The organism is Sphingobacterium sp. JUb56, assembly GCF_014191365.1.
GTDB classification, from domain to species: Bacteria; Bacteroidota; Bacteroidia; order Sphingobacteriales; family Sphingobacteriaceae; genus Sphingobacterium; species Sphingobacterium anhuiense.
This window is the reverse complement of sequence record NZ_JACHWL010000001.1, coordinates 2825903-2941245: the sequence shown is the minus strand read 5'-3', so window position 1 is coordinate 2941245 and position 115343 is coordinate 2825903. Positions and strand designations below refer to the sequence as shown.

110 protein-coding genes (2 of these 110 running past the window's edge) are annotated in these 115343 nt (G+C 35.1%); 65 read left to right on the top strand and 45 right to left on the bottom strand.

The genetic code is table 11. The features are described 5' to 3' along the window. A protein-coding gene (ubiE, locus tag FHR29_RS12450) for a bifunctional demethylmenaquinone methyltransferase/2-methoxy-6-polyprenyl-1,4-benzoquinol methylase UbiE (RefSeq protein ID WP_132772838.1) crosses the window boundary here: on the bottom strand, window positions 1-672 show its 5' portion. 69 nt of this gene lie to the left of the window's left edge; 672 of the gene's 741 nt are visible here — the first part of the coding sequence; it begins with the start codon at window positions 670-672; its stop codon lies off the left edge, out of view. A 432-nt stretch (window positions 673-1104) separates the two neighbouring features. Here ubiE and dnaB point away from each other — a divergent pair, with 432 nt between their 5' ends. Beyond that, window positions 1105-2712, top strand: coding sequence for a replicative DNA helicase (gene dnaB, locus FHR29_RS12445; protein ID WP_132845370.1), 1608 nt, complete (start codon window positions 1105-1107; stop codon window positions 2710-2712). 58 nt (window positions 2713-2770) lie between these two features. On the opposite strand, the gene FHR29_RS12440 is transcribed toward dnaB, so the two are convergent. Next, window positions 2771-3175, bottom strand: coding sequence for a hypothetical protein (locus FHR29_RS12440; RefSeq protein ID WP_021192258.1), 405 nt, complete (start codon window positions 3173-3175; stop codon window positions 2771-2773). Between the two features lie 317 nt (window positions 3176-3492). Between FHR29_RS12440 and dinB the strand changes: the two genes are divergently transcribed. From dinB to FHR29_RS12410, 6 genes are all read left to right on the top strand, one after another. Further along, entirely contained in the window at window positions 3493-4590 is a 1098-nt protein-coding gene (gene dinB, locus FHR29_RS12435; RefSeq protein WP_132772834.1) for a DNA polymerase IV, read from the top strand. Between the two features lie 102 nt (window positions 4591-4692). After that, on the top strand, window positions 4693-6822 hold the full coding sequence (locus tag FHR29_RS12430) for a DPP IV N-terminal domain-containing protein (RefSeq protein ID WP_183915000.1): 2130 nt from the start codon (window positions 4693-4695) through the stop codon (window positions 6820-6822). 154 nt (window positions 6823-6976) lie between these two features. Further along, complete coding sequence (locus FHR29_RS12425; RefSeq protein ID WP_021192257.1) at window positions 6977-7765, top strand: hypothetical protein; 789 nt, start codon at window positions 6977-6979, stop codon at window positions 7763-7765. Between the two features lie 15 nt (window positions 7766-7780). After that, window positions 7781-8935, top strand: a complete 1155-nt coding sequence (locus FHR29_RS12420) for a 1-deoxy-D-xylulose-5-phosphate reductoisomerase (RefSeq protein WP_183914999.1) — start codon at window positions 7781-7783, stop codon at window positions 8933-8935. Between the two features lie 24 nt (window positions 8936-8959). Then, window positions 8960-10285, top strand: a complete 1326-nt coding sequence (gene rseP, locus FHR29_RS12415) for an RIP metalloprotease RseP (protein WP_132772828.1) — start codon at window positions 8960-8962, stop codon at window positions 10283-10285. Window positions 10286-10356: 71 nt separating this feature from the next. Next, a complete protein-coding gene (locus FHR29_RS12410; protein ID WP_021192254.1) occupies window positions 10357-10560 on the top strand; it encodes a YwbE family protein in 204 nt (67 codons plus the stop codon). Between the two features lie 116 nt (window positions 10561-10676). Here the strand turns inward: FHR29_RS12410 and FHR29_RS12405 are convergent, their stop codons facing one another. Next, window positions 10677-11285, bottom strand: coding sequence for a hypothetical protein (locus tag FHR29_RS12405; protein WP_132845379.1), 609 nt, complete (start codon window positions 11283-11285; stop codon window positions 10677-10679). Between the two features lie 13 nt (window positions 11286-11298). Then, window positions 11299-12114 (bottom strand): 3-methyl-2-oxobutanoate hydroxymethyltransferase, encoded by an 816-nt coding sequence (gene panB, locus FHR29_RS12400; RefSeq protein ID WP_021192252.1) that lies wholly within the window; start codon window positions 12112-12114, stop codon window positions 11299-11301. Window positions 12115-12240: 126 nt separating this feature from the next. Here panB and FHR29_RS12395 point away from each other — a divergent pair, with 126 nt between their 5' ends. The 7 genes from FHR29_RS12395 (at window position 12241) to FHR29_RS12365 (ending at window position 19930) form a co-directional block, all read left to right on the top strand. Continuing rightward, window positions 12241-12984 carry an RluA family pseudouridine synthase gene (locus FHR29_RS12395; RefSeq protein ID WP_183914998.1) on the top strand — a complete coding sequence of 248 codons (744 nt, stop codon included), beginning with the start codon at window positions 12241-12243 and terminating at the stop codon, window positions 12982-12984. 9 nt (window positions 12985-12993) lie between these two features. Continuing rightward, complete coding sequence (locus tag FHR29_RS12390; RefSeq protein WP_132772823.1) at window positions 12994-13572, top strand: TlpA disulfide reductase family protein; 579 nt, start codon at window positions 12994-12996, stop codon at window positions 13570-13572. Window positions 13573-13588: 16 nt separating this feature from the next. Beyond that, window positions 13589-14425, top strand: a complete 837-nt coding sequence (pyrF, locus tag FHR29_RS12385; protein WP_132772822.1) for an orotidine-5'-phosphate decarboxylase — start codon at window positions 13589-13591, stop codon at window positions 14423-14425. 145 nt (window positions 14426-14570) lie between these two features. Beyond that, window positions 14571-15824 carry a tetratricopeptide repeat protein gene (locus FHR29_RS12380; RefSeq protein ID WP_183914997.1) on the top strand — a complete coding sequence of 418 codons (1254 nt, stop codon included), beginning with the start codon at window positions 14571-14573 and terminating at the stop codon, window positions 15822-15824. Window positions 15825-15961: 137 nt separating this feature from the next. After that, complete coding sequence (guaA, locus tag FHR29_RS12375; RefSeq protein WP_132772818.1) at window positions 15962-17512, top strand: glutamine-hydrolyzing GMP synthase; 1551 nt, start codon at window positions 15962-15964, stop codon at window positions 17510-17512. Beyond that, window positions 17469-18758, top strand: a complete 1290-nt coding sequence (locus tag FHR29_RS12370; RefSeq protein WP_165902506.1) for an ABC transporter substrate-binding protein — start codon at window positions 17469-17471, stop codon at window positions 18756-18758. Before guaA ends, FHR29_RS12370 begins: the two co-directional genes overlap by 44 nt. 2 nt (window positions 18759-18760) lie before the next feature. Further along, the gene (locus FHR29_RS12365; protein WP_132772814.1) at window positions 18761-19930 is read left to right on the top strand and encodes an RsmB/NOP family class I SAM-dependent RNA methyltransferase; all 1170 of its coding nucleotides are present in this window, start codon (window positions 18761-18763) and stop codon (window positions 19928-19930) included. A gap of 85 nt (window positions 19931-20015) precedes the next feature. Here FHR29_RS12365 and FHR29_RS12360 read toward each other — a convergent pair whose 3' ends face one another. After that, complete coding sequence (locus FHR29_RS12360) at window positions 20016-20489, bottom strand: universal stress protein (RefSeq protein WP_132772813.1); 474 nt, start codon at window positions 20487-20489, stop codon at window positions 20016-20018. Window positions 20490-20558: 69 nt separating this feature from the next. Here FHR29_RS12360 and FHR29_RS12355 point away from each other — a divergent pair, with 69 nt between their 5' ends. Further along, entirely contained in the window at window positions 20559-21326 is a 768-nt protein-coding gene (locus tag FHR29_RS12355) for a C40 family peptidase (protein WP_183914996.1), read from the top strand. A gap of 57 nt (window positions 21327-21383) precedes the next feature. Here the strand turns inward: FHR29_RS12355 and FHR29_RS12350 are convergent, their stop codons facing one another. The 6 genes from FHR29_RS12350 to FHR29_RS12330 all read right to left on the bottom strand — a co-directional run bounded on the left by FHR29_RS12350 (window position 21384) and on the right by FHR29_RS12330 (window position 26146). Next, on the bottom strand, window positions 21384-22013 hold the full coding sequence (locus FHR29_RS12350) for an outer membrane beta-barrel protein (RefSeq protein ID WP_031289748.1): 630 nt from the start codon (window positions 22011-22013) through the stop codon (window positions 21384-21386). Between the two features lie 308 nt (window positions 22014-22321). After that, entirely contained in the window at window positions 22322-23479 is a 1158-nt protein-coding gene (gene dnaJ / locus FHR29_RS12345; protein ID WP_021192239.1) for a molecular chaperone DnaJ, read from the bottom strand. A gap of 10 nt (window positions 23480-23489) precedes the next feature. After that, window positions 23490-24026 carry a nucleotide exchange factor GrpE gene (locus FHR29_RS12340; protein WP_021192238.1) on the bottom strand — a complete coding sequence of 179 codons (537 nt, stop codon included), beginning with the start codon at window positions 24024-24026 and terminating at the stop codon, window positions 23490-23492. Between the two features lie 157 nt (window positions 24027-24183). After that, window positions 24184-24864: a cell division ATP-binding protein FtsE gene (locus FHR29_RS12335; RefSeq protein WP_021192237.1), complete on the bottom strand. Its 681-nt coding sequence runs from the start codon at window positions 24862-24864 to the stop codon at window positions 24184-24186. A 4-nt stretch (window positions 24865-24868) separates the two neighbouring features. Beyond that, window positions 24869-25072, bottom strand: coding sequence for a fructose-6-phosphate aldolase (locus FHR29_RS26655; RefSeq protein WP_132772807.1), 204 nt, complete (start codon window positions 25070-25072; stop codon window positions 24869-24871). A gap of 60 nt (window positions 25073-25132) precedes the next feature. Then, window positions 25133-26146, bottom strand: coding sequence for an acyl-CoA reductase (locus FHR29_RS12330; protein WP_183914995.1), 1014 nt, complete (start codon window positions 26144-26146; stop codon window positions 25133-25135). A 163-nt stretch (window positions 26147-26309) separates the two neighbouring features. On the opposite strand from FHR29_RS12330, the gene FHR29_RS12325 reads away from it, so the two are divergent. Both FHR29_RS12325 and FHR29_RS12320 read left to right on the top strand, forming a co-directional pair. Continuing rightward, window positions 26310-26660 (top strand): 4Fe-4S dicluster domain-containing protein, encoded by a 351-nt coding sequence (locus FHR29_RS12325; protein WP_021192235.1) that lies wholly within the window; start codon window positions 26310-26312, stop codon window positions 26658-26660. Between the two features lie 173 nt (window positions 26661-26833). After that, window positions 26834-28279 carry a dicarboxylate/amino acid:cation symporter gene (locus FHR29_RS12320; RefSeq protein ID WP_183914994.1) on the top strand — a complete coding sequence of 482 codons (1446 nt, stop codon included), beginning with the start codon at window positions 26834-26836 and terminating at the stop codon, window positions 28277-28279. A 57-nt stretch (window positions 28280-28336) separates the two neighbouring features. On the opposite strand, the gene FHR29_RS12315 is transcribed toward FHR29_RS12320, so the two are convergent. After that, entirely contained in the window at window positions 28337-28726 is a 390-nt protein-coding gene (locus FHR29_RS12315; protein WP_260292087.1) for a YchJ family protein, read from the bottom strand. A 246-nt stretch (window positions 28727-28972) separates the two neighbouring features. On the opposite strand from FHR29_RS12315, the gene FHR29_RS12310 reads away from it, so the two are divergent. After that, entirely contained in the window at window positions 28973-29515 is a 543-nt protein-coding gene (locus FHR29_RS12310; protein WP_183914993.1) for a hypothetical protein, read from the top strand. A gap of 75 nt (window positions 29516-29590) precedes the next feature. On the opposite strand, the gene FHR29_RS12305 is transcribed toward FHR29_RS12310, so the two are convergent. Next, the gene (locus tag FHR29_RS12305) at window positions 29591-30049 is read right to left on the bottom strand and encodes an Lrp/AsnC family transcriptional regulator (RefSeq protein WP_021190798.1); all 459 of its coding nucleotides are present in this window, start codon (window positions 30047-30049) and stop codon (window positions 29591-29593) included. Window positions 30050-30240: 191 nt separating this feature from the next. Between FHR29_RS12305 and FHR29_RS12300 the strand changes: the two genes are divergently transcribed. The 3 genes from FHR29_RS12300 (at window position 30241) to FHR29_RS12290 (ending at window position 34191) form a co-directional block, all read left to right on the top strand. Next, entirely contained in the window at window positions 30241-31317 is a 1077-nt protein-coding gene (locus tag FHR29_RS12300) for a PLP-dependent cysteine synthase family protein (RefSeq protein WP_183914992.1), read from the top strand. Window positions 31318-31451: 134 nt separating this feature from the next. After that, window positions 31452-33101, top strand: coding sequence for a protein-disulfide reductase DsbD (locus FHR29_RS12295; RefSeq protein ID WP_183914991.1), 1650 nt, complete (start codon window positions 31452-31454; stop codon window positions 33099-33101). 166 nt (window positions 33102-33267) lie between these two features. Beyond that, window positions 33268-34191 (top strand): polysaccharide deacetylase family protein, encoded by a 924-nt coding sequence (locus FHR29_RS12290; RefSeq protein ID WP_132772798.1) that lies wholly within the window; start codon window positions 33268-33270, stop codon window positions 34189-34191. A gap of 36 nt (window positions 34192-34227) precedes the next feature. Here FHR29_RS12290 and FHR29_RS12285 read toward each other — a convergent pair whose 3' ends face one another. Then, on the bottom strand, window positions 34228-34809 hold the full coding sequence (locus FHR29_RS12285) for an alkylphosphonate utilization protein (protein ID WP_132845397.1): 582 nt from the start codon (window positions 34807-34809) through the stop codon (window positions 34228-34230). A gap of 187 nt (window positions 34810-34996) precedes the next feature. Between FHR29_RS12285 and FHR29_RS12280 the strand changes: the two genes are divergently transcribed. Then, on the top strand, window positions 34997-35863 hold the full coding sequence (locus FHR29_RS12280) for a neutral zinc metallopeptidase (protein WP_183914990.1): 867 nt from the start codon (window positions 34997-34999) through the stop codon (window positions 35861-35863). 3 nt (window positions 35864-35866) lie between these two features. On the opposite strand, the gene FHR29_RS12275 is transcribed toward FHR29_RS12280, so the two are convergent. Both FHR29_RS12275 and fabG read right to left on the bottom strand, forming a co-directional pair. Next, a complete protein-coding gene (locus tag FHR29_RS12275; RefSeq protein ID WP_183914989.1) occupies window positions 35867-36844 on the bottom strand; it encodes an acyl transferase in 978 nt (325 codons plus the stop codon). A gap of 101 nt (window positions 36845-36945) precedes the next feature. Further along, window positions 36946-37689: a 3-oxoacyl-[acyl-carrier-protein] reductase gene (fabG, locus tag FHR29_RS12270; RefSeq protein ID WP_132772767.1), complete on the bottom strand. Its 744-nt coding sequence runs from the start codon at window positions 37687-37689 to the stop codon at window positions 36946-36948. Window positions 37690-37985: 296 nt separating this feature from the next. On the opposite strand from fabG, the gene FHR29_RS12265 reads away from it, so the two are divergent. From FHR29_RS12265 to FHR29_RS12255, 3 genes are all read left to right on the top strand, one after another. Next, window positions 37986-39494: a malate:quinone oxidoreductase gene (locus FHR29_RS12265; protein WP_132845402.1), complete on the top strand. Its 1509-nt coding sequence runs from the start codon at window positions 37986-37988 to the stop codon at window positions 39492-39494. A 211-nt stretch (window positions 39495-39705) separates the two neighbouring features. Further along, window positions 39706-40338 (top strand): nicotinamide riboside transporter PnuC, encoded by a 633-nt coding sequence (gene pnuC / locus FHR29_RS12260; protein ID WP_183914988.1) that lies wholly within the window; start codon window positions 39706-39708, stop codon window positions 40336-40338. Next, entirely contained in the window at window positions 40313-41386 is a 1074-nt protein-coding gene (locus FHR29_RS12255; protein ID WP_183914987.1) for an acyl-CoA dehydrogenase, read from the top strand. Before pnuC ends, FHR29_RS12255 begins: the two co-directional genes overlap by 26 nt. A 36-nt stretch (window positions 41387-41422) precedes the next feature. On the opposite strand, the gene FHR29_RS12250 is transcribed toward FHR29_RS12255, so the two are convergent. Next, a complete protein-coding gene (locus FHR29_RS12250) occupies window positions 41423-41626 on the bottom strand; it encodes a DUF6965 family protein (protein WP_021190787.1) in 204 nt (67 codons plus the stop codon). A 100-nt stretch (window positions 41627-41726) separates the two neighbouring features. Between FHR29_RS12250 and FHR29_RS12245 the strand changes: the two genes are divergently transcribed. Then, a complete protein-coding gene (locus tag FHR29_RS12245; protein WP_183914985.1) occupies window positions 41727-42233 on the top strand; it encodes an N-acetyltransferase in 507 nt (168 codons plus the stop codon). Between the two features lie 68 nt (window positions 42234-42301). On the opposite strand, the gene FHR29_RS12240 is transcribed toward FHR29_RS12245, so the two are convergent. Together FHR29_RS12240 and FHR29_RS12235 are read right to left on the bottom strand one after the other, a co-directional pair. Next, the gene (locus FHR29_RS12240; RefSeq protein WP_183914983.1) at window positions 42302-42733 is read right to left on the bottom strand and encodes a hypothetical protein; all 432 of its coding nucleotides are present in this window, start codon (window positions 42731-42733) and stop codon (window positions 42302-42304) included. Between the two features lie 169 nt (window positions 42734-42902). After that, on the bottom strand, window positions 42903-43736 hold the full coding sequence (locus tag FHR29_RS12235) for an alpha/beta hydrolase (protein ID WP_183914981.1): 834 nt from the start codon (window positions 43734-43736) through the stop codon (window positions 42903-42905). 231 nt (window positions 43737-43967) lie between these two features. Between FHR29_RS12235 and FHR29_RS12230 the strand changes: the two genes are divergently transcribed. Next, on the top strand, window positions 43968-44531 hold the full coding sequence (locus FHR29_RS12230; protein ID WP_183914979.1) for a hypothetical protein: 564 nt from the start codon (window positions 43968-43970) through the stop codon (window positions 44529-44531). Between the two features lie 135 nt (window positions 44532-44666). Continuing rightward, a complete protein-coding gene (locus FHR29_RS12225; protein ID WP_183914977.1) occupies window positions 44667-45164 on the top strand; it encodes a hypothetical protein in 498 nt (165 codons plus the stop codon). Window positions 45165-45250: 86 nt separating this feature from the next. Here FHR29_RS12225 and FHR29_RS12220 read toward each other — a convergent pair whose 3' ends face one another. Then, window positions 45251-46615 carry an NAD(P)-binding domain-containing protein gene (locus tag FHR29_RS12220; RefSeq protein ID WP_183914975.1) on the bottom strand — a complete coding sequence of 455 codons (1365 nt, stop codon included), beginning with the start codon at window positions 46613-46615 and terminating at the stop codon, window positions 45251-45253. 398 nt (window positions 46616-47013) lie between these two features. After that, window positions 47014-47559 (bottom strand): AAA family ATPase, encoded by a 546-nt coding sequence (locus FHR29_RS12215; protein ID WP_183914973.1) that lies wholly within the window; start codon window positions 47557-47559, stop codon window positions 47014-47016. A gap of 252 nt (window positions 47560-47811) precedes the next feature. On the opposite strand from FHR29_RS12215, the gene FHR29_RS12210 reads away from it, so the two are divergent. Further along, entirely contained in the window at window positions 47812-48132 is a 321-nt protein-coding gene (locus tag FHR29_RS12210) for a 3-methyl-2-oxobutanoate hydroxymethyltransferase (RefSeq protein WP_221197854.1), read from the top strand. A gap of 38 nt (window positions 48133-48170) precedes the next feature. After that, a complete protein-coding gene (locus FHR29_RS12205; RefSeq protein ID WP_183914969.1) occupies window positions 48171-49136 on the top strand; it encodes a bifunctional helix-turn-helix transcriptional regulator/GNAT family N-acetyltransferase in 966 nt (321 codons plus the stop codon). Between the two features lie 235 nt (window positions 49137-49371). On the opposite strand, the gene FHR29_RS12200 is transcribed toward FHR29_RS12205, so the two are convergent. From FHR29_RS12200 to FHR29_RS12185, 4 genes are all read right to left on the bottom strand, one after another. After that, window positions 49372-49932 (bottom strand): DUF4230 domain-containing protein, encoded by a 561-nt coding sequence (locus FHR29_RS12200; RefSeq protein WP_021190778.1) that lies wholly within the window; start codon window positions 49930-49932, stop codon window positions 49372-49374. A 326-nt stretch (window positions 49933-50258) separates the two neighbouring features. After that, window positions 50259-50639, bottom strand: a complete 381-nt coding sequence (locus FHR29_RS12195; protein ID WP_132845423.1) for a DUF1801 domain-containing protein — start codon at window positions 50637-50639, stop codon at window positions 50259-50261. A gap of 18 nt (window positions 50640-50657) precedes the next feature. Continuing rightward, window positions 50658-51104, bottom strand: a complete 447-nt coding sequence (locus FHR29_RS12190; protein ID WP_183914967.1) for an SRPBCC domain-containing protein — start codon at window positions 51102-51104, stop codon at window positions 50658-50660. Between the two features lie 3 nt (window positions 51105-51107). Then, window positions 51108-51791: a DinB family protein gene (locus FHR29_RS12185; RefSeq protein ID WP_183914957.1), complete on the bottom strand. Its 684-nt coding sequence runs from the start codon at window positions 51789-51791 to the stop codon at window positions 51108-51110. A gap of 663 nt (window positions 51792-52454) precedes the next feature. On the opposite strand from FHR29_RS12185, the gene FHR29_RS12180 reads away from it, so the two are divergent. From FHR29_RS12180 to FHR29_RS12170, 3 genes are all read left to right on the top strand, one after another. Continuing rightward, a complete protein-coding gene (locus FHR29_RS12180; RefSeq protein WP_183914955.1) occupies window positions 52455-54851 on the top strand; it encodes a GH92 family glycosyl hydrolase in 2397 nt (798 codons plus the stop codon). 327 nt (window positions 54852-55178) lie between these two features. After that, on the top strand, window positions 55179-56675 hold the full coding sequence (locus tag FHR29_RS12175; protein ID WP_183914953.1) for an arylsulfatase: 1497 nt from the start codon (window positions 55179-55181) through the stop codon (window positions 56673-56675). Between the two features lie 88 nt (window positions 56676-56763). Then, window positions 56764-57390: a bifunctional 2-polyprenyl-6-hydroxyphenol methylase/3-demethylubiquinol 3-O-methyltransferase UbiG gene (locus FHR29_RS12170; protein ID WP_183914951.1), complete on the top strand. Its 627-nt coding sequence runs from the start codon at window positions 56764-56766 to the stop codon at window positions 57388-57390. 59 nt (window positions 57391-57449) lie between these two features. Here the strand turns inward: FHR29_RS12170 and FHR29_RS12165 are convergent, their stop codons facing one another. Together FHR29_RS12165 and FHR29_RS12160 are read right to left on the bottom strand one after the other, a co-directional pair. Next, a complete protein-coding gene (locus FHR29_RS12165) occupies window positions 57450-58058 on the bottom strand; it encodes an FMN-binding negative transcriptional regulator (RefSeq protein ID WP_183914949.1) in 609 nt (202 codons plus the stop codon). Window positions 58059-58081: 23 nt separating this feature from the next. Next, window positions 58082-58972 carry a DMT family transporter gene (locus FHR29_RS12160; protein WP_183914947.1) on the bottom strand — a complete coding sequence of 297 codons (891 nt, stop codon included), beginning with the start codon at window positions 58970-58972 and terminating at the stop codon, window positions 58082-58084. A gap of 25 nt (window positions 58973-58997) precedes the next feature. Here FHR29_RS12160 and FHR29_RS12155 point away from each other — a divergent pair, with 25 nt between their 5' ends. The 5 genes from FHR29_RS12155 to FHR29_RS12135 all read left to right on the top strand — a co-directional run bounded on the left by FHR29_RS12155 (window position 58998) and on the right by FHR29_RS12135 (window position 64108). Then, entirely contained in the window at window positions 58998-60503 is a 1506-nt protein-coding gene (locus FHR29_RS12155) for a PLP-dependent aminotransferase family protein (protein WP_260292078.1), read from the top strand. A 433-nt stretch (window positions 60504-60936) separates the two neighbouring features. Then, window positions 60937-61596, top strand: a complete 660-nt coding sequence (locus FHR29_RS12150) for a DUF6266 family protein (RefSeq protein ID WP_183914945.1) — start codon at window positions 60937-60939, stop codon at window positions 61594-61596. Window positions 61597-62016: 420 nt separating this feature from the next. Then, window positions 62017-62427 carry an Rrf2 family transcriptional regulator gene (locus FHR29_RS12145; protein WP_021189475.1) on the top strand — a complete coding sequence of 137 codons (411 nt, stop codon included), beginning with the start codon at window positions 62017-62019 and terminating at the stop codon, window positions 62425-62427. Window positions 62428-62475: 48 nt separating this feature from the next. Then, window positions 62476-63324 (top strand): SDR family oxidoreductase, encoded by an 849-nt coding sequence (locus FHR29_RS12140; protein WP_183914943.1) that lies wholly within the window; start codon window positions 62476-62478, stop codon window positions 63322-63324. 130 nt (window positions 63325-63454) lie between these two features. Continuing rightward, window positions 63455-64108, top strand: coding sequence for a CatB-related O-acetyltransferase (locus FHR29_RS12135; protein WP_183914941.1), 654 nt, complete (start codon window positions 63455-63457; stop codon window positions 64106-64108). Window positions 64109-64134: 26 nt separating this feature from the next. On the opposite strand, the gene FHR29_RS12130 is transcribed toward FHR29_RS12135, so the two are convergent. Further along, entirely contained in the window at window positions 64135-66204 is a 2070-nt protein-coding gene (locus FHR29_RS12130) for a M48 family metalloprotease (protein WP_183914939.1), read from the bottom strand. 218 nt (window positions 66205-66422) lie between these two features. Here FHR29_RS12130 and FHR29_RS12125 point away from each other — a divergent pair, with 218 nt between their 5' ends. The 5 genes from FHR29_RS12125 (at window position 66423) to bla (ending at window position 68762) form a co-directional block, all read left to right on the top strand. Continuing rightward, the gene (locus FHR29_RS12125) at window positions 66423-66809 is read left to right on the top strand and encodes a VOC family protein (protein WP_183914937.1); all 387 of its coding nucleotides are present in this window, start codon (window positions 66423-66425) and stop codon (window positions 66807-66809) included. Between the two features lie 22 nt (window positions 66810-66831). Continuing rightward, the gene (locus FHR29_RS12120) at window positions 66832-66990 is read left to right on the top strand and encodes a DUF2200 family protein (RefSeq protein WP_221197853.1); all 159 of its coding nucleotides are present in this window, start codon (window positions 66832-66834) and stop codon (window positions 66988-66990) included. Window positions 66991-66998: 8 nt separating this feature from the next. After that, window positions 66999-67169, top strand: coding sequence for a VOC family protein (locus FHR29_RS12115; RefSeq protein ID WP_221197852.1), 171 nt, complete (start codon window positions 66999-67001; stop codon window positions 67167-67169). Window positions 67170-67191: 22 nt separating this feature from the next. Next, complete coding sequence (locus tag FHR29_RS12110) at window positions 67192-67551, top strand: DUF2200 domain-containing protein (RefSeq protein WP_183914935.1); 360 nt, start codon at window positions 67192-67194, stop codon at window positions 67549-67551. 302 nt (window positions 67552-67853) lie between these two features. After that, entirely contained in the window at window positions 67854-68762 is a 909-nt protein-coding gene (gene bla, locus FHR29_RS12105) for a class A beta-lactamase, subclass A2 (protein ID WP_021189480.1), read from the top strand. On the opposite strand, the gene FHR29_RS12100 is transcribed toward bla, so the two are convergent. Beyond that, window positions 68757-69749, bottom strand: a complete 993-nt coding sequence (locus FHR29_RS12100; protein ID WP_183914933.1) for a 2-hydroxyacid dehydrogenase — start codon at window positions 69747-69749, stop codon at window positions 68757-68759. The genes bla and FHR29_RS12100 overlap by 6 nt on opposite strands. A gap of 400 nt (window positions 69750-70149) precedes the next feature. On the opposite strand from FHR29_RS12100, the gene FHR29_RS12095 reads away from it, so the two are divergent. From FHR29_RS12095 to FHR29_RS12075, 5 genes are all read left to right on the top strand, one after another. After that, complete coding sequence (locus FHR29_RS12095; RefSeq protein WP_153195087.1) at window positions 70150-70674, top strand: sigma-70 family RNA polymerase sigma factor; 525 nt, start codon at window positions 70150-70152, stop codon at window positions 70672-70674. Between the two features lie 45 nt (window positions 70675-70719). Continuing rightward, a complete protein-coding gene (locus FHR29_RS12090; protein ID WP_183914931.1) occupies window positions 70720-71754 on the top strand; it encodes a FecR family protein in 1035 nt (344 codons plus the stop codon). A gap of 23 nt (window positions 71755-71777) precedes the next feature. Next, on the top strand, window positions 71778-75101 hold the full coding sequence (locus FHR29_RS12085) for a SusC/RagA family TonB-linked outer membrane protein (protein WP_183914929.1): 3324 nt from the start codon (window positions 71778-71780) through the stop codon (window positions 75099-75101). Between the two features lie 11 nt (window positions 75102-75112). Beyond that, on the top strand, window positions 75113-76882 hold the full coding sequence (locus tag FHR29_RS12080; protein WP_183914923.1) for a RagB/SusD family nutrient uptake outer membrane protein: 1770 nt from the start codon (window positions 75113-75115) through the stop codon (window positions 76880-76882). Between the two features lie 349 nt (window positions 76883-77231). Further along, complete coding sequence (locus FHR29_RS12075; RefSeq protein WP_183914920.1) at window positions 77232-78182, top strand: HAMP domain-containing sensor histidine kinase; 951 nt, start codon at window positions 77232-77234, stop codon at window positions 78180-78182. A 27-nt stretch (window positions 78183-78209) separates the two neighbouring features. Here FHR29_RS12075 and FHR29_RS12070 read toward each other — a convergent pair whose 3' ends face one another. After that, complete coding sequence (locus FHR29_RS12070) at window positions 78210-78779, bottom strand: hypothetical protein (protein ID WP_132771089.1); 570 nt, start codon at window positions 78777-78779, stop codon at window positions 78210-78212. A gap of 276 nt (window positions 78780-79055) precedes the next feature. Here FHR29_RS12070 and FHR29_RS12065 point away from each other — a divergent pair. Further along, window positions 79056-80218 (top strand): IS3 family transposase gene (locus FHR29_RS12065; protein ID WP_260291990.1). Its coding sequence is split into 2 segments (ribosomal slippage): window positions 79056-79308 and window positions 79308-80218, totalling 1164 coding nucleotides; the frame shifts between segments, so codons are not numbered across the junction. A gap of 95 nt (window positions 80219-80313) precedes the next feature. Then, the gene (locus FHR29_RS12060) at window positions 80314-80481 is read left to right on the top strand and encodes a hypothetical protein (RefSeq protein WP_156169556.1); all 168 of its coding nucleotides are present in this window, start codon (window positions 80314-80316) and stop codon (window positions 80479-80481) included. 123 nt (window positions 80482-80604) lie between these two features. On the opposite strand, the gene FHR29_RS12055 is transcribed toward FHR29_RS12060, so the two are convergent. Then, the gene (locus FHR29_RS12055) at window positions 80605-81465 is read right to left on the bottom strand and encodes an RNA polymerase sigma factor RpoD/SigA (protein ID WP_021189489.1); all 861 of its coding nucleotides are present in this window, start codon (window positions 81463-81465) and stop codon (window positions 80605-80607) included. A 374-nt stretch (window positions 81466-81839) separates the two neighbouring features. Between FHR29_RS12055 and FHR29_RS12050 the strand changes: the two genes are divergently transcribed. Next, the gene (locus tag FHR29_RS12050) at window positions 81840-82082 is read left to right on the top strand and encodes a helix-turn-helix transcriptional regulator (protein ID WP_021189490.1); all 243 of its coding nucleotides are present in this window, start codon (window positions 81840-81842) and stop codon (window positions 82080-82082) included. Here the strand turns inward: FHR29_RS12050 and fmt are convergent. Next, entirely contained in the window at window positions 82079-82996 is a 918-nt protein-coding gene (gene fmt, locus FHR29_RS12045) for a methionyl-tRNA formyltransferase (protein ID WP_183914918.1), read from the bottom strand. The genes FHR29_RS12050 and fmt overlap by 4 nt on opposite strands. Before the next feature lie 113 nt (window positions 82997-83109). Here fmt and FHR29_RS12040 point away from each other — a divergent pair, with 113 nt between their 5' ends. The 9 genes from FHR29_RS12040 (at window position 83110) to FHR29_RS12000 (ending at window position 94381) form a co-directional block, all read left to right on the top strand. Beyond that, entirely contained in the window at window positions 83110-84330 is a 1221-nt protein-coding gene (locus FHR29_RS12040; RefSeq protein ID WP_132845460.1) for an ABC transporter permease, read from the top strand. 112 nt (window positions 84331-84442) lie between these two features. Further along, window positions 84443-86572, top strand: coding sequence for a cation:proton antiporter (locus tag FHR29_RS12035; RefSeq protein ID WP_132845462.1), 2130 nt, complete (start codon window positions 84443-84445; stop codon window positions 86570-86572). An 8-nt stretch (window positions 86573-86580) separates the two neighbouring features. After that, on the top strand, window positions 86581-87843 hold the full coding sequence (gene icd, locus FHR29_RS12030) for an NADP-dependent isocitrate dehydrogenase (RefSeq protein WP_021189493.1): 1263 nt from the start codon (window positions 86581-86583) through the stop codon (window positions 87841-87843). A gap of 66 nt (window positions 87844-87909) precedes the next feature. Continuing rightward, on the top strand, window positions 87910-88167 hold the full coding sequence (locus tag FHR29_RS12025) for a hypothetical protein (protein ID WP_183914916.1): 258 nt from the start codon (window positions 87910-87912) through the stop codon (window positions 88165-88167). A gap of 203 nt (window positions 88168-88370) precedes the next feature. Beyond that, on the top strand, window positions 88371-89438 hold the full coding sequence (gene serC / locus FHR29_RS12020) for a 3-phosphoserine/phosphohydroxythreonine transaminase (RefSeq protein ID WP_132771094.1): 1068 nt from the start codon (window positions 88371-88373) through the stop codon (window positions 89436-89438). 15 nt (window positions 89439-89453) lie between these two features. Next, window positions 89454-90401 carry a D-2-hydroxyacid dehydrogenase gene (locus FHR29_RS12015; RefSeq protein WP_021189495.1) on the top strand — a complete coding sequence of 316 codons (948 nt, stop codon included), beginning with the start codon at window positions 89454-89456 and terminating at the stop codon, window positions 90399-90401. 120 nt (window positions 90402-90521) lie between these two features. Continuing rightward, on the top strand, window positions 90522-91835 hold the full coding sequence (locus FHR29_RS12010; protein ID WP_132845463.1) for an aspartate kinase: 1314 nt from the start codon (window positions 90522-90524) through the stop codon (window positions 91833-91835). 14 nt (window positions 91836-91849) lie between these two features. Then, window positions 91850-93013 (top strand): diaminopimelate decarboxylase, encoded by a 1164-nt coding sequence (gene lysA, locus FHR29_RS12005; RefSeq protein ID WP_021189496.1) that lies wholly within the window; start codon window positions 91850-91852, stop codon window positions 93011-93013. A 144-nt stretch (window positions 93014-93157) separates the two neighbouring features. Further along, on the top strand, window positions 93158-94381 hold the full coding sequence (locus tag FHR29_RS12000; RefSeq protein WP_183914914.1) for a tetratricopeptide repeat protein: 1224 nt from the start codon (window positions 93158-93160) through the stop codon (window positions 94379-94381). Between the two features lie 48 nt (window positions 94382-94429). On the opposite strand, the gene FHR29_RS11995 is transcribed toward FHR29_RS12000, so the two are convergent. Together FHR29_RS11995 and rpoN are read right to left on the bottom strand one after the other, a co-directional pair. Continuing rightward, the gene (locus FHR29_RS11995) at window positions 94430-95623 is read right to left on the bottom strand and encodes a porin (protein WP_021189498.1); all 1194 of its coding nucleotides are present in this window, start codon (window positions 95621-95623) and stop codon (window positions 94430-94432) included. A 357-nt stretch (window positions 95624-95980) separates the two neighbouring features. Next, window positions 95981-97447 (bottom strand): RNA polymerase factor sigma-54, encoded by a 1467-nt coding sequence (gene rpoN / locus FHR29_RS11990; RefSeq protein WP_021189499.1) that lies wholly within the window; start codon window positions 97445-97447, stop codon window positions 95981-95983. 230 nt (window positions 97448-97677) lie between these two features. On the opposite strand from rpoN, the gene FHR29_RS11985 reads away from it, so the two are divergent. Next, on the top strand, window positions 97678-100095 hold the full coding sequence (locus FHR29_RS11985; RefSeq protein WP_132845559.1) for a penicillin-binding protein 1A: 2418 nt from the start codon (window positions 97678-97680) through the stop codon (window positions 100093-100095). Between the two features lie 31 nt (window positions 100096-100126). Here the strand turns inward: FHR29_RS11985 and FHR29_RS11980 are convergent, their stop codons facing one another. Then, entirely contained in the window at window positions 100127-100450 is a 324-nt protein-coding gene (locus FHR29_RS11980) for a GIY-YIG nuclease family protein (protein ID WP_183914912.1), read from the bottom strand. Window positions 100451-100551: 101 nt separating this feature from the next. Here FHR29_RS11980 and FHR29_RS11975 point away from each other — a divergent pair, with 101 nt between their 5' ends. The 4 genes from FHR29_RS11975 to infB all read left to right on the top strand — a co-directional run bounded on the left by FHR29_RS11975 (window position 100552) and on the right by infB (window position 106458). Next, on the top strand, window positions 100552-101325 hold the full coding sequence (locus tag FHR29_RS11975; RefSeq protein WP_132771100.1) for a LexA family transcriptional regulator: 774 nt from the start codon (window positions 100552-100554) through the stop codon (window positions 101323-101325). A 147-nt stretch (window positions 101326-101472) separates the two neighbouring features. After that, on the top strand, window positions 101473-101940 hold the full coding sequence (gene rimP / locus FHR29_RS11970; protein WP_021189503.1) for a ribosome assembly cofactor RimP: 468 nt from the start codon (window positions 101473-101475) through the stop codon (window positions 101938-101940). A gap of 2 nt (window positions 101941-101942) precedes the next feature. Further along, window positions 101943-103181 (top strand): transcription termination factor NusA, encoded by a 1239-nt coding sequence (gene nusA, locus FHR29_RS11965; RefSeq protein WP_021189504.1) that lies wholly within the window; start codon window positions 101943-101945, stop codon window positions 103179-103181. A gap of 106 nt (window positions 103182-103287) precedes the next feature. Further along, a complete protein-coding gene (gene infB, locus FHR29_RS11960) occupies window positions 103288-106458 on the top strand; it encodes a translation initiation factor IF-2 (RefSeq protein ID WP_183914909.1) in 3171 nt (1056 codons plus the stop codon). Between the two features lie 239 nt (window positions 106459-106697). Here the strand turns inward: infB and FHR29_RS26875 are convergent, their stop codons facing one another. The 10 genes from FHR29_RS26875 to FHR29_RS11910 form a co-directional block, all read right to left on the bottom strand. Beyond that, a complete protein-coding gene (locus tag FHR29_RS26875) occupies window positions 106698-107078 on the bottom strand; it encodes a DUF2752 domain-containing protein (protein WP_132771102.1) in 381 nt (126 codons plus the stop codon). Then, a complete protein-coding gene (locus tag FHR29_RS11950) occupies window positions 107068-107601 on the bottom strand; it encodes a CD225/dispanin family protein (protein WP_183914907.1) in 534 nt (177 codons plus the stop codon). Before FHR29_RS11950 ends, FHR29_RS26875 begins: the two co-directional genes overlap by 11 nt. A 93-nt stretch (window positions 107602-107694) precedes the next feature. Next, window positions 107695-108126: a DUF1579 family protein gene (locus FHR29_RS11945; protein WP_183914905.1), complete on the bottom strand. Its 432-nt coding sequence runs from the start codon at window positions 108124-108126 to the stop codon at window positions 107695-107697. A 68-nt stretch (window positions 108127-108194) separates the two neighbouring features. Then, the gene (locus FHR29_RS11940; protein WP_183914903.1) at window positions 108195-108941 is read right to left on the bottom strand and encodes a succinate dehydrogenase/fumarate reductase iron-sulfur subunit; all 747 of its coding nucleotides are present in this window, start codon (window positions 108939-108941) and stop codon (window positions 108195-108197) included. A gap of 14 nt (window positions 108942-108955) precedes the next feature. After that, complete coding sequence (locus FHR29_RS11935; protein ID WP_183914901.1) at window positions 108956-110869, bottom strand: fumarate reductase/succinate dehydrogenase flavoprotein subunit; 1914 nt, start codon at window positions 110867-110869, stop codon at window positions 108956-108958. 23 nt (window positions 110870-110892) lie between these two features. Continuing rightward, the gene (locus FHR29_RS11930; protein ID WP_132845567.1) at window positions 110893-111546 is read right to left on the bottom strand and encodes a succinate dehydrogenase cytochrome b subunit; all 654 of its coding nucleotides are present in this window, start codon (window positions 111544-111546) and stop codon (window positions 110893-110895) included. Between the two features lie 10 nt (window positions 111547-111556). After that, window positions 111557-112987 carry an anion permease gene (locus tag FHR29_RS11925; RefSeq protein WP_132771106.1) on the bottom strand — a complete coding sequence of 477 codons (1431 nt, stop codon included), beginning with the start codon at window positions 112985-112987 and terminating at the stop codon, window positions 111557-111559. A 15-nt stretch (window positions 112988-113002) separates the two neighbouring features. Further along, a complete protein-coding gene (locus FHR29_RS11920; RefSeq protein ID WP_132845568.1) occupies window positions 113003-114154 on the bottom strand; it encodes a porin in 1152 nt (383 codons plus the stop codon). Window positions 114155-114557: 403 nt separating this feature from the next. Further along, window positions 114558-115124, bottom strand: a complete 567-nt coding sequence (locus FHR29_RS11915; protein WP_132845569.1) for a TlpA disulfide reductase family protein — start codon at window positions 115122-115124, stop codon at window positions 114558-114560. Window positions 115125-115132: 8 nt separating this feature from the next. Next, window positions 115133-115343, bottom strand: partial view of an efflux RND transporter periplasmic adaptor subunit gene (locus FHR29_RS11910; protein ID WP_183914899.1) — the final stretch only. Its footprint extends 893 nt past the window's final position; 211 of the gene's 1104 nt are visible here — the last part of the coding sequence; its start codon lies beyond the right edge, outside the window — the gene reads right to left on this strand; its stop codon occupies window positions 115133-115135.

Below are 115343 nucleotides of genomic sequence, written 5' to 3'. Positions count from 1 at the left end.
AACGGCTTTTGTAATTTCCGCAAATTTTTCACCATCAGGAAATCGAGCTACAGATTCAGGTAGATACGAGTATGCACTCGAATCTTTTGAGAAGAGTTTTCCTATTGTTGGGGTTATTCTTTTAAAATAAAAATTATACAATTGTTTAATTGGAAATTTTTTAGGATTAGAAAATTCCAATATTATTGCTTTTCCGCCAGGCTTCAATACACGACAGATATCTGCTAAGCCCTGATTTAGATTTTCAAAATTACGGACGCCAAATGCAACCGTTACAGCATCGAAGGTATTGTCGTCAAATTGCAACTGTTCTGAATCACCAAGTTGTACTTCAAATTGCTCAGATAAACCTTTTTGTTTAATCTTTTGCTGTGCAACATCAAGCATACCTTGCGAAATGTCTACGCCGATTATTTTTTTTGGATTCAATATTTTAATTGATTCCAGCGCGAAATCACCAGTTCCTGTTGCTACATCTAACATATATTGCGGAGCGATGGATTTTAAAGCATTAATTGCTTTTTTACGCCAGATGATATCAATGCCTAAGGATAGAAAATGATTTAAAAAGTCATAAGTTTTGGATATGTTGTTAAACATATCTGCAACTTGCTCTTTTTTACCGTCTTTTGCGTCCTTGTATGGTTTTAATGATGATGCTTCATTTGTCATAGTAGCAAAGATACAATATTCTGATTGAGCTTTAATATGATCGAAAAGGAAAAATCAAAATAGCAAAATTTTCTTGCAAATACTTTATTCAGCGTGACGATTTGAATACATTTTTAATTATTTATTATTTTTTTGATTGCGCTATTGTTGCGATAAATAGCGTAACTTTATTAACATTGGTGGAAGTTGTTAACAGTTGCTTAATGTCTTGTTAATTAGATGCTGTTTTTTATTATCAACATTTTTTTCAACATCAAATGTGGAAAACTTGAGTTGTAAATCAATGTTTATCAAAAGCTTTTGGGGTGATTGTTTTCACAACTAATTTGACTGTGTACAACTCTTGAAAAATGTCTACCTTATTTTTTTTACATTTGCTATCCGCTATCAGTTTTTTAGCGTACATGCACAAGTTTTTGGATATCATATAAGATGAGTAACGATAATAATTTTGAAGATAGTAATACTGGAACTGGTAAGAAGACCAATTTCGGAGAGCGTAGAACCAAACTCAATAATTTAGTCAGTGGATTAGGTAAACTTCCTCCACAGGCTTTAGATTTGGAAGAGGCGGTTTTAGGAGCTCTGATGTTGGAGAAAAATGCCTTAAGTGAAGTTATTGATATTCTTAAGCCAGAATCTTTTTACAAAGACGCTCATCAGAAAATTTTCGAATCTATTTTTAGCTTATTTCAGAAATCATCTCCTATTGACTTATTAACTGTTACTGCTGAGCTTCGAAAAATGGGAGCTCTGGAAATGGTTGGTGGAGCATATTATATAACACAATTAACTGATCGTGTTGTTTCTGCAGCTAATATTGAATTTCATGCGCGTATTATTTCGCAAAAATATATTCAACGTGAATTAATCAAAGTTTCAACAGAGATTATTAATAGTGCCTATGATGAAACTTCGGATATATTTGATCTTTTGGATCATGCAGAGAAGAGTTTATTTGATATTGCCCAGAATAATTTAAGAAGAGACTCCAGGAAAATGGATGATATCATGCGTGAAGCAATATCAAATTTGGAATTGTTGCGTGATCGTACAGATGGATTAACAGGTGTTCCTTCTGGTTTAACAGCATTAGATCGTATGACTTCCGGATGGCAACCTTCAGATTTAGTAATTATTGCGGCTCGTCCTGCGATGGGAAAAACGGCCTTTGTTTTATCTGTAGCACGTAATGCTGCTGTAGATCATAATAAACCTGTAGCCGTTTTCTCTCTTGAGATGTCTTCAGTGCAATTGGTTAATCGTTTGATAGCTGGAGAAACAGAAATCGAACAGGAGAAGTTGAAGAAAGGTAATCTGGCTGATCATGAATGGCAGCAACTGCATTCTAGAATTGGAAGGTTGACTGAAGCACCTTTAATTATTGACGATACACCAGCATTAAACGTATTTGAATTTAGAGCCAAGTGCCGACGTTTAAAAGCGCAGCATGATATCCAGATGGTCATTGTCGATTATTTGCAACTTATGCATGGAAAGGCCGAAGGAAAAGGTGGTGGTAATCGTGAGCAGGAAATCGGTAGTATCTCAAGGGCATTGAAATCTGTTGCAAAAGAGTTAAATGTTCCGGTATTGGCCCTTTCACAATTAAGCCGTGCGGTAGAGTCTCGTCCAGGGAATTCAAAACGTCCTATGCTTTCGGATTTACGTGAATCCGGATCTATTGAGCAAGATGCAGATATGGTATTATTTTTATACCGTCCGGAGTATTATGGTATGACTGAAGATGAAGAAGGTCGATCAACTGCTGGTGTAGGAGAGGTTATTATTGCTAAGCACCGTAATGGTGAAACTGGAATTGTACCACTTCGTTTTGTCGGTAAATATGTGAAGTTTGTTGATTTGGAAGATGAATTTACAGGTGTTGGTGCGGCGGATGGTTTTAATAATCCAACATCATTCAGTTCTCCAGCAATGAATCCTTCGGCTATGTTTAGTGGTAGTGATATGGGAGGGATGACTGGTGGTATTACGATGCCTTCACGTATGAATGACATGCCGGACGATGCGCCTTTTTAATAACTTTTGAATATACGGTTATAATAAAAGAAGCACTGTTTTGTAAACAGTGCTTCTTTTATTTCATACTGATTACTTTATCTACGATATAGACCGTATTTCCTCGCCAAGGTAGTGCTCCATGATATTCCTTATAATGCAGATCAAAGTACTTTCCACTATTTGATTCGAGTTGTTTAAAAACAGTATCGTCTTCAATTGAAAATTCAAATTGATTGCTTGCTACACCACCAGCTTTCATCTGTCCAAAACCCTCCTGAATAAGCTTTCCTTCATACGTTTTGAAAACATTTCCTTTTTTGACAGCATAATTTAAATATCCTGATTTAACACCTTCTCCGAAAACGAAGTAATATTTATAATATGTTATGCTAGCTCCAATTGCTAAAATAACTAAGATGGTGATAAATAAAAATTTTTTAAAACCTCCTTTTTTTTGTTGCGTATCTGTAGAATTAGTCATATCTGAGTTTAATTTTATAATAAACTTAAGTAAAATTGTTTAGATGAACAATAAAGTTTCGTTTATACTTAAATCAATTTTTAGGCCATCTTTTTTTATATCGGTATTTATAATTCCTTAATTAATACTGGTTTTGGTTGTCTAAAAATGTAATTATGTAGTAATGCATTTATTTGCTGGAAGGAGTCGGTTATTCTGAATATAGTCAATCCTTTATCTGCGTATTTATTTTTTTGCATTAGGTAATGATGAATTCAAAATAGTAAATGTTGAGACTTCTCTGTATAATATTATCTAAATTTGTTTTTTGAAAAACGATGGATGATACAATATTAAATAAGAAGAGGAAAATAATTCATTTAGATATGGATGCATTTTTTGCTTCTGTTGATCAACGCGATTTTGAAGAATTACGGGGTAAGCCTATCGCCGTTGGTGGATCTCCTGATGGACGTGGTGTTGTAGCCACTGCTAGTTATGAGGCGAGAAAATATGGTGTTAAGTCGGCTATGTCATCTATACAGGCTATAAAATTATGTCCCCACTTAATTTTTACTCGTCCTAGATTTGATGTTTACAAACAGGTGTCCGATCATATTCGTTCCATTTTTTATCGTTATACTGATTTGGTTGAACCGCTATCTTTGGATGAGGCGTTTTTAGATGTATCGGATGATAAACAACATATTGGGTCGGCTCTAGAGATTGCTAAGAGAATTAAACGTGAAATAAAAGACGAACTTAATTTGACCGTATCTGCTGGGGTGTCGGTTAATAAATTTGTGGCAAAGATAGCTTCTGATATGAATAAACCTGATGGTTTAACTTTTATAGGCCCTTCAAAGATTGTAACTTTTATGGAGGAGCTACCTGTTGAAAAATTTTTTGGAGTTGGAAAAGTAACGGCAAATAAAATGCGCTCTTTGGGTATTTTTAAAGGTCTTGATCTAAAAAAGCAATCACATGTAGATTTGATGCGATGGTTTGGTAAATCGGGAGATTTTTTTTATCAAATTGTGAGAGGTATTGACAATCGAGCAGTTGTACCAAATCGTATTCGTAAATCTATTGGTATTGAAGATACTTTTCCTAGTGATATTGGACAGTTAGAAGAATTAAAATCAATTTTGGAAGACTTAAATTCACGACTTTATACACGACTCGAAAAAGGTGGTAAATGGGGGAGAACTTTGACTTTAAAAGTAAAATTTGCAGATTTTACGGTGTTGACAAGAAGTATCTCTATCTTGGAGATTTTTAAACATCAAGAAGATATGTATCAAATTGCACTTTCATTACTTTTAAAACTGGAGTTTGATAAAAAAGTCCGGTTAATGGGGATTTCGATTTCAAATTTTAGAGATGAAAGTAATGACCGTTTCGAGGGTTATCAATTGTCTCTGTTTGATGATTAATTAAATTCGAGTTGTCTAATCACCTTGTTACAACTTAAATTTCTTGTAAATAGGGGCAATTTCCTATATTAGTGCTCAAACTTAGATAATCTTCATATTTAAATGAGTAAATTAATTACCGCGCTGAGTCTTACGGCTTTTATTCTGGTATCAGAATCTACAGTTCAGGCGCAACAAAAACGATTGGATTTTGATCAATCTTGGGGAAATCGAAATTCATTAACACAAAATGTCAACTTCTACCCTGGTTGGGCAAACAGTGTCGCTTATCTAGAACGTGATGCGAAAGATGGTAAAACGTATCAAATTGATTTGAAAAGTGGGAAACGTGAATTATATGTCGTTCCTGCCAAATCATCTGTCAAAGTATACGTTTCAAAAAATGATATTTTTATTCAGGACGGTAGTCAAGCAGCTAAGCAACTGACAAGTTCTCCTGATGTTGCAGAGCAAAATCCAACACTTTCACCAGATGGTAAACTTGTTGCTTTTACACGTAAAAGTGATTTGTATGCGATTGATTTAACGACAGGCAAGGAAATTCGTTATACTACCGATGGTACAGATGTTATCTACAATGGTTGGTCATCGTGGGTGTATTATGAGGAGATCTTAGGTAGATCAACTAATTATAAAGCTTTTTGGTGGTCGCCAGATAGTAAGAAGTTAGCTTTTATGCGCTTTGATGATACAAAGGTGCCTATGTTTCCAATTTATGTGTCGAAAGGTCAACACGGTTATCTAGAAGAAACCCGTTATCCTAAAGCTGGAGATCCAAATCCAGAAGTTAAGGTCGGTTTTGTAAATGCTACTGGTGGAGAAGTGACCTGGTCTGATTTTAACGAAAAGGATGATCAATATTTTGGCCAACCTTATTGGAGTTTTGATAGTAAAAACATCATGGTTCAATGGATGAATCGTGATCAGAATAATTTGAAATTTTATCAAGTTGATCCTAACTCTGGAGCTAAGAAAGAAATTTATGATGAAAAACAATCTTCATGGATTAATTTAGATCATGAAGAGCGTATCACCTATCTGGCCGATAACAAACACTATATATTAAAATCAGATAAGACAGGCTGGGCTCACTATTATCTTTATACTTTAGATGGTAAGTTATTAAATCCAATTACATCGGGTAATTGGCAGGTGACTTCATTAGAGTATATCGATGAGAAGGCAAAAGTAGTTTACTTCATGGCGCGTAAAGAGAATTCGGCACGTTATGATCTATATCGTGTTGACTTTTCAGGTAAGAATATGAAAAGACTGACATTTGGTGATTATTCGCATGATGTAAAAGTATCTCCTGACGGACATTATTTCATAACTAATTATTCTAACGTCAGTACACCTAATAAGGTTGCACTAGTTGACAATAAGGGTAAAATTGTGAAAGAACTGGCTGATAGTAGAGCATCGGATTTTAATACCTATAAATTTGGTGAGACAAAATACTTTACTATAAAGTCTGATGATGGACAGTATGATTTACCTGTTGTCGTGACTTATCCGACGGATTTTGATGAATCGAAAGAATACCCTGTTATTTTCAGTATATATGGTGGTCCTGACGCAGGTACTGTGAAAGATACATGGAAAGGTACAAGAAGTCAATATTGGGCTAATGAGGGCGTTATTCAAGTGTCGGCTGATCATCGTGCATCTGGACAATTTGGAAAACAGGGCGTAGCACTTATGCATCGTAATCTGGGACACTGGGAAATTATAGATTATTCTACTGTTGCGAAATGGTTTAAAGCAAAACCTTGGGTAGCTAAAAATAAATTTTTGATTACTGGCCATAGTTATGGCGGTTATATGACATGTTTAGCAATGACTAAAGCCGCAGATGTTTTTGACTTTGGGATAGCTGGTGCTCCTGTGACATCATGGGAGTTGTATGATACCCATTACACAGAGCGTTGGATGGATACGCCACAAGATAATGCAGAGGGATATAAAAATGGTTCTGTCTTAACTTATACGGATAATTACAAAGGTGTTTTGAGAATTATGCATGGCGATATGGACGATAATGTTCATTTGCAAAATACCATGCAATTGGTTGATGCTTTGACCGATCGTTCTGTACCTTTCGAGTTGATGATTTATCCGGGTAGTCGTCACGGATTTGAAAGATCTAAAAATGCATATGATTTTAAAGAACGTGTACGTTTTTACTATCAGTATTTATTAGAAAAACCGGTTCCAAAGGACTTTAAATAGAGGTGTACCTATAACTAAAGCCTTCTCAGAATATTATTTGAGAAGGCTTTTTTGTTTTGCTATCTTTTGTGTGTAAAAAAAGATGAAATATTGAGTTGTTAAATTGTTGATAACCAAAAATTATTTCATCTTTGTGTAATTTATTTTTATTTCGATGATTCAGTTTCTCAAGGAGAGCACTTTTGCTGTTAATGAAGTTTTAAGCAGATCAATTCATATACTAAAGGGACATTATTTCTCAATAGGGGGATTGTTATTGTCTATTTTTTTATTGTTTGTTGTTGCTCATGAATTAACTTTTTATTTGGAGACTTCAAGTATACTTCTCAAAATTCCTTTGATGCTGTTATTTGCTGTAACTTTATTAGGCTTACAATTGTTTCTGTTTAAATTTATTTTGAATTTATTGGATCATAAAGAGCATGTGGGGGTTGTTAAAACATGGCCTTCCTGGGCAGAATTAATTAATTTTTTAGGTGGAATTGTCGTTTTTACATTAGCTTCTATACTGATTCTTTTTTTTGCTATGATTGTTTGTTTCCCGCTTATCTATATGGGTATAGATACGGAGGTTGTATCATTTGAGATCGTACCAAATGTAGGAGCAATCTTATCCTTCTTTATATTGCTTCGTATCTCATTCTTTCCTTTTTTTATTATTGATAAAGGAATTAGTGTTATGAAGTCTTTGCGTTGGAGTCTGGCGATTACGAAAGGAAATATAATTCGTTTATTTTTAATTTTATTGAGTTTAGCTTTTGTTAGCGTATTAAATATTTATTGTGTTTATATGGAGTATTCCATTATGGCAATTATATTTAGTTTAATAAATTCATTTTTAATTATCCCGTTAACTTCTGTTGTCTATACAGTTGCTTACCGAGATATGGTTCAAGAATATAAGGGTAGTGAAGATCCGAGTATTTTAAGTAATATATTTTAATAAATAATTTTGATTTTGAATAAAAAAGGAATTGCGGTTTTAGGTTCAACGGGTAGTATAGGTACACAAACCTTAGATGTGGTACGCGCCTTTCCTGATCTTTTTCATGTTGTAGTATTGACCTGCGGTTCAAATACTACTTTGTTAGTAGCGCAGGCATTAGAATTTTTGCCCGACGCTGTTGTTATTATCAATGAAGAACAAGTTGATTTTGTTAAATCAAAATTAGGACATACTCAAATTGCGGTTTACTCAGGTATGCAGGCTTTAGAAGAAGTGGTACAGTTTGAGTCGGTTGATGTTGTTTTGAATGCCATTGTAGGTGCTGCTGGACTCAGACCTACTGTTAAGGCTATTTCCTGCGGTAAGGATATCGCACTAGCTAACAAAGAAACACTGGTTGTTGCGGGTGAATTGGTGATGAGCTTAGCTTCTCAATATCAAGTTAAGATGTTGCCAGTCGACTCGGAACATTCAGCGATTTTCCAATGTTTGGTTGGTGAAGAAGCTAATCCGATTGAAAAAATATATATCACTGCCTCTGGAGGGCCTTTTCGTGGGAAGGACCGTTCGATATTGACTTCCGTAACAAAGGAACATGCTTTGAAACATCCGAATTGGGTAATGGGTGCTAAGATTACGATTGACTCGGCTTCATTAATGAATAAAGGACTTGAAGTAATCGAAGCAAAATGGCTTTTTGATCTGAAAGTAGACCAAGTTGATGTAATTGTACATCCTCAGTCCATTGTACATTCGCTTGTACAGTTTCAAGATGGATCTTTAAAAGCACAACTCGGATTGCCAGATATGAAGTTACCGATACAGTATGCCCTGTCTTATCCAAATCGTTTAAAGAATACTTTTGAACGGTTTAATTTTATGGATTATCCAGAATTAACTTTCGAAAAGCCAGATTTGGAAACTTTTAAAAATTTGGCATTAGCTTATGATTCTTTACGAAAGGGAGGGAATAGTGCCTGTGTACTCAACGCAGCAAATGAAGTCGTTGTGGATGCATTTTTGAAGGATAAGATTAGTTTTTTAGGAATGAGTGATGTGATCGAGACTGTATTGGAAAAAGTAAATTATCTTGCGAGACCAAGTCTAGATGACTATATTGAGTCCGATTATGCTGCAAGGAGAGTTGCGCAAGAAATAATCAATTAAGTAAATAATTATAGAAGAAGATACATGGGTGTTTTAATTATGGTGGCACAAGTCATATTGGGCTTGTCAATTTTGATCGTATTGCATGAGTTGGGCCATTTTTTAGCGGCACGCGCTTTTGGAATTAAAGTAGAAAAATTTTATTTATTTTTTGATGCATGGGGTGTCAAATTATTTAAATTCAAATATAAAGACTGTGAATATGGAATTGGCTGGTTGCCTTTAGGTGGCTATGTTAAAATTGCTGGTATGATTGACGAATCCATGGATACTGAGCAATTGAGTGGAGAGCCTCAAGAATGGGAGTTTCGTTCAAAACCAGCTTGGCAACGTTTGATCGTGATGCTAGGTGGTATTATTGTTAATGTCATTGTTGGTGTTGTTGTATTTTGGATGTTAACATTTAAAATGGGCACTACGGACATCAAGAATGATCAATTGGTGAATGGTATTGTACCCGGAGAAATTGGGAAGTCAATCGGCTTGCAGGCGGGAGACCGTATTTTGGCTATTGATGGCACTAAGATTGAAAACTATTCAGATTTAATTAGCTCTAAACTATTAATGGGAGGAGTAGATCTGACTGTAAATCGTGCTGGTGCTGATACAAAAATTCATGTTCCAGCGGATATTTTAAATACAATTGCGGATAAAAAAGATGAGAAATTTATAGAACCACGGATGAAAATGACCTCTGTTGCAGCTATTCAACCGGGTTCAGAAGCAGTTAAAATGGGTTTTCTTAAAGGCGATAGTATTGTTGCAGTTGACAATACGCCAATTCAGTTTTTTGATCAGTTTAAGGACCAATTGAAAGCAAAAGTCGGAAAACCAGTTGAATTGAAAATTGTACGCGATGGTCAAGAACAATCTTTAAAAGGTGTTGTGCCTTCTGATGCGATTTTGGGTTTTAATGTTAATCCGGATCAAACCATTAAAACATTTACGATTCATTATAGTTTAATGGAGTCTTTGCCAATGGGGGCAAAGAAAGCATTCACGGTTATTACTGATAATGCAAAAGGATTTGGTAAGATATTTAAGGGAGAGATTCGTGCCGATAAAGCTTTATCAGGTCCTGTAGGTATTGCCCAGTTGTTCGGTACTGAAGTGGACTGGGTACGCTTCTGGTCATTAGTAGGTATGTTGTCTATGGCTCTGGCATTCATGAATTTATTACCGATACCGGCATTAGATGGTGGACACGTGGTATTCTTGTTGATCGAAATGATCCAAGGAAAACCATTAAGTGAAAAATTCTTAGAGAAGGCACAGATGGTAGGTTTCTTTATTTTACTTGCTCTAATGGTCTTTATTTTTGGAAATGACATTTTTAAATTATTCAAGTAAGGGATATTAAGTTTATACAAGGGGGTCTTACTTAATTTGTAAGACCCTTTTTATTTTTAGATATTTGTATTATGGATGGAAAAACAAGAGCAACGATTAAACCTGGTATGTTGGTTAACATTATCTTGAAAAAAGATCAGCGATCAGGAGAACTTACTGAAGGTATTGTTAAGGATCTTCTGACATCTGCACCATTTCACCATAGAGGAATCAAGGTTCGGTTGATGGATGGTCAGATCGGTCGAGTTGCAGAGATAATTGAGGATGACTTTTAACCTATTTTAGTTTTATAAAAAAAGCTTCTGACCTAATAGGATAGAAGCTTTTTTTATAAAACATTTTAAGAAATTGCTCTTTCGATCTTCATTATAGACCAGATTTATAACTGGTCTTAGATGATCGGAAATATCTTTTTCTGAATATCTATTTTAAAATTCTTTTGTAGGGAATCAAAAAATAAATGATTGCTTGGATTATTTTGAAAGACTAAATACGGAATCTCTATAATCTCTTTTTGTGTTTTTATTCTAAAGTACCCAAATAATAATCCTTTTGTATTTTGGATTGATTCAATTTGTTGCACTGCCTTAACATCTCGTAACAAATTAAAGTGATAAGGGTCTTTTGTCATAGATTCAATGATTACATCTTCAGTTTGCTTATTATACCAAATTACTTGACTGCTCGTTTTCTTTAAATGATTCTTAAAAAGAAAAAGGTAACCAATCATGTATATTGATATTGGAAATAGGAATAGTAAAATCTTTATCTTGATTATCAGCGCAAGCATAATAATCAATAAAATTGCTCCTATGCCTACATTTTTCATTACCTTTTGAGATGTATCTGCTATGATAACTTTGGATGTATCTATTTTTTGATAACCATTTTTTACAATAATAGCTGGACTATTGGTTGCGGTAAATGACGCGGACAGCTTTTTACTGATGTAGTACAATAAAAATAAAATAAGTCCAACTATTAATATAACTTTGGTCATGACAGTTTATATGTTAATACTGTTCATTATCATTTGGATAATTAACTGATTTTACATCAGCTACATATTGTCCTACAGCTCCTGTTATTTCTTGATATAATTGTGCATATTGTCTTAAAAACTTAGGTTTAAAGCCTTTAGTCATACCTAGCATATCATTGACAACTAGAACTTGTCCGTCACATTGGTTACCAGCGCCTATACCAATAGTCGGTATCGCTAAACTTGCACTTACTTCGGCAGCAAGTGCTGCTGGTATTTTTTCCAACACGATGGCAAAACAACCTGCTTCTTGCAGTGCTAGCGCATCGGCCTTTAATTTTTCTGCTTCATTATCATCTTTAGCACGAACACCAAAATTTCCAAATTTATTAATTGCTTGTGGTGTTAATCCCAGATGTCCACAAACTGGTATTCCCGCATTTATAATTTTCTTAATGTTGTCAATGATTTCTAGACCACCTTCCAATTTAAGGGCGTGTGCTCCCGACTCTTTCATGACACGTACTGCAGATAAATAGGCTTGATCGATGCTTCCCTGATATTCGCCGAAAGGAAGATCCACTACAACCATTGCTCTAGTTGTACCTCTCACAACAGATGCCGCGTGGTAGATCATCTGGTCTAAGGTGATGGGCAGTGTTGTTTCATAGCCTGCAAATACGTTCGCAGCGGAGTCGCCTACTAAAATGATATCGATGCCACCTTCGTCAAGCGCTTTTGCCATGGTGAAATCATAACCTGTTAACATCGCGATTTTTTCATGACGATGTTTCATTTCCTGTACCTGTACTGTAGTGATACGTTTTATTTCTTTATTTACAGACATTACTGATTTGTTTAAATTAACCAAAATTAGAGAAATTCGTTGAATTAAGGTCATTAATTATTGATTTTAAAATGATAGTTTGGTAATTAGCAGATTAAATTGCTTTGATTTTACTATTTTTGCAGGATGAGAGAAAACGAAACTCGCTTATTTAAATTTCCAAAATTTTCCGATCTAATTGTTTTTGAAGATGATAATTTGATTGTTATCAATAAACCCCCTTTCATTGCTTCGTTAGATGAGCGTGAAGGAGGAGAGATCAATATTTTACGATTAGCAAAAAAATATTACGCAGATGCGCAGATTTGTCACCGGTTAGATAAGGAAACTTCTGGATTATTACTGATTGCTAAAAATCCTGAGACCTACCGTTCTGTTTCTATTGAATTTGAAAGACGTCGTGTCAATAAGGTATATCATGCTATCATTGCAGGCACACATACATTTACGGATTTAAAAGTTGAGTTACCCATTTTAAATCAAGGAAGCAAAAATGTGTCAATAGATCGCGCCAAAGGTAAGGCGGCTACTACAATTTTTAATTCAATACGTTATTTTAACCACTATACTTTAGTCGAATGTAAGCCTATTACAGGACGTATGCATCAAATTCGTATTCACTTAGCCACACAGAAAGCTGCAATTGTGGGGGATGATATGTATTATGGAAAACCGGTATACTTGTCACAGATTAAAAAACGTGGGTTTTCTTTGGCTAAAAATGAAGAGGAACTACCAATTATGAAGCGCTTTGCTTTGCACTCCCGGTATGTTGACTTTACAATTGATGGAAAGAAGTTTGAGTTTGAAGCCCCATATCCAAAGGATTTTGCGACTTTGCTTAAACAGTTAGAAAAGTTTGATTCTTAAATGCCGATCATGAATCCGAAAACAAAAAAAATAATTGGCAATTCAGTATTTGTCGTTATCATTCTTTTGCTTTTGTGGCCAACAAGTAGAGCTTATTTTCAACAAGGCTTAATGAAAATTGGTTTATTTAAACCAACATTGGAAGAACCTGAAAAAATAGATTCGCAGATTTCTGTTCAGAATAACATTTCTTTTAAAAATGATAAAGGAGAGATCGTGAATATGAACGATCTAAAGGGTAAAGTTGTATTCATTAATTTTTGGGCCACATGGTGTCCTCCTTGCATTGCAGAAATGCCTTCCATTGCTACGTTATATGAACGATTGAAAGGTAATAGTGAAGTTGTTTTTCTGATTGTAGAAATTGAAGGAGAATCTGAGAAGGCAAATAAATTTATGGCGGGTAAACAATTAAATCTACCCGTTTATTATCCAAATTCACAAATTCCTAAAGAATGGTTAGGTGGTTCTATACCAACGACATTGATTATCAATAAACATGGTGAGATTGCTACTAAACATGAAGGTTTAGCAGATTATTCTCGCCAGGAAGTTTCAGATTTTATAATTGAATTAACAAAAAAATAAGTACAGAATAACCGGTATGACTAGAGCAGAACTTATTCAACAGATTAAGATAAAAAAATCATTTCTTTGTGTTGGTTTAGATACAGATATTACAAAAATACCAGAGCATCTACTGGCAGAGGAGGATCCAATTTATACCTTTAATAAGGCCATTATTGATGCTACATCAGATTTGTGTGTCGCATACAAACCGAATATCGCATTTTATGAGAGTTACGGTATTAAAGGATGGCAGTCTTTGCAAAAAACTTGGGAGGCTTTACCTAAAGATTGTTTGAGTATTGCTGATGCTAAACGTGGTGATATCGGAAATACATCAAAAATGTATGCACAGGCATTTTTTGATGAAAAGCAATCTGGATTAGGTTTTGATTCCATTACGATAGCACCATATATGGGAAATGATTCTGTTACTCCCTTTTTAGATTTTGATGGAAAATGGGCAATTGTACTGGCATTGACATCAAATGCAGGAAGCCTGGATTTTCAAAATTTTAAGAATGAATCAGGTTTGCAGTTATTTGAGCAAGTCATTGATAAAGTAAATACATGGGGAACAATTGAAAACCTGATGTATGTAGTAGGTGCGACCCGTGGTGAAGGTTTTATTAAGATTCGTGAGCATGCTCCTGATCATTTCCTTTTAGTTCCGGGTGTTGGAGCGCAGGGAGGTTCTCTTCAAGATGTTTGTCAATATGGAATGAATAAGGATTGTGGCCTTTTAGTAAATAGCACAAGAGGTATTATCTACGCTTCAAAAGGACATGATTTTGCGGAGAAAGCAAGAGAAGAGGCTTTGAAATTACAACAAGAGATGGAAGCCGAATTAATTAAGGCTGGAATTATTAGTTAATTCTTACATATCGGCATATTGAAAAGCTTCAGATCGAAAGGTCTGAAGCTTTTTTTGTTGGAGATTTTATTTTATGTATTTAGATGATTGATCGTGATTATTCATAAAGAAGAAATTGTAAATTTAAAATATAAAATAGATAACAATGAATGTAGTGAGTACTCTACTATTAGCATGTATGCTAGGAACTAGCTGTGTGGTTGATGCACAAGAGATCGAAAATATTGTAGAGGGTGAAGTTTTTACTTCAACGAAGTCTAGTGAAGATATGTATCAGTTAGTCTGGAAACTTTACAAATCTAACAAGCACGAAGAAGCTTTAAAACTTATCGATAAGCTTATCGCTCAAGATAAAACAATAAGTGCTTATTACGAATTGAAATGCTACATCTTAATTGCACTGAAAAGAAACGCAACTATTATTGAAACTGCCACGAAGGGTATCGCATTAGATCCTGATAATCATTCGTTTTACGATATAAGAGGTAATACTTATTATTTTGATTTAAAACCCGAATTGGCAAGATCTGATTATCAAAAGGTACTCCAATTGGAAAAAAATAATGCTCGTTATTATAATAATTATTTGAAGTTACTTAATGAAATGCGCAAGGATGATGAATTGATAAATGTATTTAAGCTTTTCGAGAATAGCATGGTAAGTGGAGAAGATATCAAGGAACCTCGATTTATAGCTGATGTTTACTTTTATGGAGCCTTGGCCTATCAACGTCAAAAAGATAATTTAAGAGCTGTTGATCTTCTTGGGAACGCAATTAAAAAATCTCCAGAAGCAGCGATGTATTACAATAATAGAGGTTTGATATTTCAAGATCTAAATAAACTGGAAGCTGCAAAGAAGGATTTGGATAAAGCTATTGAATTGGATAATGATAATCCTGTTTATTATGAAAATAGATATGCTATCTTTTTTGATTTAAAGAAATATCAAGAGGCGCAAAATGACCTATTAAAAGTAATTAGTCTGGGAAATTCTGATCTAGATATCTATGCTGCATTGGCACTGACCTATGATGTTCTTAATAATTATCCAAAAGCTGCTGAATATTATGATTTGGTTTTACGTAAAAATCCAAATCAAACAATGATTTTAAGTAACTATGCTTATGCTTTATTTGAATTGAATCAAATATCTAAAGCTATTGAAATGTTTGAACGGGCGCTTGTTACTGATTCTGCAGAGGTTGATATTTTGGTAGGTCTAGCAGTCTTATATCATGTTGATGGGAAAGAAAATAAGTCTATAGATTTATTTCAGGACATTAAAATCAAGACAAAATATGAGGCAAAAAAACAGCTACTCGAAACTTTGGAAAAGGAAGATTATAGATTTTCTTCAAAATTTAAAGCAGCATGGGAAAACTGTTTTAGTGATTAATGTTATTTAAGCCTGATCAAAAGCTGTTATTTTTTTGCAATAAAAATAGGGTGTGTTTTATACAGAATGAGTATTTTGAGAAGATTTAAGTCAAATTTCCTTTCTATAAATTCATATCAAATGCGTAACTTTGCGCCATGCCAGAAAAAATTATAATTCTTGACTTTGGTTCGCAATACACGCAATTAATCGCGCGTCGTGTAAGAGAACTTAATGTGTATTGTGAAATTCACCCATTTAACAAATTACCTGAATTTGACGAGACTGTAAAGGGAGTAATCCTTTCGGGAAGTCCATATTCAGTAAGACAAGAGGAAGCTCCTCAAATTGATTTTAAATCAATTCAAGAGCGTTTTCCTTTATTAGGTGTTTGTTATGGTGCACAATATATCGCTCAAAAATCAGGAGGTGAAGTATTACCTTCGGAAATCCGTGAATATGGACGTGCTAATTTGCAATTTGTGAATGCTGAGAATGAATTATTAGCGGGTGTACCGGTTCAGTCTCAAGTATGGATGTCTCATGGTGATACTATTAAAGAAGTTCCTTCAAACTTTGAAATTATCGCAAGTACAGATAAAGTACGTGTAGCAGCTTATCACATTATCGGTACAAGAACTTTTGGTATTCAATTTCATCCAGAGGTGACCCACAGTACAGATGGTGTAGTTTTATTGAAAAACTTTGTTGTGGAGATCTGTGGATGTGCTCAAGAGTGGACTCCAGATGCTTTTGCTGAAACAAGTGTTGCTTCTCTGAAAGCGGAATTAGGTGACGATCACGTAATTTTGGCATTATCAGGAGGAGTTGATTCTACTGTTGCAGCTGTTTTATTACATCAAGCCATTGGCAAAAATTTGCATTGTATTTTTGTTGATCATGGTTTGTTACGTAAAGGTGAATTTGAACAGGTTTTGGATTCATATAAAAACATGGGACTTAACATTAAAGGTATAAACGCAAAAGAATTATTTTTTGGTCGTTTAGCTGGTGTTTCTGATCCTGAACAAAAACGTAAAATTATCGGTAATTCTTTTATCGATGTATTCGATGAGGCAGCAAAAGAAATTCAAAAGGAATTGCCTGAAGGTATTGAGGCAAAATGGTTAGGTCAAGGTACTATTTATCCAGATATCATTGAATCGGTATCGGTTAAGGGGCCTTCTGCGACTATTAAATCGCATCATAATGTTGGCGGTTTACCTGACTACATGAAGCTGAAAGTAGTAGAGCCTCTGAAGACTTTATTTAAAGACGAAGTAAGACGTGTTGGTAAAACATTGGGTGTTGATCCAGCTATTTTAGGCAGACATCCTTTTCCTGGTCCAGGGTTAGCTATTCGTATCTTAGGAGATATCACTGAAGATCGTGTACGTATTGTACAAGAAGCTGATGATATTTACATCCGTAATTTGAAAGAAGCAGGATGGTATGATAAGGTTTGGCAAGCTGGCACGATTTTTCTTCCTGTTCGTTCTGTAGGAGTGATGGGCGATGAGCGTACATATGAGCATGTTGTTAGTTTACGTGCTGTAGGTTCATTGGACGGCATGACTGCAGATTGGATTCACTTACCTTATGATTTGTTGGCAAAGATTTCAAATGAAATTATCAACCACGTCAAAGGCATTAATAGAGTTGTATATGATATCAGTTCAAAACCACCAGCGACGATTGAGTGGGAATAAAATTGCTCTTGCAGTAGCATTGGCTTTAAGTCTTGCAAGCTGTACGACAAAAAAAACAGGCGTACTTCGCTCACCTTCTAGTAAAGGTGAGCAGGGTACTGTTTCTAATAATAGCGGTAAAACTGCTGCTGAACAGGCTGAAGAAGCCAGAAAACTCGAAGCTGCTAAAGCGAGTGAAAGCCTTAAAAATCAAAAATCAATTGCTCTTCTCTTACCTTTTCAATTAAACCGTATCGCAGGTATGCGTCCCACGGCTGAAGACGTTAAAAGATCGGCTTTAGCGTTGGATTTTTATCAAGGGTTTCAACTTGGCTTGGAAGAATTGGGTGAAAAAGGAAGTAAATTTAGTTTAAAGGTTATAGATTCTGAAGATGATAATTTTAGAAACACATCTTTAGCTGCTTCAGCGTCTATAAAAAATGCCAATTTAATTGTAGGACCTGTTTATCCAAAAGAGATTAGAGCATTTTCACAAGCCTTTAAAGAAAAAAATATTTTACAAATTTCACCTTTAGCTGCAACTTTGGCTTCCGAGTTTGCGATTCCCAATTTAGTGTCTTTAACACCTTCTATTCGTGCTCACTCTGAAATTATGGCGAAGCATGTAGCAAAGCAATATGCTTATGGCGACGTTGTTTTGGTTTACAATATACAAGATGGCGATAGTAAACAGTTTTTGGATAACTTTGCATCAGAGGCATTGGGTTATAATAAAAGTCTGCAAATAAAAGTTGTGACTTCTATAGCTGAATTAAACGAAAACTTAGTTGTTGCTGGGACTAATCATATTGTCTGTGGTACTACAAATAGAAATCAGATTAGAGCATTATTAGCAAATATGGACGTGCAAAGCAGTGAGTCGGGCTATGCTTTTAAGTTGTATGGTCACCCAAATTGGGCAAAATTATCTTTTGAAGATTACACGAATATTGATCGTTATGAGTTGACCGTGACGACATCAACATTAGTGGATGAAAATGCTGAGCGAACAAGACGATTTAATCAAAAGTATAAGAATAAGTTTCAGGTAATTCCGTCAGATTTTTCTTATAAAGGTTACGATGCCGCTATTTATTTTGGGGGCTTAATTGCTAAGTATGGCGATGACTACGCGCAACATCTGGTTAAGGAAACCTATTCTGGAATAAATAGTGATTTTAGTTTTGATTACTTTCCTGAATGGGGATATGTAAATAGAGGGGTTCGATTTATGGTGTATCGTAATAATAGTTTTGATAGGAAGTAAAGATGAGTGATTTTAGTGAAAAAAGAGTACAGCAGCAAATTCGTAATTTTGAAAGAGCAATGGATGGTTATGAAGGGAATGAGCCGTTTGCTCGTTATCTAACTTCATTTTTTAAAATTAATAAGCAAATGGGATCAAAGGACAGAAAATGGACTTCCCGGTTGTGTTATAATTATTTTCGATTGGGTAAGGGGGCAACGCAGCTTTCTCAACAAAAAAGATTAATCATTGCGGAGTACTTATGTGAAACAGAAAGTCCATTTGTCGCTTTATTTGAACCTGATTGGAATTTAAGCCTATCATTGGAAGAAAAAATAGCTTTTTTAAAAAAACTAGAATTATTGGAGCTAGATACCATTTTTCCTTTTAAAAATTACCTTTCATCTGCGATAGATCAGGTTGATTTTATACAAAATCAATTCTTGCAACCTGACTTATTTATTCGGATTAGAAAAGGTAAGGAAAAGTTTGTGAAAGCTATTTTTGAAGCGGAACAGATCGGCTATAAATTTATAACGGAACAAACTGTTGCTTTAGCAAATGGAACTTCACTACAGCGGTTTAAGGATCTCGATGGTGTAATCGAAGTGCAAGATCTTTCTTCTCAGCGGACCCTTGAATTTATGGATGCTTTGCCGAAAGAAAATTGGTGGGATGCCTGTGCCGCTTCTGGTGGTAAGGCTTTATTGTTCCTAGATAAGCATCCGACTACTAATTTATTGGTTTCAGATGTTCGTATGAGCATTCTGCGTAATTTAGATGAACGTTTTGAAAGGGCTGGTATAAAAGCTTATCGAAAAAAAATAGTTGATTTAACGAAAGATACTACGCCTATTTTGGGAGTTGAGCTTTTTGATGGAGTTATTTTAGATGCTCCATGCACCGGCTCTGGAACTTGGGGTCGAAGCCCTGAAAATATTAGTTATTTTAATGCAAAGAAGATCGATGAGTTTGCCACATTGCAAAAAGAAATTGCTAAAAATGTTTCATTGCATTTGAAAGTGGGTAAACCGTTGGTATACATCACTTGTTCTGTTTTTGAGAAAGAAAATGAGGAGGTGATTGCTTATATTCAAAAAGAACTGGGGTATAGTCTCCATTCTTATAAAGTATTAAAAGGATATTATGAAAAGGCGGATAGTATGTTTGTTGCCCGTTTAATCAAACTTTAATAAAATAAGAAATTTATAATTATAAAAGCCATTTGCATATCGCAAATGGCTTTTATAATTATAGAACTATTAGATTTGAATTAGTTTATTCACATTTACCCGGTACAACGAGCACAGGACATGTTGCTTTTCTAATTACAGCTTCAGAAACGGAGCCCGAGATAAAATGATCAAACCCTGTTCTACCATTTGATCCCATTACGATGAGATCAGCTGACCACTCATGAGAAGTGGCTAGTATTTCTTCTTTTACCGAGCCTATTCTATTGAATAAGAAAACTTCATTAGCGCCTTCGAACTCTTGTCCTAGTTCTTCTAAGTATTTTTGAGCATTCTGCTGCTCTATTTCCGATACTTCGGGTATGATGATTGGTTGTTGACCTAACAGCGGATCTGCACCATAGCTGGCAGGAGAAGTGGGAGAGGTAACCGTCACTAAAGCTACTGAAGCTTCAAATTTTTTAACCATTTCTTTAGCATAGGAAATCGCTTTATGTGAACATGGTTCATCGTCCACAGCAACTAATATTCTCGTTATTTTTACAACATTGGTATCCATGGTTCTGATATTAAAGTTTATATTCGTACATATTAATAACTTGAATATACGGTTTTTTGTTTTAGAAATATGGAATTTGGAATATGTAATTTAACAATTGTACCATTGCGGGCGGAGGAATCACATCGGAGTGAAATGGTTTCTCAATTGCTGTTTGGAGAAGCTTTCGAAATACTGACGAAATCAAAGGACTGGACAAAAGTTCGTACTGAAATGGACTCTTATGTTGGTTGGATACAGAATGGGCAATTTTTAGCAATAACAGATGATCAGTATGAGGAGTACCAGTCGTTAAGTAAGGTAAAGATCGGTTTTGATGGGGGGCATCTTATCAATAATGATCTTTGTATCCAGCTTTTACATGGAACGATTGTACGAAAGGATTTTCCTTATATTGGAGCAGATGATTTAGTAGAGCTTAATGCAATTGAACTGCATTTTGAGCAAGAAGACTTCATCGAGCAGGTTGCAATACTCGCAAAGCAATACTGGGAGGTACCCTATCTTTGGGGAGGGCGATCTAAATTTGGAATTGATTGCTCCGGTTTCTCACAATTGATTTATCAATCCTTTGGTATTTCCTTACCAAGGGATGCTTATCAACAGGTTGAATTAGGGCAGACAGTTGACTTTTTGTCAGAGATTCAAGTAGGTGATCTTGCTTTTTTTGATAATGAAGAAGGTAGGATAAATCATGTTGGTATTATGCTGGACTCTGAAACCATTATTCACGCTTCTTCCCGTGTTCGAATAGATAGGATGGATCAAGAGGGAATATTTAATAAGGATTGGAATAAATACACACATAAGCTACGTATCATCAAGCGCTATGTTTAAAAAAGAAAGGTCCGTCTATATTGAGACGGACCTTTCTTTCTTTATTTTCAAATATGATTAGAATTTGAAAGTTAAACCAAATTTAGCTGTATCAAAAAAGTTGTTAAAACTGTTGATGTTAGCATTGAATTCGTTTGAAGATTTACCGCCATCTTCTTTAGCTGTACCAAAAGATAATAAGTCTGTTAAACCAAAGTTGATCGCGATGTTTTCAGTAACGAAGTAATTCATCCCTAAACCAGCGCCAGCACCAAATCCTTTAACTTTAGGAATGTCTGTAGTTGTTGTACCGTTGTTAACTTCTCCAGTTCTTTGTTGATAACCAGCTGCCAATTGCGCATAAGTTTTAAAACGTGATCCTAAATCTAAAAAGTAGTAACGACCATAAGCACCAACTCCAAAGTTGCTTGATTTATTGTAAGTATCGTTAGTACCAGAATAGTCTGTTGCTTTTAAATTTCCAAAGTTGAAATCTAAACCAACTGCAACTTTATCAGATACGAAATAACCTACAGAAGGATTGAAGTTGAATGAGTTTTCTTTCTTTTCAGCTGTTTTATTATTTTTTGTATTTGCTGAGAAATTACCTTCTACAATAAAGTCAGTTTTTTTGAAACCAAATTCTTGTGCTTGAGATGCAAAAGTTAGACCAGCTACTGCTGTTAGAGTAAGTAATAATTTTTTCATTTTTTTTAAAGTTTGTTTTTACAATATCCATAGCCAAACCTTTTGACTATTTGATTGATATTATCAATATAGATACCAAATTGATTTTTCAATGTCATAGAAATGTATTGATAAATTGTGTTAATCGTAATTTAAACGTTTTCAGAGGTTTAAAAATTGACATTATGAAAAAATAATTTATCATATATTTTGATATTTATATTGATTTAACTTTTTGTGATAAAATGTCAGTTTTTATTATGACACAAAAAAAGACCATATGTCAGTGCTGACATATGGTCTTATAATTATTTTATTATTTAATATTTCTAGTCGAAATATTCTTTGATCCGTTCAAAAAATGATTTTTCAGATTTACCAGGTTGTGGCTTGAAATTCGGTGATTCTTTCAATTTCTGTAAAATCTCTTTTTCGTCAGATGAGACCGCTTTAGGCGTCCAGATATTCACATAAATTAATTGATCACCTTTGTGGTAAGAATTGACTTCAGGAATACCTTTTCCTTTTAGTCTTAATATCTTGCCGGCCTGGGTTCCTGGTTCAATTTTAATTTTTGCTTTACCATCAATCGTTGGAACTTCAACGCTTGTTCCTAATGTAGCATCTACAAAATTAATATATAGGTCATAAATAATATTTAGACCATCTCTTTTTAATGCTTCATGAGGAATTTCTTCAATGAGGATAATAAGATCACCGGCAACACCTCCGCGAGGAGCTGCGTTCCCTTTTCCACTCATTGAAAGTTGCATACCTTCACTTACACCAGCCGGAATGTTGATCGCAATTGTTTCTTCACCTCTTTCTAATCCTTCACCTCTACATGTAGTACACTTTGCGGTAATTTCTACCCCTTCACCATTACAAGTAGGACAAGTGCTTGTCGTTTGCATCTGGCCTAAGATTGTATTGGTTACGCGGCGAACAGATCCTGAGCCGCCACAAGTATTACAAGTGTGGAAAGATGATTTATCTTTTGCACCACTACCATCGCAGGTATGACAGTTTACTTGTTTATTTACTTTTACTTTTTTCTCAACACCTTTAGCAATTTCTTCGAGTGTTAATTTTACTTTAATGCGAAGATTTGTTCCTTTAGCAACACGACGGCCTCCTCTTGAGCCTCCGCCACCGCCACCGAAGAAACTTTCGAAAGGATGACCACCTCCACCAAATATATCTCCAAATTGGCTAAATATGTCATCCATATTCATGCCACCACCATAACCGCCTCCGGAAGCAGAGCTACCCGCATGACCAAATTGATCATAGCGTTGTTTTTTCTGAGGATTGCTTAATACATCATATGCTTCAGCAGCCTCTTTAAATTTTTCTTCAGCTTCATGATCACCAGGGTTTTTATCCGGGTGATACTTTACGGCAAGTTTACGGTAGGCAGATTTAATTTCTTTTTCATCTGCACCACGAGCTACACCTAATATATCGTAATAATCTCTTTTTGACATCTTTTTTATCTTATTGACCTATAATTACCTTAGCATGACGGATTACTTTATCATTTAAATAGTAACCTTTTTCAATAACATCAATAACTTTATTTTTCAAATCTGGAGTAGGAGCTGGAATAGCCGTTATTGCTTCTTGTAAATCAGCATCAAACTCTTTACCTACTACATCCATTTCTTTTAAACCTTGGTGTTCTAAAGTTTGTCTGAATTTATTATTGACGATCTCAATACCAGTTTTTATTGATTCAACATCTGTTGCTGTTTCCATTGCTTTTAAAGCTCTGTCAAAATCATCCACTGTTGATAATAGTTTTGTGATCACATCTTTTCCAGCAGATTGAATTAATTCAACACGTTCTTTACTTGTACGTTTTCTATAATTATCAAATTCTGCTGATAAACGTACATATTTATCTTTTGCCTCTGCTACTTCAGCACTTAATTTCTCTTCAACAGAAAGTTCAATCGTCTCTTCTTGATTTTCCGTTGTATTATCCTCAATAGGATCTTGAATCGTCTCGTTATTATTCTCTTGTTCGCTCATTTCTTCTAAATTCTATGTGGGAAACTAATGTTCTTTCTCTAAAATCTAATTACAGTCAAAGTTGTTGCCAAAATGAAAAAATCCGACAGCTTGTCAGTAACCGGGAGAATGGACTAACAAAATGTCGGATGATCAGGATTTCTGTCAGTATTGACAGTTATATTTCTACTTGATCTAGCAATACCCCATCAGCGGTTTTGATGATGCGTGCAGGCATATTACGGATAATTTGGTAATCATGAGTTGCCATTAAAACTGCTGTTCCAGAAGAAGCGATATCCCGTAAAAGCAATACAATTTCTTCAGAAGTAGCAGGGTCAAGGTTTCCTGTTGGCTCATCGGCCAAAATAATTTCCGGATTATTAAGGAGTGCTCGTGCAATAACAATACGTTGCTGTTCTCCTCCTGAAAGTTCATGAGGCATTTTTTTTAATTTCGAGCGAAGTCCTACTTTTTCAAGCACATCGAGCATTCTATGTTCAATTTGCGTTTTATCTTTCCAGCCGGTGGCTCTAAGTGCAAATTCTAAATTTTTCTCTACAGAGCGATCTGATAATAAATGAAAATCTTGGAAAACGATTCCTAACTTACGTCTCAGGTAGGGGACATCATTTTCATGCAGTTTTTTTAAATCAAAACCTGCAATTAGTCCTTCTCCATTACCAATATATAAATCGCCATAGATTATTTTTAGCAAACTACTTTTTCCACTTCCTGATTGACCAATGAGGTAAAGAAATTCGCCTTTATTGATATTCAAATTCACATTCGATAAGACCAAATGTTTTTGTTGGTAGATATCGACGCTTTTTAATGTGATTACTGTATTTCCAGACATTGAACTATAATTCTAATTTTTTTATTTGTCCAAATGGCAATTCCTTTACCATTTGCATAATGTACGCTGACTTGTCTCCGAGACCAATTTTGTCCAAAGATTTGTCGGGGCGATCAACCCTAAAATATGCTAAAAGAGTGAATGAATCATCTCTTAATTGAACATAGTCAGGGATTTTGGCAACTCCTTTTACTTTGATTATATACATCTATTTACAAAGTTAGTACTTTTTATTTCAAAAAATCCTTCCACGAATATAAGGCTATGCTTACTGGTTTGCAAATAAAAATTCTAGTGTATTGACCCCATCAGCATAATCATCTAAAGCAGGATTTTGTCCGGCACCGAATTTAAAAGCTGGTGTTTTGATCGTTAAAGGTGCTTCTGATGTAACGCATTGTAAGCGGTCTGATAATGTATTTAAGTGCTGGGAAAGATTGTCTAAGTTATCATACTCTTCAAAATAAACAACAGCTAAGGGTGATGCTATTTTGTCATCTTGTTTTAATAATAAAAACCCATTATCATAATGCTTGTCACCATTTATTAAATAAATGGATTTGTTATAATCGTAATTATTATTGTATTTATAATGTGTGTTCACATCTTTAAAAGATTCAATTCCTTCATAGAAATGACTTATATCATAATTTTTTGGGATAAATATTTTAGATACAGAACGACATCCCAGACCGTAATAATCAAAGATATCATGGCCTAAAGCTTTTAGTTGCTCGTGCGATTCTTCACCTGTAATGATGGCAATGCTGTTTCTGTTTTTTCTAATAATATTTGGTTTTTTTCCAAAGTAATGTTCAAAGTACCGCGAAGAATTGTCGGAACCTGTTGCAATCACTAGATCAAAATCAGTTAATCTATCTACTAGTTGCACGCGATCTTTAAATCTTGGTTCAACTTCTATCAATTTTTGAATCACGTAAGTTGTTAGAAGAGCATCGTCTGAAGAAACCTTAATCTGTGCTTTAAAACCAGCGACCAATACGCATAATATATCATGAAGACCTACAAGAGGTATATTGCCCGCTAAGACTAAACCTACAATTTTGTCACTTTCAATATCAGGATATGGCGATAACCAATTTTCTAATATCTCTAGGTTTAAATTTGCTTTCCAAGAAGTAAAGGCTTTATTAACGTGTTCTGCGGTATACCATGCATTTTTATGATGAGCAGTTGCAACTAAATGTTGTAGCTCTGCATGATCATTAATGAATAAGTTCGCAAGTTTTGCAAAACCTTCTAATCGTTGTTTCTTTGTCAAAATGTAAAAATTAATAAACGTGTATACACAAATTTGTATTATATTTGTGTTATTAATACAATCAGCGAAACCAAGTTACTCTTAGTATTTAAACGTGTAAAATGATTTGATTGTATAAATGATAGTACAAAAATAGTTTTTTATCATAATTTTGAGGTTATAAATGGCGATTAAAATTACAGACGAGTGTATTAACTGTGGTGCTTGTGAACCGGAGTGCCCAAATAATGCAATATATGACGCTGGAGTGAGTTGGAAATTCTCAGATGGGACGGCATTAGATGGAGTTATTGATTTTGGAGATGGAGTAACGTTAGATGCTGACGATTCTCAAGCTGCTGTATCAGATGAAGTATATTACATTGTTTCGGACAAGTGTACAGAGTGTGTTGGTTTTCATGATGAACCACAATGTGCAGCTGTTTGTCCAGTAGACTGCTGTGTAGATGACGAAGAGGTTCGTGAATCTGAAGAGGAGCTATTAGCAAAGAAAGCCTGGTTACACGCTGAATAAAAGCATCGCTTTTAAAATAAAATTTTAAAAAAGGTAGAATATGTACATATTCTACCTTTTTTTATGTCTTCAAGTATCCAATAAATTTGCTGTTATTATAATCTGCCATATTAATATTTGTGAAAGCCTAGTATTTTTTTATTTTTGTACTTTACCTTATAAAAAGTTTGCCGATGTATAAATCAAAAATGGGGCTAATTACCCTTGTTTCGGTGACAATTGCTGCACTTATTGCGATATGTTACGAATTTAGTTGGGTCAATTTTTCTCCATCATTTTTAATGGCAGTAAGATGGATTGTTGCTACTGTGTTGATTGTTAATGCTCTTGTTCGGAAGAATCTAACAACTTGGATTTTGACCTGTATGATCTTGGGTATTTTTGTAGGTTTAGATTTTCCAAATATTGCCATATCATTGCAACCGCTAAGTAAAGGTTTCATTAAGTTGGTGAAGACGATCGTAGGACCGATCTTGTTTGCAACGTTAGTTTATGGTATTGCTGGTCATTCTGATTTGAAACAGGTTGGTCGTATGGCCTGGAAGTCTATGCTGTATTTCTTTTGTGCTACGACTTGCGCTATTTTTATTGGCCTTGGTGCTATAAATCTGACTAAAGCTGGGGTTGGTGTTGATGTTGCACATATGCCTCATGAAGAACTGCCAAAAACGCAAATAAGTAATGACGCACAGATTTTAGAAACTTTACCAGATCATGTTCACCCTGTCTATAAGTTTACGGCATTTTTTAGAGATCTTTTTCCTGAAAATATTGTAAAAGCAGTGTATGACAATCAAGTTTTACAGATCGTGGTGTTTTCAGTTCTTTTTGGTATTGGATTAGCAATGGTTGATGAAAAGAAAAGAAAACCATTGGTTGATTTTACGGAAAGCCTTTCAGAAACAATGTTTAAGTTTACAAACTTAATCATGTATTTTGCTCCAATCGGAGTTGGTGCCGCAATGGCTTTTACAGTTGGTCATTTGGGAGTAGATATTCTGAAAAATCTATTCATGTTGTTAGCAACTTTGTATTTAGCATTAATAGGTTTCCTAACTTTTGTATTGTTGCCTGTTGCACTTTATCTGAAAATCCCTGTATTAAAGTTTATTAATGCGATTAAAGAACCTGTTTCTATTGCATTTGCGACGACAAGTTCTGATGCAGCTTTGCCCAAGGCTATGTCTGCTATGGAAAAATTTGGAGTACCTCGTAAGATTGTGTCTTTTGTTATTCCTACAGGATATAGTTTCAATTTGGACGGAACGTCATTGTATCTATCTTTGGCAGCGATATTTGTTGCTCAAGCGGCTGGAATACATTTGACTTTTGGAGAGCAGTTAATGATCGCATTTACATTAATGATTACTTCTAAAGGGGTTGCCGCAGTTCCCAGAGCATCATTAATTATATTAATTGCTACTGCAGATCAATTTGGTTTACCAACATTTGTGATTGCGGCTATATTAGGAATTGACGAGTTGATGGATATGGCCAGGACTTCGGTCAATGTGATCGGTAATTGTTTAGCTACAGTTGTTGTTGCTAAATGGGAGGGTGAGTTTGACGAAGAGGCCCCATATAGAGATGATCACGGCCAACCGGAATTAGAGGGGTAGTATTATATCTTTTAAAAGCCAGAAAAGGGATCTTATAACAAATATAAGATCCCTTTTTTATGAAATAAACTTACCATCGACATAATACCAGATTCCATCCACTTGTTTGAAAGTGGATCTTTCATGATGAATCTGTAAATTCAGCTCGGAATCCAAGTAATGTGCCTCAAATTCGACCGTATTGGAATTACTAAATAAAATGCGGAGCTGCATCCATTTTGATTCCTTTGCCCATCTTGCAATTTCTATTTTGTTTTGCAACTTACGAGTTTCAGAATGAAAGCTTGTATATAAAAAATCAATATGTTGAACAACAAATGCGCTATATCTTGCACGCATTAATTGTTCTGCAGTTTTAGCTTCTTTTTGGTCTAAATGAATTTTTTTGCAACAATTTTCGTAAGGAAGTGAATTGCCACAATGGCATATTGTATTTTGTTTTGTCAACGTATTAAGATTTAAATATAGGACAAAAGTAAATAATGATTTTTTCTTTTTAAATGAATCGTGTTTATATAAATATTTAGGAATTTCTTAGCTGGATTATAATTGTTAAATTGATATTTTAACACGTTGATATTGAGTTTATTTTAACGTTTTAACAAATATTAACAACCTTTCATTAATCTTATTAAAAAATATAGAGTCCTACCTATAAATAATTGAAAAACATAAATAAAGGGAGGAGCAGGTATGAAAAAATTAGTTTACTTGACGGTTTTAGTTGGCGGTTTGTTTTTTGTTAAACCTGCTGCTGCACAAGTTAATGTGAGTATTAACATTGGTAATCAACCTTCTTGGGGCCCAGTGGGGTATGATTACGTAAGGTATTATTATATTCCAGAAATTAATGTATATTATGATGTAATCAATCGCCGTTATACGCATTATCATGGTAGAAGATGGGTAACCAGTAGAAGCTTGCCTAGTCGATACCGTAACTTTAATTTTTATAATACCTATAAAGTAGTTGTCAATGATAGAGATCCCTGGAGACATCACGATCGGTACAGAAGAGATTATGGTCATTATGCTCATCGCAGAAATCAGGTAAGTATAAGAGACCATAGAAGTAATTATGATCGTCCACGTCACAATGACCGTTATGATCATCATCGTGTCGAGCGACATGAAAATCATAGAGATCGATCGGAGCATCGAAAATCGGACAAGAGAAATGATAAAAGAGGCCACGATCGTCACTCAGAAAGAGGTGAGGGACATGGAAGAAGATAGTGAATAGTTTTTTATATGTTAATTGAAAGGGAGGAAGCTGTAGTTTTCTCCCTTTTTTTAATTAAAACTATTTTTTTAAATCGGATAAGCTGTTTCACTTTTAGTTTCCGATAGAACAAAATAGGTTTGTACGGTGTTCACATGTGGGAGTACGGCTAAGCGGTACCTTAAAAATTCGTGATAGGCCTGCATATCTTTAGTTGCTATTCGAAGCATAAAATCATAGGATCCAGCCATCTGATAACATTCCATAACTTCAGGAAATTTAGCAACTTCTTTTTCAAATTCATTTAAAACCTCGGCTGTATGTGCTTTTAAGAATACCTGTGAAAAAGATATCAGACCCATGTTTATTTTTTGCCGGTCAAGAATAGCAACAGTTTTTTTAATATAGCCTTGTTGTTTCAGTTTTTTTACACGCTCATGTATAGCGGCGATAGATTTATGCAATCTAAATGCTAGTTCCTTATTGCTAAGTGTAGCGTCATGCTGTAAAATTCTTAATAGTTTGGTGTCGGTTTCATCAAGCATCATTTTGTATTTTTTATTGATATGAATGTAATGAATTGGTTGATTCTGTAATATTTCTTAAATATATCATTATTTAGATAAAATTTACTGATTTAATCATTATGTAGTGAATATTATTTTGTTTTATGTCAATTTTGCTGATAATGTTAGGTCTTCGAATGATTGTCGACTGATATTGTTTAAAATAATAAATCATGAATAACGAATTGATGTTTAGTAAATGTTTGTCACCCGAGCTTGATAGTAGATTTAAACATTTATGGTGTTTAGTAGGAAATACGCCTATGCTGGAGCTACAATACTCATATAAAGGGAAAGCTGGGAGGATTTATGTGAAATGCGAAAATTATAATCTTACAGGGAGTATCAAAGACCGTATGGCGCTATATATTATGTATAAAGCTTACATGAATTGTCAAATTCAGCCTGACGATGTTATTATAGAAGCTACTAGCGGTAATACTGGTATTTCTTTTTCTGCTATTGGTAAAGCTTTAGGACATCAAGTGAAAATTATTATGCCCAATTGGTTGAGTAAAGAACGCATCGATATTATAAAAAGTATGGGTGCAGATATTCAGTTGGTTAGTAAAGAAGACGGTGGTTTTTTGGGGAGTATTGAATTAAGTAAGAAACTAGCGCAGCAAGGAGGGGTGTTTTTGCCCAGACAGTTTGAAAATCAATTCAATGCCGAAGCTCATGAATTAACGACTGGTCGTGAAATTGGTTTACAGTTAGCCTCACAAGGTTTAGTTGCAGATGCTTTTGTTGCTGGTGTAGGCACAGGAGGAACGGTTATGGGAGTAGGCCGTCATCTTCGTAGCTTAAATCCTCATGTAAAGATTCATCCTTTGGAACCCGCTGAAAGTCCTACGATGTCAACCGGATATAAGGTTGGCTCGCATCGTATTCAAGGTATATCAGATGAATTTATTCCGGCTATTGTGAAAATGGACGAGTTGGATGAAATCGTTTCTGCTTCAGATGGTGATTCTATTATAATGGCCCAAAAATTAGCAAAAGAATTGGGCTTGGCCGTAGGGATTTCTTCAGGAGCGAATGTGATTGGAGCAATTAAATTAAAAGAGCAATTAGGGAAAGAAGCTGTTGTTGTCACCTTATTGTGCGACGATAATAAGAAATATTTGAGTACAGATCTAGTAAGAGAACAACCTGTAGCAGCTGGATATATTTCAACAGATCTCTCTTTCACTGGATTTAAACCTATCAGTAGGTTAGCAAAATCTCTTTTTAATACTGAATCGATATAAAGTTTGTTTCAGCCTAATCGCATATTAGGCACTATGTTTATTTTAAATAGAATCTATTACAATGGGATTTCTCCCATTGTAATTAGGTTTAACCAATTTGTAACCTGTCACTCGGCATAATAATTTAATTATTTATGAAAAGTTTTATCATAAAATTATTACTTTTAATAGTTCTTCTTCCAGCTTTTGCGCACGCTCAGGAGGCAGATACTTTACTTAAGATGGACGAACTGGAGTTCGTTGATGGTGGTATTTCTGAAGTTTCGACTGATTCTGTGGTTGTTGATACTGGACAGAATCATAAGAAAACTACGGCTGTAATTACAACAGAAGAGCATGCAAGTAGTGAATCTCTACTTGGAATATTTTTAGCAGGATTATTAGGTGGTTTTACTGCCCTATTAATGCCTTGTATTTTCCCCATGTTACCGCTCACAGTCAGTTTCTTCACAAAGGGAAATCAAAATAAATCGCAATCTTTTATTCGTGCTTTGTTTTATGGTATTTCAATCATAGTTATTTATGTTGTGCTTGGTTTAGCGGTAACGATGATTTTTGGTTCGGATGCCCTTAATGCATTATCAACGAACGGTGTCTTTAATTTTTTCTTTTTCTTGATGCTGGTTGCTTTTGGAGCTTCTTTTTTGGGGGCATTTGAAATTAATTTACCAAGTTCATGGGTAAATAAGATGGATGCAAAATCTGATAAAGGCGGATGGGCTGGTATATTCTTTATGGCAGCAACTTTAGCTTTAGTATCTTTTTCTTGTACTGGACCTATTATCGGAACTTTATTGGTACAGGCAGCTACAAGTGGAGCTTTGTTAGGTCCGGCTGTAGGTATGTTTGGATTTTCTTTTGCATTAGCTATACCTTTTGCTCTTTTTGCATTATTTCCTAGTGCTATGAAAGCCATGCCTAAATCAGGTGGTTGGCTTAACAGTGTTAAAGTTGTTTTAGGATTTTTAGAATTGGCATTTGCATTGAAATTTCTTTCTAATGTTGATTTAGCTTATCACTGGAACTGGTTCGACCGTGAAGTCTTTTTGTCTTTATGGATTGTTATATTTGGTTTAATGGGACTGTATTTACTTGGAAAAATCAAATTTTCTCATGACAGTAATCTGCCACATTTGTCAGTAATCCGTACTTTCATAGCTATTATTGTACTATCATTTACGGTATACATGATTCCTGGATTATGGGGTGCTCCTTTAAAATCAATATCTGCTTTTTTACCACCACAAAGCACGCAGGACTTTGATTTAAATCAAGGCTCATTGATTAGTGGATCGCATGTAACAGACGTTTCTAAACGCAAATATTCAGATTTATTTCATGCACCGCTTGGCTTAAATGTGTTTTTTGATTACGAGGAGGGTTTACAATATGCCAAAACCCATCATAAAATGGTTATGCTTGATTTTACAGGCCATGCTTGTGTAAATTGTAGGAAAATGGAAGCTACTGTTTGGACAGATCCTCAAGTCCGCTCTTTTTTAACAGATCATGTCGTTATCATCCAACTGTATGTTGATGACCGCACTGAGCTTGCTGTTGAAGATCAACACAAAACGAGTTCGGGAAAATTGTTGAAGACAATTGGAAGTAAGTGGAGTTATTTACAATCGAGTCAGTTTGAATCCAATTCACAACCTTTTTATGTGCTTATGAATCCTGCAAACCGTCAGGTTTTGGTTAAACCAAAAGGTGCTGATTATGATGCTACTACTTATCTGGCCTATTTAAATGAAGGTTTGAAAGCATTTTCTTTGATCAAATAGTATAATATAACTCATTTGATGAAAAAATGTTTTTATTCCAAAAGAAAAAAGGTTTCATAAAATTGGATTTCTGTTAAATTTAATCTTACTTTTACATCGTTTAAATCATTAGCTATCAAATAGCAGCTTTAGTGGTTTATGTGTAGGGTTAATAGTGAATTATAACATGAAGAAAGCATTCAATCTGGGGTTGTTCCTTGGATTATTATCGGTAACATCTCTTGCATTACAATCGTGCAATGAAGGTGGGAGTAAAAAGACAGATTCGGTTACTATTGGAACTGTTGATAGTATAGATGATATCGATGATTTAAATAAAGATACTGTCGAGAAAGAGATTAAAAAGGATACAATTGCTGTAAAGGGTAAAAAGAGTATTCTTCATCATGAAGTTGATACGGCGAAATTATTAACCGACTCTGTGTCTCCTCGTTATATTTATTTGACTTTTGATGATGGACCTTTAAATGGCAGTCAATTTATTGATTCAATAGCTACAGCTAAGAATATAAAGATTAATGCTTTTTTAATTGGAAAGCATGACCGAATGAGTAAGGGTTTGCATAAATATTATGAACGTTATATGAACAATCCGCTGGTGGATTGTTATAATCACAGTTACAATCATGCAAATAATAAGTTTACTTATTTTTATAGCAACGCAGAATCAGCGTATGAGGACTTTGATAAAAATGAAAAAGAACTGAATCTTAAACATAAGATTGTCCGTCTACCAGGACGTAATATTTGGTACTTTGCAGATCGTAAACGTATTGATATGCAAAGTGGTTCAAGTACTGCCGATCTATTATATCAAAATGGTTACCGCTCTATGGGATGGGACTGTGAATGGAAAAAGGGTAAACCTTCTGGTATGCCAGTCGAATCGGTGAGTTTTATATATCGTCAGATAAATAATAGATTACGTAACGGCACCTCATTTTCGAAGAATAACGTTGTTCTGTTGATGCATGATGATATGTTTCAGACAAGAAAAGCACAGAAAATGTTAAGTGATTTAATCGATAGTCTGAAGTTACATCCAAATTACGAATTTGCGCATATGCGTGATTATCCGAAACAGAAATAAAAAATAAGGCTACAATCAAATTGTAGCCTTATTTTTTTAGTTTTGCTTTCTTAAATATTTTGTTAAAATCACAATCGTCTGACCATCGATTTTTCCTTCAATTTGTTCTGTATTATCGAACACAAGTCTAATATTCTTCACGACTGTACCTAAAGTCGCCCGGATAGATGATCCTTTTACATCCAATGTTTTCGTAAGGACTACAGAATCCCCTTCAAATAATTGTTGACCGATACTATCTAAATGAAACTCGACATATCCATCATTTTCATGATCTCCTGTTTGTTTTGCCCATTCTAATGTTTCTTCATCCAGATACAAAATATCTAACGCATCAGAAGCCCAACCCTCGTTTTTTAAACGATTTAACATGCGCCACGCAGCTACCTGTACTGCTGGTACTTCAGACCACATGGTATCGGGCAGGAATTTCCAATATTCAGCTTCTAATTGTGTTGTTTTATTTAACTGATCGGCACATTTCTGACAAACAACAATCGTGTTTTCAGCTGTAGCTTGTAAGTCAGGGGGCAATGTATATAATGTTAAATTATCAGTTGCTTGACTCAATTCACATTTATTTCCCGCTCTCTCGAATAGTTGATTTTCTAGTTTCATTTAAATTTTGGATAAGTTGCAAATGATTTAGGTGCAAACATAATGAATATTTATAATTCTAAATTATAAAAGGTTAACATAACAAATCAAAAAATGCTTAATAATTGGAATATAATTTGCGATGCTGTACACGATAAAATGCGTATCTTATTTAATATTAATTGAAACTAACTTAAATGATATCAATATGAAATGGCAAGGAGGTAGAAAAAGTGACAACTTCGAAGATAGGAGAGGAATGTCAGGTGGTCAAAAATTAACTTTGGGCGGTGTAGGTGGGATTATTGTTTTAATAATTGGTTTTTTAATGGGAGGAGATCCATCTCAATTATTACAGCAGGCTCAAAATATGACGGGGACGGAGCAGACTGGACAGCCACGGGAAATTAGTGCAGAGGAGGCTAAATTAACAGACTTTTCGCGTATCGTTTTATCAAGTACTGAGGATGTGTGGACAAATCTTTTTAAGACTCAGCTTGGTAAAAATTATGAACCTACAAATTTAGTTGTTTATGATGGAGGTACCGAAACCAATGGTTGCGGAATAGGAAAAGCATCTTACGGACCTTTTTACTGTCCTGGAGATCATAAAATCTATTTAGATTTAACTTTTAATCAAGAGTTGACGACCAAATTTGGTGCTAAAGGTGAGTTTGCTCTGGCTTATGTAATAGCACATGAAGTAGGACATCATATACAACAATTAGTGGGACTTTTACCTCAGACAAACAGCATGAGGGGAAAATTAAGTGAAGTTGAAAATAATAAAATTTCTGTCATGACCGAGTTGCAAGCTGATTTTTATGCAGGAGTTTGGGCACATCATGTTAATAAATTATCTGATATCGAGATTGACTATAATGATATTTTAGATGGTATGGCGGCAGCTGAAGCAGTTGGAGATGATAAATTACAAACACAAGCTCAAGGCTATGCGGTACCCGATTCTTTTACACATGGTACCTCAGCTCAAAGACGAGCTTGGTTTAAGAAAGGTTATGATTCTGGTGATATGCAAGCTGGAAATACCTTTCAAGATCCCAGCTTAAAATAAAACTTATTGGACGAGAAGATTACAACCACGTATATCACTTTGATCAAAGCGACCTAAGACTTCAAAAGATCCATCATCGTAAATTTTTCCGAGGTCTTGGGTTGCAATAAAAGAACACGAATATCGATTTGCTAAGTCAATAACATTGATAGCGCCTGTTTTTTTATTTTCAGCAAGAGTTAGCGGATCATTTGTTTCCCGAATTAAGATCTTCATCCAGTTGGGGTGTCTGAATATCCCGTTACCATATGAATAGCCCTGTGATAGCAATTCTGTCATTCCATATTCCGAATGTATTCCTGGAACTTGAAAGCTTTTACATAATAAATCATGAATTTCCTCACGGACCATTTCTTTACGTTTTCCTTTCATTCCCCCAGTTTCCATAATGATTAACTCCGGAAATGTCAATTCATATTTTTCAATAAAATCAAGAAGTGCAAATGTCACACCGAATAGCAAGGTTTTTGTGCCTCTTGCTTTTAATTTTATAAGGGTTTGATAAAGTTCTTCATGATTGTATAAAAAATAGTCACTTTCGGGTTGTTGACTATGTTGCATTAAATCATTGATCATGTAGATCAATGAAGAGCCTGTTCGTTCTAAATAGGATGGAAGTAGCGCCAAAATGGCAATGTTGTCTATTTTTCCATAAAATTGTTCAAAAGCAGTGCGAAAGCTTTCTTCATATACTTCTTTTTTAGCCACCAGATGCTTACTTGTGGTGATTCCTGTTGTACCTGAGCTTGTGAATACAATTTCAGGACTGAAATTGTCAGCTATAATTTCTTGAGATTTGAATAGTTCGATTGGGAGAAACGGAATTTTCGTGTAATGATCTATTGTATGAATTTTCTTATTTAGATATTGCACATACTGTCTGTAAATGCTTGTGTTTTCCATTTGAAAATGAAAAGTTTCCAAGCAAATTTCATTAAATTCTGTTTCATTTTGAATAGCAAATACCCGATTCCAGTTCATAAGATTAAAATTTCAGTGCAAATATAGACATATAAAAACTTCTATAATAAAAAAGGTTCTTGATCAGCTCAAGAACCTTTTTTATATGTATTATATATATATTATACCATACCACCATCTACAGGCAATACTTGTCCTGTGACATATGTTGAAAGGTCCGATGCAAGAAATAGACATGCATTTGCAACATCTTCTGCTTGACCTGCGCGTTTCATAGGAATACCAGCTTCCCATCCAGCAACAATTTTAGGATCTAAAATATCGGTCATTTCTGTGCGTATAAAACCTGGAGCAACTACGTTTGATCTAATATTTCTTGAGCCTAATTCTTTTGCCACTGATTTAGAGAAACCAATAATACCAGCTTTAGAAGCTGCATAATTAGCTTGACCAGCATTTCCTTGTATACCTACTACTGAACTCATATTGATGAAAGATCCTTTACGGTTTTTCATCATGATTTTAGAAGCTGCTTTAGTGACATTGAATACTGATTTTAAATTTACATTGATCACATCATCCCAGTTTTCCTCAGTCATGCGCATTAACAAACCATCTTTTGTTATTCCAGCATTATTAACAACCACATCAATAGTTCCAAAATCTGAAACAATATCATTGATGAGTTTTTCAGCCTCATCAAATTTTGATGCATCTGAACGATAGCCTTTTACAGTAGTTCCAAAAGCCTGAAGTTCTTGCTCTAAAGCTTGGCCTTTTTCCACAGATGATAAATATGTGAATGCTACATTTGCACCGTTTTGGGCAAATACTTCAGCAATTTTTCTTCCTATTCCTTTTGATGCTCCAGTAATTAGAGCTGTTTTTCCTTCAAGTAGTTTCATTCTTATGTATTATATGTAATAAGGGTGCTTGCAAAAATGTTAAAAGTATACTACAATCGCAACACTCGGATCAATTTAATTCGTTAATTCTAAATAATAATTTGAATTAACATTCCTCAGGATCTTATAATACTACTATGGTAATGTGGGCAGCTATACATAAAAATGGCTGTGTTAGGGAATTCTTAATAATAGTATGGTATTTTTGAATAAGTGATTTTAAAAAGTACAGTTTTTTGACAAAAGGATTGCGTTAATATAAAAATCTATATTAAATTTGCATCAATCACGAAGACATGAGTAAAAAAACAAAAAATACCAAAGAGGTAGACGTCGTTTTAATTGGCGCAGGTATCATGAGCGCAACTTTGGGCACACTTATCAATGAGTTAAGCCCAGATATTAAAATAGAGATTTTAGAGCGCTTGGATGTTGTTGCAGCAGAGAGTTCGGATGCATGGAATAATGCTGGAACTGGTCACTCTGCATTATGTGAGTTGAATTATACCCCACAACAAGCGGATGGTTCTGTAAAAATTGATAAAGCAATCAGCATTGCAGAACAATTTGAGGTTTCCAAACAATTTTGGACCTATTTAGTTGATAAAGGGGTCATAACAAAACCTGAAGATTTTATTCGCTCAGTACCTCATATGAGTGCTGTTTTTGGCGAAAAAGATATTGATTTTCTTCGTAAAAGATATGATGCACTATCCAAGAATAACTTGTTTAAAGGCATGGAATATACCGAAGATAAAGCTGTTTTGAATGAGTGGATTCCACTTATGATGAAAGGTCGTCCTGCTGATGATAAAATTGCGGCCACGAAAATGATCTTAGGAACTGATGTGAACTTTGGCGCTCTAACGCGTGATTTGGTACAACATCTAGATGCAAAAGATAATATTACATTACATCTTACACAAGAAGTCCGCGACATTGAACGCAATGACAATGGCACTTGGGAGTTGGAAGTTAAGGATTTGAAAACTGGAGAGAAAAGAACAATTAATGCTAAATTTGTATTCATTGGTGCTGGTGGACATTCTTTATTGCTGTTAGAGAAATCTGGAATTCCCGAATCAAAAGGATATGGTGGTTTTCCAGTTGGTGGACAGTGGTTACGTTGTGTGAATGAGGATGTTATTAGAGATCATAACGCTAAAGTATATGGTAAAGCATCTATCGGTGCTCCTCCGATGTCTGTTCCACATCTTGATACACGCTATATTGATGGTAAGCAGGCCTTATTATTTGGTCCATATGCTGGTTTTTCTACTAAATTCTTAAAACAAGGTTCTTACTTTGATTTACCTGCATCGATTAAGTTGTCGAATATTAAACCGATGTTATCCGTAGGTCGGGATAATATGGATTTGACTAAATATTTGATTTCTGAGGTGATGAAGAGTCCAAAAGATAAATTGGATGCTTTGAAGCAGTTTATGCCTACGGCAAAATTAGAAGACTGGAAAATTGAGGTTGCTGGTCAACGTGTTCAAGTAATCAAAAAAGATGCTAAACATGGCGGTGTTCTTGAATTTGGAACAGAAGTTGTATCCGCAGCAGATGGTTCTATTGCAGCCTTACTAGGAGCTTCACCAGGAGCATCGACTTCTGTCGCTATCATGATTAAATTACTGAAAAGATGTTTTCCTGAACGTGCAAAAGCAGACGAATATCGAAAGAAATTGCGTGAAATGATTCCTTCACATGGGCAATCATTAAATGATAATGTTGAACTGTGTGAAGCCACTAGAAAGCGTACGCATACAGCATTAAAATTAGAGAATTTTAAAGATTAATTTCTTTTCACCATACTTATGGGGTGCTTGAAGTATTATTTACTGTTACAGGCTGAGATTATACCCAATAACAACAATTGCTCATCACAGTGAGCAATTGTTGTTATATACCTGATCCGGATAATGCTGGCGTAGGGATTTTAATTTCACAAATCGTGCATTTATAGCGACTCCCTAAGTGTGTATTGTTTTTATTTTACACACATATTAAATGCAGTTAAATCAAATTTTAAACGATTTTTTTCAGCAGGTTAAAGCTACATCCCTCGCAGAATGGCTAGCAGTAGGCTTTGGTATATTGCAGGTTTGGTTTGCAAAGTCTAATAAACCTATTAATTACCTTTTTGGTATTTCTGGTATTGTGATATCCATTTACGTTTTATATTTCGCAAAACTATACGGTGAAATTGCCTTGAACATGTATTACTTATTAATGAGTATTTATGGTTGGATTTACTGGCAACAAAATAGTAATCATCAACATATCATATCGACTGCATCACGTAAGGACTGGATTATTGTCTTATTGATATGTATTATAGGATTTACCGTATTCTATTTCGGATTGTTACATGCTACAGATTCAGATGTTCCGCTATGGGATGCCTTGGTATCTTGTACTGCATGGGCAGGCATGTGGTTGCTGGCAAAGCGGAAAATAGAAAATTGGATATTATTAAATATTAGTAATCTCATGGCGATCCCTTTGCTTTATCATAAAGATTTACTACTATTCGCAGCATTGACTGTATTTTTATTTGTGATGGCTTTCTTTGGTTATTTTAACTGGAAGAGAATTCTTAAACGTGAACTAACATATGATACTTACTCAAGATCAAATTAATCTGATAAAAGACCAACAGCACGAGGCAATTGCTTTAAAAAAGATGACTGCAAAGCAGTTAGATTTGGCAATTAGTGAAAAATGGTTTAAAATTTGGGTTCCGAAATCTCTTGGTGGATTGGGATTAACTCTTTTAGATGGAGTGAAATTTTTAGAAGAATTGGCCTATCATGATGGTGGTTTGGCATGGACAATAACTTTATGTTCGGGAGCTAATTTATTTGTCGGTTTTATTGATCCGAAAATAGGAACAGAAATTTTTCAAAATCCGGCAGTTTGTTTAGGAGGAAGTGGACGTGCATCTGGATATGCAGAAAGAGCGGATGGGGGATATCGTATTCATGGCCATTGGAAATATGCTACTGGAGCTCCGCATTTAAGTCATTTTACCGCAAATTGTATCATTACGGAAGATGGTAAACCTGTGCTCGATAAAAACGGTCAGCAAGTGATCCATTCGTTCTTTTTTGACCGGGATGATGTATTGATTCATTATGATTGGGATACTTTTGGATTAGAATGCACGGCTAGCCATAGTTTTTCTGTTGAAAATCATTTTGTGGGAAACTCTCGTAGTTTTTTGATTAATGAATCTGAAAGTACCTGGCCTGATTTTCTTTATCAATATCCGTTCATTCCTTTTGCGGAATTAACCTTGCTGAGCAATTTTATTGGGATGTATAACCGATTTATAGATCTTGTTGAAAAGTATTATATTGTAAAATCTCAAGATTCAGATTGGTTAAAAGACAAAGGTAAAAATCTGTTTAAACGTTTGGACGAGATGCAATCCGATTTTAATGAACGTAAGAATCAGATTTATTGTTTGACAGAACAATCTTGGGATAATATATTGCAGGGTTTTGAAAACCGGGATGTTTATGAGAAGATCGCAGTTGCAAGCCGGAGTTTTGTGTTTGTAATTAAAAATAATACTGTGGAATTATTTCCTGGTTGCGGGATAGTCGCGGCGCAACGCGAACAGGAAATGAACATTGTCTTCAGAAATATTTTTACCGCAACTCAACATAGCTTGTTGCAACAATAACACGATTTTTAATTTTAAAAATGATACAGTTCTTATTTATTGATTTTCAATAGCTTTCTTTAAGTTTATTAAACGCACATAGGAAGGACATTTTTCTAACTCTCTGTTCCAGCGATCAAGTGCCGCTAAGTTTGCCTGCAGAAATTTAGGTAAATCAAAGATATGCATATCCACGGTAATTTGTATTTCATTTGGTAATGAAACCGTATTAAAATATTCTTTTAGTTCTTCAATAGTCATGCATCAAAGATAAAACTATAATGTGACAGAAAAAACTTATGAATGGACAATATTGTAGTTTAATCTTCTATATTTATAAGGAAAACTATATTTTAACTGCATGATTATAGAAAAAAGTACTCCTCACGACTTGTCTGTACATATGGAATTGTATGAGCAGGCAATTGCCTATCAACATGCTTTAGGAAAAGTGAATTGGAAAGGATTTGAAGCTCGAGCTGTACTTGAAGAGATAAAAAATGGACAACATTATAAGATTGTTCTGGATAATCAAATCGCTTGTGTCTTTTTATTGACAACTTCAGATCCTATTATATGGCAAGAGAAAGACAAAGATCCGGCAATTTATATTCACCGTATCGCTACAAACCCACTTTTTAGAGGTCAGAATTTTGTTATTAAGATTATAGCGTTTGTTAAGGATCTGGCCAGAGAGCAGCGTAAATTCTTTATTAGAATGGATACTACGGCTGGAAATGAGCGCTTGAATCAATATTATGAGAAATGTGGTTTTACAATTGTTGATGTAGTTCGTATTAAAGAAGCTATTGATATGCCTGCTCATTATCAAAATAATTCTTTCACATTATTCGAAATGCTGTTATAGCGTATTTTGATAAGCTGTTTATGAAGTAAGGCTCACTTCTTTCTGTTAAAAAAACTATAATAAAAGTTTCAGGAGTGGTTTCTTTGTAATTTTAGTTTTAATCCCAATTTTCCCCCCAAGTATGCCATTGGGATATAAGCTATGGTCAAATCTAGTACTGTGTACCATATTGGAGAGGGCAGCATAAAGACACTTGCTACACCACCTGCTAAGAAAAAGACAGCTATTATAAACGCAAAGCTAAGTTTTTTCCCTTTGACTAACCAAGTTGTTATACATGCTCCGACTAAAGTTCCGATGGCATGTGCTAAAAAAGGAAAGACAAAATGTTTTGGTTCAAACATATGCATTGATGCTTTTAGTCCTTCTGTCGTGGTTACATCTGCACCATCTGGTGGAGGTATGATAGAACTACTGATTGTAATAAATATCATATTAACTATACTGCCAATGACCACGCCCGCCACTATCGCCAATAAATTTCTCAAAATAGTATTCATAAACCGATTTTTTAGGAGATGAAATTTATAATTGACGCTTTCTCAATTATCGTATTGATGTTGAAAGTCTAGTAAATTTAACATATTTTCAGGATATTACTTGCTATAAAAAATTGAAAGTTAACCGAACTAGCACTGTCTAAAAATCACAAATTGATTTTAATATTATTTAGTTTTTAGGGTATAATTTTTTGAAAGCATTATATACTGCCTGGTGTACAATCGTTGCATGTAATTCGGTTGGTAAGTAATCAAATGATAAATTGATATTATTATTTTGCTTTAATGATTGTGAAAACTTTATTGATTCATTATACATTTTTATATCTTCATCTTTATTTGGAACTCCTAAATATACGCTAAGTGATTTTTTGATGTTAGTATTTAATAAATTTGCCGTTTCAAATAAGAGCTTTTGCTCTCCCCACCATAAACTAGGCGCAATAATAATATATTTAGTAAATAAATCAGGTTGTTTTAAGAGTATTTCAGACGCTAATAGACCAGCTAATGATTCTCCAATAACAGTACGGTCTTTATTAGCGTTATATTTATTTTCCATGTAGGGCTGTAGTTCCTTTTGAAGAAATGAAATGTAAGCTCCAGATTTTCCGTATTGTGGAAAATTCTCTTTTTTAAAACCTTCTTTTTCCAGGAAGTCCAAGTTGGACACTGCAAATGTGAAATCTCTCTTTCTATTCGTATTTTCGATACCGACAACAATTGATTTTGGAAACTGCGCAATCCAGGGTTGTGTATAATAGCGAACGATTCCAACTATATGAATAAAATCTTCTTCTATGCCACCATCTAATATGTAAATTATTGGATATTTAATCGTATCAGCAACATGATATCCTTCTGGTAGATATATGTTTATTGTCCTATTTTCTTTGAGAATTGTAGAGTATATCTGATCAGTTTGCCCGATCGTAATGTTTTTTTGAGCAGATAGGTTATTTGCTGCAAACATAAACGCAATGAATAGTTGAATGTATTTCATCAATAGCTGTATTGTGTTAAAGACACTTATTTTGGTTTTTGCAAAGACAGAATAAGAGTACAAAAAGATTGTTAAAATTACGAGATTATAAAATAGCTTTTAAGTGATAATCGTGTTTTTTTATTTTAATCTAAGTAATAACGTAAAATTAGCTTAAAACAGGGATTTTAGTCTTTTATGATTTACTTTACTTTGTGTTATTAATTTAAAATTTTATTATACACTTTTTATATGAATAGATTGATTATGACTTTGGGCTTATTATTTACTTCTATAATGGGTTTTTCTCAACAACTGGAAGTTAGTATCATCCAAGGTGGGGAAATAATCTCCAGCACTTTTGATCAGTATAAACTTGCTAAATCTCCATTCACTTTTCAACTAAACTCAGAAGGGATGGAAGGCTTTTTAATAGGGGCAACATTGGATAAGGACGTTTATCTCGCAGCATTGGGAATTATCGATCATGAAGTTTCATGGTTTGAAAATACTGGAATGGCAGATGAGCAATTTAATCCAAATCAAACTTTAACGTTGAGTAACGATGTACCAAGTTACTGGTATTTTACATCAGCTCAAGATCATCGGTTTGATCCGAATGCGAAAGGTACTGCTAAAAGCTGGACAGGGAATCGTACTATTGACAAAATCGATATTTTGGAAGCAGATAAATTGATATCAGTTACAAATTTAACACAACCAATTTACGTCATTTTTTATCAAGCTGAATATGATGAAAATTATAGTTTAGTAGATAAAGAAATAGTTTTTAAAGGTGAATTTACTTTTTTGTAAAAGATGTCATTTTCCTTACTTATGAGCCTTGTAAGTAGTATTGACAATCGTTTTTAAATTATATTATTTATTCGTTGATTTCTTTGCTTTGAATTCCTATATACAATAATTAAACACTATAAGCATTTGATTGTTATGTATATAAGTAATGAAGAGATTTTTATGGAGAATGATAAAAAAAGTTTGAATGCGCGTGTTGTTCGATACAATAAGCATTACGGATTTTTAGAAAATCCTCAAAAATTTAGCATAGAGAGTGATCCACATCGATTGGTAATAAGAAATTATGCTTTACGTAATAATAGACGTGAACTATATGAAGAATACATTCGAAATCAATATCCAGAAAAAGTAGTAAAAGAATTAGGAGAGTTTGATTCTTGTTTAATGTATTTAAAATTTTTAAATAAGGAAGAAGCTAAAAATTGGTTTCTCTCGAATGATACAAAAGTAGTGGAGTCTGATATAGAAGCATTGGAAAATGATGCTATTTTGCGAATGCTTTTTGTTGAAGATGAACAGGATCAAAAAGACCTTTTAAACGCACAACAATCCTATATTTTAAATCGGGTCACTCCAGAATCAATTTTGAAAATGCGTGATAATTTTTGGATTGACACGCGTATATGTTAGTCTTGATAACTATTGATTTTAATAAAAGGAGGAAGCTTTAGCTTCCTCCTTTTATTAAAATGTATTCAAATATCAGTTTAGAAATTTTATGATATAGCAGGTTCTTTACTTTCTTCAAGATAGTTCTCAAGGCTATCATCAAGTTCATCCATCCATGCTGTATGATGAGTTTCTGCTTGAGTTCCATCTATTACCGATGTATAGATTTGATCTCGATAATTTAAAATATTATTTTCTTTGTCCTTTAACCAATTTTTAAACATGTTGCCCACTTCGTCAACATTAAAGTTTGGGTAATTTGTATAACTCATTAGATCTTTGATGTAATTTGTTTGAAAATCAACATGATCTTCTCCTGTTTTTGTAAGTGCTTCATCATCCATCCATTTTTTGATTTCTTTAATGCGTTCTTTTTTAGGTGGCAACGGGATTTTTCCTAGCATGTAATCACGCGCAAACCAAGCTTGTGTATCAAACATATTGAAAGTATAATATTGATCTTGCATTCCTAAAAATATTAGACGTTCATTATGATTAAAGATTACTCCTTTAAACAAGTCATCTGGATATAGACAATTATTAGTTTTTAATCGCATATTATCAGGTAAAAATGGGAATTTATGTTGATAGCCCGTACATAATATGACCGCATCAAACTCTTCTTGACTGCCATCTTCGAAGTACGCTATACTATCTTCAAAATGAGATAATTTTGCTTTCTCCTTTATGCCATCCGGCCAGTTGCAGCCAATCGGACTTGTTCTATAAGCTATTGTCACAGATTTACTTCCGTGCTTGTAGCATTGTACGCCAATATCTTCAGCGGAATAACTACTTCCGATAAGGAGTAAGCGCTGATCTTTAAATTGGTCAGCACCTCGAAAATCATGTGCATGCATAACTGCGCCAGGGAAATTCTCTATTCCTTTAAAGTAAGGGAGATTAGGGGTGGAAAAATGACCAGTACCAACAACTAAATAATCGAAAAATTCTTCAAAAGTTTCATTCTTTTTTAGATTATCAAAGATAACTCTAAACTGTTTTTTGTCTTCAATATAATCCACCCATCTTGCAACGGTATTAAATTGGATGTAATCTCTGGCGTTGCTTTGATTGATACGTCCCTGGATATAATCAAAAAGTACTTCTCGCGGAGGGTAGGAGGATATTGTTTGACCAAAATGTTCTGTGAATGTATAATCAGCAAATTCTAGACATTCTTTTGGGCCATTAGACCATAAGTATTTGTACATGCTACCATGTAGGGGTTCTCCGTATTTACCAACACCTGTCCGCCAGGTAAAGTTCCACATTCCACCCCAATTGTCCTGTTTTTCGTAGCATTTAATTTCTGGGATGGGATTACCTTTTTTCTGTTCCGATTCAAATGCTCGTAGCATAGCTAGCCCGCTGGGGCCAGCACCAATAATTCCAACTTTAAAATTTGTCATATAATATAATTAACATGTATACTCATCTAAAATAGATGAGTGCAATAATTCGTCTTTAAAATCGAATTTTTAATTCTAGACCATACTTCCAAATGAGTATGCAGATGAAGAGATTTTTTTATAATCTCTAAAATAGATGGCAAAAGCCAATAAGATACACAACTTATACTTTGTTGCGATAAGTAAATGACTAGAAACTATTTTTCAAAAAAAATATCTGTATGCTGTCAATATGGCTAAGATAACCAAAATTTGGATAGGTATCAAGGATTGGTCAAATGTAACTGCTTTATTATTACGAATTTTGATTGTTGAAATTGTTTTTCATTTTGACAAATGATCGAGATGAATTTTTTTATTTTGAGCAACTGCTCAGAAATATTGAGATCTGGAAAAGTTTATATATGCTTCAATATAAAATCTACCCTTAGATCAACAGCTCCTATAGGTACTTCTATTACATTATAACCATTATCAAAATAAGTTTTTTTCATAATTTCAAATGTACAGAGAGCTTCTTCCCATGATTGTTTTCTTTCATCGTCAGTTGTATAGATCTGTGCCCAAGGTGGAAGTATAAATACAGTGCTATTGTATTTATGGGTTTTTGCATTTTGAAGCATTTCAGTAGGAATTTTGAAGTTAATCATTTCTGCATAACAAATGGTGTCTACTATACCGCGATCAAAGAAGTAAATACTATCGTTCTTATTGGATATTGCATGATAGCTTTTTACTGATGCATTAAGCAGTAATAAAGCATATAAATCTTTATTTTTCCAGGGTAAAGCATCTCCTCTTTTTAGTATCTGCTGTTTAATGATTGATCGGGCATCTTCTGCAACCGTAGAATATCCTTTACACTTTAAAGCATCAATCAAGGTGGTTTTGCCCACTCCAGGCCCTCCTGTGATGACATAAAAGTTATTTTTACGTGTATTCATTTTGTTTTTGTGTATTAATAAATGTTATTTTTTGAAGGTAAGTTCTCGTACTGATTATAGTTTTTTGTTTGAGTAATATCGTAACGGATAGAAAGGGATTTGTAAAGTTAAGTAAATCATTAAATAGGTAGGTTTTGAAATGGAAAATTTAAGAGGTGCCAAATAAAAAATTTTTAGAAAAATAAATATTTTAATACATTTGCATAATCAGTTATGTAATTGGTTATGATGTTTAGTATTTATTTTATCAATATGTCAAACTATTTAAAGAAAACATCTAAAAACACAAAAAGAACGCTACAAGAGATGAAAGATCGTGGTGAAAAAATTCCATCACATACTGCAACAAAGATTTCAGATATGCTAAAAATACCAACAATTGGAATTGCTGCTGGCTCTGGAGTGGATGGACAGGTTCTGGTTATACAGGATGTTATGGGAATGAATGATGAATTTTCGCCCAAGTTTTTACGTCGATACGCAGATTTACATACGGTAATGTCTGAAGCTACCCGTCATTATATTGAGGACGTCAAATCAGTTTCTTTTCCCAATCAAAGCGAAAGTTATTAGCGATAAGCAAGTATAAAATTATAAATCAAACAAATAGAATGGATTTTTTTAACAAAACAGGTAAAATGGCTTTAGGTAGCAGGCTTCGATTGCTGACCAATAAAGTAACAGAAGATGCGGCACAGATTTACGAACTTTATCACGTGGAATTTTTACCGAAATGGTTTCCCGTTTTCTTTATTTTGGCTGAAGAAGGTGAAAAAACAATAACTGAAATAGCAAATGAAATTGGACATTCTCAACCTTCGGTTACGAAAATAATAAGAGAAATGACTTCTGCTGGATTGGTCAAAGATAACTTATTGACAAATGATAAGCGTCGAAATGTTGTAGGTTTGACTGAAAAAGGAAAGAAGTTGAACGATAAGATACGGGTTTCATGTCAAGATGTCGATGCGGCAATTGAAATGATAATCGAGGAAGCTACACATAATCTTTGGGAAGCAATAGAAGAATGGGAGTTTCTTTTGGAACAAAAATCACTGCTTAAGCGAGTAAATGAACAAAAAAAAATACGGGAAAGTCAAGCTGTAGAAATTGTTCCGTATAAACCGGAATATCAGGAGGCCTTTAGATCGCTCAATGAAGAATGGATTTCTACTTATTTTGAAATGGAAGAGGCTGATTATAAAGCGTTAAATAATCCTCAAGATTATATTTTGGATAAGGGGGGTGTAATATTGGTCGCACTTTATAACAATAAGCCTGTAGGGGTTTGTGCTTTGATTAAAATGCATCAAGAAGATTATGATTATGAAATGGCTAAAATGGCAGTTTCACCGAGCGCACAAGGGAAAAATATTGGATTTCTATTGGGGCAGGCGGTATTAAAGAAAGCAAAGGAATTAGGCGCGCAAAATTTGTATTTAGAAAGTAATACTATTTTAAAGCCAGCAATTAATTTATATCATAAATTAGGATTTAAAAAAATAGCAGGACGAAATACGCCTTATAAACGTTGTAATATACAAATGGCGTTGCATTTAGATCGTTCATATCAATAGATTGATTTCATTTTAAGTTTTAGAAATGTTGATCGACTTTAATAATTGTATATTATTTGACAGTATAGCTATACTGTCAAATAATCATGACTATTTATGAAGTTGATTCCTAAAAAAAATAATTCGTTTTATTTTTTTTGATGTGAAATTTTGATCTAATTATGAAGTTATGATTTAATCATAACTTCCGATTTGCGCGTTTATTGATTGCAATTAAAATATGTTAATCGATGTATTATTCGAAAGACAAACTAATTTTATTAAAACCTAGTCCTTTAAGTAAAGGGGTGAAAACATTTAGCGCATTTGCTCGGGTTTGTTGCAATATGTCTGATTTTTTTACCTCGGTTGCAATCTCCTTTTCCGCATTTTTATAGGCTTCATCTACAAGGTCAGCTTCTCGAAAGAATGCCATTTTGGTGTCGTAAACTCGGGAAGATTTATGATCTATCTTTATGTAGCAAATTTCAGGTAAAGGTAAACGCATAGAAACAGAGTCTCCAAAAACTTCAATATCTTCTTGTTTGACTTTTGTTAAATCGATACATCCAACGGCATCTGCTTTTATGATAAGTAGTACACTTGCGTCGGGTAAGAATGTTGTAATATTTTTATGTTCAACAACATCGCTAAATCTATATTTGACCAATTCAAGCTTGCCCATTGCTTCTATTCGCTCGATCAAAAGTTGATGTGTTGTAACTTTTGTAGTTTTGTTTTCAAACTTAGACCATAGCAACCATCCGAAGACCGCAATAATAGCTAATAAGAATATTACTTTTAAAAATCTTGCCATAACTTAATACAATCAATTTATAGACCAACAATTACTATATATATGTAAAATTTTTATTTCATTACGATTTATGTGATGTATCATAGCTTACCGTATAAGTATATAATAAGCTACATTGGTTATTTGATGTGGGAATATTGTGCATAGAAAAGGTACAGAAGGCCTGTATGTTTAGTGGATCTAGTATCATCGTATACTTCGTGTTGTATGATCCTAGGGTTGTACTTGGGTGGAGGTGTGTGATCATAGAATTGATAGTGTATGATCCTAGATTAACCTATTGTTATTCTTTATAATAGGGTAGCTATATTGTTGAGGATTTTTGTTTATGTATTTTTTGTACTTGTTTTCAGTAAGCCGTTTCTATAAAGATTCAGTGCTTCTTGCATGATGTGATTGATCGTAACTAAATCGAAGTCTGCGTTGGGATCAACATAAAAAACTTTCATTTTAGAACGATTTCCCGATTGAAGAGCTGGAATATCTAAATGTCTGCCTTCTACCATCATGATATAGGGAATATCTTTTTTTGAATCTATTGACAGATAACAAAATATTCTATTTTTATAGCAGAAACAGGGCATGCCCCATTTCTGCGTTTCTGTTATAAGCGGATCCAGTCTGAGAATAATTTCTTTTAATGCTAGTAAACAACTTTTTATTGGTTCTTTTTTACTGTGATAGTAATTCTCAACTGTTTCAAACATAATGAATAGTTATAGGTATTATTCGCAAATTTCTTTTAATCTTGATAAGGCTTTGGGCCAAGTTTCATAAAAGTAAGATAGGTATTCTTCTGTGGTATCTACTTTAACAGTTACATTTGTTATTCCATTATGTTCTTTAAAATGATAGTTCTCTGTACCTCCTGCCCAGCTTTCGACTGCAGGTCCCTCTGTTATTTCTATATCTCCATCCAATATTCCGTAATGATAAATGGAAACAAATTCATTAGGGATATTTTCTAAAATTTTAGCTACCATACCTTCACGTTTACCCTCTTTATTTTGTCCAATAAAGTAAATTTTATCACCTTTATTCCATCCTCCTTCATAATCTGATGTAGGGTTGAATTCGGAAGTCCATAATTTATAGGTTTCTTTATCTAGCATTTTGTGAAATACTACTGAAGCTGGTGCTTGAATGTCGATTTGATATGTTTGGTTTTTCATAATTTATTTTTTTGGAAAATTTGGATCTGCTAATACTTCTTCAATCTGTTTAGTGTGTCTAGCACAGTGAGCGGCGATAAAAAGTAGGTTTTGATAACCATCAACTACGCCTGTTGGGTAGTCACTGATGTGATTGCGAAGGTCATCTATATTTGCATTTTTGATGTATAATAAAACAGGCTCTCTAGCTGCTAGAAAGTCCTTTATTGCTACTTTGCTATCTTTATATTTTCCTGTGGGTTGCAGTTCTTTTGGTGCCTGAAATTTTTGACTTCGATCAGTCATCATGTTTATGAGACCTTGATCAGTTGATTTGACTTCATTTTTCCGGTTAGGCTGTGGCGCTTTTCCCAATTCTTTTTTTGCCATTTCAAATAACAGACTTTCTGAGCGTATGATATGCTCTAGACATTGACCTATTGACCATTTTCCTTCTCCAGGACTAAATTGTAGTTGTGCTTCACTTAATCCTGATATGTCATCTTTTAATGATTTGGTTGTGTATTGAAAATATTGGATTAATGAATCAATATTTCCGTCCTGATTTAAAATGACAGGAGGGACATTTTTTTCAATTATTCGCGTAACGTTATTTATTACAGCAATTTTATCAGCAGCTTTGGCCATGATACAGGGAAGAGTTATACTGACACCTAGTGTAAGCATAAATTTTATTAGTATTTTCATTTTTTTTTAATTGGTGAAGTGTGCAAATTCCATTGTTTTCTAGTATAAATTTTTTAAATCCTAACGGTAGACCGTTTATACTTGTTTCTATTTCAAACAATTTAGTTTTAACAATTATAACCTTATTTTGTTTAGTACTGCTTGCCATAAGACAAGAAATAAAAATACGCGTATTGATTAATAAAAATGAAGATTTAAATTTGAGAAGAGATTAAAACAATATTGCTCTATCTTAAATAAAATGAAGGATGCGCTGAATTTTGTTTAAGGATGACTCTGTATTGTATGATCATCTAATTATATGTATTATTGTAGCTAGGATAATCCTTATTTCTTATTTGATGAGAATAGGTGCAATCTTAATCTTTGATGGGAGCGCATCCATATTTCACAGGTAAGTCTACACATCTGATGTGAATTTTTTACGAAATTATTCTAATGCTACTATCACTCCTATTAGAATAGAGTTCAAGGTCATCTTTTCTTGAAATGTAGATTATTAAAATTGATATAATTATCTGGAAAGCTGAATGAAAATGTAAGCCGTGAGAGGGAGATAGATTAGGGTAATTCTCAAATTAATAACGTAGATCGATAATTTAAATGCTAAAAAAGATTGTGGCATTCCTATTTAAATGGCGCAATAATAATTTATTAAAATAAATGAAAATAAAAACCTTAGTTACTTTGAAAGATTTTAGAATTGTCAAATCATGGTTAAATAGTACATATAAAACCTTTAAGTTTGGTCGTATTTGTACAGAGTCTCTACCAAAACGACAAAAAGTACTTATTTTAAATAAAACTATAAATTGGCGTAGTCTCGGTCATAGTTTTATTTTTCTCTTTCTTTCGCATGCGACATTGGCGCAAAAAAAACCAGTAGAATATGTTAATCCATTTATTGGAACAACTAACTATGGTACGACTAATCCGGGTGCACAGGTTCCGCAGGGGCTGATGAACGTTTCGCCTTTTAATGTCATGGGGTCATCTTTGAACAAATTTAATAAGGATGCACAATGGTGGTCTACTCCCTATGAATATAATAATAAGTTTTTTACGGGATTTTCTCATGTTAACCTGAGCGGTGTAGGATGTCCAGATATGGGGAGTCTTTTGCTGATGCCAACAACAGGCCGTCTTGATGTCGATTATCGGAATTATGGAAGTACTTACAAAAATGAAAGTGCCGCACCGGGTTATTATACCAATTATTTAGATAAATATGGTGTGAAAACTGAAGCTACAGCGACACTACGAACAGGAATTTCCAGATTTACCTTTCCGAAGGGTAAAAGCCATATTTTACTTAATTTAGGTGAAGGGTTAACGAATGAAACGGGAGCTACGATGCGATTTGTTAACGATCGAGAGATTGAAGGTTCAAAGTTATTGGGATCATTTTGTTATGTTAATAATCAAGCTGTATATCCGATTTATTTTGTCTTAAGGTTGAGTAAGAAACCTTCGGAAAAGGGATACTGGAAATTTCAGAAGCAAGGAGAAGTTTGGGAAAACGATTGGAATAAGGATGCTGGAAAGTATAAAGTTTTTACAGCATATCATAACGAAATGTCCGGGGATGATATTGGTGCTTATTTAAGTTTTGAAACTTCTGAAAACGAGCAGGTTGAAGTTCAGGTGGGAGTCTCCTTCGTAAGTGTTGAAAATGCAAGACAAAATTTAGATCAAGAACAACCCAAAGGCGGATTTGATCAAATAAGATTAGCCGCTTCTAAGAGATGGAATGAAGATTTGTCGAAAATCGAAGTTGAAGGTGGTACTGAAGATCAGAAAACAGTCTTCTATACAGCATTGTACCATGCTTTAATTCATCCAAATATTCTTCAGGATGTTAATGGACAATATCCAGCTATGGAGACCCGTCAAACATTAAAAACGTCAGGAAATCGTTATACTGTATTTTCTCTATGGGATACTTACCGCAATGTCCAGCCGTTAATGAGTTTATTGTTTCCTGACCGACAAACAGAGATGATCCGTTCTATGATCGATATTTATAAAGAAAGCGGATGGATGCCTAAATGGGAGCTGTATGGTCGCGAATCTTATACCATGGATGGAGATCCCGCAATTCCCGTTATCGTTGATGCATGGATGAAAGGTATTCGAGATTATGATCATGAAGCTGCATATGAGGCGTTTTATAAATCAGCAACAACTATAGATAGTACCAATAAAATTCGTCCTGATAATGCTGATTATGTAAAATACGGTTACGTACCACTACGTGCCAAATTTGATAACTCAGTGTCTCATTCAATTGAGTATTTCCTTGCAGACTGGAACCTTTCACAGTTCGCGGCTTCACTAGGAAAGAAAGAAGATGCCAAAATGTTTGCTGAGCGGGCAAAAGGTTATAAGCACTACTATTCAAAAGAGTATGGAACTTTTAGACCTATACTTCCTGATGGTAAATTTCTAACCCCTTTTGATCCTTTGCAAGGTGCTAATTTCGAACCAAATCCTGGTTTCCATGAAGGAAATGCTTGGAATTATACTTTTGCTATTCCACATGATATTGCTGGATTAGTGAAATTAATGGGGGGTAAGCGTAATTTTGTGGAAAAACTTCAAGCTACTTTTGATAAAGGATATTTTGACGTAACTAATGAACCTGATATGCTTTATCCGCATATCTTTTCGGAAATCGAAGGTGAGGAGTGGCGTACTCAAAAATTAGTAACGGAGATTTTAGAAACTCATTTTAAGAATGCACCAGGAGGAATACCTGGTAATGACGATACAGGCACAATGTCTACTTGGGCATCTATGAATATGATGGGGATATATCCGTTATGTCCAGGGAGGCCGGAGTATACGGTTGTAACTCCCGTATTTGATAAGGTGACGATACATTTAGATTCAAAATATCATCATGGTAAAGATAAGTTGATTATCAAAAGGGATCGTAAAGGTGATGCAGGGTATATTAATGGTATTTCAATTGATGGGAAAAAAGTAAAGGGCTTTAAAATTTCTCACCATGATCTTGTTAATAGTAATGAAATTGTAATTACTACTGGAAATCGCTAATTCATGTTTTTAACAGTGAATTATTTAAAAAAAATAGCCTTAGGGCTATTTTTTTTTGATTTGAATATTCCAACTTAGTTCGATAATCTTTATTCTTTTAATAATTTGCATCTTTCCTTTAGCTTCATTCTGAATTTTTTTTAATAACTATTGAAGTTGATATTTTTTTATTGATGACCATATCTGATAAAGTAAAAGTATTTTAGGTGGAAGCATTCATTTTTTATTATTTTGTGACTATAATAATAAATTTGAATTATACCTTTTATATTAAATACTTAACGACATATTACACGTGTAGTTTTTGTAAAAAAAATAACCATAAAGATGATTAGAAATTTAAACATATGCACCTTAGTAAGTCTATTTTTTGCTATTGGAAACATTTATGCACAAAGGAGTACTAAACCTAATATCATATATATTTATGCAGATGATTTGGGGTATGGTGAGATTGAACCTTATGGGCAGCAGAAAATAAAAACTCCTAATCTATTAAAATTGGCTGAGAAGGGGATGACTTTTACACAACATTATGCTAGTACTCCGGTTTGTGCACCATCCCGTGCTATGCTTATGACCGGTAAGCATGGTGGGCATGCTTATATTCGTGGTAATTATGAACTTGGTGGATTTCCTGATAGTCTTGAAGGTGGGCAGATGCCCCTGCCGGAAGGCACATTAACCATTCCTAAGATGCTGAAGCAGATTGGATATCGTACAGCTATGGCGGGTAAGTGGGGATTAGGTATGAATAATACATCAGGCAGCCCCTTGAGACAGGGATTTGATTATTATATCTCGGTTTTAGATCAGAAACAAGCTCACAATTTTTATCCAACTCACTTATGGGAAAATGATGTGCGATTAACATTGAACAACCCTGTAATGGATGTGCATAAGGCACTTAATCCAGCTACAGCGACAGACGCAGATTTTGACTATTATATAGGGAAGGAATATGCAACTGATCTAATGGCTGAAAAAGCACTCAAATTTATTTCAGAGAATAAGGAACAGCCATTTTTTCTTTATCTGCCATTTACGCAACCACATGTGTCATTGCAGGCACCTCAAGAATATATTGATATGTACAAAGGTGTTTTTGATGAAAAACCTTACTATGGACAGCAAGGATATGCAGCTACTAAATATCCTTATGCAACATATGCTGCAATGATTACTTATTTGGATGCTCAGGTCGGTAAAATAATGAACCGAATCTCGGAGCTAGGTCTTGATGAGAATACAATCATTATGTTTTCTAGTGATAATGGCACGACATTTAATGGCGGTGTAAATCCAAAATTCTTTAAAAGCGTAGGTGACTTAAGAGGTCTAAAAATGGATGTATTCGAAGGGGGGATCCGTGTGCCTTTTATTGCATCTTGGCCAGGAAATATTTCGGCGGGAGTGAAATCTGATTTTGCATCAGCGCAGTATGATATTATGGCCACAATAGCTGCAGTCACTGGTCAAAAACTTGAAAATACCGATGGTATTTCATTATTGCCAACACTTTTGGGAAAAACAGATGAACAACAAGATCATGATTTTTTATATTGGGAATATCCTGAAAACGGAGGACAGATCGCAATCCGTTTAGGGAAATGGAAAGCTGTTAAATTAGATGTCCGTAAGAAAGGCTACAGTAAGACACCTTGGATGATTTTTGATCTTGAAAATGATAGAAAGGAAGAGCAGGATTTAGCCGCTCAGCATCCAGAACTAATTAAAAAATTTGATACTGTAGTAGATCATCAACATCAACCAGCACATATCAAAGAATGGGAGTTTATTAATCCAAAATTCACTAAACAGTAATGTTTTAACAGAATTTTCTTACTTTACTTTTGGTCACTTGGGGATTGCGTATTATTTTTCAAGTGACGGAGGTATTTAGATTATAGAAATGAAAAATAAAGAAGAAAAAGCAGAATTTTGGGAATCTGCTTTTGTTGAAAAAAATGAAATGTGGGGTTTCGAACCAGCAAAAGCAGCGGTTTTAACGGCTGATTTTTTTATCGAAGAGCTTGTTAAAAATGTACTTATCCCGGGAATAGGGTATGGTCGTAATGCTCAGGTTTTTAAAGATAAGGGTATGGGTGTTACGGGAATAGAAATATCGAAGACAGCAATCAAGATGGCGAGGGCTCATTATGGATCGGATATGCTGATTTTTAATGGATCTGTTACTGATATGCCTTTTGATCTAAATAAATATGATGGTATATTTTGTTATGCTTTAATTCATTTATTGGACAGCCAAGAAAGGATTAAACTAATTCAGGATTGTTATGATCAACTCAAAGTCAACGGATATATGTTTTTTACGGCAATTTCTAAGAAGGCTAATAGTTACAAAAAAGGAAGATATATTGATAAGGATCGTTATGAAGTATTCGAAGGAGTAAAGCTTTTTTTCTATGATGAGCATGCTATTGAATCCGAGTTTAAGCATGTTGGGCTATTTGAAATTGAGGAAATTGATGAAAGTCAACCCTTTTTTTTAATAAAATGTAAGAAATCTAATAATTGAGTTCATTATTTAGTTTCTTAAAACTAACTGCTCATAGTAACGACCTGTCGATTTATCAATTATAAAGTATCCTGTATGTATGAAGCAAGATCGTTATCTATTTTACTTGGACTACTTTTTAGTTGATGTATAATTCGTTGACGTTCTTCTTTTGTTTTATTTTGACTTAATTTCTTCTGCCCTTGTAACTCATTTACCTCTAACTCGAAGATCACTATACCTTGCATCATTCCCTTTTTGAATTTTTCAGAAAGATTATTCCACTGTTGTAAGTAATCTTTTTCATAAAATAAAATCATTTGCTCTAAAGCATTGATTTTAGCCTCTTCATCAGTTATAATTTTTGCAGTTCCATAAGCATGAACAGCAATATAATCCCAAGTAGGTACGCTTTCTACTTTATCATAATGTTGAGGAGATATATAAGCATGGGGTTCGGTAAAGATAACTAGCGAAGTATTTTTTGAAATATACGCGACTTGTTCATTATTTTTTGCAAAATGGGCAGTAAGAATAAGTTTATCTGAATTGTCGTTTACAACAAAAGGTAGCTGTGTAGCAATTGGAATATTATTCTTTACTGTAATTATAGTGGCAAAGCTATATTTTTTCATGAAAGCAATCTGCTCAGCTTCATGCTCAATTTTAAAATTATTGGGTATAAACATAATTTTATTTTAAATAGGATTTATTATTTAGCATATTTTTTTGATCCTGCAACGCAGAGTATGACAGCCATCGTTATTCCTATCATATTAAGACTTACTTTTTCATTCAAAAAAATTGATGCTACCGCTAGTCCAAGAAACGGTTGAAGTAATTGTAACTGTCCAATAGATGCAATTCCTCCTTGAGCTAATCCTTTATACCAAAATATGAAAGCTATAAACATGCTAAAAATAGAGACGTATGCTAGCCCGAACCATGCCTTTATATCTACGTTTGCAAATGATAGTGGTCTGTAAAAAAATACTAGGGGTATCATAAATGGCAGTGATAAGACTAGCGCCCAGGAAATTACTTGCCAGCCCCCCAATGTTTTTGAGAGTTTCGCCCCTTCTGCATATCCTAATCCACACAGTATCACGGCAACTAACATCAGTGAATTACCAAGTGGTGAGGTTGTTATTCCTTGTGCAATAGCATAACCTATTATAAAAAGGCTACCTATTATTGAGAATAACCAGAATAAAGGTTTCGGCCTTTCACCACCTCGAAGCACGCCAAAACTAGCGGTTGCAAGTGGAAGTAGTCCTAAAAATACAAGTGAATCTGCGGATGTAAGATATTGTAGTGCTAAAGCGCTTAAAAGAGGGAAGCCAATTACAACACCGACTGCAACTATAAACAAAGGAATAATTTGTTTTTGTGTAGGTTTTCTCTCTTTAAAAATTATTAATGCGCCTAAAGCAAGTAACCCAGCAATAGTGGCACGGGAAACTGTTAGAAATATAGGATTTAAATCTAATACCGCAATTCTTGTTGCAGGAAGAGAGCCGCTGAATAATAATACGCCTATAATGCCATTAATCCATCCGTTAGATCGAATCTTTGTTTCATAATTTATAGCTGTTTTTCTCATTAAATTTTCATTTGATCAAAAGTACATGAACATCATTTATGAGCACAGTATCAGTTTTGATTTATTTAATGGATACAGTTATATTTATATTATGAAAAGAGATTTTTTATACGATGAAATTGCTCGTAAAATCAGTAGTCAAATTAAAAGTGGCTTATTGCAACCTGGTGATCGCCTGCCATCAATCCGAACGTTCAGTCATGAGCAAGGGGTAAGTGTGAACACTGTCAAACGTGTATTTCTTGAATTAGAAGCACAGTCTCTTATTCAATCCAAGCCTCAGTCTGGTTATTTTGTTAGTCCGGCGTCTTACCTAAAGATTCCATTAACGGAAGTAAGTAAAACTTCACTAGGCATTGACAATGTCGAGCCAAAGGAACTTATTAGTCGGGTATATGCAAATATGGGAAAATCAGATCTGACACTATTCTCTATTGGCATTCCTTCTGGTAATTTGTTGCCATTAGCAAAATTGAAAAAAGAACTTATTCTCGCTACAAGGGCGTTAAAGGAAGGTGGAACTGAATATGAACCAATAGAAGGAAATTCAAAATTACGAAGAATGATTGCTGTCCGATCATTAGCATGGGGAGGGAAGTTACAAGAAAGTGATTTGGTAACGACTAATGGAGGTATGCATGCTTTATCTTTATGTTTAATGGCATTAACTAAACCGGGTGATACTTTAGCATTAGAAAGTCCCTGTTATCCTGGTATTTTACAGCTTGCAATAAGTCTAGGATTACAAGTTATTGAAGTGGCAACCCATCCGATTACAGGAATTGATATCGAGTCGTTAAAAAAAATAATACCAGTTATTCATGTATGTCTCTTAGTACCAAATTATAATACCCCGTTGGGAAGCTGTATTCCCGATAGTAATAAATATGAAATTGTTCATTTATTAGCAAAGCATCATATTCCAATAATAGAGGATGATGTATATGGAGATTTGTATTTTGGTTCTACAAGACCTAAATGCTGTAAATCTTACGATACAGAAGGAAATGTGCTTTGGTGCAGTTCTATTTCAAAGACTTTGGCACCAGGTTATCGGGTAGGTTGGATTGCTCCGGGCAAGTATAAAGAGCAGATTTTAAAGTTAAAACTCGTACATGCTATATCTTCAACATCCGTGGTCCACGAAGCTGTAGGAAACTTTTTAAAATCTGGACGGTACGACAATCATCTTAGACATCTTCGAAGTACACTATCTGACAACTTTCAGCATTATGCCCAGACTATCGCTTCATACTTTCCGGAAGGAACTAAAATAAGTCGTCCACAAGGAGGACTTGCATTATGGGTTGAGTTTAATGAAAACATAGATACGGCCGAACTGTACGAATTTGCACTTAAACACAATATAAGTATTGCACCAGGACGGATGTTTACCCTACAAGATCAATATAATAGCTGTATGAGGCTTTGTTATGGACTTCCTTGGAACAATGAATTGAAATTTAAACTGAAACAACTGGGTAATTTTGCCAAAATTCTTGATAAAAAAATTATAAATAGTTTGATTTAATATATCTCTAACTCGTTGTGCATTATGATTTAGGGCTATAAATAAGACAAATAAGTTGTTCATTACTCTGATAATCAGTAAACTGTTTTTTCATGCGAGCCGGAGCAGGCTTATGCTTATTTCTTCCATTTCATCAGTTTTGTTAAGGGCAATGAGTTTCAGCCAGAATATTTTTGTTACACAACCGGAGGTTCCTCTCTTTAATTTTTAGGTGCAGCAAACGAAGATCAGATGATTACCAAATTATACCTTTTAACATTATTTGTTCAGTGTTTGTTCAGTGCTTGCTCAGTGATCACTCAGTGTAGACTGTATCAATATTGACTGATTACTGTCTAAAAATTGATTAAAAAGTGCTATTAATTAAAATTTGGTATTAGGTTGTTTCCGTTTTAATGTTTATCTTAATTATCTATAAACTAGTTAGGTAATTATGGCAATCATCAAAAATGGCGTTAATGGGACTGTTTCTGGGAAAGCAGGTTCTGTTGTGTTTGTCTTAACGAAAACAGGAAATTATGTGCGTTCTCTCCCTCGCGTTAAAAAACGGGAACCTACACCTGAGCAACTGCTCAGTAGAACACGCTTCAAAATTGTGAGGTCGCATATTAGTATGTTAAATCCCATTATCAATATTGGTTATAAGGCATACAGCTATCCTAAGCGGGCATATGACGTGGCGATGTCTTATAATTTGAACGAAGCACTTATTCAGAAAGAAGACGATTTTGTAGTTGACTGGCAGAAATTTATGATTGCCAAAGGAAGCCCGAATCCCATCACTTCCTACACGATGGATTTCGATCAAGAAAATCAAGTGATTCGCGCTACTTGGGAATATGATGTTTATCTGGAGAAGAAGTTTAACACCAGGTCTTACGATTCCTTCTTAATCCTGTATAATGCAGAAGATAATGGGGGTGAATATCCACTTTTGATGAACGACTCGAAAGACAGCTTAATATCTGGCAAACAAAATGTTAAAATCCCGAAACATAAAAAGGAAGTGACGTATGAAGTGTTTATATTTTTTGTAGAGAGCTATGGTGGTGGTAATACAGACAGTATGCACTTGGGTAAGATAAAGGTTTGAGCGGTATCTGGTGTCATTATTCCAGGGTGAATGTAAACTGGAGGTACGACCTTTGAAACAGATTTAATAAATTAAAGAAACCCGTTGTGCATTATGATTTAGGGCTATAAAGAAGTTGTTCATTACTCTGATAATCAGTAAATTGTTTTTACGACAAAACGATTTAGAATGAACAACCTATTCGCAAATTACGAAAGAATATTGGGAGTTTTAAGAGTAATATCAATAATTTAAAAATTAGCACTATTTAAAATACACAACGGGTTATCTCTAATAATATTTCATTAGGATAATCTAGACCTAAGTCTTGTTGTGGATCTCATGCTATTTTTATGATTTTTTCCAGGGAATTGTCATTTCAAATTCAATTGTAATAAAATTTGTTACAATATAAAAAATATTCCTAACTTTGTTGGTGATATGAATAATACAAGATTTTCAACAGCTATACATATATTAACATTGCTGGCTGATAGTGGAGAAAATTGGGTGAACTCGGATTGGATTGCAGGTAGTATTAACACGAATGCTGCGATGGTGCGGAAAGAACTAAGTGCATTGCAAGATGCAGGTTTTGTCATAGGACGTAAGGGCAAAGAGGGAGGTTCTCGGTTAAATAAGCCGAGTAGCCAAATTTCATTGGCAGATATCTATGTGGCAGTGAAGAATACTGAAGTGCTAGGTAAAAAGAATTTAAATACGAATCCGCAATGTCCAGTCGGTAAACAGATTAATAAGGAGTTAGATCAGCTCTATTCTGATACCGATCAATTGGTGATTAATTCGTTAAAAGGGCTGACATTGGAAAATTTCGCGAAGAAATTTCGTTAGTTTTTTTTTGCTTTTAAATGTAACAAAATTTATTACAATATAGAATTTATGAAAATAGGAATAACAGGTGCAACTGGACATCTAGGACGTCTGGTAGTGGGAAAATTAAAAGAAAAAACTGCAAGCAGCAATTTAGTTGCATTAGTGCGTGACACTCAAAAAGCTCGTGACTTAGGTATCGAAGCACGCTTATTTGATTATAATAAACCGGATACTTTGGTCGAGTCATTGAAAGGAATTAATCATTTATTATTGATATCAGGAAATGAAATTGGACAACGTCAGGCGCAACATGAAAACGTTATCAAGGCTGCAAAAGAGGCGGGAGTAGAATGGATTGTATATACGAGCCTTTTACATGCTGATAAATCTTCATTGGTGTTGGCAAATGAACATCTATTAACGGAGGAAATTCTAAAATCATCGGGTGTGCCTTTTACTATTTTGCGCAATGGTTGGTATACTGAAAATTATACCGCTTCTGTTCCTACAGCCTTACAAAATGGTGCATTATTTGGTAGTGCAGGAGAGGGGAAAATAGCATCTGCAGCGAGAGCTGATTATGCTGAAGCGGCAGCAGTAGTTTTAACCAGTGCAGATCAACAAAATAAGGTATACGAGTTAGCAGGTGACTACGCTTACACCTTAGCTGAGTTGGCTGAAGAGATTTCAAATCAAACCGGGAAAGTTATTCCTTATAAAAATTTAAGTGAGTCAGATTATGCGAAAGCTTTAATAGAAGCAGGTTTACCTGAAGGATTAGCAACTGCTATCGCAAGTTTTGATAAAGGAGCTGCAAATGGTGATTTGTATGATGATGAAAAACAGTTATCTACTTTGATCGGTCGTCCAACAACTTCGCTGACCACTGCTGTCGAAGCAGCTTTAGCAGGATAAAATTTAGCGTAGTTCTAAAAAAAAGGAGTATCAGAAATGATACTCCTTTTTTTTAGAACTACTTCCTATATCATATTCATATCGTACCCTATTTGAGAATATTTTATAAATTGCATAAAAAGATTCTAGAATGAGTACAAAACAAGATCAGATTAAGCATTGGTCCCGTGTTGAATATTTGCACGAAACTCATACCAATCCCAATATTCATATTAAGGGCAACACAAGTTATTACAGTAACGCCTGGACTGGAAATTTTGAAGAATGTGTTGTTCGTTATTTGTATGGAGATGTGTACAGTTTAAATCAATGGGAACCTGCCTGGGTAATAGATCAGTTATATATTGGTTCGCATGTTTGCATAGCAGCTGAAGCTGTAATATTGATGGGGGGAAATAATACTCATCGGTCTGATTGGTTTAGTTTATATCCTTTTGTTGAATCTATCGTAGAATCGTATCAAAGTAAAGGAGATACTATAATTGGTAATGGTGTTTGGATAGGGATGCGTGCTATGATTCTTCCGGGTATTCAGATTGGAGAGGGCGCTATTATTGCTTCAGGAGCTGTTGTTACAAAAGATGTTGCACCCTATAGTGTTGTTGCTGGAAATCCGGCAAAGCATATTAAGTTTAGGTTTCAATCGGATACGATTATTTCATTGCGTGATTTAAAAATTTATGATTGGGATGAGGCGAAATTTAAACATTTACAGTCATTTATATGTGGAAACGATATAGAACGATTGATAGAGGAAGCATGCAAATATGAAGCCTCCCTGTAATATGTAGTTGAAAACAATTTAAGAAATTAGAGGTTATTTGTTTTTTTGAGGTTATTTTCTTGTAGCGTTAACATAATTTGTAAAAATTCATTTTTCTTAAAAAAATGATTCTCTTCCAACAAGTGGTTATAGTTGGTGATAGCATTAAATAAAACTTCTAGGTTCTCATCTTGATATTGGTCAAAATTGAAATACATAAGATCATTAGATAGGTATCTATTTAAAGAGTTCAGATTCTCTTCATTAAGATCTTTTGTAATTCCAGGTTGTTCTAAGAGTTTTTTCAATTCGCATTTAAGTTCGATCTCACGTCTTTTGAGATCACTGAATTTTGCTTCTATCTCTGCAAAAGGTGTAGTCTCGAAAATAAATCGTGTATTTTCAATAAGCTCTTGATATAACTTTTGTTTACTGTCAAATGATTTTTGATAGGAAGCGAAATCATAATATAATTGCTCAAATAAGACTTCAGTTTCTTGTTCTTTGGCCAATTGAAAGAAATAATGATATACCAAACAATTGTTCTTTTTTATTTTATTTTCGATATCACTGATTTCATTATCTATTCTACGAAGAATTTGATCTGACTCTGAAGCTAAATATCTCACTCCATCATAATCAAATGTCTTTACTTCAAGCATATTCGTATGAATAGCTTCAATGGTTGCTTTGTCATTTTTAAGTGCAATTAATGTATAGATTTCATCACGCCATTGATCTGAAAATAATTCTTCAAATTTCGATACGCTATTATTTTCGAATTTGAGAGGCGGACCTTCTACACTAGGATTGTTATGATCGTAGAAGTTATTAAATATGGAATCGAAAGTATATTTATTTACTATTTCGGAATAGGATGTTTTAAACATTTCTATTGGAAATACAGTAGGATTTTCTGTGTATTGAATAGAAGAAAACAGTTTATTAGAAATATGAAGAGCAATAGCAGCATTATTGGAAAGTAGATTTATTGCAGGGGTATTAATTATATCAGATTTAACAATGTTAAGATTTAAAAGAGCCTGAACGCGGTCTTCTTCGGATGGGTGAGTAGCCCATTGGTTTTCAAGGTTTAATTTTGATTTGTTATACTTTTTTAAGGTTGCTATTTGAATTTGTGGTAGATCATTTTCGATTAAATAGTTGTTTTTTTTCGCTAGAAAGTTCATAGCGTAATGATGCTCAAGATAAATATTCTCGCTACGAACGTTAACATTTATTTTTTGTTCGTAAAAATTTAAAACGCCTTCCATTGCATGATTTGCAAGACTTAATCGTAATAATGAATCAGCTAAGGCTTGTGATCCAGCGACGTTTGCGGCAATTTCATCAGCATGGAATTCCATTTCACGGGAAAGAGCCATGTAGTTGATATTGATGTATTCATATAGCTTTTTTAAAATACTTTGTATCTTTTGAATGATAAAAACTGAAATTCCAATAAAAATGGTGGCATATCCTGTTACATTTCCCCATTTTTCAAACATCCTATCTAAAGATTCATTTTTGTACAGCATGTTATAAATAATTTGATTGACATGATATACATAACTTCCTACTTTCATGCTACGTTGAGAAAAGTGTCCAAATTCATGAGCTAATATGGCTTTTAATTCTTGATGTGTAACTGCATTTATCAGACCTACACCAATTTGTAAGTTTTTGCGGATAGGGAGGAACATACTCCAAAAATTAGAATTATAAAAAACGGAAGCATTTACTTCATAAGACAGAAAAACTTTTTTAGGAAAGCTGGTTTTTACTTCATTTACTACTTCATGAATGAGTGCAAATAGTTGTGGTTCATCTTTTTGAGTTATTTCTGTCAGATGTCCTATGTCTATTTTTGTAGAAGCAAAAATGAATTTCACGAGGAAAAACAAAATTGATAATCCTGATGCAAATAATCCCAGACATAAGACCGCAGTATAGAACATTGGTTTAGCCATGAAGATCCAAATGCCGGCAAATGTGAAACCTAAAGTAAGAGAGACTGCTAAAGCAAGAAGAAAAAGATAGGTTAATGCAAAAACAAATATGAAAAACACTGTTTTTTTTGCATATTTTTTAAAATTCGAGGATACTTCTACTTTCATAATTTATTAATAATACTTTAAATTATGATTTTTTTTGAACAAAAAAAATTTAGCATTTACTTAGAGATATACGTTCTTGACAAGGGGGTAACATAAGTTTAATTAACCTGAGTAAAGAAATAGTACGAAACATATTATTGGACCTATTTTTTCGTATATTTATTCTAATAAAATGAGCGATAATTTCTTAAATTTTATCCCTAATTGAAATCCTAAATATGAAAAAAGTAACTGGGCTTGGAGGTGTGTTTTTTAAATGCGAGGATCCTCAAAAGATGAACGACTGGTATGCCAAGAATCTAGGTTTGGAAGCTGGTGAATATGGCGCAACTTTTAAATGGCGCGACCTTGATAACCCATCGGTTAAGGGGGCAACAGCATGGTGTACATTTCCTCATGAATCTGAATATTTTAATCCTTCTGTAAAGCCCTTTATGATCAATTACCGTGTCGAAAACCTTGTTGCGCTGGTTGAGGAATTAAAAAAAGATAATGTCACTATTGTAGATGAAATTTCGGAGTATGATTATGGAAAATTTATTCATGTATTAGATCCTGAAGGTAATATCATTGAACTCTGGGAACCAATTGGGGATCTGGAATAGCATCGTCAAATAAAATAATAGTATGAAAAGTACCGCTGGACATGATGAACGAATAGCAAAAATGATATTTGCATCGGTTTATCCTCATTATCTCGAAAAAGTTGAAAAGAAAGGTAGAACAAAAGAGGAGCTGCATCAGGTTATTTTCCTCATGAATCTGAATATTTTAATCCTTCTGTAAAGCCCTTTATGATCAATTACCGTGTCGAAAACCTTGTTGCGCTGGTTGAGGAATTAAAAAAAGATAATGTCACTATTGTAGATGAAATTTCGGAGTATGATTATGGAAAATTTATTCATGTATTAGATCCTGAAGGTAATATCATTGAACTCTGGGAACCAATTGGGGATCTGGAATAGCATCGTCAAATAAAATAATAGTATGAAAAGTACCGCTGGACATGATGAACGAATAGCAAAAATGATATTTGCATCGGTTTATCCTCATTATCTCGAAAAAGTTGAAAAGAAAGGTAGAACAAAAGAGGAGCTGCATCAGGTTATAAAATGGTTAACCGGTTTTGATGAACAACAGTTGCAGGATCAAATTGATCAGAAAGTAAATTTTGAAACATTCTTTGAAAATGCAAATCTTAACGTTAATGCCAGTCTTATTACTGGTGTAATATGTGGTTATCGTGTAGAGGAAATTATAAATCCTCTAACACAGAAAGCTAGATATCTCGATAAGATCATAGATGAATTAGCAAAAGGGAAAAAAATGGAAAAAATTTTGCGATGAGTTTGTTAATTATTTGTATATTAGATTGTTGTAAATGATTGTTGTTTCTTTGTTTTATTGAAGCTAACTCAATATATAATAAGTAAAGCCGTTTGCATTCGTGTAGACGGCTTATTTTTTTAATAACCTGACTTGATGTTAACAGAGATTAGTAAAAAATAATTTTAACTTTACAGTTGGTCGACCGACTGTGATTGCTTACTATTATCAATAGTAAGCAATCAAAATGAATGAGGATATATAGATAGGTTAACTGTTATCTATTCTTCCTAAAATATCAGAACATAAATGATTTAAATCTCATGGGAAAACTCTTACAAATTGCATTCTTTTCATTACTATTTACTATAACTGCTCATGCACAAAGTATAGAGGGGTTAAGAAAAAATATTCAGCAGATCATGCAGAACAAAGATGCTGTTGTTGGTGTAGCAATAAACGGCATTAATCATAGTGATACATTGGGTGTAAATGCCGATAGACGACTTCCTATGCAAAGTGTTTTTAAATTTCCATTGGCGATTGTCATGTTAACAGAAATCGATAAGGGTAATTTTAAACTTGATCAAAAGATAGAAATTACGAAGCGTGATCTTACACCAGAAATTTGGAGTCCAATTCGGGAAAAATATCCTACCGGAACAACGCTTACGATAAAGGAAATTCTGGAATATACAATCACTTTAAGTGACAATGTAGGATGTGATGTTCTTTTAAAACTTCTCGGCGGGCCTCAGGTTGTAGAAAGCTATTTCGCAAAAAAAGGATTTAAGGACATATCGATTAAAATTAATGAAAAGACGATGCAAAGTAATTGGGATAAACAGTTTTTGAACTGGTCAACACCCAAAGAAATGAATCGAATTTTGCAGACCTATTATGTGAATAAGAATAATTTGCTTTCGATGCCGATGTATGATTTTTTGTGGACAACCATGAAGTCTACTAATACAGGTCTTAAACAATTGAAAGGACAACTTCCTGATCAAACAGTTGTAGCACACAAGACTGGCTCATCTGGAACTAATAAGAAAACTGGAATAACGGCTGCACTCAATGATGTTGGAGTTGTTTTACTTCCAAACGGTGAGTACTTTGTGATCAGTGTCTTTGTAACCCATTCGAAAGAAAATCAGGAAACGAACGAACGTATTATTTCAGATATAGCTAAAGCGGCTTGGGATTTTTTTACAGGAGCTAATCAATTATAGTAATACTTCTGGATCAGTTGTTCCTTTTTTTATCAAATCATCAATACTTTTCAGTGTTCTTTGAGATATTTGTTCTAATGCTTCCTTTGTGAAAAAAGCCTGATGGGCAGTAACTAAAACATTAGGGAAGCTCAACAATAACTGAATGGTGTCATCGTCAATAATTGTTGCCGATAAATCTTTAAAGAAAAGTTTCTCTTCCTGCTCATAAACATCGATACCAAGTAGGCCTATCTTTTTAGTTTTTAATGCTTGTATTGCATCATTGGTATTAATCAGATTACCTCTGCTCGTATTGATTATTGTGACACCATATTTCATTTTATCAATAGATTCTTTGTTAATTAGATAATGGTTGTCAGCTGTAAGAGGGCAGTGTAGCGATATGATATCAGATTCCATAAAGAGTGTTTCTAATGCGACATATTTTACACCTAGATTAATTAACGTTTCATCAGGGTATAAATCATACGCAATAACCTCTGCCCCAAATCCCAGTGCTATTTTAACAAATGCTTTTCCTATTTTACCGGTCCCTACCACACCAATTTTCTTTTGGAAGAGATTGAATCCCAATAAACCGTTTAATGAAAAATTTTGTTCACGCACACGATTATAAGCCTTATGAGTTTTTCTATTTAAGGTCAATAGCATAGCCATTGCGTGTTCTGCTACAGCTTCTGGTGAATAAGCGGGGACACGGCAAACTTGAATATCAAAATCTCTAGCAGCTTCTAAATCAACATTATTGAATCCCGCGCATCTCAAAGCGATGTACTTAACTCCTTTTTTTGCAAGAATTTCAATGACATTTCTATTTAGTTTGTCATTTACAAAAACGCATACTGCATCTTCATTTTCAATTGCATTTACGATATGAGGTCCTAAATGTGTTTCAAAAAAATGAAGTTCAAAACCATATTTTTCATTTTCTTTTTCGAAGAATTCTCGATCGTATGGCTTGGTTGAAAAGAAGGCTATTTTCATAACAAATATTTTATATAAACTTAAGTAAATTTGCCAGTATCTACAATGATTTCATTAAGTTAAATGTCACGACTACTATCAATTTCCTTTTCAATCGATACTTTTTAAAAATTCGTAAGTAAATGTTACGTTTCTTTGTTATTGAAACTGTAATTTGAATATTTTTTTCTATGGATACACATATATTCAATTATTGATATTTTTTTTATTCCAAAAGGAGATTAAATTTATTCATTTAGATGTTTTATGGTTTTAAATTCTTTTAATAATGGTTTAAATAAAATTTACTAGCCCTTAGAGCTCTGTTTAGTGTATGATTTTATTTGTTTTTAATCAATTGTAACATAATTATGAATAATTGGTATTAGTAGCTATCTTAGTTTCGGCACTAACCTAAGATATGTCTAACCAAACCTTGATCTCTACCGCAGAATTTGAGCGTATTTATGAAAAATGGAACCGAAAAGTCTATCAATATGCTTTAAGCAAGACTTCTTCCACTTATATTGCCGAAGAAACTGTACAACGTGTATTTATCAAGCTTTGGAATAATATTTTTCAAAAGAAAGTGCATGTAGAAATAGAAGCTCAACTATTTTGCATCGCTCGTACCACACTTTTGGATATTGTGAAAGAAGAAAGGAAGAGGCAGGATCTATTGCATATAAAAGTTGAAACTGATCAAGTTCCCACACCGTCAGAGTTATATCGCTTAAAGGAACTGAATGAACGGTATGAGGACATCGTGTCAAGAATGCCAGAATCTAGAAGAAAGGTGTTCATGATGAGCAGGTTCGAAAATTTGACTTATAAAGAGATCGCAGAAAGATTGTCGATTACACCCAAAACCGTTGAAAATCATATCGCTTTGGCATTAAAAGTTTTGAAAAAAATGTTTGTGTTTATCATTCATCTATTTTTTTAAAAATCGGCTTGGGGGTAAGTGACGTTTCTACCGTATTCTTATTATATGAAGATTACGAGAGAACTTATCAATCGATACCTAAAGAATCAATGTTCGGCTGAAGAGGCTGCTTATCTGGAAGATTACATAGCACATTTGGGAGAATCTATTGATCAGCTATTGTCTAAAGAAGAATGGGATCTTACCGACGAAAATTTAGATTATCCCAATCAGCAGGAAATCAAAGATAAAATATTCGCTTTTGCTAAAAAGCAAAATGTTTTAAAATATAATAGGAAATTAGTTCGCATTGTATCTGCTGCGGCTGCTGTAATTGTTTTTATTCTTGGCTTTTATGTGAGCTTAAATCCATTTTTAAATCAGCCTGCGCCAGAGGTTAGGAAAATAGCTGCTATTAAAGATCAGAATGAAGAGATAAGTAATCTATATTACATAAATTCAGGCAATGACAATATGTTATTAACGGCTAGTGACGGATCTGTTATTACACTTTATCCGCAGTCTGAAATCAAATATGCTGAAGATTTTAGTATCCAGCAGGAGAGAGTGCTGTACCTGAAGGGGAAAGCAAAATTTGAGGTTGCCAAAGATAAATCCAAGCCATTTCGTGTACATTCCACCGGTGTAGTTACTACAGCTTTAGGAACGGTTTTTAGTGTTGATGAATTGCGATCTACTCAAACGCAGATCAAATTGATGGAAGGTAAAATAGAGGTGAAAGCTGTGGATCATCAGAGAGGGAAAGAATTAGTGCGGACCTTTTTGCCACACGAAGAGATTACCTTGGATCATCGTGAATTAAAGGTTGTCGAAGAGATAAAGACTCATACAATAGGAACAGATCGAGGTGGTCATTTTCTTCAAAATAACCAGATCATCCAGTTTAAAAATATAGCCCTAGAGGATGTTTTGACAATTCTGATGCAAAACTATGACATCAAGTTGCAATACGATAAATCATTGATCAGTAATAAATTTTACAGCGGAACTTTTACGAATAAAACGAATGTCTTTGAAGAAATTATCAGAGAAATTAACTACTTACATCATGCCGGCATAAATTACACCAATCCACAATAATAAACAATTAAACCAAACAAATTATGAGCAACTTTTTATCTAAAAAGCATCAGTTTCAAACTGTGCTGCTACTTCGATTTAAAAGTCCACGTACTAACTGGCCCCTTCGACTCGGAATGTTGGGATTACTGAGTATGGGATTTCATGTGGGGTACGGGCAGTCAACAGCTTCTGTAAGTGGAGTTGTCAGGGATGGAAGTAATAATCCCATCAGTGGCGCTACTGTAAGTATTGAAAATCTGTCTACGAAGTATAAACAGATGAATACGACGAATGCAGCAGGAACTTTTTCGTTTGACCGTATTCCAGAGGGGCAGGGATACGAAATTAAAATCAGTTTTGTAGGCTTCAAGACCAAAGTACTTAGTAACTATAATATTGATTCAAAAGATAAAGTTGCTATTACTGTTGCTCTAGAGCAAGAACAGGAAAGTTTAGAAGAGGTTGTAGTAGTTGGTTATGGAAAGCAAAAAAAAGCAAATATTACAGGTTCAGTGGCTTCGGTCAATGCCGAACAATTAAAGAATATTTCGCCTTCTAACCTTTCTAATGCCTTAGCTGGACGTGCCGCAGGTATAAATGTTACGAATACTTCGGGTATGGCGGGAGCTTCCTCAAGTCTACGCATTCGTGGTAGTTTTGCAGAACCTTTGTATGTGATTGACGGAATTGTACGGGATAAAGCGGCATTCGATGCTTTGGAAGCCAATGAAGTGGATCAGATGAGTTTTTTGAAAGATGCCGCAACAGCTGCGGTCTACGGGACAAGAGCGGGTAACGGTGTTGTGGTTGTCACAACTAAAAAGGGATCAGCTCAGGAGCCTGTATTTAATGTGCAAAGTAATTATAGTTTTGGTGCTCCTACTCAAACGCTTTTAGCAGATATTACGACTGCGGCTGATGAACTGACTTATCAAAATCGGGTATCTCAATTTCTTTGGGAAAATGGCTCTAGAACAGAACCATGGGTAGCACCTAATGGACAGGCTGAGTTTGATTATTTCAAGGATAAGGACTATAGTGTTAATGATAATATCTGGAGAAACCCTTTTAGTCACCGACAATCGATCTCAGTGTCGGGTGGTGGAGACCGAATTACCTATTATAATTTAGTCAGTTATCGTAAAGAAAATGGATCTTACAAATCATTGGATCATGAAAAATTCAATTTAAGGAGTAATGTGAGTGCCAAGATTACGGATGATTTTACGATTGATGTTAATATCTCGGCCAATCAAATCAATTCCAAACGTTTTTATTGGCCATTTAGTACTTCCGCTAATGATGATGATTTTGATGTGTCAGATTTTTATCGCGTAACATTCAATTGGCCTAAAATGTATCCGTTTTATTTAAACGCAGATGGATCTCCAAGTAATTCTCCCACAGCATATCCTGTTCAGACACCCATGGGGAGCTGGCAAGCCTGGAATGTGATTGACCAAGTAGTTGGGAATCGATATATCGATCGTAAAGTTCGTCAGGTAAACCCAATCATGACGTTGAATTATAAGTTGGATAAACTCATAGAGGGCTTGTCGACAAAAGTTGTAGGTAGCTATCTCGCTGAAGATTATATGCGTAAAAGGTTTATGACCTTCCAAAAGAACTATACATTTACTTCTCTGAATCCGGATGGAAATAGGTTTATACCTGCACCACCTTCCGAAGACAAAGTGAATATTTTTACTTTTAGTCAAGCACAGCCTTTTATGGATTATTCTCCTCAGCGGGAGTGGGAATATCAGGTCAACTGGTTTTTGAATTATAACCGTAAATTTAATAAACATGCCATTGATGCGTTGTTGGTCTATGAACAATTTAAAGCTGGTGGAACCTATGTAACATCCCGTGCTGAAAATCCAATTGTTAGTATTGATCAAATGTTTATTTACCCGACGGATCGTAATTTTAGAGCTACTGATGCGTATGAAACTATTAATTCTAGAAGGGGATTTATCGGACGTGCAAATTATAACTACGCAGATAAATATATTGCTGAATTTTCATTTAGATATGATGGTTCGCCCTTATTCCCCGGCGATAAACGGTGGGGATTTTTTCCATCCATGTCAGCTGCTTGGCGTGTGTCGGAAGAACAGTTTTTCTTAGATATTAAAAATACGGTGAGTGATCTAAAGTTAAGAGCTTCATATGGAACAACAGGGAATGATCTTGATGTTAATGCGCAAAGGATCGGACAATTTTTGTATCAGGAAAAATATAGGCCTTCAGGTGGCTACATGTTTGGTGATCGTTACTATAATGGCATTGCCTATGGTGATACACCTACACAGAACCTGACTTGGACGACATCCAAAAGTGTTAATATCGGTTTGGATTTTGGTTTTGTAAATAATAAACTAAGTGGCTCAATAGATGTGTTTAATCGTAAGGAAACAGATATTTTAGGACGGCGTACTTTGAAAATTCCGGATAATTATGGACGGTCATTGGCTCCGGAAAACTATGCTGCTCGAAGTTATAAAGGTGGAGAGGTATCTGTTAATTGGAATGATCGTGTGGGTGAAGTAGGTTATGGAATCACAGCTAATATGGGGTATGCAAAAGATCGTTGGGATGTCTATGATGAAGAGCCTGCATTTGCTGTTGGGGGAACGCGCAATTTCGAATCTCGAATAGGAAGACCTGAAAATCGAATCGTCGGCTTTGAAGCTGTGGATCTTGTTAGAACACAGGAGCAATTAGATGCATTGAAGAGCAGTGGGTTTAAAACATATGGTCGTGATCCATACTTAGGTATGATTTTGTACAAAGATATTCGTGGAGCTAATTATTCTGAAAGCCCAGATGGTAAGATCGATGATAATGATCTGACGTTGCTTTCCGAAAATAATACTCCACGCATCAATTACGGTTTTGGGCTAAATGCAAACTGGAAAGGTTTTTCTGTTTCAGCTTTATTGCAGGGTGTACTGGCATATGATCGTGTTATAAGTAATTTGGAAGGTGGGGGAATTCGTCAGCATGGCGGTACTTTTCGACCGTATTATCCTATCTGGGCAGGCGATGTTTGGACAGCAGATAATCCACAGGCAGATTATCCGAGAGTAGTGGGTTCCAACTGGCAGGAGTCGGGAACAGGTGCTTCGAGTTTTTGGATTCGTAATGGTGCATATTTGCGCCTAAGAGATTTAAATATATCATATAGTTTACCGCAGTCAATTACAAAGTCGATGAAAATAAACAGTGTGAATGTATTCTTTAATGGAACAAACTTATTTGTGCTTTCTCCTATGACCGAGTTTCATGATCCAGAACAGAAAATGTATGATTCCTATCCTGTTATGAAAACATTTACCTTGGGTTTGGATGTTAAATTTTAATTGAAAAAACTATGAAAACGATATTTTATACCCTAATAGCACTTTTAGTTACAGTAGCGTCTTGTAAAAATGTGTTAGATATTGAAGATCTTAATTCACTTGACGAAAGCAAGGTATGGAACGATCCGAATCTTGTGAATGCCTATATAACGAATCTTTATCCCATGTTTGGAAATTGGAATGCTTCAGCGGATGCCAATTCAGAGCAGCTAATGGGCATATCTTTTCCTTTGGATGCTATCACAGTTAACAATGCCGCTTATAAATCTTGGGATTATACCACTATCCGTAGAATTAATACTGCAATTCAAAAAGTAACCGAAAGTGCAGGATTAAATGCAGATGTAAAAAATGCTGTTCTTGGGCAAGCTTTATTTATGAGAGCATATATGTATTTTAATATGGTTCGATATCATGGTGGTGTACCCTATATTACTGTACCGCAGGATTTGGAGAAAGATGATTTAGAAACACCTCGTAACACAACGAAGGAATGTTTTGATTTAATGATAAAAGATCTAGATCAGGCAATTGCCTTATTGCCACCTATGATTGCCAAAAGTTCAGGAGATTATGGTAGAATCGATGGGAATTTTGCACTATCTTTTAAAGCTAAGGTTTTATTGTACAAGGCTTCCCCTCAATTTAATCCAACTAACCCTTATAATAATGTGTATTGGGCAGAAGCACATGCTGCAAATAAAGCTGCCTATGATAAGTTAAAGGCTGATGGATATAATTTGACTCCAGACTATGCTAACATTGCTTTGCAGGAGAAGGGATCTGAAGTTGTTTTTGCTGTTATCAATTCGTATCCGAATAAAGTGGCGAGTTGGGATAATGGAGTGCGTCCGGGTTCTGAAAGTAGAGGCGCAGCAGGTGCAGTTCCAACATGGGATTTTGTCAAGTCATTTCCCATGAAAGATGGTAAGGCTTTCTCAGATCCGACAGGTAAATATTTTAAAACGAATGAGCAGTTTTTACAATCTTATTGGGAAAATAGAGATCCTCGGTTCGACAAATCTATTGTATGGAATGGCAAGATCTACGAAGTTTCTGGGAAATCAGGGAAACGTCAATATACCTCTGTGGGTATAGCCGCAGATCTGGATAACTTTGGTATTAATCCTAAGGCTAAAACACCATCAGAAAATCTGAATCGATATAGTGGATTTTTTATACTTAAAAATTCAAAGTTATCGCTGAAGCAAACAGAAGTAGAAACTCAATATGATGTGGATTTTGTACTGATGAGATTTGCGGAGGTTATGATCAACTATGCTGAAACTGCAAACGAAACCGGGGATTTTAATACCGCATTAACCATTCTAAAACAGATCAGGATGCGTGCAGGTATTGAAGCAGGAAGTGACGGAAATTACGGTATTACCGCTATTGACCGTACTCAGATGAGAGATGCAATTTTGGCAGAACGGAATATTGAGTTTTGTTTTGAAGGACACCGTTTCTGGGATCTGAGAAGAACTCGAAAATTGAATATACTTAATAATACGACCAAATATGGTGTAGAGGCTATTGCTATTCTTAGTAATGGAGCTGAAATGGATTTGGATGAGGCTGCAAATCTTGCCAAAACTTATCAGCTTAAGGAAAATCAGTTTAAATACAGTGTTTTACAAGTTCCAAATACGGGAAATAAAGTAAATCTTGTACCCGATACTTATTACTTTTTTCCATTAGCTCAATCTGTGATTGATAAAAATCCTAAAATATCACAGAATAAGGATTGGGGTGGAACTTTTAATCCGACACTAGAATAATATGAAGTCTTATCATATGCTTGGCGATAGTAAAAATAAATATTCATTATAGTACTTTAAAAAAAGTAATTACTGTCGAGAACTCGAATTTATTAATGTACCACCTCAAAGGTCTTCTGTATAAATACAGAAGACCTTTCGTATTTTTTATTGAATTCATGCTATTTAAGAAATTGTTATAGATATTGAAGCATACTTGGAACTCAAAAATACTTATATTTACTTGTTAGGTATTTTTAGATTTTTTAAAAAAACCACAAAACATCTATCTTTTGTAAAAGTGCTTCATGTAATGGTATTTTTATTGATCAATTATTTGAACATGAAAGATATTAGGGTGTGAGAAATTATGGAAAGTCAAACAATTATTACAATTCTGATAACCGGGATTATTGTGAGTAAAATTATTATCGGATTTTTACTCTATGAATTGATTCGGAAAAATCGCATTTTAAAGCGGGAAAAAGTCAAACTTTTAGGTACTAATATAGCACTCGAAGAGCAGGCTGATCAAATTAAAAAGTATAATGAAGAATTGAAGGCTTCCGAACTTTTTAAGATCAAGGTATTGTCAATTGCTTCACACGATTTAAGAACTCCTTTTATTTCAATGAGTATGTTGTTGAATACCGTTGACTTATCGCTTATGTCAAAACTTGATATGGAACAAGTTTTAATGCAATTAGGATCAGAACTCTCTCATTCACAAAATATGTTGGATGAGGTGCTTTTATGGGCAGAATCTCAGCTCCGTGATAACTTAGAAAACAAGGAAACGTTTAATATTTCTCAACAGATTCAGCATGTCTTGTTGTTATTTCAAAAAGATTTAATGTCAAATAATATTTCTTTAGAAGAGAGTCTTCCTAAAGATGTTTATTTGTATATGAGCAGGGATATATTTTCTTTTGTCATTAGGAACATTGTTAGTAATGCCGTCAAGTTTTGTAAATATGCCGGTAAAATTACTTTAGGGGTTTCGGAGATCAAAGGAGATGAATTGTTGTTATATATAGAAAATGAAGGAATAAATATGCCAGAATCGACTGTTGAAAAGCTTAATAATAGAAACAGTTGGGATCATAGAAAAGCTGTTAATGGTACAGGGGCAGGACTTGGGGTTTCATTATGTAAGGATCTTCTCCAACGGGTAGGAGGTAAAATTTATTTTGAAAACATCAGTAATGTTGGGACGATTGTTTTTATTTCTTTTCCAATACACACGATTACTGCTCTTGATGATGAAATTATAAATAAAGAAAATAGCAACTTTATGAATGGTTTTAAAGAACAAAATTAGGTTTGATTCTTTCCTGTTTTTATTCGTTTAATTTATTTTTTGTGATCCAATAATTATTTTTAGTTCAGAAATAGAGTCATTTATTTTTTGTACTCCAGCAGTAATGTAATTATTCTTGCTGTAGGCTTCATACAAATCTATGCTGTTTAATAAAGAATCTTTGACGAAAATTCGATCACGTTCCTTTGATGGAAATTTTGGAAATAGGCCATTTGCAAATTTAACTTTTGAAAAATTTGAAATTTCATATTTTTCGAAAGTATGATTAGCATTCTGCTTATCCTCACCTTCATTTTGTTGAGAGAAAATAAATTTTAAACCAAGCTGTTCATTTGTAAAACAAATTTTCTGTTCATAATCGTCATCTTTAGAAAATTCTATACTATCGTATTCACTATAAGAGAATAAAGAATCTCTTTCAAATTCTATGTTTTTTGATGATGCAAATACAATAAAATCTTCAATTGTGGATTTCTCAAATTCAAGGTCTAATACAGACCAATCTTTTTTAATGGTTATTATCTTAGATGCGGTAGTTTCCTTTGAACAACTGTATAAAAAAATAGATATTATAAAAAGGATAACTGCTTGTTGCATATTTGCTTTTATTGTTAAAATTGTCTGTTTTATATTTTATAAAGATCGTGCTAATTTATAATTTAAAAATCCCTGATTTCAGTTATATATGCTATCTATTTCTTGAAGAATTTATAAATAATAAAAAGTAAAATAAAGCAATATGAATTTGATCATATCGATCAATTTAAAAAGTTGGGAGAATTATCTTTAATCGGATAATTTTTTAAATTACTATGTAATCTACCCTTAAAATAGCTACGATAGTAATTGTAGTAAATTTAATAATTTAGGGTAATGAGAAAAAGTAAATTTAGCGAGTCACAAATCATCAAGATTCTCTCGCATCAAGAGTCAGGTCAGTCTGTTACTGAGATCTGTCGTGAGTACGGTATTAGTCAGGGTACCTTTTATTCTTGGAAGAGTAAATATTCCGGAATGGAAGTTTCTCAGCTTAAGCAAATGAAGGATATGGAGCGAGAGTTGGCGCAGTACAAGAAAATAGTTGCAGAACTCACACTTCAAAATACTGTTTTAAAAGATGTCATAGAAAAAAAGCTTTAGGGCCTGTCGAGAAGCGAGAGATCGTAGGTTATGCCCTTGAATATTTCGGGATGAGCCTTCGTCAGGCCTGTTCATCGTTTAATATTAGCACTTCCGTTTATCGTTATGTCGCTAAGCGAAAGGATGATACTGAAGTCATCGATCAACTCTCTATCCTTGCAGAACTGCATCGAACTTGGGGTTTTTGGATGATGTACCATCGACTGCGCAAGTTGCAATACATGTGGAATCATAAACGTGTTTATAGGATATATACTGCTATGCGACTAAATATGAGGAACAAACGCAAGAAACGTTTGCCGACACGTGTAAAAGCACCATTATTATGTCCTATTGGGCCAAATATCACTTGGAGCTTAGACTTTATGCAGGACACTTTAGCCTGTGGCAAAACAATTCGTACATTGAACGTCATCGATGATTTTAGTAGAGAGGCACTTTCGATAACTGTTGATACCAGTCTTCCTGCACAACGAGTGGTTAGAGAATTGGATAAATTGGTTGAATGGAGAGGAAAGCCTGAAAAGATCCGATCAGATAATGGGCCGGAATTTATTGCAATAGTAATACAGCAGTGGTGTGAAAAAAATAACGTGCAATGGGAATTTATTCAGCCTGGAAAACCAACTCAGAATAGTTTAATTGAGCGATTCAATCGAACATTTAGACAGGATGTGCTAGATTATTTTATGTTTGATAATCTTTCTGAGGTTAGAAAATATGCAAATGCATGGGCTTGGATGTACAATAATATAAGACCGCATTCGTCATTGGGACAATTGACTCCGATAGAATTCCTATTGAAATATGGAAAACTCTCCGAGTTTCCCACATTCCAACAGGATAGCAATAGCAAATCTCATTGGAATTTTTTAGTTTTGGGTGTAGCTAGTTAGGGTAAGATTACAACTATATCGTGTTCTATGGGCTGGGATGTCTGCAAAAGTATATTTGGCACGTTATTAGTCTTTTATAATAAAACGTAATTATTATGAGAAAGATTTGTTTAGTATTGCCCCTTATTTGTATGGTATTTTTAACCTCATGTTATACAACGAGAACTGCTGGAAATAGCGGTAAAGTACCTCCTGGACAAGCCAAGAAAGCTGTTGGAGCAAAATCTGCGAAACCATTTGCACCTGGTCAAAGAAATAAGTAAATATGGTATAATTAAATAATGGTGTTCAGTACGTTTACAGTGAGTAGCAATGACTGTGTTAGTCTAATAGAACAAAAAATGCGCAGTTTTTGGCTGCGCATCTAAGAAATACTGTTAATACTATTAACCTAAATAAGATTTTAAGATCTTGCTACGAGATGTATGACGTAAGCGTTGTAAAGCTTTGTCTTTGATCTGGCGGACACGTTCGCGGGTAAGATTGAATTTTTCACCGATTTCTTCTAAGGATAACTGGTGGTTTGATCCAAGTCCGAAAAATAATACAATTATTTCTCTTTCACGCTCTGTCAGCGTTGACAGTGAACGTCTGATTTCCTCAGATAAAGATTCATCGATAAGGGAACTATCTGTATCTGGATCATGATTCTCTAATACGTCTAATAGGGTATTTTCTTCTCCTTGCACGAATGGTGCGTCCATAGAGACATGTCTTCCAGAGTTACTTAATGTATCCGAAACTTTATCGACTGTTGTTTCAAGGATGTCTGCTAATTCTTCTGGTGAAGGCTCGCGTTCATACTCTTGTTCTAATTTAGAGAATGCTTTACTAATTTTACTTAATGAACCGACCTGGTTCAAAGGTAAACGCACAATACGAGATTGCTCTGCAATAGCTTGAAGGATTGATTGACGAATCCACCATACCGCATACGAGATAAATTTAAAACCTTTTGTTTCGTCAAAACGCTTAGCTGCTTTTATTAAGCCCAAGTTACCTTCGTTGATTAAATCACCTAAGGTTAATCCTTGATTCTGATATTGTTTTGCTACAGATACGACGAAACGCAAGTTGGTTTTAGTCAATTTCTCCAAGGCAACTTGGTCACCTTCGCGAATACGTTGTGCTAATTCAACTTCTTCTTCTGCTGTAATTAAGTCTACTTTACCAATTTCGTGTAAGTACTTGTCTAACGACTGTGACTCACGATTGGTAATCGATTGTGTAATTTTGAGCTGTCTCATTAATTATATTAATACCTTTCTTCTCTGAAATGTTTGCAAAAATACAAAATAAAAACGAATTATTTTAATATTTGTTGTTGATATGTGATTATATCTTGTTGATTATGAGGAATTTTATTTACTTTATAACGCAACAAAAATTATTCCAAAATGACTGAATTCGGTCATAATAGTGTTTGAACTTCTAAATAAATATGTAATCATTTGGTAATGAATGCGCTTTGCTTGTGTAACGGAATTGCGACTAAGAATAGTATAGAAAAACTAAATTTCTAAAAAAAAATGATACATTTGATTCTACAAGAAATTAAATTTTCGATGACCAAAACTTTTTTATGAAATACATGTTTTTCAATAAACATATAATTTTGATTATGCCAATTATTATACATTTAGACAAAGTAATGCGCGATCGCAAAATGTCATTGAATGAGCTTAGTGCTAGGGTAGGCATCACACTGTCAAACCTTTCGATTATTAAAAATCAAAAAGCCAAAGCATTGCGTTTGGATACTTTGGCTTCTATCTGTCATGCATTGCATTGCCAGCCAGCAGATATCATGGAATATGTCGCGGATACGGCTGAGGTAACGAAAGAGGAGGAGCAAAGCGACTAAAAGCGGTATCCTCTTAAGAAGTCAATGATTTCCATTTTTTTCTTACCTTCAATCTGTAATTGCTTTACGCTGATATAGCCGTTATTGCCTGCAAATTTAAGATAAGTTTTTCCATCCGTTTTATAATCTCCCTGTGCAATATCTGGGGTTGCATATTCTTTGGATACTGCATATAGTTTTAATACTTTATTATCTAGGCTGGTAAAGGCTGCTGGATAGGGGCTTAGGCCACGAATCAAGTTATAAATGCTGTCGACATCCTTTTTCCAGTCAATTTGGCAGTTTTCTTTAAATATTTTAGGTGCATGTTTTAATTCACTTTCCGCTAATAAGTTGCTCTGTGCTTTTGGTGTAAGTGTATTTTTTTTTAAACCTGCTATAGTTTTGAGCAGTATTTCAGCTCCTGTATGCATCAGTTTATCATGCAAAATTCCGGCATTGTCATCTGGTGCAATTGTAACTTCTTTAGATAGTAAAATACTTCCTGTATCAATTTCATGTTGCAATAAAAATGTGGATACTCCAGTAACTTCTTCCCCGTTGATGATGGCATGGTTAATTGGTGCTGCGCCACGATACTGAGGTAATAACGATGCATGGACATTGATCGTGCCGTAAGGAGGCATTTTCCAGACAGCTTCTGGTAGCATTCGGAATGCTACGACTACTTGTAAATCTGCTTGGTAAGATCGCAATTCTTCTAGAAAATCAGCATCCTTTAATTTGACAGGTTGTAATACGGGTATATTATGAGCTTCAGCATATACTTTGACTGCAGATTGATGAAGTTTTTGTCCTCGACCTGCTGGTTTGTCAGGTGCTGTTATGACAGCTACAATATTTTCACCAGATTGCACAAGTGCATCTAATGAAGCGACGGCAAAGTCCGGGGTTCCCATGAATATGATGCGCATAATAGACTATGTTTTTGTTGTTTTAATACTGAGATGATGGAAACAACAGGAATAAAATAGGCTGCTTCACATTTTTTTTTAACTTTGCGAAGTTACATAAATAATTTAAAAGCTTGAATTTTCCATACTTTTTAGCCAAGAGAATCACTTTTTTAGGAAAAAGAACTTTTTCCAAATTGATTGTGCGCATTACTATAGGAGCAATAGCTCTGGCAATTGCTGCAATTATTCTCTCTGTTGGTGTATTGCGAGGATTCAAATCGGAAATTACAGCCAAACAGCGTGGTTTTTTTGGTGATATCATGGTCTTGCGATACGATCTGAACAATTCCTATGAAAACTCACCCATTGCTTTAGATTCTATACAGTGGGATTCGGTTAAAAATCATCCAAATGTAGTTAGTGTAAATTCTTTTGCTACAAAACCTGGGATTATCAATGTTAACGATGAGGTGGAGGGAGTTTTATTAAAGGGTGTTGATATCAGCTATGATCAAAATTATTTAAAAAAGATATTGGTCGAGGGTGATACATTAAATCTAAAACAAAAAGATGGACCTGGAGAACAAATTTTGATATCTAAGTATCTTGCCAATAGGTTGATGCTAAAGGTTGGTGATGATTTTATTATGTATTTCGTTCAACAGCCTATTCGTAAGCGAAAATTTGAGATTAAAGGAATTTATAACTCAGGTTCTGAAGAATTGGATAAGGTTTATGTAATAGGGTCTTTAGATTTAATTCGTAAACTTAATAATTTAGATAGTACAGCTGTGGGGGGGTATGAGGTTCGTATTCAAGATTTTTCAAAGCTACAACAAACAACTGATGAGCTTGATGATCTGGTCCCAATGGATATGCATGCTATAAGCATCCGTGAACAGGTGCCAGATATCTTTCAATGGCTAGATCTTCTGGACATGAATACTACTATTATTTTTATATTAGTGACTTTAGTTGCTATCATCAATATGGTCTCGGCTTTGCTGATTACTATTTTAGAGCGTACCTCTATGATCGGTATTTTAAAAGCACTTGGTTTTCATAATAATGGAGTTCGTCGTGTTTTTATGTATAATGCGCTCTATTTAATTGGTTTAGGTTTATTGTTGGGTAATTTTATAGGATTGGGTTTATATTTCTTTCAAGATTATACTCATTTTTTCAAATTAGATGAGCAAACCTATTACATCTCTTATGTAGCTGTCAAGTTGTTTTGGACGGATATCATTTTAATCAATGTTTCGCTACTAATTATTGGAATGTTAGCTTTGTTTATCCCTTCTCTATTGATCACTAAAATCAGCCCAATTCGCGCGATTTCTTTCAAATAAATAAGTGCTTTAATTGTAGTTCCGAAATAAATATTTTACTTTTAGAAGTTTGATAAGGGGATTTCTGCCAGAAATCTTACTCAAATGTATACTAGATTTAGCTTATATATTTATGAATAGAAACGTATTAGATCACTTATCGCATGCTTTCGAAGCACCTTTAAAAAGTCCAGTACTCATTTTCGCGCTCGTCTTATTTATCATTTTATTATCGCCCATTTTATTACGTTCAATTAAAGTTCCGGGCATTATAGGTTTGATTATTTCTGGTGTTGTCATTGGTCCGCATGGACTGAACTGGTTGGAGAAAAACTCTGCAGTGGACCTTTTCTCTACGATAGGTTTGCTTTATATTATGTTTATAGCTGGTCTGGAACTGGATATGAATGAGTTTAAAAAAACCAAGCATAAGAGTTTATGGTTCGGTTTTTTCACGTTTATTATTCCTATTGCTATCGGTTTCCCGGTCTGTTTTTATCTTTTGGATTATGGTATTTTAGCCAGCATTTTGATTTCCAGTATGTTTGCTACTCATACATTGGTTTCTTATCCGATTGTAAATAGTTATGGTATTTCTAAAAATGAAGCTGTAGCTATCACTATAGGTGGAACTATATTAACGGACACTGCTGTTCTGATTATTTTGGCAGTAATCACCGGAGCTTCTCAAGGGAATATCGGACAGGAATTTTGGGTTACTTTAGGTGTATCTTTCGCAATTTTCCTTTTTATCATGTTTGGTGTCATTCCTCGCATTGCGAAATGGTTTTTCGAACGTATTGAAAGTGAAAAAACTTCGCATTATATTTTTATTTTATCAATTGTTTTCTTTGCCGCATTCTTGTCTGAAATCGCGGGGCTTGAACCAATTATTGGTGCTTTCGTTGCAGGGTTAGCGTTGAATAAGTTAATACCGCATTCGTCCGCCCTGATGAATCGTATTGAGTTTATTGGAAACGCGATCTTTATTCCGTTTTTCTTAATAAGCGTAGGTATGATCGTGGATGTCAGTGTGCTGCTGCGCGGACCGGAAGCTTTAATTGTTGCGGCAACATTAACAGTTGTTGCCATCTTGGGTAAATGGGGAGCCGCATGGATGACCCAATTGGTTTTTAAGTATAGCTCAGGGCAGCGAAATGTTATTTTTGGTTTGAGTAGTTCACACGCCGCAGCAACTCTTGCTGTGATCATGGTCGGGTATAAAAATGAGATTATCGATGAAAATGTGTTGAATGGTACAATCTTATTGATTTTGGTAACCTGTATTGTTGCAACTATTGTGACAGAAGGGGCATCGAAAAAAATAGTAATGGATGGAGATCAGGACGAAAGCCATATCAATATTGTGAAGGAACATGATGAACATATTCTGATACCATTAGCAAATATGGAGAACATGAAACCGCTTTTGGATTTTGCTACATTGATGCGAAGCAAAAAATCACATTATCCAATAAGTATTGTTTCCGTCGTTAAGGATAATGAGCAAGCGGAAAAGAATATGGCAATAGCGCGTAAAAATTTGGATAATATTGTAAAATATGCCTCTGGTAGTGAAACCGAAGTAAGTATTGCTACTACGATTGATTATAATATTCCTAGTGGAATTAGCCGTAGTGCAAAAGAGGTGATGGCTGACTGTATTCTATTAGGATGGCCAAGTGCAAGTAATTTTGTCGATAAAATTGTTGGTGAGAAGTCTGAAAGTATTTTAAACCGTACTTCTGCAAATGTTATGATGTGTCAATTTAAGAAGCCTTTTATTACACATAATAAAATTATTGTATTCGTACCACCTTTGGCCCAATCCGAATTCGGATTTGAATATTGGGTAGAGAAAGTGCTTAAATTAGGACAGGAGCTTACAATTTCGGTCACTTTTGTGTGTGATAAACGTACTGAAGAGGCCACTAAAATATTTCTGGAAGAAATTAAAAATTCAGTTCCTGTTAATTTTAAGATCTATGATGATTGGGATCATATGCAGGGGTTAAAGTCATTTAGAGAGGATAATGCATTTTTATTTTATGTTTCATCGCGTTATGGTGAGGTATCTTACCGTGATTCTTTAGACGGTTTGGCAAAGAAATTGGAACGTATTCATCAGAATGAAAATGTGGTCCTTGTATTTCCGAGTCGGGTGGACAATCAACATATTGATGAATATGAAGATGTGCAAGCGGCTCCGATCTTCAGAAAGATTAGTAAAGAAATTGGAAACATGTTCAATAAAGATAAATAAACTGAACTATGGCAAGTAAAATAACAAAGTCTCTGGATGGACCGCTACAGGTGCCTGATCAGCCTATCATTCCATTTATTATTGGCGACGGTATAGGCCCTGACATTTGGCGTGCTTCGGTTCGGGTTTTTGATCGTGCGGTAGAAGTTGCGTATGGGGGTAAAAGGAAAATTGAATGGAAAGAGGTACTGGCTGGAGAGAAGGCATTTGATGAAACTGGAGCATGGTTGCCAGAAGAGACACTTGATGTACTGAAAGAATATCTAGTGGGTATTAAAGGACCGTTAACAACGCCGATAGGGGGGGGTATCCGTTCTCTAAATGTGGCCTTGCGTAAGGAATTAGATTTGTTTGTTTGCCAACGTCCTACAAAGTGGTATGAGGGTGTTCCATCACCTGTTAAGCATCCGGAATATGTTAATATGGTTATTTTTCGTGAAAATACGGAAGATATTTATGCAGGTATTGAATTTGCGTCGGGTACAGCAGATGCTACTAAAATTCAAGATTTTCTTCGTACTCAACTTCATGTCGATTATAATTTTTCGAATGATACGGGGGTGGGAATTAAATTGGTTTCGGAAAGAGGTTCTAAACGGCTTGTACGTGCAGCTATTGAACATGCTTTAGCGCATAAATTACCTTCCGTGACTTTGGTTCATAAAGGCAATATTATGAAGTTTACAGAGGGGGCTTTTAAAAATTGGGGTTATGAATTAGCCGAGACAGAATTTGCTAAGGAAACATATACCTGGGGTCAATGGGAACGGACTAAAGCGGAGAAAGGGGATGCTGCAGCTAATGCTGAGCAACAGGAAGCCCTGGCTGCTGGTAAACTGTTGATCAAAGATGTCATTGCAGATAATTTTCTGCAACAGATTTTACTAAATCCGCGTGATTATTCTGTTATTGCTACATTGAATTTGAATGGCGATTATATTTCAGATGCCCTTGCTGCTATTGTTGGGGGTATTGGTATTGCTCCTGGGGCAAATATCAATTATAATACTGGGCATGCTGTCTTTGAGGCGACGCATGGAACCGCACCCCGGTTTGCAAATACCGATACAATGAATCCTTCTTCGGTAATTTTAAGTGGTGTGATGATGTTCGAATATATGGGATGGCAAGAAGTGGCGGATGCTATAGTTAAAGCATTGAGCGAAACAATTAAAGCCAAAACTGTAACAGTTGATTTTTATAATTTAATGGAAGATGCAACGCTCGTGAAAACAAGTGAATTTGCGGATCGTATGATCGAAAAGTTATAATAGCTATTTTGAATATGCTAGATAAAGCTGACCTTTGAATTTTATTTAAAGGTCAGCTTTTTTTATATGCAATTTTCAGATTTACCACCGTTTGTTAAAGTTTCTTCTGTATTTACAGAGGAAGAATTACAGCAGTTACTTCGTGTTGAACAATTACCAGATGATATTGAGATTGATACTATCCGTGACGAACCAGAGATTTTCGATCTCCTTAATGCATTTATTGGTGATGAAAATAGTCGTTTGACACATTTACAGCTTTATGCACAGATGTTATTAAAAAGAGGAGAGGTTGAGCAAGCGTGGAAAGTGATCTTATTATAGGTTAGACATAATATCATTTTTAATGTTTTTTCAAGTATTTTATGTTATCTTTTTATCATTTCGGTGTTACTTTTTTCTAAATTTCATTAATATTGATTTTTTGTTGAAATTTAAGTAAGAAAACTTGTACCTTTGATCTTCGGAAAGCAAACGATTGCTTAGTCGAACCGTAGAAAAGTATAAAAAAAACAAACTATATATCGATGAAACATAATTTTGGAGCAGGTCCTTGCATTCTGCCAAAGGAAGTTTTTCAAGAAGCTTCACAAGCTGTAATTGATTTTAATAATACTGGTTTATCCATCTTAGAAATTTCGCATCGATCCAAAGAATTCGAAGCAGTTTTGGATGAAGCAACTAAATTGGTTCGCGAATTGTTAAATGTGCCGCAAGGATATTCTATTTTGTTCCTACAGGGAGGTGCAAGTTTACAATTTGCAATGGTAGCGTTAAACTTGTTGCCTGAAAATGGTAAAGCAGCTTACTTGGATACTGGTGTATGGGCTTCAAAAGCAATTAAAGAAGCAAAGAAGATTGGAAATGTAGAGGTAGTTGCATCATCGAGCGATAAAAATTACACCTATATTCCAAAGCAATATACTGTTCCTGCTGATGCAGCTTATTTTCATTATACGTCAAATAATACAATTTACGGAACTGAAGTATTTGATGTTCCAGCATCAAGTGCGCCAATTGTCGTTGATATGTCTTCGGATATTTTGAGCCGTGAGATTAATGTGAGTGATTTTGATCTTATCTATGCGGGAGCACAAAAAAATATGGGTCCTGCAGGCGCTACTTTAGTAATCGTTAAAGATGAAATTTTAGGTAAAACGGGACGTGTTATTCCATCTATTTTGGATTACACTGCACATATTTCGGCAGATTCAATGTACAATACGCCGCCTGTTTTCTCCATCTTTGTATCTCTTCTTAACCTACGCTGGTTGAAAGCAAAAGGTGGTGTAGCGGTTATTGAACAAGAGAATATTATTAAGGCACGTACGTTGTATGATGAAATTGATCGTAACCCATTCTTCAAAGGAACTGCTGCCGTAGAAGATCGTTCTCGTATGAATGTTACTTTTGTCATGGATTCTGCAGAATTAGAGGCTGAGTTCTTGGCTTTAGCTAAAGAACGTGAACTGATCGGTATTAAAGGTCATCGTTCAGTTGGTGGTTTTAGAGCATCAATCTATAATGCATTGTCGATAACAAGCATCAATGCTATGGTAGATGCAATGAAAGAGTTTGAAGAATTGAAAAAATAAAATCGAAATTATATCATGAGAATATTAGCAAATGATGGTATCGATCCAGCTGGAAAACAACTTTTGGAGGATGCCGGATTTGAAGTAGATACAAATCATATTCCGCAGGAAGAATTAGCGGAAAAATTACAAGCTTACGATGCCATTACGGTACGTAGTGCAACGAAAGTTAGACAAGCCTTAATTGATGTTTGTCCAAACCTAAAAGTGATCGGACGTGGTGGCGTCGGCATGGATAATATTGATGTCGACTACGCACGCTCCAAAGGAATAGCGGTGTTGAATACACCAGCTGCTTCTTCCTTATCAGTTGCAGAATTGGTATTTGCTCATTTATTAAATGGAGTACGTTTCCTTTATGATTCAAACCGTCAAATGCCTTTATCTGGGGAGAGTAAGTTTGGTGCTTTGAAAAAAGCGTATGCAGGCGGAACTGAACTGAGAGGGAAAACATTGGGTGTGGTTGGTTTTGGACGTATTGGACGTGAGACAGCGAAGATTGGATTAGGTCTTGGGATGGATATTGTGTATTATGATCTAGCTGATGGGCCTAAAACTTTAACTTTATCCCTGACTCAAGGATTTGAGGTGGAATTACCAGTAGATCAAGTGTCAATGGAAGATTTATTGAAAACTTCTGACTTTATTACTTTACATGTTCCTTTCTTAGATAAGCCAGCAATAGGTAAAGCTGAATTTGCATTGTTGAAAGATCAAGTTGGTTTAGTTAATGCTGCCCGTGGTGGTGTAATTGATGAACTTGCTTTAATTGAAGCCTTGGATTCTGGTAAGGTAGCTTTTGCGGGATTAGATGTCTTTGACAATGAGCCTACTCCGAGATTGGAGATTTTGAAACATCCAAAAATTTCTTTGACACCACATATTGGTGCCGCAACAAATGAAGCGCAAGAACGTATCGGTGTTGAATTGGCACAATTGATTATCGAGAATCTTAAGAAGTAATCTTCCGCATAATGAAATGATGCGGCACAAAAACATTATGTATTTGTGCCGCATTTTTTTGCAAAAAAACTAAGTAATTGCCTATATTCACGGCAAAATTTAAATATAATGTAATTCAGTATGAAAATTTTAAAATTTGGTGGTACATCTGTCGGTAGTGCAGAGCGCATCAAAGGGTTGTTAGATATTGTAAACCCTTCTGAGCGTCAAGTTGTGGTGTTGTCAGCTGTGTCTGGGACAACAAATGCTTTAGTAGAAATTGGTCAAGCATATCTTGCAGATGATAAGAACTTGGCGAAGGAATTAATAAAGAAGCATAAAGACAAGTACGAAGACCTCATTAAGGAATTGTTCAAAACTGAAGCTGGATATAAAAACGGCAAGAGCTTAATCGATTCGCATTTTAATTTTATTGAAAGTTTTGCACATGAGATTTTTACTCCTGTAGAAGATAAGATCATTCTGGCACAGGGGGAATTGATGTCAACTGCTTTATTCCATTTTCATCTAACAGAAATAAATGTTCCATCCGTATTATTACCGGCATTAGATTTTATGAAGATTGACGAGGATAATGAGCCTGTGGTAGACTATATAACAGAGAAATTGACTCCTTTGCTTGACAATTATCCTGATAATACGCTGTTTATAACGCAGGGCTTTATTTGCCGTAATTCTTTTGGTGAGGTAGATAATCTACGTCGTGGAGGATCGGATTATACTGCATCATTAATCGGTGCTGCGATTGGAGCTGAAGAGGTTCAGATCTGGACCGATATCGATGGAATGCATAATAATGATCCGAGAATCGTAAAAAATACAACCCCAATTGCGCATTTGAGTTTTGACGAAGCGGCAGAATTAGCTTATTTCGGTGCAAAAATTTTACATCCGCAATCGGTATTTCCTGCTCAAAAATATAATGTTCCCGTTCGCTTGTTGAATACGATGGATCCTCAGGCTAAAGGTACTCTTATTAGTAAAGAAGGTGGTCAAAAGGGTAGTATTCGTGCAATAGCCGCTAAAGATGGAATCACAGCTATTCATATTCATTCTTCACGTATGCTTTTGGCCTATGGTTTTTTACGTCGTGTATTTGAAATATTTGAACGTTATAAGACACCAATTGATATGATTACAACATCGGAGGTTGCTGTTTCTGTAACGATAGACGATACGAAAAATCTACAGGATATTATTAAAGAGGTCGAAGATTTTGGGACTGTGTCGGTGGATGAACATCAAACCATCGTGTGTGTGGTAGGGGATTTTGACTTGAATACACATGGGTATGCGGCCCGAGTATTGGATGCTGTAAAACACTTACCGGTCCGAATGATTTCATATGGAGGTTCGGATTATAATGTATCAGTTCTGTTGGACACGGATCATAAAGTGGAAGCATTACGCTCGTTACACAACCGTTTATTTTAATTGAAATAACCAAAATGAAAAACGAAAATATAGAGAGTCAGTTCGTAGGAAAGGAAACTCCTTTTTATTACTACGACCTGAACGTTTTGGAAGAAACGTTGGATGCGGCTTATGCCGCTTCCAGTAAGCGTGGATTCCATGTGCATTTTGCTTTGAAATCAAATTTCAACAGCCGTTTGCTTGAAATGATCCAAAGTAAAGGTTTTGGAGCAGATTGTGTAAGTGGAAATGAGGTGCAACAGGCTATTAATGCGGGGTTTGATGCAAAAATGATCACTTTTGCTGGTGTAGGTAAGTCTGATAAGGAAATTAATCTTGCTTTAGCGCACGATATTTTTGCTTTCAATGTCGAGTCTATTCAGGAATTGGAGGTGATCAATGAGTTGGCTGCTGTTCAGGGAAGAAAAGCTAAAGTAGCATTACGTATTAATCCTAATGTAGATGCACATACCCATCATTATATCACAACGGGATTAGATGAGAATAAATTTGGTGTTACAAATGCGGAGCTTGAAAGAGCTGCAGCTGTGATACGGAAGTGTGAGAATATCGAGCTTATTGGTTTACATTTTCATATCGGTTCTCAAATAACAGATATGAATGTATTCAAGAGCCTATGTGTGAAAGTGAATGAATGGAAAAATTGGTTTGAAGAACGTGGTGTCATCATCAAAGTTTTAAATGTTGGAGGTGGACTGGGAGTGGATTACCATAACCCAGATACGAATGCAATTCCTGATTTTGAAGCATATTTTGATATTTTTGATAAATTCTTAGAAAGAACTCCACAACAGGAAGTCCATTTTGAGTTAGGGCGTGCATTAGTTGCGCAATGTGGTTCTTTAATCAGTAAAGTACTTTATGTAAAGAATGGTGTTAAGAAGAACTTTTTAATATTAGATGCAGGTATGACTGAATTGATGCGACCTGCATTATATCAGGCTTTTCATAAAATAGAAAAGCTTGGAGATGCAAATGCAACAGAACTTATCAATTATGATGTTGTAGGGCCTATCTGCGAAAGCTCCGATTGCTTTGGAAAAGAGGTCACATTGCCATTATCGAAAAGAGGAGATCTTGTTGCTATACGTACCGCTGGTGCATATGGTGAAGTGATGTCTTCACGCTATAATCTCAGAGAGGAGATTCGCTATGTATATAGTGACGAATTAGTCTAAAACTACCCTATGAAAATAGAACTGGCTTAAACTACTGATAGTTTAAGCCTTTTCGTTTTGTAGGAATATTTGTTTTTCATTTGCAGAATAAATGGAATAGCGAAATATATTTCTGTTTTGCTATACATCCTTGTACCTTTGTATATGCAACAGATTCAACATATACTTCGAAAATTATTTAGTGAGGAGCGGATTAGAGTAGATTTTAGTGTAAAGGGAGGGACTACTACTTTACTCGCTAGTTTTGCATATTTACCGATCCGGGAGCTTTTAAATTTTAATATTAACATAAAAGAAGAGTATCGAGATATTTTGAGTGAATTGGACGTTGCTAAGGGATTGGAACCTGTTGCGTCACTTTTGTTAAAAGGTATGCTAAGTATGCAAGCCGGTCATGATGATGCAACAAAATATCTTTATGAAGCTCAAAAAGTCCAGGTAACAGCATTAGGATATAGTTATTTGGCATTATGCTATTTTATGAAAGGAGATTTTGATAAGTCTATTCAGATTTATTCAAATGCGATTACTGATTTCCCCAAAGAACCTTATTTTTATGCCTGTCGCTGTGTACTGAATCGATGTTTAGATGATGATGAGGGAGCTTTTTATGATTATCAAGTCGCAAAACGTCTCGATTTCAATTATCACAGTCTGCTAGAGTGGCATGAGCATCTTTCCTATTTAGAAACCCTTAAAGTGGATCAGCTGGAACTTCAGGAATTGGAAAGCACTTGGGAACAAGATCCAGAACGATTAGATGTCTTAACGAAGCTCGCTTTGGAGTATGTACACATTTATGATTATCAAAAAGCTATTCGTTTGTATTCTCAAGGAATCAATATGGCGGATAATCAAGCAGAATGGTATGTTTACCGTGCGGCAATCTACAGCAAATTAACGTTGTATATAGAAGCCCTTGAGGATTGTAATCAAGCTTTATCAATTGATGAAAATTGTGTTTCTGCTTATATTTTACGAGCAAAGTTATTGGAATGTCTACACGAACATGACGCCGCACTTGAGGATTATAGAAAAGCAGCCTCTCTGAATCCTGAACATACTGCCATATATGAGGAGCGGGCTTCGCTTTTTGAAAGATTAGGGAAATTTGAAGATGCTATCGTCGATTATTCTAAATTGATCGCCTTAATGAAGGATGATTTTTATCCTTATGTACTTCGCGCAGATATGTTCGAACGTATAGGAAAGCAGGAAGAGGCTTTGTTGGATTATAATCGTGCTATAGACTTGAATCCTTACTATTCAGATCTTTATCAGTATCGTGCTGCAATACGGGAATCTTTAGGTGATAAAGTAGGCGCTGAATCTGATTTACAAAAATTCGAAGAGTTGGATGAAGAGTAATAAAAGATAAAAAAGGTTCAGTTGTTTAAAACTGAACCTTTTTTATCGTTAAATTCCTAACTCAACCTGAAATAGAAACCCCCAGGAGTTCTTTTGATCGGCATTGTCAAATTGACCATCTTTAAAAGTATAATTACCACTCAAATTAAATTTTAAGCGATGTGCTTTCATATATTTGTTAATACCAGCTTCAATAATTTCTGTTTGTTTTTCATATGCCCGAATATCTTTGTGAGGTTGGACAAAGGTATAGCGGCTTACGACCTCGTATCCATGATTCATCAGGTAAGACATCTGTTGATTAACTCCAAAACCTTTATAAGCATAGGCGGTATTTCCCTGTAAATCGATGTTCATTGGATTGTCGACATCACGACGCATATACTCGGCTTGATAAGCAAAACCCTGATATTTAAAAATTGCATCTATAAAGCTGGTCTTTAAAGTAAAAGGATTTTCAACATATTTACCCGTTTGACCACCTATACGGGTTGTTCTGTCGTTAAAGCTGTAACCTCCCCCAATAGATAGTTTTGGTGTTTCTTCACGCTCTATGTCCCCTTCGGAATAATCGCCTCCATTTTCAAAATTGCCGAATGGTAAAAATTCTACCCTACCTGTGTAAGATAAGCCTCCATCTGTTCCGCTTGCAGCTCTGCCTTCACCTGTTGATATAGCAACTTTTGCATTAATAGGTACTTCGCCAATTTTTTTACTCAGATTGGCACTCATACCGAAATCACGATCTAAGGTAAACCTGGTATTCACTAAGGAACGATCTGCAAACTGGAGCTGTCCAGATGAATTGACGCGTTGCCTATTTCCTGGTAATTTGTTTTGACCGAAACTGATGTAGAAATCGTCAGTAAAGTTATAGAATACAACGGCATCACGTACAATATTTGGAATACCGGTTTCATCGAAATCTTGATCACTTCTTGTAAAAGCTAATTGTAATGAGTAGCTAATCTTAGGCGTGTAGATGTAACCATCGACCCGCATTCTAAGTCTACGTACACGCGCATCCCATTCTCCGTTCTTTTCTCCGTCTAATTTTTCTGTGAAACCGGCACGGTTTTGCATTCTAAATCTGAAGTTTGTGTAGAAAAGGGAATCTTTGCTATGGAATTGAATTCCTTTGAAATTTAAGATAGTAGCTCTATCATCTCGTTCTTGCGCTTTTGTGGCACAGGCTAAGGTCGCTAGTAAGGCTGTAAGGGTAACAATTTTTGTTGCTCTCATTCGTCTTTTAAAAAAATATTATAGTAAGGGTTGTGTGTACTTAAATTATAACAGTTTAATTTGATTGTAAAAAATAGCGTATTAATAAAATAATATTTTTAGCATCTATCTATAAAAGATACGGATTAATCATGATTCTTACGGATAGAACTTTATATATTATATGCGTGCGACAGTCATTTTAGCTAAATCCAATGTCAGTGATTCTATTCTTGACAAGAAACTAAGTATAAAAAAAAGTGATTTGCTGCTGTTTTTTTTATTTTCAAACACAAAGATAATAATCTAATTGAATAGAGGAGAAAAATGAGATGAAATGATAAGTAAAAGGCCACTTTATAGGTGGCCTTTTAGTTATTATAATTCTTTACGTAAACGTGCAACAGGTATATTGAGTGCTTCGCGATATTTTGCAACGGTACGTCTAGCGATATTGTAACCTTTATCTTTTAAGATTTCGGTCAGCTTTTCATCAGCAAGAGGTTTGCGTTTATCTTCATTTGCGATGCATTCTTCTAAGATCTTTTTAACTTCTTTATTGGATACTTCTTCTCCAGATTCTGTTTGAATAGCTTCAGAGAAAAATGATTTAAGAAGAAATGTCCCAAATTCTGTTTGTACATATTTTGAGTTGGCAACACGGGATACGGTCGAGATGTCCATACCTATGCGATCGGCAATATCTTTTAATATCATCGGTCTAAGCTTAACATCATCACCTGTTAAAAAGTAGTCATACTGATACTCCATGATGGCATTCATTGTTTTTAGCAATGTCTGCTGTCTTTGTTTGATCGCATCAATAAACCATTTCGCAGAATCGAGTTTCTGTTTTACAAACTGAACAGCTTCTTTCATTTTTTTATCCTTTTGATCGGATTTCTCATAATGTTCGAACATGTTCTGGTAAGAACGACTCACCCGTAGTTCTGGTGCATTTCGTCCGTTTAATGTTAGATGAAGTACTCCATCGTTGTTAATGATGTGAAAATCGGGAATGACATGTAACTGTTTACCTGCAACAGCTCCTGAATCACCTGGTTTTGGATTTAATTTTAGAATTTCATTTACAATATTTTTAAGATCATCTGAGGTTAACCCTAGCGATTTTTCAAGTTTATCATAATGCTTCTTGGTAAATTCATCCAAATAATTTTTTACAACTTTAGTTGCCTGAATGATGGTTGGATTATTTTGATCTTTCTTTTGTAATTGTATCAGCAAGCATTCCTGTAAATCACGAGCTCCGATACCTGCCGGTTCAAAATCTTGAATAACCTTTAACATTTCTAATACTTCGCTTTCAGTAGCGATAACATTTTGAGAAAACGCAAGGTCATCAATGAGACTTAATATGGGACGACGTAGGTATCCGTCATCATCTAAACTTCCAATAATTTGCTGACCGATTAAGAAATCACGGTCATCTAAGGCTAGTAAATCGAGCTGTTGTTGTAATTTCTCAAAAAATGAATCTTGTACAGCAATGGGAATCTCTTTTTTATCATCATCTTCGTCAGTATAATTATAGTTGTTGGAGTAATCAGTATAATCATCTTCCTGGATATATTCATCTACGTTGAACTCATCGCTGTCGAAGCTTTCTTCACTATCAAAACTCTCATCTGGATCGCGATCTGGGTATTCTTCGTTCGGTTCGGCCATGTTTGCTAAACTGCCGTCCTCAAGTGCTGGATTCTCCTCTAATTCTTCTTTAATGCGTGCGTCCAAAGAGACTGTAGGAACCTGTAAAAGTTTAATAAACTGAATCTGCTGTGGAGATAGTTTTTGTAATAACTTTTGTTGTAAGGTTTGCTTTAACATGTTTTTCTATGACTAATTCGAATATAAATTTATATAAATTATATTGATTTAAGAAACAAAAATACATGGAAAAGGTATTTGGGTATAATTTTTGTAGCTATCTATAATCTTATACTCCTAATTATCAGAATTGGAATAATGAAATGTTAAATTTCGTTAATTCTTCTTTATGACATGTAAAAGCTATTTTTTTTGCTTGTTTTCACAAAACATTTTTAGACCTTTACCATATGTTTAAACGTATTAAGAATAAATATATACGCTATATAGCAATTGCTATATATTTTTTAATCGTCCTTGTTTGTGCTATACAGCTTAACTTTTTGGGGCTATTTGGCTACTCGCCTACAAAAAAGGATATTACGATGCCCAGTGTTAATATCTCGACCGAATTGTATACTGCAGATAGTGTTTTGATAGGTCGTTATTTTGATGAAGACCGTAATCCAGTGGCTTTTGACAGCATATCTAAAAATGTGATCAATGCGCTGGTGGCTACAGAGGATGTTCGCTTTTATAAACATAGCGGAGTTGATTTTTTAGGTCTCGGATCTGGTATTGTTTCTACTTTATCTGGAGATAGAAGAGGGGCTAGTACAATTACGCAACAATTGGCAAAAAACTTATATCGTACACGCTATAATAAATCGGGTGGTCTTCTTGGTAAAATACCTGGTGTTGGTTTAATTGTAACCAAGTTTAAGGAATGGATGACCGCTTATAAATTGGAGTCACGATATGAAAAAAATGAAATTATAACGATGTATTTAAATACCGTTTCATTCAGTAATAATTCATATGGTATCCAAACGGCTGCACGACGTTATTTTAGTAAAAATGCAAGTGAACTTAGCATCAATGAAGCTGCGGTATTAGTGGGTATGCTGAAGGGAACAACAATTTATAATCCTATGCGTAATCTAGACAAATCGCGTGAGCGCCGAAATGTCGTTTTAACTCAAATGGAGAAGGCAAAGTATATTGATCAAACTCAGGTTGATCAGTTGTCAAAGGAGCCATTGGTATTACGTACGGAGAACAAAGATATACATGCGGGTGAAGATTCTTATTTACGGGCAGCGGTAGAGCGTTGGCTGGAGAAGTGGGCTGATGAAAATGATATGGATATCTATAAGGATGGTCTAAAGATTTATACTACAATCAATTCAAAGCTTCAAAAACATGCCGAGGAAGCTGTTGCTAAGCAGATGCAGGTATTGCAACGGAGATTGAAGAATGCATGGGGTAGTGAAGAGCCGTGGCGTGATTTGTCTGGTAAGGTAATTCCTGGATTTATTGAAAACTTGGTTAAAAAGACAGACTATTATAAATTTTTGGTAAAAAAATATGATCAACGTACTGACAGTATTGATTTCTACTTGAACCGTAAAAAAGAAATGGAAGTATTTTCTTGGAAAGGAGAGCGGATGCGTGAAAAAGTAGAGATGTCCACTGTTGATTCGATCAAATACTATGTAACTATGTTAAATACGGGTGTGATGAGTATGGATCCGTATTCTGCTGAAATTAAAGTGTGGGTAGGAGGTATCGATCATCAGTTTTTTAAATATGATCATGTTAATCAATCTAAAAGACAGGCAGGTTCTACATTCAAACCTTTTGTTTATTTAGCAGCATTGGAATCCGGTATGACACCTTGTGATCAGATTCAAGATAAGCCCGTAACCATTAAGATTGATAAAGGAGATTCAATTGAAGTCTGGGAGCCTAAAAATGCTGACTGGAATTTTAGCTATCGGGATATGTCATTGCGTTGGGCCATGGCGCGTTCGGTAAATTCGATTACAGTTCAACTGACAGAGAAAGTAGGGGCTGATAAAATTGTTGAAGCGGCACATCGAGTTGGAATTGAAAGTAAATTGAGTCCTGTGGCGTCGATCGGTTTGGGGCCAAATGATGTTTCAGTTTTTGAAATGGTAAATGGTTATGCTACAATGATGAATCACGGTGAACGTGTAACACCTATTCTTGTTTCTCGAATAGAAGATTATGACGGAAAAGTGATTGCAACTTTTAAACCTGAACGTAAGCAGGTAGTGGATAAACAAGATGCATGGTTGATGACCTATATGCTTCGCGGAGGAATGGAAGAGCCGGGAGGAACTTCACAGGCATTATGGGAGTATGATCTTTTTGATAAGGAAAATGAGATTGGTGGAAAAACGGGTACTTCTTCGGAGTATGTAGATGGGTGGTACATGGGTGTTACCAAAGATCTGGTAACTGCGGTGTGGGTCGGTTGTGACGATCGAAATATCCATTTTAAAAATTCGCAGACCGGTGAGGGTTCTAAAACTGCGCTACCAATTTTTGGTTTATTTATGGAATCTGTTTATAAGGATAAGCAGTTAGGCTATACGCAGGGTAAATTTCCTGCTCCAACTGTGGAAATTACAAAGAAGTATAAGTGTGAAACTCCTCGTCCGCCTCGTGAAGAGGTTGTCTCAGATTCGACCGCTGTAGATGATGAGATATTAATCGATGGTCTGGAAGATGTGCAAAATGGTGGTACAACTCAAGAAGAAGGGTTATCGACTTCTGGAGATGATGATGCTTCTGACGTCTTATCTACCCATAATGATGCAGCGGCAATAAGACCGCGTGATTCACTAGGTTTTGGTGATTAATACGTTCTCTTAAAAATTTTAAATCGGTTGTTTATGAAGTATAAACAACCGATTTTTTTTTGGAAGTATCCATATTAGTTGGACATAGGTTGTTCCAATTCGCATTTTGTTTTCTGATGAGCTTCTCCTTCTGCATCCGTGTAAAGTGATTTAATTCAAATTGTCTTTTTTCAGCGTGTTCCTGACAATCAAATTTTTCCATATAAACGACACGAGTTAAGTGTGGGCCATTGGGAAAGAAAATGTTGCTGCTGCTTTTTATTTCGTTCATCGCCCGGTTAAAGTCTGATGTGATATCTACATTTAAGAACTGTCTGTTGCTGTCCGTAATGATGTATAATGTGTGTGATTTCATGTTTTGAGCTAATAAATTTGGTTATTTGTATAATTTTTACTAATTTTATTGGCACAATAATACTAATATTTTTAGATATTAAAAATTAAAATTAAAAAAATATGCCAAACATAGCTTCCAATCTTAAGTTTTTAAGAAAAACGAAAAGGCTTACACAACAGCAGTTTGCTGACTTAATGGAGATAAAACGTGCTTCTGTAGGGGCGTATGAAGAAGATCGGGCAGAGCCAAAATATGAGTTACTAAAAAAAATAGCAGAGTTTTATGACCTTTCAATGGATGAGCTTGCTAATGATGAGATAAATGAAAAATGGAAACGGGCTCCTAAAAGTAATGCTTCTAATTTACGGGTACTTAGTGTTACCGTTGACGGGCTTGACCGCGAAAATATCGAGTTGGTTCCAGTAAAAGCGAGCGCTGGCTATATGAATGGTTATGCTGATCCGGAATATGTTGCAACGTTACCGAAATTTTCGTTACCTATGTTCAATCAAGGAACCTATCGGGCTTTTGAAATCAAGGGTGATTCGATGCGTCCTTTGGCTAGTGGTTCTATTGTCGTCGCAGAATATGTGGAGAACTGGAATGATATTAAGCCAGGGCAGACCTATATTGTCGTTTCAAAAGATGAGGGGGTTGTCTACAAGCGAATAGCATTTAAATTTAAAGAAGATAAAGGTCTGAAGTTAGTTTCTGATAATAAGAGCTACGATCCATATTGGGTAGAAGCGAGTGATATTATGGAAGTTTGGAAAGCAAAAGCGTTTATTAGTACAACGCTTCCGGAACCTAGTAATGAACCTTCTATGGAGACTTTGACAAGCATGATGGCAGAAATGCAAAAAACAATTAATTCGGTTGTAGATAAGGGTTAGAGGACCATTTTTGATGGATCTTTTTTATCTATATTTTGATAGTTGAAAAAAAATATTTACCTTTGTCTTATCTGAGAGGAAGGGGGCAACGTATGCCCCCTTTTTTAATTCATTGATTTCAGTATTTTTATTCGTTTTCGAAAGAATATGCAAAATGTAGAGAAAAGAGTTATCGAACTCGTCCAAGAAAAATTAGCAGATCGCGATGATTTGTTTATTGTAAGTGTTAAATTTCATCCGAACAGCGTGTTGGAAGTTTTGCTAGATGGTGATCAGGGAATTAGTATCGATGATTGTGTACAGGTTAGTAAATTTGTCGGATTTCAGTTGGAAGAAGAGGGGACAGTAGAGAAAGCTTATCGTCTTGAAGTTTCTTCTCCGGGGCTAGATGCTAATTTTGTTAATCAAAGGCAATATGAGAAAAATATTGGACGCAATGTGCAAGTGAAGTTAAATGATGGTACAAAAACGGAAGGTACATTGTTAGCCGTTGAGGATGCACAGATAACAATTGAAGAAACAATAAAAGAAAAAGGTAAAAAAGCGGAGCAGGTTGCTCGCATTATACCTTTTGAACAAATAAAAGCAACTAAGGTGTTAATTTCATTTAAATAAAAATGAGCAGCAATATCAATTTGATTGACTCTTTCCAAGAGTTTAAAGAGTTTAAAAACATTGACCGACCTACGGTTATTTCTGTCTTAGAAGAAGTATTTCGTAGTATGATCCGTAGACGTTTTGGTACAGATGAAAACTGTGATGTTATCGTAAATCCTGATAATGGAGATTTAGAGATATGGAGAACACGCGTTGTTGTTGAAGATGAATTTTCGGAAGATGATGATCTTGAAATTGAATTAACAGAAGCGAAGAAATTTGATGCTGATTTAGAAGTTGGCGATGATTATATTGAACAGATAACGTTAGAGAGTTTTGGTCGTCGTGCTATTTTAGCAGCCCGTCAAACTTTGGTTTCAAAAGTTTTGGAATTGGAGAAAGACGAAGTTTTCAAAAAGTATAAAGACCGTGAAGGGGAGTTGGTGATCGGCGAGGTTTATCAAATCTGGAAAAAAGAATTGCTTGTGTTAGATGATGACGGTAATGAATTAATTTTACCGAAGACAGAACAAATTCCTGCAGATTATTTTAAGAAAGGTGATAGCATTCGTGCAGTCGTTTATAAAGTGGATATGATGAATAATAATCCTAAGATTCTTATTTCTCGTACTGCTCCAGAATTTTTACAACGTTTATTTGAACTGGAAGTTCCTGAGATTTTTGATGGTTTGATTACGATTAAGAAAATCGTTCGCGAACCAGGAGAGCGTGCTAAAGTGGCAGTAGAATCTTATGATGATCGTATTGATCCTGTTGGTGCTTGTGTGGGTATGAAAGGATCTCGTATTCATGGTATCGTTCGTGAATTGCGTAATGAAAATATCGATGTAATCAACTTTACAACGAATCATTCACTTTACATTACACGTGCATTAAGCCCAGCTCGTATTAGCTCAATCAAGATTGATGAAGAAAATAAGACGGCTGCAGTGTATTTAAAATCTGATCAAGTTTCTTTGGCAATTGGTCGTGGTGGACACAATATCAAATTGGCAGGTAAATTGACAGGTTATGAGATCGATGTTTATCGTGAGAATGACGAGTTTGATGAAGATGTGGATATCGAAGAATTCAGCGATGAAATCGAAAGCTGGGTAATTGATGCATTGAAACGTGTAGGTTTAGATTCAGCACGTTCAGTATTGGCATTGACAGAAGAAGAGTTGTCTAGAAGGACTGACTTGGAAGAAGATACGGTAAAAGACATTTTACGTATTTTACAGGCTGAATTTGAATAAAATGAAGCCACATAATTTATTTTCATCTCTATTTCGAATTTAATTGTTATAGAGATGTAAAAAAAACATATTTTTGTATTAAATATTTAATTAGTTAAAATAATAGATGACTGAAGGAAAAGGTACAAACCTGCTTAAAGCAGCAAAGGAACTCAATATTGGCATATCTACTGCCGTAGATTGTTTAGTGAAAAAAGGGTATGACGTCGACGCCAAACCTGGTACTAAGCTATCCGGAGAGATGTACAATGTGCTGTTGAAAGAGTTTCAAGGTGACAAGATCGTGAAAGATGAAGCTAAACAAATTGTGATTGGCAAAATTCGTCGTGATGAGTCGCCAGTCGCTTCTCCTAAAGAATCATCTAAAAATGACGATTATGAAGAAACTGCAGCTTCAAAAGATATTTTGATAAAAAATGCTGCGGTAAATACAAGAGAAGAATCTAATGCAGATAAAAAAGAGAATCCAGTTGAAAAGGTAACGGGTTCTGAGGCAAAGGAAAATTCATCAAATACACACACTGGAGGTATGAAGGTTGTGGGTAAAATTGATTTAGATGCTTTGAAAAGAGGATCTAAACCTAAGAAAGAGGAAACTCCAGAAGTGAAAGCTGAAACTCCAAAGGAAGTGGAGAAGAAGCCTGAGGTAGTTAAAGAAGCAACTCCTACAGCTCCAAAACCTATCGTAAAAGAAGAGCGTAAAGTAGAAGTTCCTAAAGCTCCGATAGTGGAAGCACAAAAAATAGAAGAGAAAGCGCCAGAAGCACCTAAGGTTGTCATTGCTGCACCTCAAAAAGTTGAAGTTAAAACTGAAGCTCCTAAAGTTCAAGAGAAGAAAGTGGTAGAAGAAAAGCCAAAAAATGAAAAACCTGCTGTGAAAGCACCGGTTGAAACTCCTGTAAAGGAAGTGAAAAAAGTTAATCCTGCAGATGAGGTTATTAGTGCTAAAGCAGAGAGATTAACAGGTCCAAAAGTAATTGGTAAGATTGAATTGCCTACGGCAAGACCTTCTCATCGCGATAAGCCTGTAGCATCTTCTTCAAGTGCTACTGGTAATGATCATAAGCGTAAACGTAAACGTACGAACAATACAGGAACTCCGCCTCAGGGTGGTGGTACCCATCCAAATCGTACTGGAGGTCCAAACCAAGGTGGTGGAAATCATCCAAATCGTACTGGTGGAAATCATCCAGCAGGGAATAATCAAAACCGCCCAGCAGGAGGTCCAGGAGGAAATAATCAAAACCGTCCAGCGGGAGGTCCAGGAGGACATCATAACCGTCCAGGAGGTCCAGGTGCAAATAAAGGTCGTCCAGCCTTCAACAATAGAAGTAATGGACCTAATGTACCAAAAGAAGAGCCTACTGAAAAGGAAATCCAAGATCAAATCAAGGCTACATTAGCGCGCTTAAGTGGTGCTGGTAAGTCAGGTAAATTTGCTCAACGTGCGAAGTTGAGACGTCAAAAACGTGACGATGTCGCAACTAACGCGGAGGAGGAAGCATTAGAAAGAGAAATGCAAGCAAAAGTGTTGCGTGTTACAGAATTTGTAACGGCAAACGAACTTGCTAACTTAATGGATGTGGCTGTTACACAAATTATCGCGACTTGTATGAGTTTAGGTATGTTTGTTTCCATTAACCAACGTCTAGATGCAGAAACTTTAACCATTGTTGCTGATGAATTTGGTTATCAAATTGAATTTATCAAACCTGAAGATGAAGAGATTGCTGATCTTGAAGAAGCTGACAATGAAGATGCATTGATTTCTCGTGCTCCGATTGTTACGGTAATGGGTCACGTCGATCATGGTAAAACATCTTTATTAGATTACGTGCGTAAAGCAAATGTAACAGGTGGTGAAGCAGGTGGTATTACGCAGCATATTGGTGCTTATGCGGTACAATTGGACGGTGGACGTAAGATCACTTTCTTAGATACTCCAGGTCACGAAGCCTTTACAGCGATGCGTGCTCGTGGTGCAAAAGTAACAGATATCGTGATTATTGTTATTGCAGCGGATGATGCTGTGATGCCACAAACGAAAGAAGCAATCAACCACGCACAAGCTGCTGGTGTGCCAATCGTATTTGCATTTACAAAAATTGACAAGCCAGGTGCTAATACAGATCGTATTAAAGAGCAGTTGTCTCAAATGAATATACTAGTAGAGGATTGGGGTGGTAAATACCAAGCACAGGAGATTTCAGCAAAAACTGGATTGAATGTAGATCTTTTATTAGAAAAAGTATTATTAGAAGCAGAGATGCTTGACTTAAAAGCTGATCCGAACAAACGTGCTGTTGGTTCTGTAATTGAAGCTGCTTTGGATAAAGGTAGAGGTATTGTGACAACAGTGCTGATATTAGGAGGTACTTTACGTGTGGGAGATCCTATTTTAGCAGGTTCTCATAGTGGTAAAGTGAAAGCTTTAACAAATGAACGTGGTGAGCGTGTGAAAGAAGCAGGTCCTTCTGTACCGGTTCAAATCTTAGGTATGGCAGGGGCACCTACTGCAGGTGATAAGTTCTATACTATGGAGAGTGAATCTGAAGCTCGTAATGTGGCGAATAAACGTCTTCAATTACAACGTGAGCAAGGTATGCGTGCTACGAAACATATTACTTTGGATGAGATCGGTCGTCGTTTGGCAATCGGTAACTTTAAAGAGTTGAACGTGATCGTAAAAGGTGACGTGGATGGTTCAATCGAGGCATTATCTGATTCATTATTGAAATTATCAACACAAGAGATTCAAGTGAATGTAATTCACAAATCTGTGGGTGCTATCTCAGAGTCAGATGTTTTATTAGCTTCTGCTTCTGATGCAATTATCATCGGTTTCCAAGTTCGTCCATCTATAGGTGCACGTAAATTGGCTGAACAAGAGCAAATTGATATTCGTCTTTACTCAATCATTTACGATGCTATTGCAGAACTTAAATCGGCAATGGAAGGTATGTTGGCTCCGAAATTTGAAGAAAAAATCGTTGCTAACGTTGAGATCCGTGAGACATTTAAAATCTCTAAGGTCGGTACAATTGCAGGTTGTATGGTCTTGGATGGTAAAATTAACCGCAATAATGATATTCGTATCGTCCGTGATGGTGTTGTTGTTTTCACAGGTAAATTAGCTTCATTGAAACGTTTCAAAGACGATGTGAAAGAAGTATCATTCGGTTATGAGTGTGGTTTGAATATTCAAGGATATAATGATATTCAAGAAGGTGATATCGTTGAAGCATACGAACAAGTTGAAGTAAAACGTAAGTTGTAATTAAACAATTTATCATACATAAAAGGAGCGTTTTTAATAAAACGCTCCTTTTTTTATGAGTTTTAAAACACACAGATAGTTCTTGATAGGAATTGGGAGTTAATTATAAGATCTTATCCATATTCCTAAAGTAAGATGATTTCATTAAAATCATGCAAATAGAACGGATGATCTGAAATGAGTATTTTTTACCGAACTGTTTTTTTATATTAAAGCGACTTACAGTAACTGTTTCTACTTTATAAGTTTCTTACTATCCAAAAACCAATTACAATGATAAAAACGATTACAATTGCTTTATAACCAAATAGTATCTTTCGCCATTTAAGCATTTTTGGCGTAGGTGATTTTTGATATTCAAAGATTAATCCTGTGATGATATAGGGGATAGCGATGATCAGTAAAAAATTTTGCCTCCATGCGTTCTGGAGGTCAAAATTTAAAAGATAATGTATGGCGCGTTGTGATCCACATCCGGGACATTTGTAGCCTGTAATGACATAAAATGGGCATTTAGGAAAAATGTCATACTGTATCGGATTAAAGAACTTATATGTAAGAATTAAGATGAATAGAAGTATAATCCCTATGGACCATAGATAATATTTCTTAATTACCATAATTAAATATAGATCCAACTACACCTAAGATCATCAATAGTACATATAATACTGTCATCACAATGGAAACAATAAAACCAATTTTAGTCCATTTTTTAGCTTCATCTGATGCTCTTTGTGCACCTTGTAGATCTCCTGCATAGAATCTGGATTCAACTTTTGCTGCATTTATTATTCCCGCTATTCCAAAAGGAAGACAACATAAAATTGTAACTAAAATAGATTCAACTAACCATGTTTTAGGTACGGTATTTAAAAATGGGTCATAGGCTTTATTTTGAGGATCGGCTGACTGGTTGAAGGGAGATTGTCCAGTTGCTTGAAATGGATTAGGAGGATTAGGAGGGGAGGCTATGTTTGAAGAAAATAAAGCAGCAAGCTCAGGAACTTCACTGGCTTTTCTCCAATCACCCATTCCTTCATACCATACATTTGTTTCTGGTGTAATGTTTTTATATTTGAGCTCTTCGAGAGTAAAGGGACCAAAGTTTGTGTAGCCATCTGTATAAAAGTACTTTTTCATATTTTAGAGTTTTATAATTTATTTAAATATAGAAAAAAAGGGGTTAGTTGATGTTTTTTGTAAAATATTTTTATGTTTTACCGTATACCAACTTTATCTTTTTGTCAGTTTTATGTGTATAAAATCGCTCCAGATATTATGATCAGTTAGCTGTTTCCAAATACCTGAAAATTCATTGTTCTCCTTACTGAACCCACCGTTAAACTTTAAGTTAGTTCCGGTAAATGTCCAAAGGTGATTGTCTAATATAGCATTCATAAAGCCAGATTGACCTTGATTGTTATAATATTGCATGCTGTAATGTTGACGTACGACGTCATATCCTATAATTTCATGGGTAAGGCTATTTGACGTTCCTATCATGACATTTGCCTGGTGCAAAAGAAAAGAATTGTCTAGAATCCAACAATATGTATCAGTCCCTTTGATTTTAACTTCTGGAGCATTATTGGTTTCTAGAATAATACCGTCGGTATCCCAGGTTCCTATAAAATGATTTAAATGCTGTTTTGCTATTTGATCCATTTTCGATTCTTAAGGTCAATTTTTTTATTAACTGTAGTTCAGAATATTGGTATTTGAATTTACAATCTTTATTTTTTTAATAGATGTGCTCGATTATATTCATAATTCATTCGTGCAATATTGAGTACTGAAATACCTTGTGGACATTCAACTTCACAGGCTTCTGTATTGGAGCAATGGCCAAAGAGTTCTTCATCCATTTGATTTACCATATCAATGACCCTAGTAAGTCTTTCTTCTTTACCTTGTGGGAGTAATACCATATGGTTGATTTTTGCTGATGTAAAAAGGGCCGCGCTTCCATTTTTACAGGTGGCAACACAGGCTCCGCATCCGATACAGGCAGCAGCATCAAATGCCGCTTCTGTCACTTGATGTGTTACGGGAATGGTCAGTGCTTCCGGTGCTTGTCCTGTATTGATTGATACAAATCCACCTGAAGAGATAATGCGGTCAAATGCCGAACGATCTACTTTTAAATCTTTTTTTACAGGAAACGCTTCAGATCTAAATGGTTCGATAAATACCACCTCCCCATCTTTGAAGGACCTTAAATGTAATTGACAGGTAGTCGTATTTTTCAGCGGTCCATGCGCAATACCATTTATCATCATACCACATTGTCCACAGATTCCTTCACGACAGTCGTGATCAAATTCAACAGGTGTGTCATTGGCCAATATGAGCTTTTCATTTAATGTATCTAGCATCTCTAAAAAGGACATATGCGGATTGAGGTTTTCCAAAGTATAGTCTACAAGTTTGCCATCAGCATTTTTATTCTTTTGTCTCCATATTTTTAGATGTAATTTCATAGCTTGAATTTTAATTATTTATAACTACGTACAATAGGTTGAATGACTTCAAATGATAGTGGTTCTTTATGAAGAATAGGAACAGATCTGTTGTTCCATTCCCATGCCGAAATGAATTGATATTCGGCATCATTTCTTTTTGCTTCGCCTTCAGCTGTCTGATATTCTTCACGGAAATGTGCACCACAAGATTCATTTCTAGTCAGGGCGTCATAGCACATTAATTCTCCGATTTCGAGGTAATCAGCGACTCTTCCAGCTTTCTCTATTTCTGTATTCATTGTTTCCTCATTTCCCGGAATATGAACATTTCTATAAAACTCTTCCCGTAATTTCTGAATCTCCAAGATTGCGAATTTTAATCCGGCTTCATTTCGAGCAAGGCCACAGTAATCATATAGTATTTTACCAAGAGTTTTATGGTAATAATCCACAGTTTTGGTTCCTTTGCTTTTGCTGAATTGTTGCAATTGTGTTCTGACTTCTTGCTCTGCTTTCTCAAATTCAGTATGATCCGTTGATATTTTTCCCGTGTGGATATCACCTGAGAGATAATTTGCTATGGTATAGGGAGCAATAAAATAGCCATCCACGGAGGCTTGAAGGAGAGAATTTGCTCCTAATCGATTAGCTCCGTGGTCTGCAAAATTAGCTTCTCCTAAAGCAAATAACCCAGGAATTGTCGTCATTAATTCGTAATCTACCCAAAGTCCTCCCATTGAAAAGTGAGCCGATGGAGAAATCATCATTGGTACTTGATAAGCATTATAACCGGTAATTTTTTCATACATGTCGAATAAATTACCGTACTTTTCTTTTATTTTGTCTATTCCTTGTTCTTTAATGGCTTTAGAAAAATCCAGATAAACGGCATTTTTTAAGGGACCGATTCCAAATCCGGCGTCAATTCTTTCTTTTGCTGCGCGTGAAGAAATATCTCTAGGGGCTAGATTTCCAAATGCGGGGTATCTTCTTTCCAGATAGTAATCTCTTTCTTGTTCGGGAATGTCATTAGCAGAACGCTGTTCATTTTCTTTAAGTGGTACCCATATGCGTCCATCATTTCTTAAAGACTCGGACATGAGTGTTAATTTAGATTGATAATCTCCAGACTGCGGTAATGATGTCGGATGAATCTGAATCCAACTTGGGCTAGCCATTAATGCACCTTTTTTATGCGCCCTCCATATCGCAGAACCATTGCAACCCATCGCTAAAGTGGAAAGATAATAGATTTTCCCATAGCCTCCAGTAGCCAGTACAACAGCATGTGCGGCATGGCGTTCAATCTCGCCAGTATCGAGATTTCTGATAATTACACCACGCGCTTTTCCTTCTATAATCACTAGATCTAACATTTCATGACGGGCATGTAATTTGACTGTTTTTTTTCCGACTTGACGCATAAGTGCTTGATAAGATCCAAGTAGCAATTGCTGTCCGGTCTGTCCTCTTGAATAAAATGTCCGGCTTACTTGAACACCACCGAAAGAACGATTGTTGAGATAACCTCCATATTCTCGACCAAATGGGACACCTTGAGCAACGGCTTGATCGATGAGATTGAGGGAACATTCAGCCATTCTGTATACATTAGCCTCTCGCGCACGAAAATCTCCTCCTTTTAAAGTATCAACAAACATCCGGTAGATGCTATCGCCATCATTTTTATAATTTTTTGCGGCATTGACACCGCCCTGCGCCGCGACAGAATGGGCGCGTCTTGGACTGTCTTGAAAACAAAATGATTTTACATTATAACCCATTTCACCCAATGATGCGGCAAGAGAGCTTCCCGCTAGCCCAGTTCCTATTACGATGACATCTAGTTTTTTACGATTTGCCGGATTGACTAATTTTGCAGTTTTTTTATAGTTTTCCCATTTTTTCTCTAAAGAACCTTCGGGGATTTTTGCATCTAAATTCATATTCTTAACATATAAAGGTTTAGCTATTGGGTAAAGTAAATGTAGATGGGCATCATAGCAAACCCTACACTTATAATAATGGAGTAAGCTATGCCACAGGTTTTGATCCACTTTACATATTTTGGATGAAAGAGACCTAAAGTACGAATGGCACTATGTACACCATGAATGAGGTGGTAACATAATGCAACCATAGATAAGACGTAAATGAGCACATACCACCATTCTTTAAATGTGGTTACTACCAAAATATAAAGATCTTTATTACCATTGCTATCTATTGGTGGACTCCCGAATTTATAGACGTACCAAAAATTTTGAAAATGAATGACTAGAAATATTAAAATAATGGTACCTAGAATACCCATGTTGCGACTATACCATTTACTCGCCCTTTGTCTTTGATCACGTTGATACTGTTTTCCGGATTTTCTATTTTTAAGGGTAATGACCAAAGCGTCCAGGGCATGTATCAGAATGCTTGCATAAAGTACATATGAAACTATTTTTATTAAAATATTACCAGATAGAAATTGAGAATAGGCATTGAACTGTGTATGGGCCTGTTCGGAAGGTAAAAACAGTTGCAAATTTCCTAAAAAGTGAATGATAAGGAAAAAACATAGGAATAAACCTGTCAAACACATTACTAATTTTCGAGATAGGGTTGATAACATAAGCAAAGAATTAATAATAACCGATTATTTTCATCCACAGACCACCAACTGCCATGTAGATCACGAGTAACAGCACTCCAATTTCAAAACCCTTTACCCACCATGACTTGAGATCGACATAGCCACTACCGAAATAAACAGGAGCAGGACCATGTCCATAATGTGTAAGGACACCATATATAGATCCTACGAAACCAAGCATCATGGCCAATAGCATACCTGGTATACCTAAGGAAACTCCTACTCCGAGCATAGCGGCGTACATTGCCGCGACATGTGCAGTAGCACTGGCAAAAATATAATGGCTGTAGAAATAGACTAAAATGATGACAGGAAAGGCAACAATCCAATTTAATCCGCCGATCTCCGTTTTGATCAAATCACTGAACCAGCCAATAAAACCAAGTTCATTTAAAGAGCTGGCCATCATGACAAGTACTGCAAACCACACAATGGTGTCCCATGCTCCTTTCTCTGATTTTACATCTTCCCAAGTCAGGACAGATGTGAGCAATAACAGTGTCAGTCCAATAAATGCTGTAGTTGTGGCATCTATGGATAGTGATCCTCCGAAAATCCATAATCCCAACAGTATAAAAAAAGCAAGTAACATCAGCCATTCATTTGTTTTTATAGCACCCATTTCTTTTAATTTTTCAGTAGCCATTTTAGGTGCATCAGCTGTTTTTTTTAGTTCTGGTGGGTATAGTTTGTATAAAACTAACGGAACAATAAAAAATGCAACAATTCCGGGTACAAATCCAGCCGCAGCCCATGACATCCAAGTGATATTTATTCCCAAATCTGCAGCGAATTTCTGACACATGGGATTACTCGCTGTTCCGGTAAGAAACATTGATGAGGCAATGAGGTTCATGTAATAACTATTAAGCGTTAGATATGAACCGATTTTTTTATGAGTGCTCGGATCTTCTGGCAGAGATCCAAAACTAATAGCCATTGATTTCATAATAGGGTAGATGATACCTCCACCACGGGCAGTATTACTAGGAATAGCAGGAGCAAGACAAACGTCTGCAAGCCCCAATCCATAAGCTAATCCCAAAGAACTTTTTCCGAATATTTTGATAAATATAAATGCTATTCTGTTTCCTAAGCCGGTTTTAATAAAACCTCTTGCTATAAAAAATGAGATTCCTATAAGCCAGATTACTTTATCACCAAAACCACTTAATGATTTGGTAATGGATAGAGAGGCATTACCAGGTGCTAGAACCTGTGTAAAAGCGGTGAACCCAATGGCCAACATACACATGGTACCCATAGGAGCAGCTTTTAGTATGATACCCAGGATTGTTGCCGCAAATATAGCAAATAGGTGCCAAGCCTCGGGTGACACACCCTTTGGTATAGGTATAAACCAAATAATCAATGCGAAAGCAAAGGTTATACCCATCTTTTTAATGTCCACTTCTTTCATATTTTCTGTTTAAGGTTATAATCGACTTTGTACTTGTAAAATGAACAAATTACCATTGTATTTGTTTGTACTTTCAATTTGATGTTTATAATAATCCATCTGCATACCCATTTGTATTCTAGCCCCGTAGTTTTTGAGAAATTCCAAGCTTACCATAGGAACTAAAGACTGTCTGGGATTAGATTTTTGTCTGAAATCAGTATCTAAGTATTCATATCTACAAGAAAACTCAATAGCTTTCAGGTTTTTATAATCAATTTCATAACGCATATTCGGTAAGAAGTAAGCTCCTCGCATTTGGTATTGATAAATATCTTGTAGTCGCTCTGTTTCTTCGAGACTGAAGTATAGATTGTGATTAATCGCCTGCTTAGCTTCGATCTGAAAATCTATATTCCATTTATGTGCAAGCTGAAATTTAGACGATACATCAAATGCTAAAGCATGTACATTTCTTTTAAACACGGTACCCGTACCACCGTTTAAACCAATACTGAAATCATATTTTTTTGCCAGATCAAATACGATCCTTGTTAAAAATTGTTTTCCATTATCTTTATCCGAAACCTGATTTTTTCCATTTCCATTCACAACAGAAACGGCATAACGCATTGGTATGGTTCCTAACGGTAATGTACCGCCTACGGAAGCCCCAATTTGAAAACTTGTCCAACCATTTTTTCCAAATTCGGTATATTGGTTAGACCATTCCAATGATTTGATGATATCCACGGGATAAGTTTCTTCTAATCCAAACCAAGGTCTGAACTGTCCAACGGTAATGGCAACTTTGGGATTAAAACTGTACCGTAGGTAAGCGTTCTCTAAAACTCGGGTCTTGGGATCATTTTTAAAATCAGCAAAATTTGCTAAAGCAACAACTTCTACTCTTCTGCTAATTTGTCCTTTGAGTTGCGCGCGCATGTATTTGAGCGAAAAGGAATTATTTGTGCCCTTATCATCTGTATGGTGAAGGCCTTCTACATCAACATTTTTTTTAAGACTTGTTGTAAACCTTCCTTGAAAAAGCCCCTTGAACTGAAATTTGGGGTAACTTTCTAAAATTTCTCCTTGCGTACTATCGGGCACTTGGGCGCGAGCCGATATACTGTATAAAAGTAAAAATCCAATTAAAGTGCATGTTGCAAAAGGTAAGTTTTTTTTCATATAAAATAGTTAATGTAAAAGAACAGGAAATTATGAGCTATAAATTTTAATCTATATCGCGTATTTTATAGTCTATTTGGTTACTAATGAGCACAACTTGCTTTGCTCATATATAAAAATAAGGAGATAAATCTATATAATGAAGGAAAAAATATAATAATTCAATATTTTTTTAAGTTCAAAGATTATTTCATGCTGTTTTGTAAAAAAGTCTAGCAAAAGTGCTTTCTTATTGTTTAATATAGAAGTAACATTTCTTTGCTATGCTTGAGCATTGGATTCTTTTGATTGCTCACTTCGGGAGAAGTAAATTAATGAGTATAAAAAAAGCCTTCATCGTGGACAGATGAAGGCTTTTGGTCTCACTGTATTAATAATGAGCTACATTTTTTACAATAAGGTATTAATTGCTTTGAATAAGCTCATTCAAAGATTTTGCTATTTCAGGATCTGCGTAATCACGCCCACCTTCCATACGATCTACCATCTCTCCCTTTTTGTTAATGATTACCGTAGTTGGTATTGCATTTCCTAAGAAATCTTGCGGAATATCGCCATTTGGAATATACACTTGTAAATCATATTTATTTTCGGTCATAAATGCTTTTGATTTTTCCATCGTGCCATCTACATCTACCATTAAAAATACGATGTCATCATTACCCTTGAAGGATTGTTTTAAAGTGTTGATAGAAGGCATTTCATGAATACAGGGAGGGCACCACGTCGCCCAAAAGTTAATGAATACCACTTTACCTTTTAGTGAGCTTAGGGTGATATCTTTTCCATTTTCATCTTTAAAGCTAACCTCGTTTGCTTGGATAGCTGTAGTAGCCGCTGTACTATCCTCTGCTGTTTCGTCCGACTTTGAATTTTGCGTGTCTTTAGTTTTTGAATTGCAGGATATAGCTGTAATGCTGCATGCAATCAAGAGCATGCCGATCATTTTCCTATTGAATTGGATTTTCATATTTATTTCTATTTGTTTATTTTTCCTTCTTTAATTTCTTCTGATGGCTTTAATATGATCTGACTTTCTGTCGAAATTTGGCCAAATACTTCCGTTAACGTATCCAAATGTACGCCTTCCTTGACAGGAATGCGTTTAATTTCTTGATCGTCTAATATAAGTATAAAAGTGCCAGCCTGCGTCGTTAGAACACTTTTTTTAGGTACCCAACTAGATGGG

Coding starts and splice junctions, on each gene's coding strand:
- dnaB (WP_132845370.1), top strand. CDS start 1,105: ATGAGTAACGATAATAATTTTGAAGATAGTAATACTGGAACTGGTAAG.
- FHR29_RS12440 (WP_021192258.1), bottom strand. CDS start 3,175: ATGACTAATTCTACAGATACGCAACAAAAAAAAGGAGGTTTTAAAAAA.
- dinB (WP_132772834.1), top strand. CDS start 3,493: ATGGATGATACAATATTAAATAAGAAGAGGAAAATAATTCATTTAGAT.
- FHR29_RS12430 (WP_183915000.1), top strand. CDS start 4,693: ATGAGTAAATTAATTACCGCGCTGAGTCTTACGGCTTTTATTCTGGTA.
- FHR29_RS12425 (WP_021192257.1), top strand. CDS start 6,977: ATGATTCAGTTTCTCAAGGAGAGCACTTTTGCTGTTAATGAAGTTTTA.
- rseP (WP_132772828.1), top strand. CDS start 8,960: ATGGGTGTTTTAATTATGGTGGCACAAGTCATATTGGGCTTGTCAATT.
- FHR29_RS12410 (WP_021192254.1), top strand. CDS start 10,357: ATGGATGGAAAAACAAGAGCAACGATTAAACCTGGTATGTTGGTTAAC.
- FHR29_RS12405 (WP_132845379.1), bottom strand. CDS start 11,285: ATGACCAAAGTTATATTAATAGTTGGACTTATTTTATTTTTATTGTAC.
- panB (WP_021192252.1), bottom strand. CDS start 12,114: ATGTCTGTAAATAAAGAAATAAAACGTATCACTACAGTACAGGTACAG.
- FHR29_RS12395 (WP_183914998.1), top strand. CDS start 12,241: ATGAGAGAAAACGAAACTCGCTTATTTAAATTTCCAAAATTTTCCGAT.
- FHR29_RS12390 (WP_132772823.1), top strand. CDS start 12,994: ATGAATCCGAAAACAAAAAAAATAATTGGCAATTCAGTATTTGTCGTT.
- pyrF (WP_132772822.1), top strand. CDS start 13,589: ATGACTAGAGCAGAACTTATTCAACAGATTAAGATAAAAAAATCATTT.
- FHR29_RS12380 (WP_183914997.1), top strand. CDS start 14,571: ATGAATGTAGTGAGTACTCTACTATTAGCATGTATGCTAGGAACTAGC.
- guaA (WP_132772818.1), top strand. CDS start 15,962: ATGCCAGAAAAAATTATAATTCTTGACTTTGGTTCGCAATACACGCAA.
- FHR29_RS12370 (WP_165902506.1), top strand. CDS start 17,469: ATGATATCAGTTCAAAACCACCAGCGACGATTGAGTGGGAATAAAATT.
- FHR29_RS12365 (WP_132772814.1), top strand. CDS start 18,761: ATGAGTGATTTTAGTGAAAAAAGAGTACAGCAGCAAATTCGTAATTTT.
- FHR29_RS12360 (WP_132772813.1), bottom strand. CDS start 20,489: ATGGATACCAATGTTGTAAAAATAACGAGAATATTAGTTGCTGTGGAC.
- FHR29_RS12355 (WP_183914996.1), top strand. CDS start 20,559: ATGGAATTTGGAATATGTAATTTAACAATTGTACCATTGCGGGCGGAG.
- FHR29_RS12350 (WP_031289748.1), bottom strand. CDS start 22,013: ATGAAAAAATTATTACTTACTCTAACAGCAGTAGCTGGTCTAACTTTT.
- dnaJ (WP_021192239.1), bottom strand. CDS start 23,479: ATGTCAAAAAGAGATTATTACGATATATTAGGTGTAGCTCGTGGTGCA.
- FHR29_RS12340 (WP_021192238.1), bottom strand. CDS start 24,026: ATGAGCGAACAAGAGAATAATAACGAGACGATTCAAGATCCTATTGAG.
- FHR29_RS12335 (WP_021192237.1), bottom strand. CDS start 24,864: ATGTCTGGAAATACAGTAATCACATTAAAAAGCGTCGATATCTACCAA.
- FHR29_RS26655 (WP_132772807.1), bottom strand. CDS start 25,072: ATGTATATAATCAAAGTAAAAGGAGTTGCCAAAATCCCTGACTATGTT.
- FHR29_RS12325 (WP_021192235.1), top strand. CDS start 26,310: ATGGCGATTAAAATTACAGACGAGTGTATTAACTGTGGTGCTTGTGAA.
- FHR29_RS12320 (WP_183914994.1), top strand. CDS start 26,834: ATGTATAAATCAAAAATGGGGCTAATTACCCTTGTTTCGGTGACAATT.
- FHR29_RS12310 (WP_183914993.1), top strand. CDS start 28,973: ATGAAAAAATTAGTTTACTTGACGGTTTTAGTTGGCGGTTTGTTTTTT.
- FHR29_RS12305 (WP_021190798.1), bottom strand. CDS start 30,049: ATGATGCTTGATGAAACCGACACCAAACTATTAAGAATTTTACAGCAT.
- FHR29_RS12300 (WP_183914992.1), top strand. CDS start 30,241: ATGAATAACGAATTGATGTTTAGTAAATGTTTGTCACCCGAGCTTGAT.
- FHR29_RS12295 (WP_183914991.1), top strand. CDS start 31,452: ATGAAAAGTTTTATCATAAAATTATTACTTTTAATAGTTCTTCTTCCA.
- FHR29_RS12290 (WP_132772798.1), top strand. CDS start 33,268: ATGAAGAAAGCATTCAATCTGGGGTTGTTCCTTGGATTATTATCGGTA.
- FHR29_RS12285 (WP_132845397.1), bottom strand. CDS start 34,809: ATGAAACTAGAAAATCAACTATTCGAGAGAGCGGGAAATAAATGTGAA.
- FHR29_RS12280 (WP_183914990.1), top strand. CDS start 34,997: ATGAAATGGCAAGGAGGTAGAAAAAGTGACAACTTCGAAGATAGGAGA.
- FHR29_RS12275 (WP_183914989.1), bottom strand. CDS start 36,844: ATGAACTGGAATCGGGTATTTGCTATTCAAAATGAAACAGAATTTAAT.
- fabG (WP_132772767.1), bottom strand. CDS start 37,689: ATGAAACTACTTGAAGGAAAAACAGCTCTAATTACTGGAGCATCAAAA.
- FHR29_RS12265 (WP_132845402.1), top strand. CDS start 37,986: ATGAGTAAAAAAACAAAAAATACCAAAGAGGTAGACGTCGTTTTAATT.
- pnuC (WP_183914988.1), top strand. CDS start 39,706: ATGCAGTTAAATCAAATTTTAAACGATTTTTTTCAGCAGGTTAAAGCT.
- FHR29_RS12255 (WP_183914987.1), top strand. CDS start 40,313: ATGATACTTACTCAAGATCAAATTAATCTGATAAAAGACCAACAGCAC.
- FHR29_RS12250 (WP_021190787.1), bottom strand. CDS start 41,626: ATGACTATTGAAGAACTAAAAGAATATTTTAATACGGTTTCATTACCA.
- FHR29_RS12245 (WP_183914985.1), top strand. CDS start 41,727: ATGATTATAGAAAAAAGTACTCCTCACGACTTGTCTGTACATATGGAA.
- FHR29_RS12240 (WP_183914983.1), bottom strand. CDS start 42,733: ATGAATACTATTTTGAGAAATTTATTGGCGATAGTGGCGGGCGTGGTC.
- FHR29_RS12235 (WP_183914981.1), bottom strand. CDS start 43,736: ATGAAATACATTCAACTATTCATTGCGTTTATGTTTGCAGCAAATAAC.
- FHR29_RS12230 (WP_183914979.1), top strand. CDS start 43,968: ATGAATAGATTGATTATGACTTTGGGCTTATTATTTACTTCTATAATG.
- FHR29_RS12225 (WP_183914977.1), top strand. CDS start 44,667: ATGTATATAAGTAATGAAGAGATTTTTATGGAGAATGATAAAAAAAGT.
- FHR29_RS12220 (WP_183914975.1), bottom strand. CDS start 46,615: ATGACAAATTTTAAAGTTGGAATTATTGGTGCTGGCCCCAGCGGGCTA.
- FHR29_RS12215 (WP_183914973.1), bottom strand. CDS start 47,559: ATGAATACACGTAAAAATAACTTTTATGTCATCACAGGAGGGCCTGGA.
- FHR29_RS12210 (WP_221197854.1), top strand. CDS start 47,812: ATGTCAAACTATTTAAAGAAAACATCTAAAAACACAAAAAGAACGCTA.
- FHR29_RS12205 (WP_183914969.1), top strand. CDS start 48,171: ATGGATTTTTTTAACAAAACAGGTAAAATGGCTTTAGGTAGCAGGCTT.
- FHR29_RS12200 (WP_021190778.1), bottom strand. CDS start 49,932: ATGGCAAGATTTTTAAAAGTAATATTCTTATTAGCTATTATTGCGGTC.
- FHR29_RS12195 (WP_132845423.1), bottom strand. CDS start 50,639: ATGTTTGAAACAGTTGAGAATTACTATCACAGTAAAAAAGAACCAATA.
- FHR29_RS12190 (WP_183914967.1), bottom strand. CDS start 51,104: ATGAAAAACCAAACATATCAAATCGACATTCAAGCACCAGCTTCAGTA.
- FHR29_RS12185 (WP_183914957.1), bottom strand. CDS start 51,791: ATGAAAATACTAATAAAATTTATGCTTACACTAGGTGTCAGTATAACT.
- FHR29_RS12180 (WP_183914955.1), top strand. CDS start 52,455: ATGAAAATAAAAACCTTAGTTACTTTGAAAGATTTTAGAATTGTCAAA.
- FHR29_RS12175 (WP_183914953.1), top strand. CDS start 55,179: ATGATTAGAAATTTAAACATATGCACCTTAGTAAGTCTATTTTTTGCT.
- FHR29_RS12170 (WP_183914951.1), top strand. CDS start 56,764: ATGAAAAATAAAGAAGAAAAAGCAGAATTTTGGGAATCTGCTTTTGTT.
- FHR29_RS12165 (WP_183914949.1), bottom strand. CDS start 58,058: ATGTTTATACCCAATAATTTTAAAATTGAGCATGAAGCTGAGCAGATT.
- FHR29_RS12160 (WP_183914947.1), bottom strand. CDS start 58,972: ATGAGAAAAACAGCTATAAATTATGAAACAAAGATTCGATCTAACGGA.
- FHR29_RS12155 (WP_260292078.1), top strand. CDS start 58,998: ATGAACATCATTTATGAGCACAGTATCAGTTTTGATTTATTTAATGGA.
- FHR29_RS12150 (WP_183914945.1), top strand. CDS start 60,937: ATGGCAATCATCAAAAATGGCGTTAATGGGACTGTTTCTGGGAAAGCA.
- FHR29_RS12145 (WP_021189475.1), top strand. CDS start 62,017: ATGAATAATACAAGATTTTCAACAGCTATACATATATTAACATTGCTG.
- FHR29_RS12140 (WP_183914943.1), top strand. CDS start 62,476: ATGAAAATAGGAATAACAGGTGCAACTGGACATCTAGGACGTCTGGTA.
- FHR29_RS12135 (WP_183914941.1), top strand. CDS start 63,455: ATGAGTACAAAACAAGATCAGATTAAGCATTGGTCCCGTGTTGAATAT.
- FHR29_RS12130 (WP_183914939.1), bottom strand. CDS start 66,204: ATGAAAGTAGAAGTATCCTCGAATTTTAAAAAATATGCAAAAAAAACA.
- FHR29_RS12125 (WP_183914937.1), top strand. CDS start 66,423: ATGAAAAAAGTAACTGGGCTTGGAGGTGTGTTTTTTAAATGCGAGGAT.
- FHR29_RS12120 (WP_221197853.1), top strand. CDS start 66,832: ATGAAAAGTACCGCTGGACATGATGAACGAATAGCAAAAATGATATTT.
- FHR29_RS12115 (WP_221197852.1), top strand. CDS start 66,999: ATGATCAATTACCGTGTCGAAAACCTTGTTGCGCTGGTTGAGGAATTA.
- FHR29_RS12110 (WP_183914935.1), top strand. CDS start 67,192: ATGAAAAGTACCGCTGGACATGATGAACGAATAGCAAAAATGATATTT.
- bla (WP_021189480.1), top strand. CDS start 67,854: ATGGGAAAACTCTTACAAATTGCATTCTTTTCATTACTATTTACTATA.
- FHR29_RS12100 (WP_183914933.1), bottom strand. CDS start 69,749: ATGAAAATAGCCTTCTTTTCAACCAAGCCATACGATCGAGAATTCTTC.
- FHR29_RS12095 (WP_153195087.1), top strand. CDS start 70,150: ATGTCTAACCAAACCTTGATCTCTACCGCAGAATTTGAGCGTATTTAT.
- FHR29_RS12090 (WP_183914931.1), top strand. CDS start 70,720: ATGAAGATTACGAGAGAACTTATCAATCGATACCTAAAGAATCAATGT.
- FHR29_RS12085 (WP_183914929.1), top strand. CDS start 71,778: ATGAGCAACTTTTTATCTAAAAAGCATCAGTTTCAAACTGTGCTGCTA.
- FHR29_RS12080 (WP_183914923.1), top strand. CDS start 75,113: ATGAAAACGATATTTTATACCCTAATAGCACTTTTAGTTACAGTAGCG.
- FHR29_RS12075 (WP_183914920.1), top strand. CDS start 77,232: ATGGAAAGTCAAACAATTATTACAATTCTGATAACCGGGATTATTGTG.
- FHR29_RS12070 (WP_132771089.1), bottom strand. CDS start 78,779: ATGCAACAAGCAGTTATCCTTTTTATAATATCTATTTTTTTATACAGT.
- FHR29_RS12060 (WP_156169556.1), top strand. CDS start 80,314: ATGAGAAAGATTTGTTTAGTATTGCCCCTTATTTGTATGGTATTTTTA.
- FHR29_RS12055 (WP_021189489.1), bottom strand. CDS start 81,465: ATGAGACAGCTCAAAATTACACAATCGATTACCAATCGTGAGTCACAG.
- FHR29_RS12050 (WP_021189490.1), top strand. CDS start 81,840: ATGCCAATTATTATACATTTAGACAAAGTAATGCGCGATCGCAAAATG.
- fmt (WP_183914918.1), bottom strand. CDS start 82,996: ATGCGCATCATATTCATGGGAACCCCGGACTTTGCCGTCGCTTCATTA.
- FHR29_RS12035 (WP_132845462.1), top strand. CDS start 84,443: ATGAATAGAAACGTATTAGATCACTTATCGCATGCTTTCGAAGCACCT.
- icd (WP_021189493.1), top strand. CDS start 86,581: ATGGCAAGTAAAATAACAAAGTCTCTGGATGGACCGCTACAGGTGCCT.
- FHR29_RS12025 (WP_183914916.1), top strand. CDS start 87,910: ATGCAATTTTCAGATTTACCACCGTTTGTTAAAGTTTCTTCTGTATTT.
- serC (WP_132771094.1), top strand. CDS start 88,371: ATGAAACATAATTTTGGAGCAGGTCCTTGCATTCTGCCAAAGGAAGTT.
- FHR29_RS12015 (WP_021189495.1), top strand. CDS start 89,454: ATGAGAATATTAGCAAATGATGGTATCGATCCAGCTGGAAAACAACTT.
- FHR29_RS12010 (WP_132845463.1), top strand. CDS start 90,522: ATGAAAATTTTAAAATTTGGTGGTACATCTGTCGGTAGTGCAGAGCGC.
- lysA (WP_021189496.1), top strand. CDS start 91,850: ATGAAAAACGAAAATATAGAGAGTCAGTTCGTAGGAAAGGAAACTCCT.
- FHR29_RS12000 (WP_183914914.1), top strand. CDS start 93,158: ATGCAACAGATTCAACATATACTTCGAAAATTATTTAGTGAGGAGCGG.
- FHR29_RS11995 (WP_021189498.1), bottom strand. CDS start 95,623: ATGAGAGCAACAAAAATTGTTACCCTTACAGCCTTACTAGCGACCTTA.
- rpoN (WP_021189499.1), bottom strand. CDS start 97,447: ATGTTAAAGCAAACCTTACAACAAAAGTTATTACAAAAACTATCTCCA.
- FHR29_RS11985 (WP_132845559.1), top strand. CDS start 97,678: ATGTTTAAACGTATTAAGAATAAATATATACGCTATATAGCAATTGCT.
- FHR29_RS11980 (WP_183914912.1), bottom strand. CDS start 100,450: ATGAAATCACACACATTATACATCATTACGGACAGCAACAGACAGTTC.
- FHR29_RS11975 (WP_132771100.1), top strand. CDS start 100,552: ATGCCAAACATAGCTTCCAATCTTAAGTTTTTAAGAAAAACGAAAAGG.
- rimP (WP_021189503.1), top strand. CDS start 101,473: ATGCAAAATGTAGAGAAAAGAGTTATCGAACTCGTCCAAGAAAAATTA.
- nusA (WP_021189504.1), top strand. CDS start 101,943: ATGAGCAGCAATATCAATTTGATTGACTCTTTCCAAGAGTTTAAAGAG.
- infB (WP_183914909.1), top strand. CDS start 103,288: ATGACTGAAGGAAAAGGTACAAACCTGCTTAAAGCAGCAAAGGAACTC.
- FHR29_RS26875 (WP_132771102.1), bottom strand. CDS start 107,078: ATGGTAATTAAGAAATATTATCTATGGTCCATAGGGATTATACTTCTA.
- FHR29_RS11950 (WP_183914907.1), bottom strand. CDS start 107,601: ATGAAAAAGTACTTTTATACAGATGGCTACACAAACTTTGGTCCCTTT.
- FHR29_RS11945 (WP_183914905.1), bottom strand. CDS start 108,126: ATGGATCAAATAGCAAAACAGCATTTAAATCATTTTATAGGAACCTGG.
- FHR29_RS11940 (WP_183914903.1), bottom strand. CDS start 108,941: ATGAAATTACATCTAAAAATATGGAGACAAAAGAATAAAAATGCTGAT.
- FHR29_RS11935 (WP_183914901.1), bottom strand. CDS start 110,869: ATGAATTTAGATGCAAAAATCCCCGAAGGTTCTTTAGAGAAAAAATGG.
- FHR29_RS11930 (WP_132845567.1), bottom strand. CDS start 111,546: ATGTTATCAACCCTATCTCGAAAATTAGTAATGTGTTTGACAGGTTTA.
- FHR29_RS11925 (WP_132771106.1), bottom strand. CDS start 112,987: ATGAAAGAAGTGGACATTAAAAAGATGGGTATAACCTTTGCTTTCGCA.
- FHR29_RS11920 (WP_132845568.1), bottom strand. CDS start 114,154: ATGAAAAAAAACTTACCTTTTGCAACATGCACTTTAATTGGATTTTTA.
- FHR29_RS11915 (WP_132845569.1), bottom strand. CDS start 115,124: ATGAAAATCCAATTCAATAGGAAAATGATCGGCATGCTCTTGATTGCA.